100 protein-coding genes and 2 tRNA genes (1 of these 102 running past the window's edge) are annotated in these 115,343 nt (G+C 63.5%); 57 read left to right on the forward strand and 45 right to left on the reverse strand.

The features are described 5' to 3' along the window. Position 1: 1 nt before the first annotated feature. Together IFT76_RS00770 and IFT76_RS00775 are read left to right on the forward strand one after the other, a co-directional pair. Positions 2-175: a hypothetical protein gene (locus IFT76_RS00770; protein WP_192056113.1), complete on the forward strand. Its 174-nt coding sequence runs from the start codon at positions 2-4 to the stop codon at positions 173-175. A gap of 150 nt (positions 176-325) precedes the next feature. After that, positions 326-559: a DUF6555 family protein gene (locus IFT76_RS00775; RefSeq protein WP_192057119.1), complete on the forward strand. Its 234-nt coding sequence runs from the start codon at positions 326-328 to the stop codon at positions 557-559. Between the two features lie 76 nt (positions 560-635). Here the strand turns inward: IFT76_RS00775 and IFT76_RS00780 are convergent, their stop codons facing one another. Next, positions 636-830: a hypothetical protein gene (locus IFT76_RS00780; protein ID WP_163007566.1), complete on the reverse strand. Its 195-nt coding sequence runs from the start codon at positions 828-830 to the stop codon at positions 636-638. Positions 831-886: 56 nt separating this feature from the next. Beyond that, positions 887-963, reverse strand: a tRNA-Val gene (locus tag IFT76_RS00785). 174 nt (positions 964-1,137) lie between these two features. Here IFT76_RS00785 and IFT76_RS00790 point away from each other — a divergent pair. Continuing rightward, positions 1,138-2,421, forward strand: a complete 1,284-nt coding sequence (locus IFT76_RS00790; protein ID WP_192057120.1) for an NAD(P)/FAD-dependent oxidoreductase — start codon at positions 1,138-1,140, stop codon at positions 2,419-2,421. 177 nt (positions 2,422-2,598) lie between these two features. Here IFT76_RS00790 and IFT76_RS00795 read toward each other — a convergent pair whose 3' ends face one another. Next, positions 2,599-3,270, reverse strand: a complete 672-nt coding sequence (locus IFT76_RS00795) for a peptidase C39 family protein (protein ID WP_192057121.1) — start codon at positions 3,268-3,270, stop codon at positions 2,599-2,601. 213 nt (positions 3,271-3,483) lie between these two features. Between IFT76_RS00795 and IFT76_RS00800 the strand changes: the two genes are divergently transcribed. Next, complete coding sequence (locus IFT76_RS00800) at positions 3,484-3,663, forward strand: hypothetical protein (protein WP_122478187.1); 180 nt, start codon at positions 3,484-3,486, stop codon at positions 3,661-3,663. Between the two features lie 85 nt (positions 3,664-3,748). Here IFT76_RS00800 and IFT76_RS00805 read toward each other — a convergent pair whose 3' ends face one another. Next, positions 3,749-4,504: a TerC family protein gene (locus IFT76_RS00805; RefSeq protein WP_192056125.1), complete on the reverse strand. Its 756-nt coding sequence runs from the start codon at positions 4,502-4,504 to the stop codon at positions 3,749-3,751. 181 nt (positions 4,505-4,685) lie between these two features. On the opposite strand from IFT76_RS00805, the gene nhaR reads away from it, so the two are divergent. From nhaR to IFT76_RS00820, 3 genes are all read left to right on the forward strand, one after another. Next, entirely contained in the window at positions 4,686-5,588 is a 903-nt protein-coding gene (gene nhaR, locus IFT76_RS00810; protein WP_192057122.1) for a transcriptional activator NhaR, read from the forward strand. 91 nt (positions 5,589-5,679) lie between these two features. Then, complete coding sequence (gene codA, locus IFT76_RS00815; protein ID WP_192057123.1) at positions 5,680-6,921, forward strand: cytosine deaminase; 1,242 nt, start codon at positions 5,680-5,682, stop codon at positions 6,919-6,921. A gap of 196 nt (positions 6,922-7,117) precedes the next feature. Then, positions 7,118-9,772, forward strand: a complete 2,655-nt coding sequence (locus IFT76_RS00820) for a two-partner secretion domain-containing protein (protein ID WP_192057124.1) — start codon at positions 7,118-7,120, stop codon at positions 9,770-9,772. Between the two features lie 73 nt (positions 9,773-9,845). On the opposite strand, the gene IFT76_RS00825 is transcribed toward IFT76_RS00820, so the two are convergent. Continuing rightward, positions 9,846-10,550: a GntR family transcriptional regulator gene (locus IFT76_RS00825; protein WP_192057125.1), complete on the reverse strand. Its 705-nt coding sequence runs from the start codon at positions 10,548-10,550 to the stop codon at positions 9,846-9,848. Between the two features lie 153 nt (positions 10,551-10,703). Here IFT76_RS00825 and IFT76_RS00830 point away from each other — a divergent pair, with 153 nt between their 5' ends. The 3 genes from IFT76_RS00830 to hyi all read left to right on the forward strand — a co-directional run bounded on the left by IFT76_RS00830 (position 10,704) and on the right by hyi (position 14,205). Further along, on the forward strand, positions 10,704-11,915 hold the full coding sequence (locus IFT76_RS00830) for a pyridoxal-phosphate-dependent aminotransferase family protein (RefSeq protein WP_122478197.1): 1,212 nt from the start codon (positions 10,704-10,706) through the stop codon (positions 11,913-11,915). A 92-nt stretch (positions 11,916-12,007) separates the two neighbouring features. Further along, positions 12,008-13,294, forward strand: coding sequence for an MFS transporter (locus IFT76_RS00835; RefSeq protein WP_122478199.1), 1,287 nt, complete (start codon positions 12,008-12,010; stop codon positions 13,292-13,294). Positions 13,295-13,422: 128 nt separating this feature from the next. Continuing rightward, positions 13,423-14,205 (forward strand): hydroxypyruvate isomerase, encoded by a 783-nt coding sequence (gene hyi, locus IFT76_RS00840; RefSeq protein ID WP_192057126.1) that lies wholly within the window; start codon positions 13,423-13,425, stop codon positions 14,203-14,205. Between the two features lie 12 nt (positions 14,206-14,217). Here hyi and IFT76_RS00845 read toward each other — a convergent pair whose 3' ends face one another. Further along, positions 14,218-15,894: an NAD-dependent malic enzyme gene (locus IFT76_RS00845; protein ID WP_192057127.1), complete on the reverse strand. Its 1,677-nt coding sequence runs from the start codon at positions 15,892-15,894 to the stop codon at positions 14,218-14,220. 242 nt (positions 15,895-16,136) lie between these two features. On the opposite strand from IFT76_RS00845, the gene IFT76_RS00850 reads away from it, so the two are divergent. Continuing rightward, complete coding sequence (locus tag IFT76_RS00850) at positions 16,137-18,491, forward strand: FdhF/YdeP family oxidoreductase (RefSeq protein WP_192057128.1); 2,355 nt, start codon at positions 16,137-16,139, stop codon at positions 18,489-18,491. Between the two features lie 116 nt (positions 18,492-18,607). On the opposite strand, the gene IFT76_RS00855 is transcribed toward IFT76_RS00850, so the two are convergent. Beyond that, on the reverse strand, positions 18,608-19,504 hold the full coding sequence (locus tag IFT76_RS00855; protein ID WP_122478207.1) for a LysR substrate-binding domain-containing protein: 897 nt from the start codon (positions 19,502-19,504) through the stop codon (positions 18,608-18,610). A gap of 227 nt (positions 19,505-19,731) precedes the next feature. Here IFT76_RS00855 and IFT76_RS00860 point away from each other — a divergent pair, with 227 nt between their 5' ends. The 14 genes from IFT76_RS00860 (at position 19,732) to IFT76_RS00925 (ending at position 32,818) form a co-directional block, all read left to right on the forward strand. Continuing rightward, complete coding sequence (locus tag IFT76_RS00860; protein WP_122478209.1) at positions 19,732-20,784, forward strand: ABC transporter substrate-binding protein; 1,053 nt, start codon at positions 19,732-19,734, stop codon at positions 20,782-20,784. Between the two features lie 69 nt (positions 20,785-20,853). Beyond that, complete coding sequence (locus IFT76_RS00865) at positions 20,854-21,927, forward strand: ABC transporter ATP-binding protein (protein WP_122478211.1); 1,074 nt, start codon at positions 20,854-20,856, stop codon at positions 21,925-21,927. Further along, positions 21,914-22,786, forward strand: a complete 873-nt coding sequence (locus IFT76_RS00870; protein WP_122478212.1) for an ABC transporter permease — start codon at positions 21,914-21,916, stop codon at positions 22,784-22,786. The genes IFT76_RS00865 and IFT76_RS00870 overlap by 14 nt, the downstream gene beginning before the upstream one ends. A 6-nt stretch (positions 22,787-22,792) precedes the next feature. After that, positions 22,793-23,590 carry an ABC transporter permease gene (locus tag IFT76_RS00875; protein ID WP_122478214.1) on the forward strand — a complete coding sequence of 266 codons (798 nt, stop codon included), beginning with the start codon at positions 22,793-22,795 and terminating at the stop codon, positions 23,588-23,590. Further along, positions 23,587-24,726, forward strand: a complete 1,140-nt coding sequence (locus IFT76_RS00880) for an NAD(P)/FAD-dependent oxidoreductase (RefSeq protein WP_185793398.1) — start codon at positions 23,587-23,589, stop codon at positions 24,724-24,726. Before IFT76_RS00875 ends, IFT76_RS00880 begins: the two co-directional genes overlap by 4 nt. Continuing rightward, positions 24,716-25,084, forward strand: coding sequence for a (2Fe-2S)-binding protein (locus IFT76_RS00885; protein WP_122478217.1), 369 nt, complete (start codon positions 24,716-24,718; stop codon positions 25,082-25,084). Before IFT76_RS00880 ends, IFT76_RS00885 begins: the two co-directional genes overlap by 11 nt. Continuing rightward, positions 25,081-26,457, forward strand: a complete 1,377-nt coding sequence (locus tag IFT76_RS00890) for an FAD/NAD(P)-dependent oxidoreductase (protein ID WP_192057129.1) — start codon at positions 25,081-25,083, stop codon at positions 26,455-26,457. The genes IFT76_RS00885 and IFT76_RS00890 overlap by 4 nt, the downstream gene beginning before the upstream one ends. Continuing rightward, positions 26,450-27,619, forward strand: a complete 1,170-nt coding sequence (locus tag IFT76_RS00895) for an NAD(P)/FAD-dependent oxidoreductase (RefSeq protein ID WP_342365558.1) — start codon at positions 26,450-26,452, stop codon at positions 27,617-27,619. The genes IFT76_RS00890 and IFT76_RS00895 overlap by 8 nt, the downstream gene beginning before the upstream one ends. A gap of 11 nt (positions 27,620-27,630) precedes the next feature. Further along, complete coding sequence (locus IFT76_RS00900) at positions 27,631-27,984, forward strand: RidA family protein (RefSeq protein ID WP_049859546.1); 354 nt, start codon at positions 27,631-27,633, stop codon at positions 27,982-27,984. 283 nt (positions 27,985-28,267) lie between these two features. Next, on the forward strand, positions 28,268-29,230 hold the full coding sequence (locus IFT76_RS00905) for a LacI family DNA-binding transcriptional regulator (RefSeq protein ID WP_192057748.1): 963 nt from the start codon (positions 28,268-28,270) through the stop codon (positions 29,228-29,230). A 65-nt stretch (positions 29,231-29,295) separates the two neighbouring features. Continuing rightward, entirely contained in the window at positions 29,296-30,078 is a 783-nt protein-coding gene (locus tag IFT76_RS00910; RefSeq protein ID WP_192057131.1) for a sugar phosphate isomerase/epimerase family protein, read from the forward strand. Then, positions 30,071-31,012, forward strand: a complete 942-nt coding sequence (locus IFT76_RS00915) for a sugar kinase (RefSeq protein WP_192057132.1) — start codon at positions 30,071-30,073, stop codon at positions 31,010-31,012. Before IFT76_RS00910 ends, IFT76_RS00915 begins: the two co-directional genes overlap by 8 nt. Positions 31,013-31,111: 99 nt before the next feature. After that, a complete protein-coding gene (locus tag IFT76_RS00920) occupies positions 31,112-32,416 on the forward strand; it encodes an MFS transporter (RefSeq protein WP_192057133.1) in 1,305 nt (434 codons plus the stop codon). Positions 32,417-32,542: 126 nt separating this feature from the next. Next, on the forward strand, positions 32,543-32,818 hold the full coding sequence (locus tag IFT76_RS00925; RefSeq protein WP_122478290.1) for a DUF1652 domain-containing protein: 276 nt from the start codon (positions 32,543-32,545) through the stop codon (positions 32,816-32,818). A 16-nt stretch (positions 32,819-32,834) separates the two neighbouring features. Here IFT76_RS00925 and IFT76_RS00930 read toward each other — a convergent pair whose 3' ends face one another. From IFT76_RS00930 to IFT76_RS00940, 3 genes are all read right to left on the reverse strand, one after another. Beyond that, positions 32,835-33,887: a hypothetical protein gene (locus IFT76_RS00930; RefSeq protein WP_192057134.1), complete on the reverse strand. Its 1,053-nt coding sequence runs from the start codon at positions 33,885-33,887 to the stop codon at positions 32,835-32,837. After that, complete coding sequence (locus IFT76_RS00935) at positions 33,880-34,950, reverse strand: glycosyltransferase family 4 protein (RefSeq protein ID WP_240998779.1); 1,071 nt, start codon at positions 34,948-34,950, stop codon at positions 33,880-33,882. Before IFT76_RS00935 ends, IFT76_RS00930 begins: the two co-directional genes overlap by 8 nt. 441 nt (positions 34,951-35,391) lie before the next feature. Then, positions 35,392-36,444: an NAD(P)-dependent alcohol dehydrogenase gene (locus IFT76_RS00940; RefSeq protein ID WP_185793405.1), complete on the reverse strand. Its 1,053-nt coding sequence runs from the start codon at positions 36,442-36,444 to the stop codon at positions 35,392-35,394. A 170-nt stretch (positions 36,445-36,614) separates the two neighbouring features. Between IFT76_RS00940 and IFT76_RS00945 the strand changes: the two genes are divergently transcribed. Then, entirely contained in the window at positions 36,615-37,499 is an 885-nt protein-coding gene (locus IFT76_RS00945; RefSeq protein WP_122478229.1) for an AraC family transcriptional regulator, read from the forward strand. 102 nt (positions 37,500-37,601) lie between these two features. Here IFT76_RS00945 and IFT76_RS00950 read toward each other — a convergent pair whose 3' ends face one another. Beyond that, positions 37,602-38,618 (reverse strand): LacI family DNA-binding transcriptional regulator, encoded by a 1,017-nt coding sequence (locus IFT76_RS00950; protein WP_122477030.1) that lies wholly within the window; start codon positions 38,616-38,618, stop codon positions 37,602-37,604. 181 nt (positions 38,619-38,799) lie between these two features. On the opposite strand from IFT76_RS00950, the gene IFT76_RS00955 reads away from it, so the two are divergent. Further along, a complete protein-coding gene (locus tag IFT76_RS00955) occupies positions 38,800-39,330 on the forward strand; it encodes a gluconokinase (protein ID WP_122477029.1) in 531 nt (176 codons plus the stop codon). Positions 39,331-39,435: 105 nt separating this feature from the next. After that, positions 39,436-40,788 carry a GntP family permease gene (locus IFT76_RS00960; protein ID WP_122477027.1) on the forward strand — a complete coding sequence of 451 codons (1,353 nt, stop codon included), beginning with the start codon at positions 39,436-39,438 and terminating at the stop codon, positions 40,786-40,788. Positions 40,789-40,897: 109 nt separating this feature from the next. Here the strand turns inward: IFT76_RS00960 and araH are convergent, their stop codons facing one another. The 3 genes from araH to IFT76_RS00975 all read right to left on the reverse strand — a co-directional run bounded on the left by araH (position 40,898) and on the right by IFT76_RS00975 (position 44,462). Further along, entirely contained in the window at positions 40,898-41,863 is a 966-nt protein-coding gene (araH, locus tag IFT76_RS00965) for an L-arabinose ABC transporter permease AraH (protein ID WP_192057135.1), read from the reverse strand. A 21-nt stretch (positions 41,864-41,884) separates the two neighbouring features. Next, the gene (gene araG / locus IFT76_RS00970) at positions 41,885-43,384 is read right to left on the reverse strand and encodes an L-arabinose ABC transporter ATP-binding protein AraG (RefSeq protein ID WP_192057136.1); all 1,500 of its coding nucleotides are present in this window, start codon (positions 43,382-43,384) and stop codon (positions 41,885-41,887) included. Positions 43,385-43,460: 76 nt separating this feature from the next. Beyond that, positions 43,461-44,462, reverse strand: coding sequence for a substrate-binding domain-containing protein (locus tag IFT76_RS00975; RefSeq protein ID WP_122715288.1), 1,002 nt, complete (start codon positions 44,460-44,462; stop codon positions 43,461-43,463). 292 nt (positions 44,463-44,754) lie between these two features. Here IFT76_RS00975 and IFT76_RS00980 point away from each other — a divergent pair, with 292 nt between their 5' ends. Both IFT76_RS00980 and IFT76_RS00985 read left to right on the forward strand, forming a co-directional pair. Continuing rightward, on the forward strand, positions 44,755-45,906 hold the full coding sequence (locus IFT76_RS00980; RefSeq protein ID WP_240998721.1) for an aldose epimerase family protein: 1,152 nt from the start codon (positions 44,755-44,757) through the stop codon (positions 45,904-45,906). 691 nt (positions 45,907-46,597) lie between these two features. Then, positions 46,598-47,872, forward strand: a complete 1,275-nt coding sequence (locus IFT76_RS00985; protein ID WP_446730931.1) for an MFS transporter — start codon at positions 46,598-46,600, stop codon at positions 47,870-47,872. Here the strand turns inward: IFT76_RS00985 and IFT76_RS00990 are convergent, their stop codons facing one another. The 3 genes from IFT76_RS00990 to IFT76_RS20880 all read right to left on the reverse strand — a co-directional run bounded on the left by IFT76_RS00990 (position 47,873) and on the right by IFT76_RS20880 (position 48,622). Then, positions 47,873-48,142 (reverse strand): DUF1652 domain-containing protein, encoded by a 270-nt coding sequence (locus IFT76_RS00990; protein WP_122477018.1) that lies wholly within the window; start codon positions 48,140-48,142, stop codon positions 47,873-47,875. A 141-nt stretch (positions 48,143-48,283) separates the two neighbouring features. Continuing rightward, positions 48,284-48,451, reverse strand: coding sequence for a DUF6021 family protein (locus IFT76_RS00995; protein WP_446730930.1), 168 nt, complete (start codon positions 48,449-48,451; stop codon positions 48,284-48,286). 45 nt (positions 48,452-48,496) lie between these two features. Then, entirely contained in the window at positions 48,497-48,622 is a 126-nt protein-coding gene (locus IFT76_RS20880) for a hypothetical protein (protein ID WP_090358366.1), read from the reverse strand. 230 nt (positions 48,623-48,852) lie between these two features. On the opposite strand from IFT76_RS20880, the gene IFT76_RS01000 reads away from it, so the two are divergent. Together IFT76_RS01000 and IFT76_RS01005 are read left to right on the forward strand one after the other, a co-directional pair. Then, complete coding sequence (locus IFT76_RS01000) at positions 48,853-50,139, forward strand: DUF2254 domain-containing protein (RefSeq protein ID WP_192057138.1); 1,287 nt, start codon at positions 48,853-48,855, stop codon at positions 50,137-50,139. A gap of 118 nt (positions 50,140-50,257) precedes the next feature. Continuing rightward, positions 50,258-50,794 carry a hypothetical protein gene (locus tag IFT76_RS01005; RefSeq protein ID WP_244647850.1) on the forward strand — a complete coding sequence of 179 codons (537 nt, stop codon included), beginning with the start codon at positions 50,258-50,260 and terminating at the stop codon, positions 50,792-50,794. 105 nt (positions 50,795-50,899) lie between these two features. Here IFT76_RS01005 and IFT76_RS01010 read toward each other — a convergent pair whose 3' ends face one another. Together IFT76_RS01010 and IFT76_RS01015 are read right to left on the reverse strand one after the other, a co-directional pair. Continuing rightward, a complete protein-coding gene (locus IFT76_RS01010; protein WP_122477013.1) occupies positions 50,900-51,148 on the reverse strand; it encodes a CsbD family protein in 249 nt (82 codons plus the stop codon). Positions 51,149-51,306: 158 nt separating this feature from the next. Further along, positions 51,307-51,981, reverse strand: coding sequence for a glycosyltransferase (locus IFT76_RS01015; protein WP_192057139.1), 675 nt, complete (start codon positions 51,979-51,981; stop codon positions 51,307-51,309). 255 nt (positions 51,982-52,236) lie between these two features. Here IFT76_RS01015 and IFT76_RS01020 point away from each other — a divergent pair, with 255 nt between their 5' ends. Beyond that, complete coding sequence (locus IFT76_RS01020; protein ID WP_122477010.1) at positions 52,237-52,887, forward strand: DUF2238 domain-containing protein; 651 nt, start codon at positions 52,237-52,239, stop codon at positions 52,885-52,887. A gap of 288 nt (positions 52,888-53,175) precedes the next feature. On the opposite strand, the gene IFT76_RS01025 is transcribed toward IFT76_RS01020, so the two are convergent. Beyond that, a tRNA-Ser gene (locus IFT76_RS01025) sits at positions 53,176-53,266 on the reverse strand. 143 nt (positions 53,267-53,409) lie between these two features. Here IFT76_RS01025 and IFT76_RS01030 point away from each other — a divergent pair. Together IFT76_RS01030 and IFT76_RS01035 are read left to right on the forward strand one after the other, a co-directional pair. Then, positions 53,410-54,081 (forward strand): Bax inhibitor-1/YccA family protein, encoded by a 672-nt coding sequence (locus tag IFT76_RS01030; RefSeq protein WP_043189407.1) that lies wholly within the window; start codon positions 53,410-53,412, stop codon positions 54,079-54,081. A gap of 179 nt (positions 54,082-54,260) precedes the next feature. Further along, positions 54,261-55,625: a nucleobase:cation symporter-2 family protein gene (locus IFT76_RS01035; RefSeq protein WP_122477008.1), complete on the forward strand. Its 1,365-nt coding sequence runs from the start codon at positions 54,261-54,263 to the stop codon at positions 55,623-55,625. Between the two features lie 33 nt (positions 55,626-55,658). Here IFT76_RS01035 and IFT76_RS01040 read toward each other — a convergent pair whose 3' ends face one another. Together IFT76_RS01040 and IFT76_RS01045 are read right to left on the reverse strand one after the other, a co-directional pair. Beyond that, a complete protein-coding gene (locus tag IFT76_RS01040; RefSeq protein WP_192057140.1) occupies positions 55,659-56,609 on the reverse strand; it encodes a site-specific integrase in 951 nt (316 codons plus the stop codon). Between the two features lie 52 nt (positions 56,610-56,661). Continuing rightward, positions 56,662-57,069, reverse strand: coding sequence for an SRPBCC family protein (locus IFT76_RS01045; protein ID WP_122477005.1), 408 nt, complete (start codon positions 57,067-57,069; stop codon positions 56,662-56,664). A 222-nt stretch (positions 57,070-57,291) separates the two neighbouring features. On the opposite strand from IFT76_RS01045, the gene IFT76_RS01050 reads away from it, so the two are divergent. Continuing rightward, complete coding sequence (locus IFT76_RS01050) at positions 57,292-58,491, forward strand: hypothetical protein (RefSeq protein WP_192057141.1); 1,200 nt, start codon at positions 57,292-57,294, stop codon at positions 58,489-58,491. Between the two features lie 19 nt (positions 58,492-58,510). On the opposite strand, the gene IFT76_RS01055 is transcribed toward IFT76_RS01050, so the two are convergent. Then, positions 58,511-59,644, reverse strand: a complete 1,134-nt coding sequence (locus IFT76_RS01055) for a glycerate kinase (RefSeq protein WP_192057142.1) — start codon at positions 59,642-59,644, stop codon at positions 58,511-58,513. Between the two features lie 418 nt (positions 59,645-60,062). Here IFT76_RS01055 and IFT76_RS01060 point away from each other — a divergent pair, with 418 nt between their 5' ends. After that, a complete protein-coding gene (locus IFT76_RS01060) occupies positions 60,063-62,327 on the forward strand; it encodes a heavy metal translocating P-type ATPase (protein WP_192057143.1) in 2,265 nt (754 codons plus the stop codon). Here the strand turns inward: IFT76_RS01060 and IFT76_RS01065 are convergent. The 3 genes from IFT76_RS01065 to IFT76_RS01075 form a co-directional block, all read right to left on the reverse strand. Further along, complete coding sequence (locus tag IFT76_RS01065; protein WP_192057144.1) at positions 62,322-63,290, reverse strand: XdhC family protein; 969 nt, start codon at positions 63,288-63,290, stop codon at positions 62,322-62,324. The two genes, IFT76_RS01060 and IFT76_RS01065, sit on opposite strands and share 6 nt — an antisense overlap. A gap of 134 nt (positions 63,291-63,424) precedes the next feature. Continuing rightward, positions 63,425-63,826 carry a hydroxyisourate hydrolase gene (uraH, locus tag IFT76_RS01070; RefSeq protein WP_192057145.1) on the reverse strand — a complete coding sequence of 134 codons (402 nt, stop codon included), beginning with the start codon at positions 63,824-63,826 and terminating at the stop codon, positions 63,425-63,427. A gap of 14 nt (positions 63,827-63,840) precedes the next feature. Further along, complete coding sequence (locus IFT76_RS01075; protein WP_192057146.1) at positions 63,841-64,308, reverse strand: heme-binding protein; 468 nt, start codon at positions 64,306-64,308, stop codon at positions 63,841-63,843. A gap of 134 nt (positions 64,309-64,442) precedes the next feature. Here IFT76_RS01075 and IFT76_RS01080 point away from each other — a divergent pair, with 134 nt between their 5' ends. The 3 genes from IFT76_RS01080 to IFT76_RS01090 all read left to right on the forward strand — a co-directional run bounded on the left by IFT76_RS01080 (position 64,443) and on the right by IFT76_RS01090 (position 67,160). After that, positions 64,443-65,117 carry a heavy metal response regulator transcription factor gene (locus IFT76_RS01080; RefSeq protein WP_192057147.1) on the forward strand — a complete coding sequence of 225 codons (675 nt, stop codon included), beginning with the start codon at positions 64,443-64,445 and terminating at the stop codon, positions 65,115-65,117. Continuing rightward, positions 65,110-66,501 carry a heavy metal sensor histidine kinase gene (locus IFT76_RS01085; protein WP_192057148.1) on the forward strand — a complete coding sequence of 464 codons (1,392 nt, stop codon included), beginning with the start codon at positions 65,110-65,112 and terminating at the stop codon, positions 66,499-66,501. Before IFT76_RS01080 ends, IFT76_RS01085 begins: the two co-directional genes overlap by 8 nt. A gap of 128 nt (positions 66,502-66,629) precedes the next feature. Continuing rightward, on the forward strand, positions 66,630-67,160 hold the full coding sequence (locus tag IFT76_RS01090; RefSeq protein WP_122476990.1) for a Dps family protein: 531 nt from the start codon (positions 66,630-66,632) through the stop codon (positions 67,158-67,160). Between the two features lie 47 nt (positions 67,161-67,207). Here the strand turns inward: IFT76_RS01090 and IFT76_RS01095 are convergent, their stop codons facing one another. The 4 genes from IFT76_RS01095 to IFT76_RS01110 all read right to left on the reverse strand — a co-directional run bounded on the left by IFT76_RS01095 (position 67,208) and on the right by IFT76_RS01110 (position 71,568). Further along, on the reverse strand, positions 67,208-67,684 hold the full coding sequence (locus IFT76_RS01095) for a copper chaperone PCu(A)C (RefSeq protein ID WP_192057149.1): 477 nt from the start codon (positions 67,682-67,684) through the stop codon (positions 67,208-67,210). Further along, positions 67,684-68,289: an SCO family protein gene (locus tag IFT76_RS01100; RefSeq protein WP_192057150.1), complete on the reverse strand. Its 606-nt coding sequence runs from the start codon at positions 68,287-68,289 to the stop codon at positions 67,684-67,686. Before IFT76_RS01100 ends, IFT76_RS01095 begins: the two co-directional genes overlap by 1 nt. Before the next feature lie 341 nt (positions 68,290-68,630). Continuing rightward, complete coding sequence (gene glsB / locus IFT76_RS01105; RefSeq protein ID WP_122476984.1) at positions 68,631-69,539, reverse strand: glutaminase B; 909 nt, start codon at positions 69,537-69,539, stop codon at positions 68,631-68,633. A gap of 217 nt (positions 69,540-69,756) precedes the next feature. Next, positions 69,757-71,568, reverse strand: coding sequence for an ABC transporter ATP-binding protein (locus IFT76_RS01110; protein ID WP_192057151.1), 1,812 nt, complete (start codon positions 71,566-71,568; stop codon positions 69,757-69,759). A 118-nt stretch (positions 71,569-71,686) separates the two neighbouring features. On the opposite strand from IFT76_RS01110, the gene IFT76_RS01115 reads away from it, so the two are divergent. The 4 genes from IFT76_RS01115 (at position 71,687) to IFT76_RS01130 (ending at position 82,880) form a co-directional block, all read left to right on the forward strand. Further along, entirely contained in the window at positions 71,687-72,760 is a 1,074-nt protein-coding gene (locus IFT76_RS01115) for an FUSC family protein (RefSeq protein ID WP_192056286.1), read from the forward strand. Between the two features lie 126 nt (positions 72,761-72,886). Further along, a complete protein-coding gene (locus IFT76_RS01120) occupies positions 72,887-73,192 on the forward strand; it encodes a DUF6482 family protein (RefSeq protein ID WP_122477040.1) in 306 nt (101 codons plus the stop codon). A gap of 92 nt (positions 73,193-73,284) precedes the next feature. Next, positions 73,285-81,633, forward strand: coding sequence for a GH36-type glycosyl hydrolase domain-containing protein (locus tag IFT76_RS01125; RefSeq protein WP_192057152.1), 8,349 nt, complete (start codon positions 73,285-73,287; stop codon positions 81,631-81,633). 116 nt (positions 81,634-81,749) lie between these two features. After that, the gene (locus IFT76_RS01130) at positions 81,750-82,880 is read left to right on the forward strand and encodes a lactonase family protein (protein ID WP_192057153.1); all 1,131 of its coding nucleotides are present in this window, start codon (positions 81,750-81,752) and stop codon (positions 82,878-82,880) included. Positions 82,881-82,902: 22 nt separating this feature from the next. Here the strand turns inward: IFT76_RS01130 and pcsA are convergent, their stop codons facing one another. Then, positions 82,903-83,622 (reverse strand): phosphatidylcholine synthase, encoded by a 720-nt coding sequence (gene pcsA / locus IFT76_RS01135; protein WP_240998720.1) that lies wholly within the window; start codon positions 83,620-83,622, stop codon positions 82,903-82,905. A 406-nt stretch (positions 83,623-84,028) separates the two neighbouring features. On the opposite strand from pcsA, the gene ppnN reads away from it, so the two are divergent. From ppnN to IFT76_RS01175, 8 genes are all read left to right on the forward strand, one after another. Further along, a complete protein-coding gene (gene ppnN, locus IFT76_RS01140; RefSeq protein ID WP_192057154.1) occupies positions 84,029-85,402 on the forward strand; it encodes a nucleotide 5'-monophosphate nucleosidase PpnN in 1,374 nt (457 codons plus the stop codon). Positions 85,403-85,680: 278 nt separating this feature from the next. After that, positions 85,681-86,439: an enoyl-CoA hydratase/isomerase family protein gene (locus IFT76_RS01145; RefSeq protein WP_192057155.1), complete on the forward strand. Its 759-nt coding sequence runs from the start codon at positions 85,681-85,683 to the stop codon at positions 86,437-86,439. 254 nt (positions 86,440-86,693) lie between these two features. Beyond that, complete coding sequence (locus tag IFT76_RS01150; RefSeq protein WP_122476971.1) at positions 86,694-87,758, forward strand: ABC transporter substrate-binding protein; 1,065 nt, start codon at positions 86,694-86,696, stop codon at positions 87,756-87,758. Positions 87,759-87,770: 12 nt separating this feature from the next. Further along, positions 87,771-88,835, forward strand: a complete 1,065-nt coding sequence (locus IFT76_RS01155; protein WP_192057156.1) for an ABC transporter ATP-binding protein — start codon at positions 87,771-87,773, stop codon at positions 88,833-88,835. After that, a complete protein-coding gene (locus IFT76_RS01160) occupies positions 88,832-90,535 on the forward strand; it encodes an ABC transporter permease subunit (protein ID WP_192057157.1) in 1,704 nt (567 codons plus the stop codon). Before IFT76_RS01155 ends, IFT76_RS01160 begins: the two co-directional genes overlap by 4 nt. A gap of 3 nt (positions 90,536-90,538) precedes the next feature. Then, complete coding sequence (locus tag IFT76_RS01165; RefSeq protein ID WP_192057158.1) at positions 90,539-92,080, forward strand: AMP-binding protein; 1,542 nt, start codon at positions 90,539-90,541, stop codon at positions 92,078-92,080. A gap of 104 nt (positions 92,081-92,184) precedes the next feature. Further along, positions 92,185-92,982, forward strand: coding sequence for an IclR family transcriptional regulator (locus IFT76_RS01170; protein WP_197976827.1), 798 nt, complete (start codon positions 92,185-92,187; stop codon positions 92,980-92,982). Between the two features lie 181 nt (positions 92,983-93,163). Next, the gene (locus IFT76_RS01175; RefSeq protein ID WP_192057159.1) at positions 93,164-94,486 is read left to right on the forward strand and encodes a substrate-binding domain-containing protein; all 1,323 of its coding nucleotides are present in this window, start codon (positions 93,164-93,166) and stop codon (positions 94,484-94,486) included. 606 nt (positions 94,487-95,092) lie between these two features. Here the strand turns inward: IFT76_RS01175 and treS are convergent. After that, positions 95,093-97,156: a maltose alpha-D-glucosyltransferase gene (gene treS, locus IFT76_RS01180; protein ID WP_192057160.1), complete on the reverse strand. Its 2,064-nt coding sequence runs from the start codon at positions 97,154-97,156 to the stop codon at positions 95,093-95,095. A 189-nt stretch (positions 97,157-97,345) separates the two neighbouring features. Here treS and IFT76_RS01185 point away from each other — a divergent pair, with 189 nt between their 5' ends. Further along, a complete protein-coding gene (locus IFT76_RS01185) occupies positions 97,346-97,504 on the forward strand; it encodes a hypothetical protein (protein WP_163007479.1) in 159 nt (52 codons plus the stop codon). A 129-nt stretch (positions 97,505-97,633) separates the two neighbouring features. Here the strand turns inward: IFT76_RS01185 and IFT76_RS01190 are convergent, their stop codons facing one another. The 5 genes from IFT76_RS01190 to IFT76_RS01210 form a co-directional block, all read right to left on the reverse strand. Further along, entirely contained in the window at positions 97,634-98,653 is a 1,020-nt protein-coding gene (locus tag IFT76_RS01190) for a branched-chain amino acid aminotransferase (RefSeq protein WP_122476961.1), read from the reverse strand. A gap of 92 nt (positions 98,654-98,745) precedes the next feature. Beyond that, entirely contained in the window at positions 98,746-101,826 is a 3,081-nt protein-coding gene (locus IFT76_RS01195) for an error-prone DNA polymerase (RefSeq protein ID WP_192057161.1), read from the reverse strand. Further along, the gene (locus IFT76_RS01200) at positions 101,823-103,238 is read right to left on the reverse strand and encodes a Y-family DNA polymerase (protein WP_192056267.1); all 1,416 of its coding nucleotides are present in this window, start codon (positions 103,236-103,238) and stop codon (positions 101,823-101,825) included. The genes IFT76_RS01195 and IFT76_RS01200 overlap by 4 nt, the downstream gene beginning before the upstream one ends. Before the next feature lie 7 nt (positions 103,239-103,245). Continuing rightward, entirely contained in the window at positions 103,246-103,863 is a 618-nt protein-coding gene (gene imuA, locus IFT76_RS01205) for a translesion DNA synthesis-associated protein ImuA (protein WP_122476956.1), read from the reverse strand. 149 nt (positions 103,864-104,012) lie between these two features. Then, positions 104,013-105,356: a putative bifunctional diguanylate cyclase/phosphodiesterase gene (locus IFT76_RS01210; protein WP_192057162.1), complete on the reverse strand. Its 1,344-nt coding sequence runs from the start codon at positions 105,354-105,356 to the stop codon at positions 104,013-104,015. A 200-nt stretch (positions 105,357-105,556) separates the two neighbouring features. Here IFT76_RS01210 and IFT76_RS01215 point away from each other — a divergent pair, with 200 nt between their 5' ends. Then, complete coding sequence (locus IFT76_RS01215; protein WP_192057163.1) at positions 105,557-106,219, forward strand: HAD family hydrolase; 663 nt, start codon at positions 105,557-105,559, stop codon at positions 106,217-106,219. A gap of 32 nt (positions 106,220-106,251) precedes the next feature. Here IFT76_RS01215 and eutC read toward each other — a convergent pair whose 3' ends face one another. From eutC to eat, 3 genes are read right to left on the reverse strand one after another with little or no spacing between them, the layout of a single operon-like run. Next, positions 106,252-107,058, reverse strand: coding sequence for an ethanolamine ammonia-lyase subunit EutC (gene eutC, locus IFT76_RS01220; RefSeq protein WP_192057164.1), 807 nt, complete (start codon positions 107,056-107,058; stop codon positions 106,252-106,254). Positions 107,059-107,104: 46 nt separating this feature from the next. Beyond that, a complete protein-coding gene (locus tag IFT76_RS01225) occupies positions 107,105-108,496 on the reverse strand; it encodes an ethanolamine ammonia-lyase subunit EutB (protein ID WP_192057165.1) in 1,392 nt (463 codons plus the stop codon). A gap of 10 nt (positions 108,497-108,506) precedes the next feature. Continuing rightward, a complete protein-coding gene (gene eat, locus IFT76_RS01230; protein ID WP_192057166.1) occupies positions 108,507-109,865 on the reverse strand; it encodes an ethanolamine permease in 1,359 nt (452 codons plus the stop codon). Positions 109,866-110,231: 366 nt separating this feature from the next. On the opposite strand from eat, the gene IFT76_RS01235 reads away from it, so the two are divergent. Further along, complete coding sequence (locus IFT76_RS01235; RefSeq protein WP_192057167.1) at positions 110,232-110,702, forward strand: LEA type 2 family protein; 471 nt, start codon at positions 110,232-110,234, stop codon at positions 110,700-110,702. A 39-nt stretch (positions 110,703-110,741) separates the two neighbouring features. Here IFT76_RS01235 and IFT76_RS01240 read toward each other — a convergent pair whose 3' ends face one another. After that, positions 110,742-110,996 carry a hypothetical protein gene (locus IFT76_RS01240; protein ID WP_122476946.1) on the reverse strand — a complete coding sequence of 85 codons (255 nt, stop codon included), beginning with the start codon at positions 110,994-110,996 and terminating at the stop codon, positions 110,742-110,744. Positions 110,997-111,153: 157 nt separating this feature from the next. On the opposite strand from IFT76_RS01240, the gene IFT76_RS01245 reads away from it, so the two are divergent. After that, positions 111,154-111,474 carry a DUF883 family protein gene (locus tag IFT76_RS01245; protein WP_122476944.1) on the forward strand — a complete coding sequence of 107 codons (321 nt, stop codon included), beginning with the start codon at positions 111,154-111,156 and terminating at the stop codon, positions 111,472-111,474. Between the two features lie 82 nt (positions 111,475-111,556). Here the strand turns inward: IFT76_RS01245 and IFT76_RS01250 are convergent, their stop codons facing one another. The 3 genes from IFT76_RS01250 to IFT76_RS01260 form a co-directional block, all read right to left on the reverse strand. Continuing rightward, a complete protein-coding gene (locus IFT76_RS01250; RefSeq protein WP_192057168.1) occupies positions 111,557-112,582 on the reverse strand; it encodes an Ldh family oxidoreductase in 1,026 nt (341 codons plus the stop codon). A gap of 75 nt (positions 112,583-112,657) precedes the next feature. Further along, on the reverse strand, positions 112,658-112,924 hold the full coding sequence (locus IFT76_RS01255) for a PepSY domain-containing protein (RefSeq protein ID WP_192057169.1): 267 nt from the start codon (positions 112,922-112,924) through the stop codon (positions 112,658-112,660). 81 nt (positions 112,925-113,005) lie between these two features. Continuing rightward, positions 113,006-113,197: a hypothetical protein gene (locus tag IFT76_RS01260; protein WP_185793444.1), complete on the reverse strand. Its 192-nt coding sequence runs from the start codon at positions 113,195-113,197 to the stop codon at positions 113,006-113,008. Positions 113,198-113,464: 267 nt separating this feature from the next. Here IFT76_RS01260 and IFT76_RS01265 point away from each other — a divergent pair, with 267 nt between their 5' ends. Beyond that, a complete protein-coding gene (locus tag IFT76_RS01265) occupies positions 113,465-113,839 on the forward strand; it encodes a Mor transcription activator family protein (protein ID WP_122476937.1) in 375 nt (124 codons plus the stop codon). A 39-nt stretch (positions 113,840-113,878) separates the two neighbouring features. Here the strand turns inward: IFT76_RS01265 and IFT76_RS01270 are convergent, their stop codons facing one another. Beyond that, positions 113,879-115,343 carry the 3' portion of a translocation/assembly module TamB domain-containing protein gene (locus tag IFT76_RS01270; protein ID WP_244647851.1) on the reverse strand. It continues 2,237 nt past the right edge of the window, so the window shows 1,465 of its 3,702 coding nt (coding positions 2,238-3,702); its start codon lies beyond the right edge, outside the window; the stop codon is at positions 113,879-113,881.

A 115,343-nucleotide genomic window follows, 5' to 3' on the forward strand; every position in this document is an offset into this window, starting at 1 on the left:
CATGACTATCGATCTCGATCCCATCCCGCTTATCGGCCAGGCCGGGGAATCACCTCTCGACGATGAGGTGCACAGCGATGGCGCCGCGCTGAACGACGCCGATGCAGACGAGCCCGAAGCAGACCCGGACGATCTGGACATCGACGGTGCTGACGCGTCCACCGAACCCAGCTGAGCATTGGGCATAGGTCCTGTGATTCGCCAGGGTGACATCAAGCTTGCCTTGGCGACCCTTCACGCAAGCGATCAATAGTAGTTTTTTGCCATCACCACGGAACTGGCCAATGGCCTGCATGTCTGATGCCCGGTAACACGGGAGTAAACTATGACAAGCCGGTTCACGGACTACGAGATTCGCTACGTCCTCAACGGTGAGGCCAGGCGCTTTCAGCAGCGCGATACCCAAATGAGCGATGCCGATGCGTTGTACTACGCCGCGCTGCACTCGGGCATCGGGCTGGTCTATGGCGGCACCAACGCGGCAGAACATGCGGCGCAACTCAGAAGGCATGTCGAACGCCGCGGGCTGCGTGACGTACAGTGGCGACCATTGAACTGAATCTGCGCGATCGGGCGGGCGGCATTGATAGACTGCAGCAACCCGTAGCGAGGTGGCCGCGATGTTCGATCACGATCTATTGGCTTTGCATTTGATGCGCCTTCATCAGCATCAGCAGGCATACGCTGGTGCCTTGGCCGACGTGCGACGCTGCCTGCAGCGGCCCGGCGCAGGTGCGGAGGTTCACCAGGTGCTGGCTGACCTTGAACGGCGCAGTGCGGAACTGGCCACCCTTATCGAAAGGCTCGAACACATCACCCAATGAACGCAAAAAGGGCCCACCTTTCGGTGAGCCCTCCCAGACCGCCCAGCAGAGCGGATTTTGTTTGGTAGGCGCGATTGGACTCGAACCAACGACCCCCACCATGTCAAGGTGGTGCTCTAACCAACTGAGCTACGTGCCTGCTGTGAGGCGGCATTCTACGGATTCGGGGTTGCCTGTCAACTCCTTTCTGCGCGCTAACCCTATGAAATGCGGAATTATTTTTGGCGCGGGTGAATTCGGCATGCTGGTGAGGCAAGGGCAACTGCGATAGCATCCCGGCACAGGCGAAATCCCATCGAGCCGAGGTTGCCGGATGTCCAGCATGCAATACCCCCCGTCCTTCTACGCCGCATCTGCCAATGCAGCGCCGTCTCGCCCTGCCCTCCAGGATGATATCGAAACGGACGTGTGCATCATTGGCGCAGGCTACACCGGGCTGTCCAGTGCGCTGTTCCTGCTCGAACGCGGTTTCAGCGTTTGCGTACTGGAGGCGGCCAAGGTCGGCTTCGGTGCTTCGGGGCGCAACGGTGGGCAGATCGTCAACAGCTACAGCCGGGATCTGGATGTGATCGAACGCAGCGTCGGTGCCGAACAGGCGCGGTTGCTCGGCGACATGGCTTTCGAGGGCGCGCGGATCATTCGCGACCGGGTTACTCGCTACGGCATCAATTGCGACTTGAAGAACGGTGGCGTATTCGCTGCGCTGACGGTCAAACAGATGAAGCACCTGGAGGGTCAACAGCGCCTGTGGGAACGTTATGGGCACACCCAGCTGGAGCTGATGGACCAGACGCGCATCCGCCAGGTCGTCGATTGCGAGCAATACGTGGGCGGTCTGCTGGATGTCAGCGGCGGGCATATCCACCCTTTGAACCTGGCGCTGGGCGAAGCGGCAGCGGTCGAATCGCTCGGCGGGCGCATCCATGAACAGTCCCCGGCCCTGCGTATCGAGCGTGGCGCCAATCCTGTCGTGCACACAGCTCAGGGCCGGGTGCGGGCAAAATTCGTGATCGTTGCCGGCAATGCGTACCTGGGCGAGCTGGTACCGGAACTGGCGGCCAAGTCCATGCCCTGCGGCACTCAGGTCATCGCCACGGAACCCTTGGGCGAGGCACTGGCGCGCAGCCTGCTGCCGCAGGACTACTGTGTGGAAGACTGCAACTATCTGCTCGACTACTACCGCCTGACGGCCGACAAGCGCCTGATTTTCGGCGGTGGCGTGGTGTATGGAGCGCGGGATCCCGCCAATATCGAGGCGATCATCCGACCGAAGATGCTCAAGGCGTTCCCGCAGTTGGCGCAGGTAAAGATCGACTACGCCTGGACGGGCAACTTCCTGCTGACCTTGTCGAGGCTGCCGCAGATGGGCCGCCTGGGCGAAAACATCTATTATTCCCAGGGTTGCAGCGGGCATGGGGTGACCTACACCCATCTGGCGGGCAAGGTGCTCGCCGAGGCGCTCAGCGGCCAGGCCGAACGTTTCGACGCTTTCGCCGATCTGCCCCATTACCCTTTCCCTGGTGGCCGCACCTTCGGCGCGCCGCTGACCCAACTGGGCGCCTGGTATTACAGCCTGCGCGATCGCCTGGGGTTTTGATCGGAGCGCGAGCAGCCTGAAACCCTGCGGCGTCCCTGGACGCGGCTCGCGCCGCTGCTACAGGCACCGCGATCCGCTGTAGCAGCGGCGCAAGCCGCGTCGGCGGTATAGGCGCTTTACCTGATACACCTCGACAACCCCTTTCGCGGCCGATGACCGCTCCTACGGCGGAAGCGTTCAGGAGCCGAGCGCTTTGCGGGCGCGGGCTGCGGCGGGTTCCTGGCCGGCGGCGGCGGTTTCGCCAGCGGCGTCCAGCCAGCGCTGGCGGTCGACCTTGGCCGGCAACTGGTTGGGTTGCTGAACCAGAATGGCCCAGGCACCGGCACTCTTCCACGCCGAATCGAAGCTGTCAAAATCCATCGTCAGACGTCGGTTCATCCCCGAGCGCAGCAAAACGTGCCGTTTGAATCGGTCATAGCCCACCAACAAGGCATACCGCGGTTGCGACCAGAACGCCGAGCCCTCGCTGTAGCGCAGCAACACCGGGTTACCCGCCGCCACTTGAGTCAGCAACGCGTTGAGCTGCGGATCGAGCGCATACACCAGCAAGCCATACTCGCGGGCTACCTGCGTGATGTTCTGCTGCAGGCGATCGGTTTCACCGGGCAGTTTCAGCGCCGGATCCAGCAACCCAGGTGTAATGGTAATGCCTTGTTGCGAGAGCATGCTGGCCAGCACCATCGAGCCACTCTGATTGGCGTTGCCCCGATAGAACGGTACGCCGTTGAGCTCCACTCGGTCCGCCAGGCCAGGCAGTGCCGGGCCGTTGTTGCTTGCGCAACCGGCCAGGCCTGCTACCAGGCTGCACGCCAGCAGTAGACCGGCCACGACGTTAGATCTGGGCTGCATCGTATTCCCTTGCTCCGTGGCGACACACACTGTGACGCCGGAACAGCCATCATAGATTTCCCGCAGCCAGCGGTATAGCGGCTGAACAATGGACGGCCGCACAGGCCCGGCCGATGCACGCAAATGACCTTTCGTCAATAGGTTGAAACGCCCGCAAACCCTCAAGGTCATCTATTACGTGACCTAGAAGACGCGAAAGCAATGGAGGTAGTGATGAGCCTTGCAATGATAATCTTCAGCCTGATTGCCGGCTGGATGGCCGTAGCGGCCGCCATGCTCTGGGGGGTGCTGCGAATCGCTCGCCGCCACCAGCACGCGCAGCCGCAGCCTCGAGCAGCCAAGCGCTCTGCGCCGGCCGCACCCCGTCGCACCGGGACTCCTCAGCACGTCTGACCCGTCCATCCGGAACGTCAAGCCAGCCTAAAATCAAAGGCGAAAAAAAGGGGGCATCCATGCCCCCTCGCTTTGTCTGCCGCCTTTACGCTTCGCGATTGGCCGCCAGCTTGCGCTGCTTGGACCTTCGCGACCACATGTTCAAGCCCTCGATCGTCGCCGAGAACGCCATCGCTGCGTAGATATAGCCTTTAGGCACGTGTGCACCGAAGCCTTCCGCGATCAGCGTCATGCCAATCATTATCAAGAAGCCCAGGGCCAGCATGACCACCGTAGGGTTGTCGTTGATGAACTTGGCCAGAGGCTCTGCGGCCACCAGCATCACGATGACGGCGCTGACCACGGCGATGATCATGATCGGCAAGTGCTCGGTCATGCCCACGGCGGTGATGATGCTGTCGATGGAGAACACCAGGTCCAGCACCAGGATCTGACCGATCGCCGAGGCGAAGCTCATGCTTACCTTGTCGCCGATCTTCGCCTCTTCCTGATCGACCGGATCCACGGTGTGGTGGATCTCCTTGGTCGCTTTCCACAGCAGGAACAAGCCACCGGCGATCAGGATGACGTCCTTCCACGAGAACCAGTGATCCAGCACGGAGAAAACCGGCTCGGTCAGTTGCACGATGTACGCCACGGTACTCAGCAGGCCCAGGCGCAGGATCAGCGCCATGCTGATACCGATACGGCGTGCCTTGGCCTGAATTTCCCTGGGCAGCTTGTTGGTCAGAATCGAGATGAATATCAGGTTATCGATGCCCAGCACGACTTCCATGATCACCAGGGTCACCAATGCCACCCAGGCGGTGGGGCTTGAAGCCAGTTCCAGTAGGTATTCCATGTATCGTTCCTGCCCTTATCACGGTTCGCTGAATGTCTGGAGAGGCTCGGCTGGTGCCGCGCACGCTAGCAAGCCCCAACTACTGGCTCTTTGCTAGCGAGGCATTCTAGAGACACGGACACCTCTGGAAAATTCGTATTTTTACCAGTTACACTTCGGTTTTTACGAAGTGTAGGTCGCCGTGCTCAATTATCGTCAGCTTCACTATTTCTGGGTCGTTGCGCGCACCGGGAGCATCGTGCGTGCCAGTGAGCAACTCAACCTCACCGCACAAACCATTAGCGGTCAGATCAGCCTGCTTGAAGAAACGTTCTGTGTGAAATTGTTTCGGCGTGTTGGCAGGCACCTTGAGCTCACCGAGGCGGGTCGCCAGGCCCTGCCCTACGCCGAACGCATGTTCCAGATTGGCGGAGAACTGGAGGCGGTGCTGCGGACCCAACCCGATGAGGAACAGATTCCTTTTCGGGTGGGCGTGGCCGACGTGGTGCCCAAGTCGATCGTGTATCGGCTGATTGCACCGACCATGGAACTGAGCGAACCCCTGCGCATCACCTGCCGGGAAGACAAGCTGGAGCGGCTGCTGGCTGACCTGGCGATCCAGCGTCTGGACATGGTCATCTCCGACAGTCCGATGCCATCACACCTGGACATCAAGGGCTACAGCCAGAAGCTGGGCGAATGCGGCATCAGCTTCTTCGCTACCGAGCAGCTGGCCGCACGCCATGGCGGCGATTTCCCGCAGTGCCTGCACGGTGCACCGCTGCTGATTCCCGGCCAGGAGAGCGTGCTGCGCAGCCGGCTGATGCGCTGGTTCGGCGATCAAGGGCTGCTGCCGCGGGTGGTCGGCGAGTTCGACGACAGTGCACTGATGCAGGCCTTCGGGCAGTCGGGCAGCGGCATCTTCATCGCGCCCAGTGTGATTGCCGAGGAAATCATGACCCAGTACCAAGTGCGGCTGATCGGGCAGACCGAAGCCGTCACCGAGTCTTTCTACGTGATTTCGGTAGAGCGCAAGGTCAAGCACCCTGGCATCGTGGCCATCACCGAAGGTGCACGCCGCGAGCTGTTCACCGCGCCGGCCTGACCCGCGGCCGCACATCGCCCGAGGTTTTTCCGGGGGCTTGCGGACAACTATGGCAACATTGGTCATCGGCTTTTACACAAAGGGTGCCCCCATGAAGATCATCAACGCCAGGTTGCGCAAGACCGAAGGCCTCCACACCGTCACCTGCAGCGGTGCCCGTATAGCGGCGGTCCAGGCACAAACCAACAGGGTCCAGGCTCATGGGGATGACATCGACGCACAGGGGCAATTGTTGATAGCGCCGCTGGTCGAGCCGCACATTCACCTGGACGCCACCCTCACGGCCGGTGATCCGCAATGGAACATGAGCGGCACCCTGTTCGAAGGCATCGAACGCTGGGGCCAACGCAAGGCGAGCATCACCCACGAAGACACCAAACAGCGCGCCCTGACCACCATCGGCATGCTCGCCGAACACGGCATCCAGCACGTACGCACGCACATCGATGTGACCGACCCGACCCTGGGCGCGCTCAAGGCCATGCTCGAAGTGCGCGAAGAAGCGCGCCACCTGATCGATCTGCAGATCGTGGCGTTTCCCCAGGAAGGTATCGAGTCCTACCCTGATGGCCGCCAGCTGATGGAGCGCGCAGTTGCCATGGGCGCCGACGTGGTGGGCGGAATTCCGCACTTCGAGAACACTCGAGAGCAGGGCGTCAGCTCGATCAGCTTCCTCATGGACCTGGCCGAGCGCACCGGTTGCCTGGTGGACGTGCATTGCGACGAGACCGATGATCCGCATTCACGGTTTCTCGAAGTACTCGCCGAACAAGCTCGCGTGCGTGGCATGGGCAGCCGGGTCACGGCCAGCCACACCACGGCGATGGGCTCGTACGACAACGCCTATTGCTCGAAACTGTTCCGCCTGCTCAAACAGTCGGGGATCAGCTTCGTGTCCTGCCCGACCGAAAGCATTCACCTGCAGGGGCGTTTCGATACCTTTCCCAAGCGCCGCGGCGTGACCCGCGTAGCCGAGCTGGATCGGGCGGGCATGAATGTCTGCTTCGGCCAGGACTCCATCAAGGACCCGTGGTACCCGCTGGGCAACGGCAATATCCTGCGGGTCCTGGATGCGGGCCTGCACATCTGTCACATGATGGGCTTCGAAGACCTGCAGCGCTCGCTCGACCTGGTCACCGACAACAGCGCCCGCGCGCTGAACCTGGGCGAACGCTATGGCATCGCCGTGGGCCGCCCGGCCAACATGGTGATCCTGGGCGCCGAGAGCGACTATGAAGCGGTGCGCCAACAGGCCAAGGCGCGGGTGTCGATTCGCGGCGGCCGGGTATTGATGAATCGGGTACCGGAGCGGGTGGAGTTCAATCTCGGCTGACGGGCTGGACCCTGCTCGGTGCCGGTCCCGAGCCAACTGGCACCGTCGGCCGCTGACGTTGTATCTGACAGACACGTCCTACAGCACAAGGATCCTTCCTGCACTCATTACCGGACCCCCTCCTCTCTAGAGTGGCCGACGGCGGATTCTTCCCGCCGCTTGCCCATGTTTCCCAGCCCCCGAGAGGAGCATCCACGTGCAACCAGCAGCCTGCAGCACCCCTTCCTTGACCCGACACACGCTCGGCATGGCCATCTCCATGGCCCTGCTGACGGCCCTCGAACCTGCCATGGCCACCGGATTGGTGGCAATCGATGGCCCGATGGGCACCGCCTTGGTCGACAGCCAAACGCCCGCACCGGTGATTGCCATCGTTGCACCCAATGCCCAGGGTCTTTCCCACAACCGTTGGCAGGACTACAACGTTGGCGCCGCCGGTGTGGTATTGAACAACAGCCTGGCCGCAGGACAAGCCAGTGTTGGCGGGCTCGATATCACGGTTGCAGCCAACCCGCAGTTGGTCGATGTCGCCGCTCGCACCATTCTCAACGAAGTGGTGGGCACGCGTGGCTCCCGTATCGACGGCGAGCAAGTCATCTTCGGCCAGGCCGCCGACTACGTGTTGAGCAACCCCAATGGCATCGAGCTCAATGGCGCCCACTTGGCCTTGGGTCAACACGACACGGCGACTTACGTGGTGGGCACAGCGGTGCTGGCAGACGGCGCGATCGCGCGCTATGACACGCGTGATTCGCAGCAGCGCCTGGTGGTCGGCCAAGCTGGGGTGAACGTTGGCGCCGGCTCCGTACAATTGATCGCACCCAGCGTGATGGTCAGCGGCGACATGACGGCGGGTGGCGATTTGAGCTTGCTGATGGGTCGCCAGCAGGTCGATGCGCGAACGCTGGCCAGCACCGACACTGCACCGACGCAGACGGCGGTCGACGCCAACCTGCTGGGCGCCATGCACGCCCGGCGCATCAAGGTCATCAGCACCCAGGCCGGTGCCGGCGTGAACATGGGCATCACTGGCATGCACGCCGCCCAAGGTATCCAGATCGCGTCGGCCGGGGCGCTGGCGATCAGTTCCACTGCCCGCCAGAACGGCGAGCCCGCCCAGGCCACGCTCGACGCGGGTGACGAGGACGTGAGCCTGTCAGCCGCAAGTGACTTGACGCTGACGTCGCTGGCGGTCACGGGTCGACACATCGACGCACGTTCAGGTGCGCGCCTGAAGCTGGACGCCCTCGCTCACCAGACCGAAACACAGCGACCGGCGCTTGCCGAGGATCACTGGTTCACCCTGGCGCAGGGGGAATCCGACGCTCACATCACCGAACGCACGCTGCGGCATGTGGGCAATAGCCTGATCGCTCAGGGGCGGGTGCGCCTGGACGGGGTCAACGGCATCGAAATCGCGGCCAGCCGTATCGATGGACCGGAGCACGTCGGGATCTACACGGTGCGCGGAGGCGTCGAGGTCGGGGCGAAGGTGGACACACACGCGCGCAGCGTTCGGCTCGCTTCGTCCGATAGCCCTGAAGACAACGCCTCTACCTACGTCGAGCGAGCCAACGCCAGCCATATCAGCGGCGGCTCGGTCACACTCCCCAGCGCCAGGCTGGTGGGTGCAACAATCGATGCGAGCCATTCGCTGCACATCGGCGGGTCGGGGGCCACGGAGATCGCTGGACTGGATCTGCGCAGCACCTCGAGCCAAGGTGCCGACGTGCGGCGCGTGACCTTGACCGAGACCCGCGCCCATGAGGCCGCGCGCACCCATGCGTATCAGTTGCCGACGCAGCTGAATGCCCTCGACGGCGAGCTGTCGATCCGGGGCACGGACATCTCCATCAGCGGCAGCAGGCTGTCGGCAGCAAGTGTGGGTCTGCACAGCCAGGGCAACATCGCCATCGAGGGTTCCAGCGCGCGCATGCATCTCGAAGGTGCGCGTCCGAGCGCCGCACAGGCAGCGCGCGGCTTCGATCGCACGTCTACAGCTATCAGCCCCAGCGTGCTGGCAGCCAGCGGCACACTGGCACTGCGCGCGCGTCGGTCGACCTTCAGAGACGGTGACATTTCCATCGCGGGCTCCCACCTGTTGGCAGGCACTGCCCTGACCCTCGACGCCCAGGACAACGTCTGGATAAGCGGCATCGGCGAAACGGAAGGCTTCACCCTCAGTGGGTCGCATTGGAGCCCAATGGCCGGTGCATCGCAAGGCACCTGGAACCGTACGGGCTTCAAGGAATCACGGGCGCGCAGCACGCTGGCCGGTGGCACCGTGCAAGTCACTGCAGGCGCGATGCTCGACGTGGCTGGCTCGGAGCTGGACAGCAAGGGCGACATCAAGCTGCAGGCCAGCGATATCCAGCTTACCGCCAGCCTGGAGCCTGCGGGACCGCGCAACCGGGCGATATGGTTGGACAACGATCTGCCTGAGTATCATTTCGTGTCAACCGACGGTAATGCTCGTACGCCCGTGACGGACCGTGTGCATAACGGCTTCGCCATGAAAGCGGGCGGCGATATAGACATCTCGGCGGTGCGATTGGCCACCCATGCCGCTTCGGTCAACGCAGCGGGTCGCTTGACGATTGCCGGCAGCCTGGCATCGTTCAAAGACACGCCGGTGTTGGACAGCGATGCGATACGCAGCCATTACCATGGCTACATTCCGCCGCGACGGTCGAGCTGGCAAGCCCCGACGGGTTTGCCACTGGCAGCCCTGGACGTGCAAGCGCCCAGTAAAAACGGCACGACCCGCGAGTCGGCGTTCGTGGCCGGCACGGTCGGTGCCGATACCGCCCAGCGCATCAGCGATCTGAACATCCCGCTGAGCTTGCGCTGACCCACGCAGGCGAATCCAGAACCCGACCCTGTATCCGTGTGAGCGTCAGTGACTGCGAAGCGAGCGTCGCAGATCAGGGCCGGGTGGTTTGTACCAGCAGCATGATGGCGTCGCGCTTTTCCAGCAAATGCTGGCGCAGGATCGCGCTCAGGCGCTTGCCGTCGCGAGCCTGGAGGGCTTCGATCATCTGTTCATGGTCGTGCAGGGCGCGATCCCACTTGGGTGCCTGCTGGTTGGACAGGAACCGCAACGCCTGCAGGCGGCGGTTCACCGTGAGGTACATCTGGCGCAGCGCCGAGTTGCGTGACGCCAGGTTGATCAGGTCGTGGATGGCGCGGTTGCGCTGGTAGTAACCCACTAGGTCATGCTGGCTCTTGCTCACCACCATGGCATTGTGCAAAGCCTTGATCTGCTCCAGCTCCGCTTCGGTGATGCGCTCGCACGCCAGTTCTCCGGCAAAGGCTTCCAGGCCACTCATCAGCTCGAATGCCTCGCGAATTTCCAATTCGCTCATGCGCGCGACGCTGGCTCCGCGGTTCGGGTTGATTTCGATCAGGCCTTCCCCGGCCAGCACCTTCAGCGCCTCGCGCAGAGGCGTGCGTGAAATACCCAACGTCTCACACAACTCGCGCTCGTTCAGCTTGGTACCGGGCGGCAGCACCCCCTCGGTGATGAACCCACGCAAGTGCTCTACCACGGTGTCGTGCAGACGCTGCCGTTCGAGACGTGGCAATTGCAGCGCGGGCGTGGCCGGGGCGGCCATTGACGAAGACTGCATGCAAACTCCTTGTAGCGATGGGTTAACGCGAGCTTTTCTTATTCTAAAAAGCGCAAATCTAGGCGGATATTAGCGCAATTGAGTGGTTTGACACAGCGCCCCCAACTGCTAATGTAATTTTGCATTCAAAATACAACAACAAAGGGTTGACCCATGCTCAAGCTCGACTTCCATCCTGCCGGCCGCCATTTTCTGCAGATCCCGGGCCCCAGCCCGGTACCCGATCGTATCCTGCGCGCCATGAGCTACCCGACCATCGATCACCGCGGCCCCGAGTTCGGTGAACTGGGCCTCAAGGTGCTCGAAGGCATTCAGCAGATCTTCAAGACCCGCCACCCGGTGATCATCTACCCCGCTTCAGGCACCGGTGCGTGGGAAGCGGCACTGTGCAACACGTTGAGCGCAGGCGACGAGGTGCTGATGTTCGAAACAGGCCATTTCGCCAGCCTCTGGCAGAAGATGGCCATCAGCCTGGGGCTCAAGCCGGAATTCATCGGCCTGCCAGGCATCGAAGGCTGGCGCGGCGGCGTGCGTGCAGACATGATCCAGGCGCGCCTGGAACAGGACAGCGAGCACCGGATCAAGGCGGTGTGCGTGGTGCACAACGAAACCAGCACCGGAGTGACTTCCGACATTCCTGCCGTACGACGGGCCATCGATGCCGCCGGGCACCCTGCCCTGTTGCTGGTGGACACCATCTCCGGGCTCGCCTCGGCTGATTATCGCCATGACGAATGGGGCGTGGACGTGACCATCTCCGGCTCGCAGAAAGGCCTCATGCTGCCTCCCGGCATAAGCTTCAACGCGCTCTCGCCCAAGGCCATCGAAGCCAGCCAGCGCGGTGGCCTGCCGCGCAGCTTCTGGGCCTGGGATGACATCATCGAGATGAACAAGACCGGCTACTGGCCCTACACGCCCAATACCAACCTGCTCTATGGCCTTTCCGAGGCACTGGACATGATTCTCGGCGAAGGCCTGGACAACGTCTTCGCCCGCCACCAACGCCTGGCCCAGGCCTGCCGTACCGCCGTGCAGGCCTGGGGCCTGCCCATCCAGTGCGCCGATCCCAGTGTCTACAGCCCGGTACTCACGGGTGTGATGACGCCCGAAGGCGTCGACGCCGACCAGGTGCGCAAGACCATCTACGAGCGCTTCGACATGTCGCTGGGCACCGGCCTGGGCAAGCTCAAGGGGCGCATGTTCCGCATCGGCCACTTGGGCGACTGCAACGACCTGACCTTGATGGCCACCCTGAGTGGTTGCGAAATGGGCTTGCAGATGGCCGGGGTCAAACTGGACGCCAGCGGCGTGCTGGCCGCCATGGATTACCTGGGCGGGCAGCACGTGCCCCTGCGCCGCGAGTGAATCACCGGCGCTGCCCCTGGCTGCGCCCGATGCGACTGACTATCCCGAATCAACGCCTGCGGGCGTAAACAATAAGAAACTGGAGATAGAACATGAAGCGGTTATATCTGCGCCCCACTACCATGGTGCTGGTCATGCTGTGCGCCATGTATTTCATCACGTACCTGGACCGGGTCAACGTCAGTACCGCTGCGGTCGGTTTCGGCAAGGAATTCAACCTCACCAAGACCGAGATCGGCATCGTCTTCTCGGCCTTCGCCTACCCCTACCTGGTGTTCCAGATCATCGGCGGCTGGGTCAGCGACCGTTTCGGCGCCAAGCGCACCCTGGTGGTGTGCGGGCTGATCTGGGCCAGCGCCACGGTGCTCACCGGCATGGCTGGCGGCTTCGTTTCCCTGATCGTGGCGCGGGTGTTGCTGGGGTTGGGCGAAGGCGCCACCTTCCCCGCTGCCACTGCGGCCATGTCGCGCTGGGTCGGCAAGGAGAACCGCGGCTTCGCCCAAGGCATCACCCACGCCTTCGCCCGCCTGGGCAACGCGCTGGCGCCGGCTGCGATGGTCGCGGTAATGGCGGCCTACGGCTGGCGCGAGTCGTTCTATGTCTGTGCCGGCATCAGTTTCGTCTGGGTCGCGCTGTGGGCGCTGGTGTTCACCGAACAACCCAAGGATCACCCGCGCATCACCCAGCAGGAGCTGGACGCCCTGCCTGCGCCCAAGCCCAAGAACACCATCAAGCTGCCTTGGGGACGACTGTTCCGGCGCATGGCCCCGGTCACCATCGTCTACTTCTGCTATGGCTGGACCCTGTGGCTGCTGTTGAGCTGGGTCCCCATGTACTTCATGAACATGGGCCTGGACCTGAAAAGCACCGCTATATTCGCCTCGACCGTGTTCTTCGGCGGCGTGGTCGGCGACACCCTGGGCGGCATCGTCAGCGACCGCATCTACAAACGCACCGGCAACCTCAACCGGGCGCGCAGCCTGATGGTTGCGATCTGCCTGTCGTTGACCCTGGTAGCCTTGCTGCCACTGATGTTCACCCACGACATGTACGTCTCGCTGGCTTGCCTGGCCATCGCGTTCTTCTTCTCAGAGATGACCATCGGGCCGATGTGGGCGATTCCCATGGACATCGCCCCGGACCATTGCGGTACCGCCAGTGGCATGATGAACACCGGATCGGCCATGGCCGCGATCATCAGCCCGGTGGCCGCCGGACTGCTGATCGACAAGTTCGGCAACTGGCAGCTGCCGTTCATGGTCAGCATCGTGCTGCTGGCCATTGGCGTGGTGCTGTCGTTCCGCATGCGCCCACAGAACCGCTTCGTCTACGAGCTTCCCGCAGCCGCCACGCCGGTGGCTGTCGCGGTGCCCAAGTGACTGTTGGCGCATTGACATCAGGCGCGAAACAATCCTGAGCAAGGAGTACGATAACCTGGACCGGTGAGGCGGCGGGCCGGCCTGTATCACGCGCCCGTCGCCACGCCTCCTGCCTGGAGAAGCCTGCCATGCCTCGTTTGTGTGCCAACCTTTCGATGCTGTTCACCGAACATCAATTCCTGCAACGCTTCGCCCACGCCGCCAAGGCCGGGTTCAGGGGTGTGGAATTCCTTTTTCCCTACGACTTCGACAGCGCCGAGATCAAGGCGCGACTGCAGCAGCACGGCCTGACCCAAGTGTTGTTCAACCTGCCACCCGGCGATTGGGATAGCGGTGAGCGCGGGATCGCCTGCCTGCCGGACCGCCGCGAGGAGTTCCGCGCCGGCGTGGCCACGGCCATCGAGTATGCCAAGGTGCTGGGCAATACCCGGATCAACTGCCTGGCCGGTATCGCCCCGCCCGGCGACGACCCGCAACTGGCGCAACGGACCCTCGTCGACAATCTGCGCTACGCCAGCGACGCGCTGGCGAGTCATGGCATTCGCCTGGTGATGGAGATGATCAACACCCGCGACATGCCCGGCTTCTACCTGAACGGCACACAGCAAGCATTGGCGATTCGCGAACAGGTGGGCCACGACAATCTGTTCCTGCAGTACGACATCTATCATATGCAGGTGATGGAGGGTGATCTGGCGCGCACGTTGCAGTCGCACCTGCAGGCTATCGGCCACGTGCAGCTGGCGGACAACCCCGGCCGCCACGAACCGGGCACCGGGGAAATCAATTTCCGTTTCCTGTTCCAGCACCTGGACCGGATCGGCTACCAGGGCTGGGTGGGGTGCGAGTACAAACCGCTGAATGGAACCGAGGCCGGGCTTGGCTGGATGAAGAGCCACAACCTGGCCTGAGCCCCCGGCGCGCTACAGAGGCTGGCGTTCGTAGGCGCGGTATTCCGGCTTCCAGAAATGCACGTCGATTGCCTCGCGCAACGCGGCCTCATCCATCGGTGCAGCCACGCCGTCCTTCTGCGCTGCCAGGCCTACCGCCAGGGCAATGCGTTTGCTGACCGCCTGCACGTCGCGCAACGGTGGCAGCATCTGCCCCGCTGCCGCGCTGTCGGCCAGCGCCTGTGCCGAGGCCATGAGCATACCGTCGGTAACGCGCGTGGCCCGGCTGGCAATGGCACCCAGTCCCACACCGGGGAAGATGTAGGAGTTGTTGCACTGCGCGATGGGGAAAGTACGGCCCAACACTTCGATCGGCAGGAATGGACTGCCGGTGGCCACCAGCGCGTTGCCTTCGGTCCACTGCAGGATGTCCTTGGGGTGGGCTTCGATCTGCGAGGTGGGGTTGGACAGCGGCATGACGATCGGCGCCGGGCAATGCTGGTACAGGGTTTTCACCACTTCCTCGGTGAACAGACCGGCTTTGCCGGAAACGCCGATCAGCACACTTGGCCTGGCGTTGGCCACGACTTCCAGAAGGGTCGGCCACTGCCCGGAGAACGACCAGGAGGCCAGCGTCTGGCTGTCGTGGGCCAGGCGTTGCTGGAAGTCGTACAGGTCGGGCTGGCGGTCGGTCAGCAGGCCCTTGCTGTTGAGCAGATAGACACGGCTGCGCGCCTGCTTGTCGCTCAGCCCTTCCAGCTGCATGGCAGTGATGATCTGCTCGGCGATGCCGCACCCGGCGGAACCGGCGCCGACGAATGCCACGGTCTGCTCGGAAAGCTTCTGGCCCTTGACCTTGCACGCGGCCAGCAAGGTGCCCACAGTGACGGCGGCGGTGCCCTGGATATCGTCGTTGAAGCAGCACAGCTGGTCACGGAACCGCTCGAGCAGTGGCATGGCATTGCTCAGGGCGAAATCCTCGAACTGCAGGATAGCCTCCGGCCAGCGCCGCTGCACGCCCTCGACGAACGCCTGCACGAAAGCTTCGTAGCGTTCACCGCGCACACGCTCTTCGCGACGCCCGAAATACAGCGGGTCGGCAAGTCGCTCGGGGTTGTTGGTACCCACATCGAGCACCACCGGCAGGGTGTAGGCCGGGCTGATGCCACCGCAGGCGGTGTACAGCGACAACTTGCCGATGGGGATGCCCATGCCGCCCACGCCCTGGTCGCCCAGGCCGAGGATTCGCTCGCAGTCACTGACGACGATGACCTTGACGTTGTCCTTGGTCACGTTGTTGAGGATTTCGTCCATGCGCTCGACATCGTCGATGCTGATGAACAAGCCGCGATGGCTGCGGTAGATGCGCGAGAATTCCTGGCACGCCTTGCCGACCGTGGGGGTATAGATGATCGGCAGCATCTCGTCGATGTGGTCGTCGACCAGGCGGTAGAACAGTGTTTCGTTGGAGTCCTGGATCGAGCGCAGCAGCACGTGGCGCTCGAGGTCGGTCGAGCATGCCTGGAACTGGTGATAGGCCCGCGCGCATTGCTGGTCGATGGTCTCGATCTGCTGGGGCAGCAAGCCTTGCAAATGCAAGGTGTCGCGCTCTTGCGCGGTGAAAGCGGTGCCCTTGTTCAGCAACGGCGTGGCAAGCAGTGCCGGGCCGGTGAACGGGACCTTGATCGGGCGTTTGGCGGAGCTGGTCATGCTGTCTCTCCCTTGCTTTTTGTATTTTGCATTCAAAATAGACGCCTTTGCCAAAGGGTGCCATCGGTTTTAGCGCAATCGCCGCTGCGGCGCCAGCGCTGACCGAGGGGCCGTGCCGGATGAAGTGCGCGAGAACAGCCTGCAGGCAGCGCCGCGTAAAGCTCTTCGAACCTTTGCCGATCACGGGCCGTCGTAAATGCATGCCTCATGCACCGAGGCATCCGCATCCGAGGATCCAGACCATGCAGATCATTCACCCCAGAGCGCGCTATCAACCCTACACCTCTTCTTCCGGAGGCTGGGGATCGGCGTTTTCGGTGATGAATATCCTTTGGCGCCAGCAGGCCTTGGGCAAGGGCCCTGCTGCGCTGTTGCGGCAAAACAAACCCGACGGGTTCGCCTGCGTCAGCTGTGCCTGGGCAAAGCCAGGCAATCCTCACGCCCTGGAATTCTGCGAGAACGGCGCCAAAGCGACCGCCTGGGAGCTGACCGCGCTGCGCACAGGTCCCGAGCTGTTTGCCAAGCATAGCCTCAGCGAGCTGCGCACCTGGAGCGACTACGAGCTCGAACGCAACGGGCGCCTGACTCATCCGATGCGCTACGACGCGCCCAGTGATCGTTATGTGACCACCACGTGGGAGGAAGCCTACCAGGGCATCGGCGAGCAACTGCGCGGGCTGGAACCCGACAGTGTGGTGTTCTACGCCTCGGGACGTGCCTCGCTGGAAACTTCGTTCATGTACCAATTGCTGGCTCGCGCCTATGGCACCAACAATCTGCCGGACAGCTCGAACATGTGCCACGAAAGCACTTCGGTGGGCCTGCAGGAAAGCATCGGGGTGCCGGTCGGGACGGTGAACCTGAAGGATTTCGAGCTTACCGACTGCATCTTTTTCTTCGGTCAGAACGTGGGCAGCAACAGCCCGCGCATGCTTCATCCACTGCAGGAGGCGCGCAAGCGCCAGGTGCCGATCATCAGCTTCAACCCACTGCGCGAGCGCGGTCTGGAACGTTTCGTCAATCCGCAATCGCCGGTGGAAATGCTGGGGCCGGACTCCACGGTGATCAGCACGCAATACCACCAGGTAGCTATCGGCGGTGACACGGCGGCGGTAATGGGCATCGCCAAGGCCCTGCTGGCGATGGACCGCGCGGCGCATGCCGACGGCCGGCCGGCGGTGATCGACCATGATTTCATCGCCGAGCACACCGAGGGGGTCGATGACTTCCTGGCGCAGGTGGACCAGCACGAATGGGCCGCGCTGGAACAGCGCAGCGGCCTGGATCGTGCGGCGCTGGAGGCCGCTGCCACCGTGTATGCCCGCAGCAACCGGGTGATGATCATCTATGGCATGGGGCTGACCCAGCATCGCCATGGCGTGCAGAACGTGCAGATGCTGGTCAACCTGCTGCTGTTGCGCGGCAACATCGGCAAGCCGGGCGCCGGCATCTGCCCCGTGCGCGGGCACTCCAACGTGCAGGGGCAACGCACGGTGGGCATCACCGAGGATCCGGCCAAGGTGCCGGTGGACAAGATCGAAGCATTGTTCGGCATTCAGGTGCCGAAGAAGATGGGCATGGCCACGGTGGATGCCTGCGAGGGCATCGTGGCCGGCAAGGTGAAGGGCTTCATCGGCCTGGGCGGCAATTTCCTGCGCGCAGTGCCGGACACCGATCGGATGGAGCCGGCATGGTCGGGCCTGGCCCTCAATGTGCAGATCGCCACCAAGCTTAATCGCACCCACCTGTTCCCCGGCCAGCATGGCTGGCTGCTGCCGTGCCTGGGGCGCATCGAGCGCGATGTGCAGGACGGCCGCCGCCAGGTCTACACCACCGAGGACAGCACCGGCTGCATCCGCGCCTGGGAAGGCCGCGCCGAGCCTGCCAGCGAGCACTTGCGCGCGGAGTTGGCGATCATCGCCGGCCTGGCCCAGGCGACGCTGAGCGGCAACGAGCAGATTCCCTGGGAGCTGTGGCGCCAGGATTATGCCCGCGTGCGGGAGGCCATCGCCCAGACCTATCCGGAGATCTTCCATGACATGGAGACGCGAATGTGGGAGCCCGGTGGTTTCCACCGGCCGCTGGGCGCTTGCGAGCGCCACTGGACCACACCCACGGGCAAGGCGCAGTTCGTCACCGCCAAGACGCTTGACGAGGACGACGACGTCTCGCAGAACGCCGGACAGCGCGATGTGCTGCAACTGATGACGCTGCGCAGCAACGATCAGTTCAACACCACGGTGTATGGCTACGAGGACCGTTTTCGCGGGGTCAAGGGCACGCGCAGCGTGATCTTCCTGAACCACAACGACATCGTCCGGCTGGGTTTCAATCCGGGCGACTGGGTCACGATTCGTACCGCCATCGAGCCGCAGGTGCGCCGCGAGGTGGGGCCGATGCAGATCATCGCCTACGATATCCCGATCAATTGCGCGGGCGCCTACTACCCCGAATGCAATGCATTGGTGCCCTTGTGGCATTACGCGAGCAAGAGCAAGGTGCCCGCCGCCAAGTCGATCCCGGTCACCCTGCACAAGGCCCAGGCCCGCGCCGAAGACATGGCCCACGCCGTTCCACTGGCCGACCAGGTGATCTAGCACCCTGTAGGAGCGGTCATCGGCCGCGAAAGGGACACCGCGGAGTGCCTGATGCACCGCGGCGCGATTCGCGGGCAGAGCCCGCTCCCACAGATAACCGCGGACCTGCAGGTGGGCTACGGGGATTTGGTCAGGTGCTGGTAATGGGCTTTGAGGGTGTCGATGAAATCCTCGGCCAACAGGGTGCGGTTCTGCGCATGGGGCCAGATCACGTAAGTCGGCAAGGGAATATCCGGGCGGAAGGGTCGAACCACGATCTGGCGGTGCAGGTAATCCCTGGCCACCAGCGGATGAGCCAGGGTTATGCCCATGCCGTGCGCAACCATTTCGCAATTGATCGCGCTGTATTGCGCTTCCAGGGCCATGATTCGCTCCACACCGGCCTGTTCGAACAGCCCGTCGACCAGCGCCCGCGTGCCGTCTCCGTGGCACAGCGACACGAAAGGCTGCCCCTGCAGGTCCGCGAAGGTAATGCTCTGGTGCTCAGCCAGGGGATGCGCCGCCGGCAACACGCAGACTGCGGCCATCTCGGCCAGCAACTCGACCTGATGGTTCGCCACATCGCCCGGATGCACCACGATGCCAATGTCGCAGAACTGCGATTTCACCCACTGTTCAACGGTGGGCGACGAGTTGACGTGCAGGGATACGGTCAGCTCCGGACGGGTCGACGTGAACGTCTTGAGCACCTCGGGAATCACGCTCATGCCCGTCGACGGCACGGCCGCGACACGCAGGCGCCCGGTGCCCAGGTTGCGAATGTTCTTCGCCGAATGCTTGAGGCTGTCGAGCCCGACGAATGCGCGCTCCACCTCCTGAAAGAACGCGCGACCCTCCTGTGTCGGGATCAGCCGTACCCCGGCGCGCTTGAACAAGGTCAGCCCGGTGCTCAGCTCGAGTTGAGCGATCAGTCGACTGACGTTGGGTTGCGAGGTGTACAGGACATCGGCCGCTGCGGTCATCGAGCCCATGCGCATCACACTGCGGAACGCTTCGATCTGCCTCAGGTTCACTGACGCCTCCATATCAAATATGCATGACTAGGCCCGATATCCGTATTTGACCATATACCGTCACGCTCGCAATACTCAAGTCCAGCAGCACATACACATAGCGCACACCAAGATGCGTTACCCGGCGCCGCCCATGGCCGGGAGCATGCACAGCGCATGCGTGGCCCCGGTTCGCCGGAGCGACCGACGCATTGTTCGATCTGCCCCCTGCACTTCGGAGATAGTCTGTGAATAGCCAACAACCGTCCTTTCGCCTCACTTCCCTGCGCGTCGCCCTCGCTTTCGCCGCTCTGAGCGGCGCCTGCGCCCACGCCGCCCCGACCCTCTACGTTGCCGGTGTCGGCGGCTCTACCGAGCAGATGTACAAGAGCAAGATCATTCCCGCCTTCGAGAAGCTGCACGACGTCAAAGTAGTCTACGTAGCCGGCAACTCCACTGAAACCCTGGCCAAGCTGCAGGCGCAGAAGGGCCGCCAGCAGATCAACGTCGCCATGATGGACGACGGGCCCATGTACCAGGCACTTCAGCAGGGCCTGTGCGGCGACCTTAGCGATGCGCCGGTGTACAAGGACCTTTACCCGCTGGCTCGCCTCAGCCCACAGGCCACTGGTATCGGCATGGTCGCTACCGGAATCGGCTACAACGAAGAAGCCTTCAAGAAGCGTGGCTGGGACGCCCCCGACTCCTGGGAAGACCTGGCCGACCCACGCTACAAGCAACTGCTCGGCATGCCCCCGGTGACCAACACCTACGGCCTGCACACACTGGTGGAGATGGCTCGCCTGCGCGGCGGCAGCGAGAAGAACATCGACCCCGGCTTCAAGGCGCTCAAGGACGAGATCGGTCCGAACGTGCTGGCCTGGGTGTCGGCGCCCGGTGAAATGGACGGCATGATGCAGAACGGCGATGTGGTCATGGCGGTCTACGGCAGCGGTCGCGCCGTGGCCTTGCAGGGCACCGGTTTCCCGCTCAAGTTCATCTACCCGAAGGAAGGTGGTGTGGCCTTGCAACTGGCCGCCTGCGGGGTGACACCCAATGCCCAGCCGGAACTGTCACAGACGTTCATCCAGTACGTGCTGTCGCCCGAAGTGCAAACCATCCAGGCCCACGAGAACGGTTTTGCGCCGGTCAACAAGACCGTCGAGCTGAGCCCCGAGATCGCCGCGCGCATGCCCTATGGCCCGGACAAAGTCAGTGCCCTGATCAAAGTCGACTGGGAGACCATCAACCAGCAGCGCAGTGAGTGGACCACACGCTGGAACCGTACCGTCGAGCGCTGATCCGCGCGCCCGTCCGAACTTTCCCGACCTTTTCCTGGAGCCGCAGGCGCATGCCTGCGTGGCAAAGCCATGGCATTTTTGACACTGGAAGGCCTCGTCAAGAACTACGGTACGTTCAAAGCCATCGACGGCCTGAGCCTGGAGGTACAGCACGGCGAGTTCGTCGCCCTGCTCGGCCCTTCCGGGTGCGGCAAGACCACCACCTTGCAGTCGATCGCCGGGTTCGTGCAACCCACCGAAGGCCGGATCGTGCTCGACGGTCGCGACATCACTCACGTACGCCCGGAAGATCGCGGCCTTGGCATCGTTTTTCAGAGCTACGCGCTGTTCCCGCACATGACGGTGGCGCAGAACATCAGCTTCGGCCTGGAGATGCGCGGCGTGGCCAAGGCCGAACGTGCCAAGCGCGTGGTCGAGGCGCTGGACCTGGTCCGTCTTGGCGGGCTTGGCGAGCGTTATCCCAAGGCGCTTTCCGGCGGGCAGCGCCAGCGGGTGGCGATTGCCCGCGCCCTGGCCATCCGCCCCAACCTGTTGCTGCTCGACGAACCCATGTCGAACCTGGATGCCAAGCTGCGCGAGGAAATGCACATCGAGCTGCGCGCCATCCAGCGCGAACTGGGTATCACGACCATTCTGGTCACCCACGATCAGGTCGAAGCGATGACCATGAGCGACCGCATCGCAGTCATGCAGCGCGGGCGCATCGTGCAGATCGATACACCATTCGAAGCCTACGAACGACCCCATTCGCCCTTCGCCTCGGCGTTTCTGGGCAAGACCAACGCCTTCGCCGGTGCCGTGCAGCTGCGCAACGAGCGCTGCTGCCACGTGCAGGTGCGCGATACCTTGCTGCATGTGCCCCACGAGGACCGCTCCCTGGGTCAGGACGTCAACGTGTACATCCGCCCCGAGAAAATCCGCCTGACCGAACCTGGCCTGGGCCGCATCAACGGTCGGATCGCCCTGCGGGTGTTCCTCGGCAACCTGTGGTTGCTTGCCGTGGACAGCCACTTTGGCCTGGTCCACCTGACCCAGCCGAATCTGGGGCATGTACCGCCCGCCGAGGGCAACGAAGTCGGCCTGGACTGGTCGGACGACGACCTGCGCCTGCTCGACCGGGAGGCTGCCCATGGCCAGGTATGACGCCGAACACGTAGGCGCGGCGCCTTGGCTGCTCAGCGGCCCGGCACTGCTGGTATTCATCGCCCTGCTGCTGGCACCGTTGCTGCTGACCGCGCTGTTGTCGCTCAACCTGTTCAGCGACACCGAAGGCGTGCTGCCGGTGTACAGCCTGGGCAACTACATCGAAGTGTTCAAGGACGACTATTTCCACGAGATTTTCCTGCGAACCGGCTCGATGGCACTGGCAGTGACGGTGCTGTGCGTACTGCTCGGCGTCCCGGAAACCATCATCATTGCGCGCATGGCGCCACGTTGGCGCTCGACCTTCCTGCTGGTGGTGCTTGGCCCGCTGTTGATTTCAGTGGTGGTGCGGACCCTCGGCTGGGCGATTCTGTTGGGCAACAACGGCTTGATCAACGATGCCCTGCAGGGCCTGGGCATCACCGACGAACCGGTAAAGATCCTGTTCACCCAAGTGGGCGTGATCATTGCCCTGACCCATGTGCTGGTGCCCTTCATGGTGATCGCGGTGTGGGCCACCCTGCAGCGACTGGACCTGCAGGTGGAGTGGGCCGGCCTGTCCCTGGGCGCGTCGCGACTGACGGTGTTCCGGCGCATCATCGTGCCGCAGATCATGCCGGGCATTCTTTCCGGCTCGATCATCGTCTTCGCCCTCGCCGCCTCGGCCTTCGCCACCCCGGCAATCATCGGCGGACGCCGGCTTAAGGTGGTCGCCACTGCGGCCTACGACGAATTCCTCGGCACCCTCAACTGGCCCCTGGGCGCGGCGATCGCCATGCTCCTGCTGGTGGCCAATCTGATCATCATCCTGGGTTGCAGCAAGCTGGCCGAGCGCCGCTTCAAGCAAGTCTTCGAGTAGGCCGCCATGCACAAGAACGGTTTTTTCTCGCTGCTGTTCCATACCCTGTTCATCGGCTTCATCGTCGCGCCGCTGCTGGTGGTGATGGCGATGGCGTTCACCGACAAGGGGTATCTGTCACTGCCCACCAATGGCTTGTCGCTGCGCTGGTTCAGGGCCCTGCTGGACAATCAGGAAATGCTCGACGCGTTCATGCTGTCGATCAAGCTGGGCCTGGCGTCGGCCACCATCGCCACGCTGCTGGCCATCCCGGCGGCCTTGGCCATCAGCCGCTACGACTTCCCCGGCCGCGGCACATTGACCGGCTTTCTGCTCTCGCCGCTGATGATTCCTTCCGTGGTGCTGGGGATCGCCTTCCTGCGTTTCTTCTCCATCGCGCAGATTGGCGGCTCGTTCTGGGCGCTGTGCCTGACTCACGTGATCGTTGTGCTGCCCTATGCATTGCGCCTGACCCTGGCCTCCACCATCGGCCTGGAGAAAGACATCGAGCAGGCCGCGCTGTCGCTGGGCGCCAAACGCTGGACGGCGTTCCACCGGGTCATCCTGCCGCGCATCCGCACTGGCGTGGTCGGCGGCTGGATGCTGGCTTTCATCCAGAGTTTCGATGAGCTGACCATGACCGTGTTCGTGGCCACGCCCGGCACCACGACATTGCCGGTGGCCATGTACAACCAGATTTCCCAGACCATCGACCCGTTGATCACGGCGGTCTCTACGGTGCTGATCGTTGGCACGTTGATCTTGATGCTGGTGCTGGATCGCCTGGTAGGCCTGGACCGCGTGCTCATAGGAGAAGGCAAATGAAGCGCTCGACGGCAGCGATCAAGGCCGACGTGATCGTCGTCGGTGGCGGGCTGGTGGGTACGGCGGTGGCCTACGGCCTGGCGCGCAACGGCGCCGACACCGTGGTGCTCGACCAGGGCGACGATGCGTTCCGCGCCTCGCGTGGCAATTTCGGCCTGGTCTGGGTTCAGGGCAAAGGCTACAACCTGCCCGACTATGCGCGTTGGACACGTTCTTCGGCGCAACGCTGGGCCGACCTGCGCGATACGCTGCTGGCCGACAGTGGCGTGGATGTCAGCCTTAAGCAGCCGGGTGGCTTTCACATGTGCTTCAGCGACGAGGAACTGCTGGAGCGCGAGGCGCGCCTGCGCCAATTGCAGGCGGCGGTCGGTGACTACCCCTTCGAGATGCTCGATGCCGGCGAACTCAAGGCGCGCCTGCCGCTGATCGGCAAGGCCGTGATCGGCGCCAGTTATACCCCCCAGGACGGCCATGTGAACCCGCTGAAGCTACTGCGCGCCCTGCATGCGTCCGCGCAACGCCATGGCGCGCGTTTCGCAGGCGGCCAGCACATCCAGCGCATCGAGGGCAGTGCCGGCGACTTCCGCATCTGGGCCGGGGAGCAGGCCTACTGTGCGCCGCGCGTGGTACTCGCAGCCGGCCTGGGCAACCCCGGGCTGGCCGCGCAGGTCGGGCTGCATGCACCGGTCGCACCCAACCGCGGGCAGGTACTGGTCAGCGAGCGGGTCCAGCCGTTTCTCGACTATCCCACCATCAATGTCCGCCAGACCGACGAAGGCACGGTGCAACTGGGCGATTCGATGGAAGAAGTCGGCTTCGACGACAGTACCTCCACCGGTGTGCTCTCGGCGATCGCCCAGCGTGGCGTAGCGACCTTTCCGCTGCTGCGCGATGTGCGCCTGATCCGTGCCTGGGGTGCCTTGCGGGTAATGAGCCCGGACGGTTTCCCGATCTACCAGCAGTCGTCGACCCACCCCGGGGCCTTCGTCATCACCTGCCACAGCGGTGTAACCCTGGCCGCCGCCCACGCCCTGCGCATCGCGCCCTGGGTGATGGGGGCGGCGCAGCCCGACGAATTGGCCGTGTTCAACGGCGAACGTTTTCTCAGCGACAAGGTGCTTGCCCATGCCCATTGAAGCCCCCAGCCGCGCCCCGCTGTTCCAGTCGGTGGCCGGCGAAACCCGCAGCAGCCGCAGTGTGACCTTCAGCTTCAACGGCGAGGCGTTGAGCGTACCGCCAGGCATCAGCGTGGCGGCGGCGTTGTTGATGTCCGGAATCGAGCGCTTCCGGGCCACGCCGGTGAGCGAGTCGCCGCGCGCGCCCTACTGCATGATGGGCGTGTGTTTCGAATGCCTGGTCAGCATCGATGGCGTGCCCAATCGGCAGAGTTGCCTGATCGATGTGGTCGACGGCATGCAGGTGCGCTCCCAGGAAGGCGCTCGCGATTTGCAGTTCGAGGTTCCCTCGGTCAGCGTCCTGGAGGTGCAGCCATGAACCTCGAATCCGTCGACGTCGTCGTCGTGGGCGCCGGCCCGGCAGGCATGGCCGGTGCCACCGAGCTGGCCGGGCTAGGCCTCGCCGTGGTCTTGCTGGACGAGCAAGGCAGCCCTGGCGGGCAGATCTATCGCGGTATCACCCTGGCGCCGCTGAGCCGGCGCGACCTGCTGGGACCGGACTATGCCCACGGCAACGTGCTGGCCAGAGCCCTGGAGGACACTCCGGTGCGGCACATCAAGGAAGCTGCAGTGTGGCAGGTGGGTCGTGATCATCAGGTCAGCTATTTGCAGGGTGGGCGTATGCACACGTTGCAGGCCCGCGCGGTCCTGCTGGCAACCGGCGCCATGGAGCGGCCCTTCCCCATCCGTGGCTGGACCCTTCCGGGAGTGATGACTGCGGGCGCGGCGCAGATCCTGCTCAAGAGCGCTGGCGCAGTACCCACCGAGCCGGTGGTGCTGGCCGGTTGCGGACCTTTGCTGTACCTGCTGGGCTGGCAGTATTTGCGTGCCGGAGTGCCGATCAAGGCCTTGGTCGATACCACGCACCGCGACGACTACTGGCGCGCGCGGCGTCATCTGGTCTCGGCCCTGCGTGCCTGGCCTTACCTGCGCAAGGGCCTGGAGCTGATGCGCAGTCTGCGCCAGGCGCGCATCGCCCATTTCACCGGCGCCTCGCAGTTGGCGATCGAGGGTACCGATTCGGCCCAGGCGCTGAGCTTCACCGCCAACGGCAAGGCGCAGCGCATCGCCAGTCGCTGCGTGCTGCTGCACCAGGGGGTGGTACCCAATATTCAATTCAGCCAGTCGCTGCGTGCGACCCACGCCTGGGATCCGCAGCAGCTGTGCTTCAGCCCGCTCAGGGACAGCTGGGGCGAACTGGACGTGTCAGGGGTGTTTGTCGCCGGTGACGGAGGCGGTATCGGCGGTGCACAGGCGGCGGCACTGCAGGGCCGGCTGGCCGGCCTGGGCATCGCCGCCCGGCTGGGCGCGCTGGGCGCTCCGCAGCGCGATCGGCGTGGCGTCGAGCTACGCCGGGCGTTGAGCGACAATTTGCGCATCAGACCGTTTCTCGACGCGCTGTACCGGCCCCGCGACGAGCATCGGATCCCGGCTGACGACGTCATTGTCTGCCGCTGCGAGGAAGTCACCGCCGGCCAGTTGCGCCAGTTCGTCGCCATGGGCTGCGCCGGTCCGAACCAGGCGAAGTCGTTCGGCCGCTGCGGCATGGGGCCCTGCCAGGGACGCCTGTGCGGCCTGACCGTCACCGAAGTGATCGCCGATGCGCGCCAGGTGCCCGCAGGCGACGTCGGTTACTACCGGATTCGTCCGCCGATCAAGCCCATCACACTCGGGGAGCTGGCCGGTGACTGAGCGCCAGCGCTCGGGCGCTGATGTATTGGTGATCGGCGGCGGCATCCACGGCCTCAGCACCGCCCTGCACCTGGCTCGCGCCGGCGTCCGGGTGACCGTGCTGGAGGCCGAGTATTGCGGTCGCCATGCTTCCGGGGTGAACGCCGGTGGCGTGCGCACCCTGGGCCGCCATGTGGCGGAAATCCCCTTGGCCCTCGCTTCGCGAACGCTTTGGCATGGCTTGCAGGACGTGCTCGGCGAGGACGGTGGCTTCGTCGCCAGCGGCCAGCTTAAACTGGCCGAGAACGACGCTGAACTGCAGGAATGCCAGCGCCGTGTGGAGCAGTTGCATGCCTTGGGCTTCACCCATGAAGTTTTGATCGATCGGCAGCAGGTGCTCGAATTGGTACCTACGGTGGCACCCCATGTGGTGGGTGGTATCTGGGTCGGCGGCGACGGCTATGCCGTGCCGTACCACACCGTTACCGCGTTTCGCCTGGCTGCGCAGCGGCTGGGAGTACGGGTCTTGGAGCAGACGCCGGCACTGCGCATCGAGCGCAGCGCCACCCATTGGCGGGTCGAGACACGGTCGGGCGTGCATCAAGCGGAGCACCTGGTGGTCACCGCAGGGGCCTGGGCGGCGCAACTGGCGGCACAGGTCGGCGAGCCGGTGCCGGTGCATCCGCAGGGCTTGATGCTGATGGTCACTCACCGGGTCGCCCCATTCTGTGCGCCGGTGCTGGGCGCTACGGGCCGGGCGCTGTCATTCAAACAGTTCGCCAACGGCACCGTGGTGATCGGCGGCAAGCTGGTGGGCTCGGTGGAGTTCGCCGCGCGCCATGGCGAGGTTCAAATGGACCGGCTGAGCACCAGCGCGCGTACGGTAACCGACCTGTTTCCCCATTTGCGCAACCTGGGTGTGAATCGGGTCTGGGCCGGTGTCGAGGCGTTTACCGCCGATGACATTCCAGTGATCGGCGCCAGCTGCAAGACGGACAAGCTGAGCTATTCCTTCGGTTTCTGCGGCAGTGGTTTCCAGATGGGTCCCGGGACCGGTCAGCGCCTGGCCCAGCAGATTCTCGGCGAGCCCTCGCCGATCAGTCTCGACCCCTTTTCCATAGGGCGTTTCGCGCAATCGGCGACGACGCTCGAACAACCTGCAACATCCCTTATCCACTCGTGAGGAAATACACCATGCTGGACATCAAGCGCATCGAAACCAACCAACGCATGAGCCGTGTCGTGCAGTGCAACGGCTTCACCTTCCTCGGCGGGCAGACCGCCACCGACCGTAGCCTGGACATCAAGGGCCAGACTGCCCAGGTGCTGGCCAAGATCGACAGCTTCCTGGAGCAGGCTGGCCTGGACAAGACCCGTATCGTCACCGCCCAAGTGTGGCTGTCGGACATCCAGGCCAATTTCGCCGGAATGAACGAAGTGTGGGACGCCTGGGCACCCGAAGGCCACGCCCCGGCGCGTGCTACCGTGGAATCCCGCCTGGCCGCGCCCGATCTGCTGGTGGAAATCACCGTCGTCGCCGCTGGCTGACCCGCGTCGCCTGATTCGCGGGCAGAGCCCGCTCCCACAGGAGTAGGCCGATCCCCTGTGGGAGCGAGCTCTGCCCGCGAAGGCCGCGCTGCGGTTCCAGCCGTGAAATGCACCACCCTCGTGCCCCGATCGCCTACGCAAAAATCCATCTTCCCCCGTTGACGGCCACTTCGATTTGGTGTTTCCTGAAACCGGTTTCAACCACTGATCGCCTGCCCATAACATCCATAAAAGGACTCAGGCCGTGACCCGTCTTTCCGTTCCTGTACGCCCTCGTGTGACCATGCTCGACGTAGCCGAGCGCGCAGGTGTATCCAAGGCCAGTGTCTCGCGCTTCATCGGTGAGGATCGCGGTCTGCTGTCCGACGTCATCGCCACACGCATCGCCCGCGCCATCGACGACCTCGGCTATCGCCCCAATCAAATGGCCCGCGGCCTCAAGCGCGGCCGTACGCGCCTGATCGGCATGCTCATGGCCGATATCCGCAACCCCTATTCGGTGGCCGTCATGCATGGCGTGGAAACCGCCTGCCGCCGCCATGGCTACAGTCTGGTGGTATGCAACACCGACCGCGACCCGGAACAGGAACGCCAGCAGTTGCAGGCCATGCGTGCCTACAACGTCGAAGGCGTGATCGTGAACACCCTCGGCCACCACCTGGATGAGCTGCGCGAACTGCAACGGGAACTGCCCATGGTGCTGGTCGACCGCAAGGTGGCCGACCTGCCCAGCGACCTTGTCGGGCTGGACAACCGGATGGCCGTCGACATGGCCCTGGACCACCTCCACGAGCGCGGCTATCGCCAGCTGGCGCTGGTCAGTGAGGCGGTCGATGGCACCAGCTCCCGTACCGAACGCATCGAGGCCTTCGCGCAACGCACCGGCGGACCGGTGTTCTACACCGGTGCCGGCCTCGGCGAGCAACTGCGCACGTTCCTTGCCGGCGCCGACGTCGGGCCCAAGGCCTTGTTCTGCGCCAATGGCGTGGCGGCACTGGCCTGCACGCTGGCCCTGCGGGAGTTGGGCAACCAGGCATGCGAAAACGTGGGGCTGGTCGCGCTCGACGACCTCGACTGGTACCCCCTGGTAGGCAACGGTATCACCGCCCTTGCCCAACCCACCCATGCCATCGGCGTGCGAGCCTTGGAATGCCTGTTGCGGCGGCTGCAGGGGGCGCAAGGTCCAGCCCAGACGTTCCACTTCACCCCCGATCTGATCATTCGAGGTTCCACCCCGCTCCGCTGAAAAAGCGCTGCGGCGTGCGCAGTATCCATGCTTAAAATTGAAACCGGTTTCAGAGGACAATAACAATGCATCCCTATCCCGTCTCCATCAGCCTATCCAGCTTCGGCGCGGACCATGTTCGTACACAGGGCCAGGCCAGCCTGGCAGAGCTGGTCGCCCAGACCGGCGCCAGCCATATTGAACTGCGCGAGGAGCTGTTCGATGACTTCGATGCGCCCTCCCTGCGCAGTGCCATCGCCGCGCAAGGCCTCACCTGCGTCTATTCCTCGCCGCTCGAGCTGTGGCAGCCCGGCCAGGCTGCGCCCAATCCGCAGCTGCAACTGGCGCTCGCTCGCGCGGCTGCGTGCAGCGCGATCTGGCTCAAGGTCTCGCTGGGTTTTCACTCCACTGCCAGCGACTTGCACCTGCTGCATGATCAGTTGCGCGATCAACCCGTGCGCCTGCTGATCGAGAACGACCAGACTGCCCACGGTGGGCGGATCGAGCCGCTGGTCGACTTCTTCACTGCGACAGCCGGGCAAGGCGTGCCGGTGGGCATGACCTTCGACATCGGCAACTGGCAATGGCAGCAACAGTCGGTTTCGAGCGCTGCGCAGCAGTTGGGCCGTTTCGTCGAATACATTCACTGCAAGGCCGTACAACGCACCACGGCCGGCAAGCTGGTCGCCACGCCGCCCGAGCTGACCGACCTGCATCAGTGGGCGCGCCTGCTCGGGCACATGGCACCAGGCCTGGTGCGGGCCATCGAGTACCCGTTGCAGGGCAGCGACCTGCTGGCTGTCGCCAAGGCACAGGTGGCGACCCTCGCCCGCCTTGGCCAGGCCGCGCAGGAGGTGGCCCATGGCTGAGTTCGATGTGCTGAGTTTCGGCGAAACCATGGCCATGTTCGTCGCCGAGCAGACCGGCGAACTGGCCGAAGTCGAGCGCTTCCGCAAACGCATTGCCGGTGCCGACAACAACGTCGCCATCGGCCTGTCGCGGCTGGGCTTCAACGTCGCCTGGCTGAGCCGAGTGGGCAACGACTCGCTCGGTCGCTTCATCGTCGCCGCGTTGCAACGCGAAGGGCTGGATTGCAGCCATGTCGGCGTGGATTCACAGCACCCCACCGGGTTCCAGTTCAAATCGCTGCAGGACGATGGCCGCGACCCCACGGTCGAATACTTTCGCCGCGGATCGGCGGCCAGCCATATGGGCATTGGCGATGTGCCTGAACGCCTGCTCGATGCCCGTCACCTGCATGCCACCGGCATCGCCCCGGCGCTGTCGCCGAGCATGAACGCGTTGACCCGCGGTTTGATGACCGCCATGCGTTCGGCAGGCCGGAGCGTCTCGTTCGACCCCAACCTGCGCCCGTCGCTGTGGCCCAGCCAGGCGCACATGATCGAGCAGATCAACAGCTTCGCCGCGCTGGCCGACTGGGTATTGCCGGGCCTGGCCGAAGGGCAGCTGCTGACCGGACACGAACGCTGCGAAGACATTGCCCGTTTCTATCTCGACCAGGGTGTGCAAGCGGTGGTGATCAAGCTGGGCGCGGACGGCGCGTTCTATTGCAGCGCCGAGCAACAAGGCTATGTAGCCAGCCGCCCCGTGGCCAAGGTGGTGGATACGGTCGGCGCGGGTGACGGCTTCGCCGTGGGCGTCATCAGTGCCCTGCTCGAAGGCCGCGACCTGGCCCAGGCCGCCGGCCGCGGCAACTGGATCGGCAGCCTGGCTGTACAGAGCCCGGGCGACATGGAAGGCCTGCCGACGCGCGCCGCGCTGATCGAGGACGAAAGCCACTGACGCACGCAAAAAAGACACCCGCAAAACGTTGCGCCCTGGACCCATGAATCAAAACGCCCTACCTGGTGCGACAATTACAAAATGCTCAGGAGTCAGACCATGCACAGCCACACCGTGAAACTCGCCAGCCGTCGCTGGTGGTACATCATGCCGATCGTCTTCATCACCTACAGCCTGGCCTACCTGGACCGGGCCAACTACGGTTTTGCCGCAGCCTCGGGCATGGCCGCCGACCTGAACATAACGCCGGGGCTGTCCTCGCTGCTCGGCGCCCTGTTCTTCCTGGGTTACTTCTTCTTCCAGGTCCCCGGCGCGATCTATGCGCAGAAGCACAGTGTCAAGCAGTTGATCTTCGTCAGCCTGATCCTCTGGGGCAGCCTGGCGACCTTGACCGGTGTCGTCTCCAGCGCCTACTGGCTGATCGTGATCCGCTTCATGCTCGGCGTCGTCGAAGCCGTGGTCATGCCCGCGATGCTGGTGTACCTGTGCCATTGGTTCACCCGCGCGGAACGCTCGCGGGCCAACACTTTCCTGATACTGGGCAACCCGGTGACGATGCTGTGGATGTCGGTGGTGTCCGGCTACCTGATCCAGCATTACAGCTGGCGCTGGATGTTCATCATCGAAGGGTTGCCCGCCGTCATCTGGGCATTCATCTGGTGGCGCCTGGCCGATGATCGACCCGCCCAGGCGAAGTGGCTCAGCCAGCAGGAAAAAGACGACCTGCAACAGGCCCTGGCCGCCGAGCAGGTGGGCATGAAGCCGGTGAAGAACTACGCCGAAGCCTTCTGTTCGGGCAAGGTCATCACCCTGTCGTTGCAGTTCTTCCTGTGGAGCGTGGGCGTGTACGGCTTCGTGCTGTGGCTGCCGTCGATTCTCAAGCAGGGCGCGCAGATGGACATGATCGAGGCTGGCTGGCTGTCTTCCCTGCCCTACCTGGCGGCCGTGATCGGCATGCTGGTGGTGAGCTGGTTTTCCGACCGTATGCAACGGCGCAAGCGCTTCGTCTGGCCACCGCTGCTGCTGGCGGCACTGGCGTTCTACGGCTCGTACGCGCTGGGCAGCGAGCATTTCTGGTGGTCCTATGCACTGCTGGTGATCGCCGGAGCGTGCATGTACGCGCCCTATGGTCCGTTCTTTGCCATCGTGCCGGAGATCCTTCCCGCCAACGTGGCCGGTGGTGCCATGGCGCTGATCAACAGCATGGGCGCCCTGGGCTCGTTTGCCGGGTCCTACCTGGTTGGCTATCTGAACGCCAGCACCGGCAACCCGGGCGCTTCCTACCTGTTGATGAGCGGGGCGCTGCTGCTCTCGGCGCTGCTGACCATCATGCTCAAGCCCGGAGGCTGCGATGCGGTGGTCGGCAAAGCGGACGCCACGGGGCTTGCGTCCTGCAAAAACTGACGCAGATCATGAAACTTCATGAAATCGCCCGGTATTCGTGGCAAAGCGCACAGCTGTCATCCAGGTGGTGCTACTTTTAATACTCCACAGGCTATCCATTCCGATGGCCTGCCCTGCCACGTGCGGCTGCAACAGGTGGGCGCGATGAACAAGATGACATTTCCGAACGCTTGCCAGGTCATGCGCTGGCACTTTCACCCCATGGGCTTCGAGGGCAATATGGATGCGCCCAGCAGCATGGTGGCCAGGCTGTTCGACCGCAGCAGCGGCGAAACCCTGTTGGCCATCGCCGGGCTGCCTTGTGCAACGGTCATGAATGCCGCGGACGTCGAGCGCATCATCGAGGCAGTGGAAGCCGAGCTCGAGGCGTTCATTCCGCCGCTGGCGCTCAAGGCAGGCTGAGCGCGCCAGCCCACCATCAGCTCGATCCGAAATGACTGTGCAGCGTATCCACAACGATCCGAGCGGCGTCGGCTGCGGCATTGTCGTTGAGCAATGCCTGCCAGCCGCGGCGACCGGGCAAATGCCGAGCCCTCTGCAGTAGAGCCGGCCACTGATCTGCAGCCGGCACACCGAGCACACCCAGTGCCACGCCCAACCTTTCGAGCTGCAACGCCTGCAGGCGTTGCTCATCGAACGGGCGCTGCTCGGCAATGGCGATCAAACGCCCGCCCATAAGCGCGACCTCGGCGACCACATTGTCCCCGGCACTGCCTACCACGATCTCGGCACGCAGCAGTTCCGGCAAGGGGTCGACCAGGTGCCCCAGCAGCGTCAGGTTTCCCGGCAGCGGCAGGTCACTGGCGGGCAGCGGTCCGGCTACACGAAATCGATCTTCGGGGCAGCGTCTGGCAATGGCGATCAGTGAATCGACGGTGAAGGCCGTGCCACCCTGCCCGGTGATCAACAGCACCGCGCCATGCTCAGGCGCCACGTGGGCGCTGCTTTGCTGGCTGTAGCGGGACACCCAACCGCAGTGGTCGGTCTTGGCCAGCACCCAGTCGGGCATCTGGCTGCACTCCATCGAGGCCGGGTATGGCGCCAGCAAGCGCGAGGCCGATGCATAGGCCTGCAGATGGGCCGGGTCGGTACGTTCGCCGTGCTGGCGCATGTACACGCACGGTACGCCAAACAGGCGCGCCAGCATCGCCACTTCCACGGATACATCGACCACCAGCAGACACGGCCAGGCGCTACGCATCCAGTCGGCCAGAAGCCCCATGCGTTCGCGCAGCCCGTCCACGGCCAAGGGCGCGTAATGCAGCGCGGGAAAGCTCTCCACATGCATGCCGGGCGCAGTGTCGCCGGGCAACTGCAGGGCCTTGATCGTCGAGGGGTAGTCGGCGTCGGGCAACCGCGAGCCGATCAACGTGACGTCGCAGTCCATGTGCCGGGCGATGGCCAGGGCGCGCATGCCATGGCCGGAGCCGTGGTGATGCACGTAGTAGCCGACCTGCGCGCGCTCAGGCACCGGCGTCGGCCACTTGCCGCAACAGCGCGTCGTAGCGGTCGAGCATGACCTCGTGGCTCCATTGGCTCTCGGCGTGCAGGCGGCAGGCCAGGCGTGACTTGCGCCGGGCCAGGCGCAAAGCGTGTGCCAGGCCTTCGACGTCGCCGCCTGCGGCCAGCGCACCGGTTGCGTCGGTCAGCAGATCGCCCACCGCGCCGCGGGCGAAGGCCGCTACCGGTGTGCCGCAGGCCAGGGCTTCTGCCACGACCAGGCCGAAGGGCTCTTCCCAGCACGGGGTGACCAAGGCGGCGGACGCGCTGGCCAGCTCGATGGCCAGTTCGTCACGGCCCAAGTGGCCAAGGTACTGGCACTGGTCATTCAAGCGCGGCTGGATCTGCTCCTTGAAGTAACGCGGGTCGACCGCCTGACCGGCCAGGCGCAGCGGTACGCCGGCGAGTTTCGCGGCGTCCATGGCCAGGTGCGCGCCCTTGTCCGGCACCAGCCGCCCGAACCAGATGGCATGCTCCAGCGGTGCCGCGCGCGGTGACCACAGCTGCAGGTCGATGCCGTTGGGGATGACATGGCACTCGGGAACGACCTCTTTCCACTGCCGTGCGTTGGCTTCGGAGATGGTTGCGAAGTGCCCGGCGCGGCGCTCGCCGCTGTAGGCGTTGATCAATTCGAAGAAGGGTGGGGTGTGCAGCACCGTCAGCATCGGCGTGCGAATCATCGAGGCCATGGTCGCAGGCACATAGTGCAGGCTGTTGTTGAAGATGACGTCGAAGCGGCGGTCGTCGATGTTCTGCATCGCTTTGAGGTAGGCGTGATGCTCCTCGATGTACTCGGAGCTCAGGCAGGCCCGTCGACCGTCCTTGTAGGTGGTGTCATCCCACACCGGGACAATGTTGAGCGCCGGATCGCTGGACGAGCTGGCGAACAGCGTGACGTCATGGCCGCGTTGCATCAGCCCGGATGTCACATCGTGGGTGAACGCTTCCAAGCCGCCGGCGAACGGTTGGCGAATGGGGTGTTTGATGTGCGTCAGCACACCGATGCGCAACGGGCGGGCGGAAGATGAAGACATCGGGGATGTTCCTGGCACGGATTGCAGCTTTGAGGCTGGCGCGCAGGAATGGTTGCATAAAGTAGCAGCGCGATACCGCGGCGCTCGGTTCGCGGCCAAGGACCGCTCCTACAGGTGACCGCGTACCCGTAGGAGCGCTCGGCGGCCGCGAAAAGCACACGGCGGATTGACCGACACACCGCAGCGCCCGGTTCGCGGCCTCGGGCCGCTCCTACAGGTGACCTCGCATCCGTAGGAGCGGTCAGCGGCCGCGAAAAGCACACCGCGGATTGACCGACACACCGCAGCGCCCGGTTCGCGGCCTCAGGCCGCTCCTACAGGTGACCTCGTATCCGTAGGAGCGGTCAGCGGCCGCGAAAAGCACACCGCGGATTGACTGACACACCGCAGCGCCTGGTTCGCGGCCAAGGACCGCTCCTACACAGGTTATGCCCTGCCGTATCAGGCCTTGAGGGTGGCCATGTCGATCACGAAGCGGTACTTCACGTCACCGGCGTGCATGCGCTCGAACGCCTCGTTGATGTTCTTGATGTCCAGCATCTCGATATCGCAGGTGATGTCGTGCTCGGCGCAGAAATCCAGGACTTCCTGGGTTTCCTTGATACCACCGATCAACGAACCGGCCAGAACGCGGCGCTTGAGCACCAGGTTGGCCGCATGCAGAGCGGGATCTACCGGCTGGATCAGCCCGACCAGAATGTGCACACCGTCGAAACGCAGGGTTTCCAGGTAGGGGTTCAGGTCGTGCGGCACCGGAATGGTGTCGAGCAGAAAGTCGAAGGTCTCGGCGGCGGCCTTCATCTGCTCGGCATCGGTCGATACGATCACATGGTCCGCACCTTGGCGACGGCCTTCGGCAGCCTTGCTCGCCGAACGGGTGAACAGGGTCACTTCGGCGCCCAGCGCCTTGGCGAACTTGATGCCCATGTGGCCCAGGCCACCCATGCCCAGAATGCCGACCTTGTCACCCGGCTTGACGCCGTAATGCTTCAGCGGCGAATAGGTGGTGATCCCGGCGCACAGGATCGGCGCGGCGTTGGCCGGGTCGAGGCCGTCGGGAATGCGCACCACGAAATTCTCGCTGACCACGATGCTGTCGGAATAACCGCCCATGGTGTTGCTGCCATCGACGCGATCAGGCGTAGCGTAGGTCATGGTCGGGCCTTCCAGGCAGTACTGCTCCAGGTCCGCGTGGCAGGCATCGCAATGCTGGCACGAGTCGACCATGCAGCCCACGCCGACGCGGTCGCCCACGGCGTACTTCTGCACCTGGGAACCGACGGCAACCACGCGGCCGACGATTTCGTGGCCCGGTACCAGTGGGTAAACCGCAATGCCCCAGTCGTTGCGGGCCTGGTGCAAGTCAGAGTGGCAGACGCCGCAATACTGGATTTCGATGCTGACATCGTCAGGGCGCAAGGCGCGACGTTCGAAGCTCAAGGGCGCCAGGGGCGTGGTGGGCGAAAGCGCGGCGTAGCCGAGTGCCTTGGACATGGTAAACCTCTCGAAACGAAAAATGATCAGGCTTAGATTGTGGCTTTCCCGCGCGCCTGCGGCCATGTCCGATCCTGCGCAATGAATGCCCATTCCTCCGAGCACCCCGCAAACGGGGCCCGAACGTGCGATCATCCACGACTGATTTCATGCCTGATCCGTGGTATCCCATGAGCCTGACCAAACATCTCGACGCCAACGCCCGCCTGGTACAGCTGATTCGCCCGCTGGCCATTGCCGATGACTGGATCCCGACGGCCATCGACGGCCTGCGCGTGGTTTCGTGCCGCAGCCACGTCGCGCGGACCGCGCAGATCTACGAACCGAGCCTGATGGTGATCGCCCAGGGCAGCAAACTGGCGTACCTGGGCGAGCGCACCCTGGAATACGGTGCAGGCCACTACCTGATACAGGCACTGCCGGTGCCGTTCGAGTGCGAGACCTTCGCCAGCGAGCAGTTGCCCCTGCTCGGCGTCTCTATCCCGATCGATCGAACGCTGTTGGGTGAACTGGTGCTGGCCATGGAGCCCGGCCCGAGCCAGGCACAGACCACCGAGTCGATGACTGCCGTAGCGCTGGACGACGCCATGCGCGGCGCGGTGGAACGGCTGCTGCAGTGCCTGCACGATCCCCAGGAGCGCCTGGCCATGGCGCAGGCACGGTTGCGCGAGGTGCTTTACACCGCACTGCGCGGTCCCAATGGGCATGTGCTGCGCGCGCTGGTCGAACAGCAAGGGCAATTCGCACGTATCGCCGGCGCGCTGTCCTGGCTGCACGCGCATTACGAGCAGCCGCTGCAAGTCGACGACCTGGCGCGACGGGCGAACATGAGTGCTTCGACGTTTCACGAGCATTTCAAGCGCAATACGCTGGCCTCGCCCGTGCAGTACATCAAGCGCCTGCGCCTGCTCAAGGCCCGCGCGCTGCTGGTCGCGGATGCAATGAACGTCAACCAGGTCGCGTTGCGCGTGGGTTACCAGAGCACCTCGCAGTTCAGCCGGGAATACAAACGCCTGTTCAACCACAGCCCTGGCCAGGAACGAGTAACGCGCTGAACCCCGACGCGGCTCGCGCCGCTGCTACAGAAGCACCGCGATCCCCTGTAGCAGCGGCGCAAGCCGCGTCCGGCATCACCGCAGGGCACCAGGGACACCCGGTCAGGTTTCGCGTACGACCAGCTCGAAGCCGAGGTCGATTGCCTGGGCGCTGTCACTCTTGCCAGCCATGCTGTCCAGTAACATCTGCGCGGCCTTGCGGCCGATCTCGGCGCGCGGGGTACGGATCGAGGTCAGGCGCGGTACCAGATGCGCCGAACCCGGCAGATCGTTGAAGCCCACCATGCCGACTCGTCCCGGAATGGCGATGCCCAAGCGCTGGGCCTCGTAGATGGCGCCCTGGGCCAGGTCGTCATTGCAGAAGAACACCCCGTCGACATCTGGGTGACGCTGCATCAGGTCAGCGAACAACTCGCCGCCCAAGCCGATCGACGAAGGCTGCGGGCACAGCACCTCGAGTTGGGGATCATGCACCCCCGCCCTCTCCAGCGCCGCCCTGAATCCTTCGGCGCGCTGCATCACACGCGGATCGAGCTGTGCGGCCACATAGCCCAGGCGTCGGCGCCCGGCGTCCAGCAGATGCTGCGCCGCCACGCTTCCGGCCTGCTCCTGGGAAAAGCCGACACAGGCACGCCCGCCGCTGGCGCCCAACTCCATCATGTGCACGCACGGCACACCGCTGCTGTGCAGCATGGCATGCGCACGCTCGGTGCGGCTCATGCCCGTCAGCAGGATGCCGCCGGGCTTGTAGGCCAGGTAATTGCGAATGAGGTTTTCTTCTTCGTCGACATCGTAGTGGTAGTTACCGATCAGCACTTCCAGCCCGCGCGGACGCATCACTTCATGGATGGCTTCCAGCGTGTCGATGAACAGATGGTTGGACAACGAGGGAATGAGCACCACCACCGACTGGCTCTGCGCCGAGGCCAGCGCGCGTGCCGCCGGGTTGACCACATAGCCCAGGGTCTGCGCGGCCTCCAGCACCTTGGTGGCCAATTGTGGAGCGACCGTCGACACCCCGCGCAATGCGCGTGAAGCCGTAATGGGGGAAACACCTGAAAGTTTGGCAACTTCGGCCAGGGTGGGCAGGCCAGTTGCGCGTGAACCGATTCGCGCCATGATTCTTGTTGTTATCTACTTGCAATGAAAAAGAGTTGAGGTAAGGTAGCGCTGTCTCGAATCCAGAGCAATAATGATTTGTGCCTTGCTATTACCGCAGGCTGCACCAGACTGCTTTGACAAGATCAATAAGATGAGGGCGCCGTATCCACGAACGGCCGGCCCCAGCAGGAGTGACTTGATGAATGCCCCTCTGAACGCTTTGGTGGTGATGGGAGTATCCGGCTGCGGCAAGAGCAGCGTCGGTGCCGCCATCGTTGGCCGCAGCGGCGGCCGCCTGATCGAAGGCGACAGCTTTCATCCCGAGGCCAACATCGCCAAGATGAGCGCCGGCCACCCCCTCGACGACAACGACCGCGCCGGTTGGCTGGTGCGTCTGGGCGAGGAAATGCGTGCCTGCATCGAGTCCGGGCAACGCCCCGTATTGACCTGCTCGGCGCTCAAGCTCAAGTATCGCAAGACCCTGCGCGACGCCGTGCCTGGCCTGGGCTTCGTGTTTCTCGCATTGACCCGCGAAGAAGCCGCCAACCGCGTCGCCCATCGGCCCGGTCACTTCATGCCGGCCAGCCTCATCGACAGCCAGTTCGCTGCACTGGAACCGCCGACCGGCGAACCCCTGACCCTGGACCTGGACGCCACCACTCCCATCGTGGACCTGGCGCAGCAGGTGGAACACTGGCTGGTCGAGCACGGCGCTTCCACGCTGGCTTGATCGGCACTCGAAGACAGCGCTGTCTGAGCATCCCGCGCAGCAGTGCCTGATGTCCCCAACCACAACCGTTGCGCCCACAACAACGACAACACGAGGCAAACCTTTATGTTTGGCTTAGCTCACGACACCTACTTGCTGCTCGATGCACTGGTCACCATCATTGGTCTGATCGTGCTTATCACCCAGTTCAAGGTCCACCCTTTCGTCGCACTCACCATCGCGGCGATCTTCCTCGGCCTGACGTCCGGTTTGCCGGTGGTCAAGGTCATGAAGTCCTTCCAGGACGGCTTCGGCGGGGTGCTTGGATTCGTCGGCATCATCCTTGCGCTGGGCACCATGCTCGGCAAACTGATGGCCGATTCGGGCGGCGCCGACCAGATCGCGCAAACCCTGATCCGCAAGTTCGGGGTCAAGCGCATCCACTGGGCAATGATGTTCTCCGCGTTCCTGGTGGGCATCCCGCTGTTCTTCGAGATCGGCTTCGTGCTGCTGATCCCGCTGGTGTTCATCGTCGCCCGCCGTTCCGGCGTGTCGCTGGTGAAGATCGGCATCCCGCTGCTTGCCGGTCTTTCGGTGGTCCACGGCCTGGTGCCGCCACATCCGGGTCCGCTGCTGGCCATCGGCATCTTCAACGCAGATATCGGCAAGACCATTCTCTACGGCCTGATCGTCGGCCTGCCCACTGCGATGATCGCCGGCCCGATCTTCGGCTCGTTCATCTCCAAGTACATTCCGGGCAACCCTTCCAAGGAGCTGATGGACCAGATTGCCAAGGAGTCGGACAACCAGAACCTGCCCAGCTTCGCGGTTACCCTGATCACCATCCTGCTGCCCGTGTTCCTGATGATGCTCAAGACCTTCGCCGACGTGGCCTTGCCGGCAGAGAACCTGTTCCGCCAGTGGATGGACTTCATCGGCCACCCGATCACCGCGCTGCTCGCGGCCCTGTTGCTGGCCTTCTACACCTTTGGTGTGGCGCGCGGTTTCGATCGTTCGAAGATCATGAAGCTGCTGGACCAGAGCCTGGCCCCGACTGCGGCCATCGTGCTGATCGTCGGCGCTGGCGGTGGTTTCAAGCAGATGCTGGTGGATACCGGTGTGGGCAACATCATCGGCCAGATGGCCGTGCAGGCCGAGGTCAATCCGATTCTGCTGGCGTGGCTGGTGGCTGCGGTGATTCGCGTTGCCACAGGCTCGGCAACGGTCGCGACCATCACCGGTGCCGGTATCGTCGCCCCGGTCATCGGCATGATGCCCGGCGTCAACCGTGAGCTGCTGGTGCTGGCCACCGGCGCCGGCTCGGTGATCCTGTCCCACGTCAACGACGCGGGTTTCTGGCTGGTCAAGCAGTACTTCAACATGACCGTGACCGAAACCCTGAAGACCTGGACCGTGATGGAAACCATCCTGTCCGTTGTCGGCCTGATCTTCATCCTGCTGTTGTCGATGGTGGTCTGAACCCGATCACATATGCAATTGGGTAGCGCCTATTCGCGGCCGATGACCGCTCCTACAGATATGCATTCCCCTGTAGGAGCGGTCATCGGCCGCGAAAGCCCCCCGCAGATCAGCGCCGCTTCAAGCGATCGATGATCACCGCGATCAGCAGAATCGTCCCGCGAATCACGTACTGATAGAACGTGTCGATATTCTTCAGGTTCATCGCGTTCTCGATGATCGCCAGAATCAGCACGCCGGCAATCACGTGGCGAATCATGCCGATGCCCCCGGCCAGCGACACCCCACCCAGCACACACGCCGAGATCACCGTCAATTCGAAGCCTTGGCCGATCATCGGCTGGCCCGAGGTCATCCGCGACGCCAGTACCACACCGGCCAGCGCACCGATCACACCGTGCACGGCAAAGATGATGATCTTGGTGCGATCCACGTGCACACCCGCCAGCAGCGCCGCTTCCTGGTTGCCACCGATGGCCATGGTGTTGCGTCCATAGGTGGTGTAGTTGAGCAACCAACCGAAGAAGATGAAGCAGACGATGGTGATCAGGATCGGCACCGGCACGCCCATCAACTGACCATTGCCGAAGATGAAGAAGTCCTCCTGCATGACCCCGACGGCCTTGCCGTTGGAAAAGATATAGGCCAGGCCGCGCACGATCTGCATCGTCGCCAGGGTCGCGATCAAGGCATTGATGCGCAACTTGGCGATGACGATGCCGTTGATCAGGCCAACCACCAGCCCCATCAGCAAGGCCGCGCCCACGCCCAGCAGCACGCTTTCGGTGTCGCGCATCACCACCGCCGAGATGACCCCGGCGCACGCAATCACCGAACCCACGGACAGGTCGAAATGCCCGGACGCCAGGCAGTAAAGCATGGTGCAGGCCGCAATGCCGGTGGTCGAAATGGCCAGGCCCAGCCCGCGCATGTTCAATGGCGAGAGGAAGTTGTCGATGAACATCGTGCACAGCACGAAGATCGCCAGCGCGGCGAGCAGCATCACCCACTCGTCCAGAAAGCGACGCAGGTTGAGACCCTGGCGGGGGGCCGGCAGCGTGTTTTGCGTAGACATAAGCACCTCTGTTGTTATTGTTCAGCCGCGAGTGCGCGGCAGTGCCAATTGCAGCAACCTGGATTCCTGCGCATGCTCGCGCAGCACTTCGCCGGTCAACGCACCTTCACTCATGACCAGGATTCGATCGCTGATGCCGATCACTTCCATCAGGTCGCTGGACACCACGATCACCGCGATACCATCGGCGGCCAGGCCGTGAATGATCTGGTAGATCTCGGCCTTGGCACCGATGTCGATGCCGCGTGTGGGTTCGTCGAGCAACAAGACCTTCATCGGCATCGACAGCCAGCGACCGAGGATGGCCTTCTGCTGGTTGCCGCCGGAGAGGTACATGATCGGCTGCTCGGCGGACGGGGTCTTGATGTTCAGCGCCTTGATCTGGCGCGCGGCGTTCTCCTTTTCCCACGGGCCCTGCACCAGGCAGCCCAGGGTGAGATGGCGGTCGCGGGCGCCGATGTTGATGTTTTCGGCCACACTGGCCAGGGGCACGATGCCTTCCTTCTTGCGATCTTCGGGGCACAATAGAATGCCAGCGGCGATGGCGTCGCGCGGGTTGGCCAGGGTCAGCGAACGCCCATCGAGGGTGAGGCTGCCTGCCTTGCTGGCGGCCAATCCGGACAGCAGGCGCAACAGCTCGGTGCGGCCTGCGCCCACCAGGCCGAAGAAGCCCAGCACTTCACCCTTGGCGACGCTGAAACTGACCGGCTCGTGCAGACCCGGCCCCAGCAAGCCCTCGACGCGCAGTGCCTGGCCCTGATGAGGGCGAGGACGGTAGTTGTAGATGTCCTGGATATCGCGGCCGACCATGCAGGTCACCAACTGGTCGTGGGTCAACTCGGCCATGTCGTCGAAAGTGCGCACGTAGCGGCCATCCTTGAACACCGTGACGGCGTCGCAGATGCGGAATATCTCCTCCATGCGGTGGGAGACATAGAGGACCACCCTGCCCTCGTCGCGCAGCTTGGCAATGATCGTCATCAGCCGGTCGATTTCCCGTGCCGACAAGCTGCTGGTCGGCTCGTCGAAGGCGATCACATGGGCATTGCGCGACATCGCCTTGGCAATCTCGACCAACTGCCGCTGGCCCAGGGACAGACTGCCCAAGCGCTGGCGTGGATCGATCTCGTCGGCCAGACCGGCGAGCAGCTCGCCGGCACGGCGCAGCATGGCGCTGCGATCGATCAGGCCGAAACGCGCTGGCATGTGGCCCAGCAGCAGGTTTTCCGCCACGCTCATTTCCGGCACCAGGTGCAGCTCCTGGTGAATCACGGCCACGCCGCTGCCGATGCTTTCGGCAGCGGACTTGAACACCAGGCTCTGGCTGCCAATCTGCAGGCTGCCCGTGCTGGGCTGGTAGGCACCGCCCAGGATCTTCAACAAGGTGGACTTGCCGGCACCGTTTTCGCCCATCAGGGCATGCACGCTGCCCGGGCGAACTTCGAAGCTGATGTCCGACAGTGCGCGCACGCCCGGGAAATTCTTGCCGATACCGTTGAAACGCAATGACTCTACACGCATGGATACAACTCCAGAGCAGGCATCACGGCACGCCGTGAAGAATCGGCCTCTGCCAGGGCAGAGGCCATGGGTCGGATCAGTTCCACAAACCGATCTTTTCCAGTTCCTGCTTGAAGTTCTCGCGGGTGATCAGGGTCACATCATCCATGGCGGTGTATTTGGGCGGTTCTTTGCCGGTGGTGACCCACTCGAACATCATGCTTGCCGTGTTGTAGCCCTCGGTATGGGGGCTGGGCAGCATGGAGCCGAAGAAGCCACTGTTGGCTTTCTTCAGCTCACCGATGGCATCGGTACCGTTGATGCCGATGCCGATCACGTTGGCTGCGGCGAACCCGGCACTCTCGGTGGCGCGCACGCCACCCAGCACGGTGTTGTCGTTCATGCCACCGATGATCAGATTCTTGGCGCCTGACGGAAGCTTGACCAGCGTGGAGTTGGTGGCGTCCATGCTGCCGGGTACATCGAGGGTCTTCTGCGCGGCGAACAGAATGTGCTCGGTCGGCAGGCCCGCAGCCTTCAGCGCCTTGACCGAGCCGTCGGTGCGCTTCTTGCCGGTATCCAGCTCGTTGTAGGTATTGATGATGGCGTAGGTGTCTTTCCAGTCCCAGCCACGCTTCTTGGCTTCGCCGGCCATGGCCATGCCCTGTTTCTCGCCGACTTCGAAGGCGGCCATGCCCAGGTACGGCACGTCCTCCATGAAGTTGCCCTTGGCATCGACGAAGCGATCGTCCACGGCCATTACTTTCATGTCGTTGAGTTTGGCCTTGGCGACGATGGCCGGGCCTAGCGCAACGTCAGGAGGGCAGATGACGAAACCCTTGACCCCATTGGCGGCCAGGCTGTCGATGGCCGAAAGGGTTTTCTCGCCGTCGGGCACGGCGATCTTGATGACCTTGAAGCCCTTGTCCCTGCCGGCCTTCTCGGCAAAGGCCCACTCGGTCTGGAACCAGGGCTCTTCAGCCTGCTTGACCAGGAAACCGATCTTGACCTCTTCGGCCCACGAAGCCGACGAGCCTGCGAACATCGCGGCGGTCAGGGCGGCACAACACAGGGAACGGATCCCATGACGACTCAACATAGCTAACTCCTTATTTTTATTGAATAGCTACAGCGTCCAGCGATATCAGCGAATAGTCATACCATATAACAGGATGGGCATTTGTAACGTAACGTCACGCTTGCGCCATCCACAGCGGCGTGTCGTAGATCCTGTCAGAAATGACACCACGAGTGATCTGGCAAATAGTATTACCATTTATTTTTACGGACGTCGAATTTCAGCTATACCTGCCAGTGCAGCCACCGCCGGAGTCCGGTTGTCCAACCCCGGGATCCAGCCATTTCCTATAAAAAACTACGGAACGCCTTACATGCCTATTTATCAAAAACTGCTCAGCGCCATTGGATTGACCCTCATGACTGCTTCCATCTCTGCCCATGCGGCAGGCTTGACTTCGACCCGCGAAAGCTTCGGCGCGCTGCCCGATGGCACGCCGCTGGAAAAGATCACCCTGAGCAACAGCCACGGTATGAAAGCCAGCATCATCACCTACGGCGCGACCTTGCAGGCGCTGCAAGTGCCGGACAAGAAAGGCGAGGTTGCGGATGTGGTACTGGGCTTCGATGACATTCAGGGCTACCAGGCCAATCCCACCGTGTATTTCGGCGCCACTATCGGCCGCTTCGGCAACCGCCTGGCCGGGGGCAAGTTCAACCTGGACGGGCAGACCTATTCGGTACCGCTCAATGACAAGAGCAATGCCCTGCACGGCGGCACCCGAGGGTTCGACAAACACGTCTGGGCCGTAGAGGCCACGCAGGATGCCGACCAGGTCGCGGCCACCTTCACCTATCGCTCACCCGATGGCGAGATGGGCTTTCCCGGGACCCTGGCGACCCAGGTCACCTACAGCCTGAACGAACGCAACGAACTGCGCGTGCAGTACAAGGCCACCACCGACAAACCCACCGTGCTCAACCTGACCAACCACAGCTATTTCAATCTGGCCGGTGCCGGCAGTGGCGATGTGTTGAAGCAGGTGGCCACCTTGCATGCGAGCCGCTACACGCCGGTGACGGCGAAGTTGATCCCGACCGGCGAGTTGGCACCGGTGAAAGGCACGCCGATGGATTTCCTCGCCCCTACCGCCATTGGCAAGCACATCGGCGCCAAGCATGAGCAGCTGGCGTTCGCCGAGCCGAAACAAGGCGGCTTCGATTTCAACTGGGTACTCGACAGCGCAGGCGACTTGAAACGCGAGGCCGCCAAGGTGACCGACCCGGTCTCGGGGCGCACCTTGACGCTGTACACCACCGAGCCAGGCGTGCAGTTCTACACCAGCAACTTCCTCGACGGCACCGTTCGCGGCAAGGGTGGCAAGGTGTATCCGCACTGGGGCGCCTTCACCCTGGAAACCCAGCACTTCCCCGATGCCCCCAACCAGCCCACGTTCGCCAGCACCCGCCTCGATCCCGGCCAGACCTACACCCACACCACGGTGTTTGCCTTCTCGGCGCAGTGATTCGGCCTGACCGACCGCAGCGCCCGTTTCGCGGCCACGGACCGCTCCTACGTGAGGTGGACAGCGCCTGTAGGAGCGGTCATCGGCCGCGAAAGGCTGACTGCGATGTGCCTGACCGACCGCAGCGCCCGTTTCGCGGCCACGGACCGCTCCTACGTGAGGTGGACAGCGCCTGTAGGAGCGGTCATCGGCCGCGAAAGGCTGACTGCGATGTGCCTGACCGACCGCAGCGCCTGTTTCGCGGCCACGGACCGCTCCTACGTGAGGTGGACAGCGCCTGTAGGAGCGGTCATCGGCTGCGAAAGGCTGACTGCGATGTGCCTGATCGACCGCAGCGCCCGTTTCGCGGCCACGGACCGCTCCTACGGATATCGGGCATGGATCGTGGGCAAAAAAAAGCCACCGCACTGACGTGAGGTGGCTGAAAATCCAACCAAAGAGAGTTGAAGCAGAGCACTGGGCCAGTCGCTATGCGGGGAAGAATCAGCGCCTGGCCTCGTATTCAATCTTCGAAATCAAAGATACCAGCCGAACCGAGGCGCCACTATTGCGTTCGTCAATAGTCATTATCGACACACGAAACGTGCCGCAACCACTCAACGGTGCGCAAGCGGATGCGCACCGGACACTTGATCACGTACACTCGGTCTTTGTTAACATCTTGATACGTATGCGCTGATCGCGTGACCCATTGACTGGCACAAGAACGTCGACCTTGAAACGCAACTCCACCGCCATATTCTCCCAGCCCGGCTTCCGTGCCTTCCTCATGGTGCGTCTCGCGGCCATGTTCGCCATGCAGATCCAGGCCATCGTTGTCGCCTGGCACATGTACGACATGACCCGCCATCCATTGACTCTGGCCTACGTCGGCCTGGCCCAGTTCATCCCCATGGTGCTGTTGCTGCTGCCAGCCGGGGATCTGCTGGATCGCTTCGACCGGCGGCGCATCCTGCAGATCAGCTGGAGCGTGTCGGTGCTCTCCTCCGCCGCGCTGCTGTGGCTGGCCCTGAGTGAAACCGTCGACACCTGGCCCTACTACGTCGCGTTGTTCGTGTTCGGCTGTACCCGCGCGTTCACCGGGCCCGCCGTGCAAAGCCTGCTGCCGCAGATCGTTGCGCGCGAGCATCTGGCCCAGGCCATCGCCACCAACAGCATGATCATGAAAGTAGCGGTAATTGCCGGCCCGCTGCTGGGCGGGCTGCTGTATGCCGCCATCGGTGGCTGGACGTTCGGCATCTGCCTGCTGGGCTTCGCCCTGGGTGTGCTACTGCTGCAATGGGTGCCCAGCGTGCGCATCGTGCGGCCGGTGGATGATCAGACCACAGCAGTGAGTCGCTTCACCGCTGGCATCCGCTTCATCACCTCGCGGCCGATCATCCTCGGTGCGATATCGCTGGACCTGTTCGCGGTGCTGCTCGGTGGCGTGGTGGCTCTGTTGCCGATCTATGCTGCGGAAATTCTCCATGTCGGCCCCGCCGGGCTGGGCCTGCTGCGCAGTGCCATCGCGCTGGGCGAGCTGGGCATGGGTTTCTACCTGAGCATCCGCCCGCTCAACGCGCGGATGGGCCAGCGCATGTTCCTCGCGGTAGCGGTGTTCGGCGTGGCCAACCTGGTGTTTGCCTTGTCCACGTGGTTCTGGGTGTCGTGCGCGGCGCTGTTCGTCGCTGGGGCAGCAGACATGATCAGCGTGTACATCCGCTCTTCGCTGATCCAGTTCGCCACGCCCGACGATATGCGTGGACGGGTCAGCGCGGTGAACATGCTGTTCATCGGCTCTTCGAACGAACTGGGCGAATTCCGTGCGGGGGTCAGCGCGACGGCGCTGGGCACGGTGCCAGCAGCGTTGTTCGGCGCTGTCAGTACGCTGGTGATCGTCGCCTTGTGGACACGGCTGTTCAGACCGCTGTGGACCATCGAGAACAACGAGCAGGCATTGCCCGAGCGCCAGAAGACACCAGCCTGATCACGACCGACTAGCGCCGCGCGGGGCATGGCGGCAGAACCACTCCTGGTTGCCCTTGAGCTCGGCACGCAGCTGCGCCACCAGTTCGGCAATCGCCCGACTGCTGGACAACGGCTGGGTATCGACACCTACCATCAACAGGTCGACCTGACCACTGGCCGGGTCGGACACTTCGACCGTCATGGTGCCCCCCGGATTCAACGTGCAATGGCATTTGAGGGGCGCGAAGCTGGCTTCGACGATGCGGCGCATTTCAGTGGTGGGAATCATCTAGAGCTTCTCCTGGCGATGTCATGGCTGGAGACGTGTCGCAGCGTGGGTGCACGGCCGCTCGGCAGCGGCGGCGCGCTCACGCTTTCAGCGTGGTGCGGCAGGCAGGCACCGAGGGCTGCCTGCACAAGGCTACCAGACTCAGTCCTTGGTGCCATAGGGCGGATATTTATCTGCGTCACCGGTTTTTTCCGACGTGTCGCCTTCGGGCTTCTTGGCGGGCCCGATCGGATCGACCTGCGGGTCGGCAAGGTCGGGAGAGTCCGGGTCGAACCCCAGGTCGTTGTCGGGCTTGGTCTCGTTGCTCATAAATCCTCCGGTCATGAATATGGGCGCAATAGCGCTGCTCCAGCCTCAGGCCACGCCTGGCGGGATGCCATCCTTGTTGAAATCCTTCAGCCGTTCCTTTTCTTCCGGGGTGGAATGGGCGGGCGTCTGGTCCTCGGTGTCCTCGGCGGGCGGTTGCTTGTCATCGGCCATGATCGGTTCCTTTCAATGAGGGGCTCTACACTGTGAGCCTGCAGACCGATCCGGGGTTCCGTGCAATCGACCAGGCCGCTGTCGTCATGGCCGATACATCGCGTCGTTCATTTCGCGGCCGATGACCGCTGCTACGGTGGCATGAAACTTTCGTCAGCTCCAGGCACTCAATGTGCAGCCGCGCTCGCATGGCTGCTGGCGGTCCGACTGACAATCCCGAGGAATACACGATGATCGCTCGCTGGCGCTGGGCCCTGGGTCAGATGACCAAACGCTTGTGGTTCCGCGCAAGCCTGTTCTCCCTGACGGGCATCGCCACGGCGCTGATTGCCATCGTCTTCAAGGACTTCGTGCCCGCCGACCTGCCAACGCGGATCGGTGCCGATTCGGTCGACAAGATCCTCGCGATCATCGCGTCGAGCATGCTTGCGGTCACGACCTTCTCGCTGAGCACCATGGTCAGTGCCTATGGCGCCGCCAGCAGCGGCGTAACACCGCGTGCCACCTCACTGGTGATGGAAGACGCCACGACCCAGAACGCGCTGGCAACGTTCATCGGCTCGTTCCTGTTCAGCCTGGTCGGGATCATTGCCCTGAGCACCGGGGCCTACGGCGCTCAAGGGCGGGTGGTGCTGTTCGCGGTGACCATCGTCATGATCATCCTGATCGTCTATACGCTGCTGCGTTGGATCGACCACCTGTCCAAGCTGGGCCGGGTCGGCGAAACCATCGACCGGGTCGAAGCCGCAGCGCTGCAATCCCTGCAAAACCGCGCGCGCTGGCCGTACATGGGCGCGGCGCCCTACCCGCTCGATCTGATGACTCCGCCAACGGCAGCAACCGTGCGCAGCGAGGACACCGGCTACGTGCAGCACATCGATGTCGCCGCCCTTGGCGCGCTGGCCGAGAAGCACGGGCTGCAGATCTACCTGAGCGTACTGCCAGGCGCGTTCCTTCACCTCGGCGCAGACCTGGCCTGGTATACCGCGGACAGCGACGGCCAGGCGCAGGCCCAGGCAGACCTCGCCGCGGAGATCCGCGCGGCTGTCACGATCGGCCTGCGCCGTACCTTCGAACAGGACCCACGTTTCGGCATTTCGGTTCTCGCGGAGATCGCTTCGCGCGCCCTGTCGCCGGCCACCAACGACTCGGGCACGGTGATCGACGTGATTGGCCGTGGAGTCAGGTGCTTCACCGCCTGGCATGTACACAGCACTACCGATTCGACATCCCGCGAGATCGATCCACACTGCCGCCGAGTGCACGTTCGCGGCTTGCAGGTGGCCGATCTGTTCGACGACTTCTTCACCTTCGTGGCGCGCGACGGCGCCGGGCTGCTGGAAGTCGACATTCGCATGATCAAGGCGCTGATCAGCCTGAACGAGATCAGCCCGCAAACCTTCGCCGCCCAGTGCCGGCTGCACGCGACTCGACTACTGAAACGCGCCGACAGCGCGCTTACCCTGGATGAAGACAAGCAGCGGCTGCGTGAATTGGCCAAACCTCTGCTGGGCTGAATGCCGAGCACCGGCGCCCGAAGCGTCCACTGGGGCGATGGCGCTGAACTTGTGCAGCTGTCGGCGGGCCTGAGTTGACACCTGCACTTGCAGGCAATGACTGCTCAAACGGAAAACGATGATGAACATAGCCTGCCTGGCCTGGGGATCGCTGGTATGGAAGCCGGGGGCTTTACCGGTCTGCAGCCCCTGGCACACCGACGGCCCTGCATTACCCGTCGAGCTTTGCAGGGTCGGCGACGGCGGCGAGCTGGCCACGGCGATCTGCCTGAATGCACCTGCTGTGCCATCTCTCTGGGCGTTGCTGGACACCACCTCGCTCGACGACGCCTGCCAGGCACTGCGCGAACGTGAACAGATACCCCATTCGCGCGATGATGGCATCGGCAGTTTCATCTGCAGCGACCGGTCCACCGGGGTCCTTGCCCAATGGGCTCGTGAGCGAGAACTGGATGCAGTCATCTGGACCGCTTTGCCGCCGCGATTCGCGGGTATAGAGGCACGGATACCCACCATCGACGATGTTCTCGACTATCTGCAAAACGTGACGGGTGAAGTGCGAATACATGCGCGGGAATACATTGAACAACTGCCGCAGCAACTAGAAACGCCTTACAGAGACGTCATTCGTCGTTCGCTGGGTTGGGGGGGGTGAAGCGTTAGAGGAAGTGCGGGGGGGGGGTTGCTGCACTTCCCTACCGTTCAATTGGCTGAAGGCCAGGAATCGAACGGTTGGGAAGACACTTTAAGCGCAGCAGAATCAGCGACGCAGGAAACGGCTTACCAGTACGAAAATGGCAGCGCCAATGGCCAACGAGGCACCTGGCTTTTCCTTGACGAAGGCAGACACATTGTTCAGCGCGTCGCCGTAGGTCTTGGTCAGTTGGCCAGCCGCTTCACGACCTGCGCCTTCTGCCTGCAGGGAATGGTCACCGACCAGTTTGCCCACTACACCTTGAGCCTTGCCAGCGATCTTTTCTGCTACGCCTTCGATTTGTTCGCTTTTCATGTTGAGCCTCACTTTGATCATCGTTTTAGTGACAGTACTTGAAGTATGTAAGCCGGAAGCTTCGTACTTGCTGCCTGAACTTAGGGCGTTGCCGGTTGGAAATAGTTCCGATCTTATTTTCAGTGTTCATGTTGGCGAATTCGGACGCTCGGGCACGCTCAACCCATGGCTTCCAGCGGAGCACCGATCGACAGCGAGCGCAGATAGTCGCCGAAGCCTTCACGGCAGCGACAATCCAGCCGGGCGCTGGTCGTCACGCAGTTGATCGAAGTCCAGGTAATGGACGCCCCGACCTCTTTCAGGTCGGCCACCAGGTGCACGTCCTCGTGGGCCTTGAGCGGCTTGAACCCGCCAACCCGGCGGTAGGCCTGGGCACTGACCCCCATGTTGGCGCCGTGAACATGCTTGTGACCTTCCACCGGGGTATACAGGGCGTCGTAACGGCTGCGAACTTCCTCGGCATGCAGCGACCAGTCATCCACGCGCACCGTGCCGCAAACCGCGTCGGTGCGAAAGCGCAGCTGATCGACCAGCCAGGTGGGCGGCACGAGGGTATCGGCATCGGTGAACGCCAACCAGCGGGCGCCTTGATCCAACAACAGTTGAGCACCCGCGGCGCGCGTACGACCGACGTTGCAGTGCGCCACGGCCACGCTCTGTACGGGGTAGCGGTTGACCACTTGCTGGGTACCGTCGGAACATTCGTCCAGCACGATAACCACCTTGACCTCTTCGCCCGACAGTCCAGGATGCTCACCGGCAATCAGCAACGACTCGATGCATTGAGCGACCACTGCTTCTTCATTATGAGCTGGGACAATGATTCCGATCATGGACGATACCTGTCGAGGAGATGCCGGCATCCGGCGGCTGTAAGTCTCTTGACCTATCTATCGCGCGTTGGTTGCAGATAGATACGACGGGTGGTAGTTCGGCAAATGTTCATTCCAATTTGCAATTTGCTTTCCCCCGTCCAGAGGCCGGACGACCCGGACCGGGCTATCAATCAGCCAGCGCTGCACGCCTGAACGAATTAATGCAGGGCATGGTGATCAACTGCAGCAGAGGACTTGGCGAGGAGCGTGACAATGGCAACTCGAAGGACAAGCATAGGCTACTGGCACTGGGTGTTGCTGCTGGCGGTGATCGCCTCGGGCTGGCAGCCGCTGGACCGCCAGACCTGGCTGATCGAAAACATTCTGGTGCTGGTGGGCGCCGTGGCCGTGTGGTTCACCCGTGACCATTTCCAGTGGAGCCGACGCGCGTGGGTGATGGTGATCATCTTTCTATGCCTGCATCAGGTGGGCACGCACTTCACCTACCCCCAGGTTCCCTACAACGAAGCGTTGTACCTGATCAGCGGGGTGGACGTGAATGCAGCGCTGGGCTGGGAGCGCAATCAATATGATCGCTTCGTGCACCTGGCCTACGGCCTGCTGCTCAGCCTGCCGTTGCGGGAAATCGTCAGTGAGAAATGCCAGCTCAAGGGTGCGTGGGCATCATTGATCGCCTGGTCGCTGGTGCTGTCGACCTCGATGCTCTATGAACTGATGGAGTGGGCAGGCGCCGCGTACGTGGGCGGTGGCGACTCGGCCTTCGTCGGTGCCCAGGGCGATTTCTGGGATGCCCAGAAAGACATGGCCGTAGCGGCGGCTGCCTCGCTGGTGGTGCTGACCTGCCGCGGCCATGCGCTGCGCGCCGGGGTTTCGGCGCTGCGCGGGCGATTGACACCGCACTGAAACGCCCAGCGGCTCAATGCATCGATACCTCAATGCATCAATACATAGCCAAGCATCTGTTTCGCCATGCGCCACGGCTGCCAAACCGAAAGGTGATCGAAGATCCTCCCGGAATTTCCCATCACCCCCATGACCGTCACGTAGACGACGCCTTTCCTGATCAACCTCGATATCTTTTTCTTGCTGTAACGCAACAATCAGGACACCTGCACAAGTGGGTTTCGCGACATGGCACTTCTGAAACGGCGAAAACGAAAAAGCCCCGCCAATGCGGGGCTTTTCGATGTTTGGCGGGAAACCAGGGATTCGAACCCTGGGAACGCTATTAACGTTCGCCGGTTTTCAAGACCGGTGCATTCAACCACTCTGCCAATTTCCCGAATGTCTTGCTGGTTGCTTTGCGGGCGCCATAATACCGGAATGAAACACGCTGTCAAACTCTGGATAGAGCGGCTAGGCAAGGGTCTGATATGATCTTTGCATCTGAACGTTTCAGACGTGTTCAATCAAAGGAGTCTCGCCATGCGCGAACAGGATTATGCAGTTAATCAAGGCTCGCAGGTGCAGCAGCTAGAAGTTAGCCGCGTCCTGCGCAACACCTACGGCTTGCTGGCACTCACCCTGGCTTTCAGTGGCGTGATGGCCTACGTTGCGCAGCAGATGCGCGTCGGCTACCCGAACATTTTCGTCGTGCTGATCGGCTTCTACGGGCTGTTCTTCCTGACCAACAAGCTGCGTGATTCGGCCTGGGGCCTGGTGTCCACCTTCGCCCTGACCGGCTTCATGGGCTTCCTGCTCGGCCCGATCCTCAACCGTTACCTGGGCATGCAGGGCGGCGCCGAAGTGGTCAGCTCGGCCTTCGCCATGACGGCGCTGGTGTTCGGCGGCCTGTCGGCCTATGTGCTCATCACTCGCAAGGACATGAGCTTCCTGGGCGGCTTCATCACCGCAGGCTTCTTCGTGCTGCTGGGCGCGGTGCTGGCGAGCTTCTTCTTCCAGATCGCCGGTCTGCAGTTGGCGATCAGCGCCGGTTTCGTGCTGTTCTCGTCGGTGTGCATCCTGTTCCAGACCAGCGCGATCATCCATGGTGGCGAACGCAACTACATCATGGCGACCATCAGCCTGTACGTGTCGATCTACAACCTGTTCGTGAGCCTGCTGCAGCTGTTCGGCATCATGGGTCGCGACGACTGATTCACCGTTGCCCTGTCGAAGCCCGCCTCGTGCGGGCTTTTTCTTGCCCCTGGTTCGAACATCCTCAGCAAAAACCGGTTTGCCCCATGGGCGCCGCGCCGTAGAATCGCGCTCCTTTCGATTGAGCCATCGCGCTCTTTTTGCCGGAGCCTTCGCGCTCTTTCTCAGGAGCCCTTGCCATGAGCACCCCACAGCCACCCAGCGACGAATTGATCCTGGGCCTGGAAGACCGCCCTCGCCCACTGCTGGGCATGCTTGCCGCGCTGCAGCACCTGCTTGCGATCATCGTACCGATCGTCACGCCCGGCCTGCTGATCTGCCAGGCACTGGGCGTCAGCGCCCGTGACACCAACATGATCGTTTCCATGTCGCTGGTCATTTCCGGCATTGCTACCTTCGTTCAGTGCCGGCGCATCGGCCCGTTCGGCGCGGGTCTGCTGATCGTGCAGGGCACCAGTTTCAACTTTGTCGGACCGCTGATTGCCGGGGGAGCGCTGATGGTGCAACAGGGCACACCGGTAGAAGCTGTGATGGCGGCGATCTTCGGCGTGGTCATCGCAGGGTCGTTCGTGGAAATCGGCATTTCGCGGATCCTGCCCTTCGTCAAACGGCTGATCACGCCGCTGGTCACCGGTATCGTCGTACTGATGATCGGCCTGACCCTGATCAAGGTCGGTCTGATCAGCATGGGCGGCGGCTTCGGCGCCATGGCCAATGGCACGTTCGCCAACGGCGAAAACCTCATGCTCTCCGGCCTGGTACTGGCGATCATCGTGGTGCTCAATCGCATTCCGGTGACCTGGATGCGCAGCGCCGCCATCGTCATCGCTCTGGCCATGGGCTACGCGCTGGCCGGTTACCTGGGCCGACTGGATTTCACCGGCATGCACCAGGCCGCGGTATTTCAGGTGCCCGTACCGCTGCACTTCGGCCTCGGTTTCTCCTGGGCGTTGTTCATTCCAATGCTGGTGATCTACCTGGTGACGTCCCTGGAAGCGATCGGTGACGTGACGGCGACCAGCAAGGTGTCACGCCAGCCCGTAGAGGGCCCGCTGTGGATGCAGCGCATCAAGGGCGGCGTGCTGGTCAACGGGACCAACTCGCTGCTGGCCGGTGTCTTCAATACCTTCCCCAGCTCCATCTTCGCGCAGAACAACGGGGTCATTCAGCTCACCGGCATTGCCAGCCGCCACATCGGCGTGTGGATCGCCGGGATGCTGGTTCTGCTCGGTCTGTTCCCGACGGTTGCCGGGGTGATCCAGGCGGTGCCCGAACCGGTACTGGGTGGAGCTGCCATGGTGATGTTCGGCGCGGTGGCCGCCTCGGGCATCAATATCCTTGCCAGCGTCGACCTCGATCGTCGGGCGCTGCTGATCATCGCGGTATCGCTCGCCCTCGGCCTGGGTGTGGCTCAGGTGCCGGAGTTCCTCGCGCACATGCCGGGCGCATTGCGCAATGTGCTGGAGTCGGGTGTAGCCACTGGCGGTATCTGCGCGCTGCTGCTGAACTGGTTTTTGCCAGCCGGGCCAGTGGCTCGTCACTGAGCTGGCCCGAGCCTGCGACAAGGGCCTGCAGGCTCAAAGATCGAAGCGGTCCACGGCGCGGCGACGCTCGTTGTCGTCGCGCATGTCGTAGGCCGCAGTGGTCTGGATATTGGTGTGGTGCGCCAGCTTCTGGGCAATCGACAGGTCGTGCTCTTCGATCACTCGGGTGATGAACGAACGTCGGAAATCATGGGGCATGATCTTCACGCCGACCTGGGTGCCGCGTTGTCGGGCGATGTAGTAGATGGCGTGCTTGGTGATACGCTCGCGGGTGATGTGCGCGCCGCGGCGGATGCGATTGAAAAGAAAGTCGTCATCGGCCTGGCCTGCGGGAAGCTGGCTGCGGCGAAACGCCAGCCAGGTTTGCAGATGGGCAAAAGCCCAGCCTGGCGCGTACTTGATCAACTCCTTGTTGCCCTTGCCGGTCACGCGCAGGCTGCGCTCGCTGAAGTCGACCTGGGCCAGGTCGAGGTTGACCGACTCCGACTTGCGCATGCCAGAGCCATACAGGATGGCGATGACGGCGGCGTCGCGCAGGCCCTGCGGCCGCGGATCGTTGGCGCAGACCTCCATCAGGTCGCGGATCAGGCTGCGCTTGAGGTTGCGGCCGTTGCCCAGGCGGGTGCCCTGCATGGGCTTGACCGAGCGAATCTTCAGCAGGTGATCCTGGTCGATCAGGCTCAGCCGCCACGCCTCGTTCATGACCCCGCGCACGGCGTTGACGTAAAGCGAGGTGGTGTTGGGGGCGTAGCCATCTTCGCGCAGGGCGGCCACCAGCGAGGTAACGTGCCCGGGTTCGAGACGGTGCCAGGGCACCTCGCGAATGTCGACGTCCTCGAAGCCCAGCCGGTCCGCGGCATCCTGCAATACGTATTGCATGGTCGTGCGGCTGGACGGCATCAGCCGCGCGAGATATTGCAACAGAGGGTTCTGCAGATCAGACAAACCGGGGGATCCTTGAGTGCCAGGGTAGACGCCCGCCATTCTAGCATCCGCGTCGGTGCCTGACCCGTCCGCCGTTACCCGGCCGGTTCGATCAGAAGTTGCCGCGCAGCGCCTGCAGGCCACCTTGATAGACACCGTCGAAAATTTCCACCGCCTCGGCATCACTCATGCCGACCGGGTTGAAGCGACCGCCCCACTCCACTCGGCTGTTGCCGGCGTCCACCTCGATGACCTTGAGCGTCGCCAGGTAATCGCTCACCGGAAAGGGACCTTCGATGATGGAATAGCTGTAGGTGCGCGCGGCGTTGTCGTAAGTCTCCAGACGCTCGACGATGACGGTACCGTCCACCGTGGTCAGGTGGCGCAGCCGGCCGTTTTCCTGGGCTTCGCTGTGCTGGATCATGGGCAGCCAGTCGGCCAGGGAGTTGAACCCGGCCACCAGATTCCAGACCTGATCGGCCGATGCCGGAATGTCGATGCTCGCTTGCGTGCTTGCCATGTCATGGCTCCTGTCGGTGGGCTGAGGCTGCAACGGTAGCGGTCGTTCGAGTGCGCGGCAAGCCGTTAGTGCATTCGTTCATGCGGCCGACCCAGCTAGGGCGATCATGCCCTGGCAGTGGGCGCGGGCGCGGCACCAGCAATGGATACATGCTGCGCAAACGTTGTCCCATGGAGGCCAGCCCGGCGTGGATCCGTTCATTGAAGGGGCGTTTGCAGCGTCATGAGAATCATCGAAAAGACCGGCGCGCCAGTACGCGCCCTGACCCCTGCCGAACAGCAGTTGGTCACCGAATTCGTCGAAGGCCGCAGTGAGGGCCCGAAGCTCCTGCAGGCCAACCAGTGGCTGATGAAGGTCCGCACCCAGGGCCAGTGGCTGGCGTGCGATTGCCGGCCCGGTACGCTGCCGGTGATGAACGTGACGCTCAACAGCAGTACCGGCACGCTGTTTTTGAAGAACAACCCCGGCACGGCCGAGCATGCCGAGGGTTGCCCCTTCATCCATGACGAGCGTGACAATACGCCTGGGCGCGAGGATGAAGGGCCACTGCCGGCCGCCTGGTTGCCCCCCGATGTGCCGCTGAAGCTGATTGGCGATTTCCGCGCCCCGGCCATGCCCGGCACGCCTGGCACCGCCGTGGTGGCAAGTCAGCGACGGGAGCAGCACCGGTTGCTCTCGCTGCTGCTGACGTTCATCGAAGCCTCTGGGCTCAATGTGTACGCCACGCACCTGAAGAAGGATCTGACCCGCCAGTTCGCCGACCTGCGCGAAGTGGCCACACGCTATCCGCTGATCGACCGGGTGCCGGCGAGCAATTATCTGGAAACCCGGATCGACATGAAGCACATGATGATGCTCAAGGCACGCCTGAAGGATTCCACCGCCTTCACTGGGCAGCGCCGCTATGGGCTGCTGCTCGACTGCGTGTCCGACGTTGTCGGGCGCAAGGTGCTGACCGAGCGCAGCACCGCCGGCTTCGACTTCCAGGGACATCATCTGTTGTGGGGTGGCGCGCGCAGCAGTGGGCCGCTGCTGGCCCTGGCCCTGTATTCACCGGCAACCGCCGGCAGCCAATTCTATGAAATGGTGCATGTGGCGACGGTGCCGGTGCTGACCCGCGGGCATCTGTTCCCGGTGTTCCGCGACGAGGAACGCGAGGCGTTGAAGATGCTGGTGTCGCTGATCGACTGGATGGCCAGCAAAGGCGTCAAGGTCGTGATGCGCCGACCGGTGATCGGCGCCATGGTGATGGACGAACTGGTGCTCAGCTCGGACCTGGACCGGGTCCTCTCGGTTTCGCTGATGAAAGAGCCGCTGGGTCCGGAGCCCAGTTCCGAAACCTTCAAGCGCCTGGCCGACTTCAAGAGCCTGGAGACCTTCCGCAAGTACGTGGCGGGCTTCTTCATGCGCGAGCGCGACTGACCCACGGCGCACTTGCGTCCTAACCGCGCAGCTGCCAAAGCAGGGCGATATCGCGGGCGCGATCGCTGAGCAGCGCACTGGCCTCGGCGCACGCCTGCTCCAGGGTCATCGGGCCGGACGCAAGGGAAAAAGCGGCATCGATGCCATGGGCGTACAGGTCCTGGTAGCTTTCGCCCAGCGTGCCGGCCAGCACCACCACCGGGACACCCGCAGCGCGCGCAACGCGGGCCACGCCGAAGGGCGTCTTGCCGCGCAGGGTCTGGGCATCGAAGCGCCCTTCGCCGGTGATCACCAGGTCGGCGCCGATGACGGCATCGGCCAGGCCCACCAGTTGCGCTACCACTTCGACCCCTGGGCGGAACGAGGCACCGAGAAAGGCCTTGGCCGCGAAGCCCATGCCGCCTGCTGCGCCGCAACCAGGCGCGTCACGGCAGTCCTGGCCCAGCACCGCTACGCAGTGATCGGCGAAGTGGTCCAAAGCCTTGTCCAGGGCCAGCACCTGTTCGTGTGTAGCGCCCTTCTGCGGGCCGAAAATGTGCGAGGCGCCGTGGGGACCGCACAGCGGGTTGTCGACGTCTGCGGCGACTTCGAACTGTACATCGGCCAGACGTGGGTCGAGGCCACTGGCGTCGACCTTGGCTACTTGTGCCAGCGCCAGGCCGCCACGGGGCAATTCACTGCCCTGAGAATCGGTCAGGCGCAGACCGAGCGCGCAGAGCATGCCAGTGCCGGCATCATTGGTGGCACTGCCGCCGATGGCGAGGATGATGCGTCGTGCACCGGCCTCCACGGCTGCTGCGATCAGTTGGCCAGTGCCATAGGTGCTGCTGTTGCAGGCGTCGCGTTGCTGGCGCTGGAGCAGTTGCAGCCCGCTGGCTTCGGCCATTTCGATGACGGCGGTGCGCTCGTCGGGCAGCCAGCCCCAATGGGCCTGGGTGGGCTCGCCCAGGGGGCCGTCGACGACGAGGCTGCGCAGCTCGCCCTGGCAAGCCGCCATGATGGCTTGCATGGTGCCTTCGCCGCCATCGGCCATCGGCCGCTCGACGAGCTGCGCCTCGGGCAGGGCCTGGCGCAGGCCCCGGGCGATGGCTGAAGCAACGTCGGCGGCGCTCAGGCTGTCTTTGAATGAGTCAGGGGCGATGACGATCTTCATGGCAGTTCTCCAGTTCTTGTACGCCCATGCTGCCATTTTCACCGCCTCCGCGCGACTGCCGTCACGCATAGGAGCGGTCATCGGCCGCGAAGGGCTTGGCGCGGAGTGCCTGATGCACCGCGGTGCCCTTTTCGCGGCCACGGACCGCTCCTACATGGGTCGTAGGAGCGGTCATCGGCCGCGAAAGGCTTGGCGCGGTGCGCCTGATGGAACGCGGTGTGGCCTTCGCGGGCAGAGCCCGCTCCCACATGGGAGCGTAGGAGCGGTCATCGGCCGCGAAGGGCCTGGCGCGGTGTGCCTGGTGGAACGCGGTGTGGCCTTCGCGGGCAGAGCCCGCTCCCACATGGGAGTGCGGGCTTGACCTTCCCATGGTGGCAAGGGTCACAGTCCAGGCATGGGACGGAAGGAGGAAAACGTCATGGCAGCAAACGAAGGTGTCGTCGAGCTGGGTATCCACGGCATGACCTGCGCGTCGTGCGTGGGTCGGGTCGAGCGCACCTTGCTCAAGGTGCCAGGTGTGACGGCAGCGGCGGTCAACCTGGCCACCGAGCGCGCTCGCGTGGAAGGCCGCGGCGTGGACGCCCAGGCCCTGATCGCCGCCGTCGACAAGGCCGGCTACAGCGCCAGGCCGCTTGAGCACACTCCAGACGCCATGGCCCAGGCCAATCAGGAAAGCCAACAGGACGCCGCGCGCCTGCGGCGCGACCTGGGCTGGTCGGTGATGCTCTCGCTGCCCGTGGTGATAGTGGAAATGGGTGCGCACCTGATACCGGGTTTCCACGCCTGGATCCAACTGCACCTTAGCCAGCAGGATAACTGGCTGCTGCAGTTCGCCCTGACCACGTTGGTGCTGATCACCTGTGCCAGGCGCTTCTACCTCAAAGGCACCGTGGCGCTGCTGCGCGGCGCGCCAGACATGAATTCGCTGGTGGCGGTGGGCACCCTCGCCGCCTACGGTTTTTCCCTGGTGTCCACGTTCGCCCCGCAGCTGCTACCCAGCGCTACGGCCACCGTGTATTACGAAGCGGTGTGCGTGATCATCTGCCTGATCCTGCTGGGCCGCACGCTCGAAGCACGCGCCAGGGGCCGCACGTCCCAAGCCATCAAGCGCCTGCTCAGGCTCCAGCCACAGACTGCCTATGTGCAACGCCAGGCGGGCTTCATCGAAATCCCGCTGGAGCAGCTGATACAGGGCGACGTGGTGCAGGTTCGCCCCGGCGAGCGGATTGCCGTGGACGGCACGGTGCTCGCCGGCGACAGCTTCGTCGACGAGTCGATGCTCACCGGCGAGCCCATGCCGGTGCGCAAGCAGCCCGGCGACCAAGTGGTCGGCGGTACCCTCAACCAGAACGGCACGTTGCAGCTTCGAGCCACAGCCTTGGGCAGCGCCAGCATGCTGGCGCGGATCGTCGCCATGGTCGAGCGGGCCCAAGGCAGCAAGTTGCCGATCCAGGCGCTGGTGGACCGGGTGACCGTGTGGTTCGTGCCGGTGGTCATGGCACTGGCACTGGCCACTTTCATCGGCTGGTACTGGCTTGGCCCGACCCCAGCCCTGGGCATGGCCCTGGTGCATGCGGTGGCCGTGCTGATCATCGCCTGTCCGTGTGCGATGGGCTTGGCCACGCCCACCTCGATCATGGTCGGCACCGGCCGTGGCGCCGAGTTGGGTATTCTGTTGCGCAAGGGCGAAGCATTGCAGCAACTGAGCCGCGCGCGAGTCGTGGCACTGGACAAGACCGGCACGCTCACCGAAGGCCAACCGCGTCTGACCGACCTGCAACTGCTGCCCAACTTCACCCGCGAGCAGCTATTGCCTTTGCTCGCAGCCGTGGAAGCACTCTCCGAGCACCCGTTGGCACGGGCCATTGTGACAGCGGCGCAGGACGCTCGGCTCGACTGGCCCGAGGCCCGGGATTTTCAGGCGCACACCGGCCATGGCGTGCGCGCACGGGTCGGCGCGCAGGACGTAGCCATCGGTGCAGAACGCTACATGACGCAACTCGGCGTGGACACGAGCCCGTTCGCCAGCGCTGCACAGACGCTGGCCGAACAGGGCAAGAGCCCGTTGTATGCGGCGGTGGACGGCCAACTGGCCGCGATGATCGCCGTGGCAGATCCGCTCAAGTCGACTACCCCGGCGGCTATCCAGACCTTGCACCGGCTCGGCCTGAAAGTGGCGATGATATCCGGGGACGACCGCCGAACCGCCCAGGCCATCGCCACCCAGTTGGGTATCGATCAGGTGGTGGCGCAGGTTCTGCCAGAAGGCAAGGTGGCCGCCGTCCAGGCGTTGCAGCGCGAGTATGGCCTCACGGTCTACGTGGGTGACGGCATCAACGATGCACCGGCGCTGGCCCAGGCCGACGTCGGCATTGCAGTGGGCAGTGGTACGGACATCGCCATCGAAGCCGCGGATGTGGTGCTGATTTCGGACAACCTCGGCGCGGTGGCCACGGCCATTGCCCTGTCTACGGCAACCCTGAACAACATCCGTCAAAACCTGTTCTGGGCCTTCGCCTACAACGCGGCCCTGATTCCACTGGCGGCGGGGCTGCTGTACCCGGTCAACGGGCTGACCCTGTCACCGCAGGTCGCGGCGGGAGCCATGGCACTTTCATCGCTGTTCGTACTGGCCAACGCCCTGCGGCTCAAGGGCTTTCAGGCACCTGCCAGGCGATCATAGACGCTGCCGGTCGATTCCGTTGGCCACGCGCAGGATATCCGCCATGACGGCCAAGGCTATCTCGGCGGGCGTCTTGCTGCCCAGGTTCAGGCCGATCGGTGCGTGGATACGCTGCTGGGTGGTCGCGTCCAGCCCACCGATGCGCTCGAGACGCTCGAAGCGCTTTTCGCTGGTCCGCATCGAGCCCATTGCACCGATATAGAAAGCCGGTGTGCGCACCGCCTCGAGCAGGGTCAGGTCATCGAGTCGAGGGTCGTGGGTCAACGCCACCACGGCGGTCGCCGAATGACAGCCGCCCTCGGCGATGAACACCGCAGGCAAGACTTCGTGCACGTGCACGCCGGGCAGGTCGAAACGAGCCAGCACTTCGGGACGCGGCTCGCAGAGGATCACTTCATAGCCAAGGGTCAGGGCGAACCCCGCGCAGAATTCGGCGACCGGCGACAGGCCGGCGAGGATCAGGCGCTGTACAGCGCCGATGCGAATGCAGATTTCTTCGTCGCTGACCTGCACCCGTGCATCGCCCATGTGCCCTGCACGAATGCTGCGCCGATCGCTGCCAGGCACCACCTGCCGCGCCAACAGTTCGCCGCCGGCGAAAGCCTGTTCGATGTGCGCCAGATGCTCCAGCGTGGCTGCATCAGGCGCGAGGTATTCGACCAGCACGTCGAGAACGCCGCCGCAAGGCAGCGCCATGGTCGGCGCCAGGCCGCCGTCGCCGTAGCGCACGACCTGATTGATTGGTGTGAAATAACCGGCAGCGACACGCTCCAGAAAGTCGTCTTCCACACAACCACCGGACAGCGATCCGCAATGTTCGCCATTATCCAGTGCGACCAGCATCGCCCCCGGCCCGCGTGGGGCCGAACCGTAGGTCGACAATACCGTGCACAGCCATACGCCCCGGCCCTGGCCGAGCCAGGTCCGGGCCTGCTGTATGACCTGCAGATCAAGCTGCTTCATCTATTGATACCCGCCATCATCCTGCGCAATGTGCCAGCGCCCTGCCCTGCGACGCCCGCTCTGGTGCAACAGACCGCACGTACGGGGCAATAGTTTTCCGCGGACCGTGAAAGGATGACGGCAGGGGCTTGCGACTAGGACCCGCGATAGGTGCTGAAGCCGTAGGGGCTGAGCAGCAGGGGAATGTGATAGTGCTGCTCGGTGTTCTTCACCTCGAAAATCACCGGGATTTCCGGGAAGAAGGTTTCGTGCCCGACCTTGCGGTAGTAGTCGCCGGTCTTGAACACCACCCGGTATTCACCCGGCGCAAAGGTGCGCTGTTCCGGGTAGAGGCCGGCGATCCGGCCTTGCTCGTTGGTCACACCCTGCCCCAACGGTTGCCACTGGTTACCCGAATGCTGCTCCAGGGTCACTTCGATACCGGCCGAAGGCACACCCGTTTCCAGGTTCAGTACGTGCACGCTCAGGGGGTTGGCGGCCATCGCGAGGCTGGACAGGGAGGCCAGGCTGGCGGCCAGGACAATTTTCTTAAACATGGTGTATTGCTCCTTCAAGAATGAATGGCCAGACCGACGGATTCGGTGGCCTTGATTGCGCAGGTTTCGTCCTGCTCGGCGCCGCCGGCACCGGCGATGCCGATCGCACCGACCAACTGCTTGCCTTCGTAGACCGGCACGCCGCCGCCCAGCAGCAGCAATTGCCCCAGCGAGGTCAGATTGGCGGCTTCGGGGTTGTTGCGGGCACGCTCGGCGAACAGCCGCGTCGGCGTCTTGGTCGACAGCGCGGTGTAGGCTTTCAACCGCGCGGCCTCGGTGTTGTGCGGGCCAACGCCGTCGCCGCGTTGCTGGACGATGACGTTGCCGCCACGGTCCAGCACCGCCACGGCGGCCATGCAGCCGCTGCCATTGGCCAGCCGCTGCGCGGTCGCCAGGTCCAGGTCAGGGTGCTGGGCCAGGGCGGCGTGGGCCTGGGTGGTGAGCAGACAAGCCAGGGTGAATGTCATGCAAAGGGCTTTCATCGAGCGTCTCCGTGATCAGTGGCTGGTACCTTAGCAATCCGGTCACGACAGAACCCCGTCACAGCGATTACAACTTTGTAATAGGCAATCGGCCGCCGGGGGCCTAGCCTATGCGCGGGTACAGGAGCTGAACGATGCGTGTGTTGCTGGTTGAAGACGAAGCGAAAACGGCGAATTTTCTCGCCAAGGGCCTGGGTGAGTCCGGCTTTGCCGTGGACGTGGCGCTCAATGGGCTGGATGGGCGCTACCTGATCGAGCAGCAGCCCTATGACCTGGTGATCCTGGACGTCATGCTGCCCGGCCTGAACGGCTGGCAGTTGCTCAAGCTGATTCGTCAGCAAGGCGCGACACCGGTGTTGTTCCTGACCGCCAAGGACGCCATCGAAGACCGTGTGCGTGGGCTGGAGCTGGGCGCCGACGACTACCTGGTGAAGCCGTTCGCCTTCGCCGAACTGCTGGCACGCGTGCGAACGCTGCTGCGCCGGGGCGCGGTGCGCGAGGTCGAGCATTATCAGGTGGCAGACCTGGAGGTGGACGTACTGCGCCGCCGGGTCAGCCGCGGTGGACAGCGCATCAACCTGACCAACAAGGAATTCGCCCTGCTGCAGATGCTGATCGGCCGGCCCGGCGAGGCGCTGTCGCGCACGCTGATCGCCTCTCAGGTGTGGAACCTGAATTTCGACAGCGACACCAACATGGTGGAAGTGGCGGTCCGACGCTTGCGGGCCAAGGTCGACGACCCGTTCATGCCCAAGCTGATTCACACCGTGCGCGGCGTGGGCTACCGGCTGGAGCACCTGGATGAGTGAACGCCGCCACTCCCTGGCCTGGCGCCTGGCGCTGGCCGTGGCGGTGGTCTGCTCACTGGTGATGAGCGTGGTCGCGGTGTTTCTCTACCGTTCGCTGGCGGCCGAGATCGCCTACCGCGACGACATCGCGCTGCTCGGACGGCTCGAGCAGGTGCGTACCCTGCTGCACGACAGCGACAGCCTGGGCGCACTGCAGCAGCGTCCGCAGCTGTATCAGAACATGCTCGGCAATCAGGAAAGCGTGCTGCGCGTACGTCGCGCCGATGGCAGCGTGGTGTTCGAGATCAACCCCCACGGCGAGGCGCTAGGCGATCCACCGCGCATCGGTCTGGCTCGGCAGCCGAGCCGGTCCGACATTCGCCTGGACCACGGCGCCTCGTTGCTGGCCGGCGACGCTGTGGGCCCAGCCGGCGAAGCCTTGACGGTGATGGTCGGAAAACGCCTGCACGAGCGCGAGGCGATCCTGGCCAGCTACCGACTGCGTCTGTACCTGGCAGTGGCTGCCGGGGCGCTGCTGGCCTGGGTCATCGGCCTGTTGCTGGTGCGTCGTGCCCTGACGCCGTTGCGCGAAATGGCCGACGCGCTGGCGTTGATCGATCTGCGCAATCTGCACCGGCGACTGGCCGATACCGCCGCGCCGGTGGAGCTGCAGGCACCGATCCAGGCGCTCAACGGCATGCTGGTGCGGCTCGAACAGGGCTTCGAACGGCTGTCGCAGTTCTCCGCAGACCTCGCCCATGAAATCCGCACGCCGCTGCATAACCTGTTGGGCAGCACCGGCCAGGCACTCAACCAGCCTCGTAGCGTGGACGAATACCGGGAACTGCTCGGCTCTAACATCGAAGAGTACGAGCGGCTGAACCGCATGGTGGAAAACCTGCTGTTTCTGGCACGTGCCGACCACGGGCAGCGGCCGGTGCACTTGCAGGCCATTGACCTCACCCACCTGGGCGAAGAGCTCTGTGATTATTTCCAGCTGCTCGCCGACGAGCGTGGTGCCGCTCTGCAGCACGCGCTGCACGGCACCCTGCAGACCGACCTGCAATTGCTGCAGCGGGCTCTGGGCAACCTGCTCGCCAACGCGGTCCGCCATGCCCGCCCCGGCACCACGGTGCTGCTCAGCCGCCACGACGAGGCTGGGTTCGTTGGTCTGACGGTGCGTAACGAAGGCGACACCATTGCACCCGAGCATCTGGCGCGATTGTTCGATCGTTTCTTCCGCGTCGACCCGTCGCGCACGGAACCGGGAGACTCGGGTGGCCTGGGCCTGGCAATCGTGCAGTCGATCATGGTTCTGGTGGGCGGCAGCGTCAGTGTCCACAGCGCTGAAGGCGTGACCAGCTTCACTTTGAGTTTTCCCGATAAAGGCGCTTTGGAGTCGTGAAACGCAGGGTCATAGCGACACTTCATCGGCTGGATAGAAAATATCTCTGAGCAATACCGGTTTGCCTGCGGTCGATTTCCATAGTGGTTACAGACCCAATCCCGCAAACCCGTACCAGGAGATTTCAAATGGCCGTTGCCAATGTGAAACAGGAACTCAAGACCGTATCGTCCGTGAAGGCCAAGGCCGAGAAAGGCGAAGGCGCCAGCTTGCAGAACCAGGCCCAGGTCGGTCAGGAACTGGCAGTATTGCTGTCTGACGTGTTCGCGCTGTACATCAAGACCAAAAATTACCACTGGCACATGAAAGGTTCGCACTTCCGCGACTATCATTTGCTGCTGGAAGAGCAAGCGACCCAGATCTACGCCATCACCGACGTGATTGCCGAGCGCGCCCGCAAGATCGGCGAGCCGACCGTACGTTCGCTGGAGCAGATGGTGCAACTCAAGCGCCTGGCCAGCAGCGAAGTGGCTGACCTGTCGCCAGAAGACATGCTGACCGAGCTGCATGACGACAACCAGTCGCTGGCTGCCTACATGCGTACCACCCACGGCGTCACCGACGAAGCCAACGACCTGTCCACTACCAGCCTGTTGGAAGAGTGGATCGACCAGGCCGAAGAACGCGCCTGGTTCCTGGGTCAGACCGTCGGCAAGTAATGCCTGTGGTGGGTGTTTGACGCTGGCATCAGCCCCGCGTCACTACATCAGTGAGCATGAGCGTGGTCGGGGGCATTCAGTGCCCTGGCCACGGCTTCGACTTCCAGAGTTTCCTCCTCCCCTTGTGCGTTCTTGATCTTCAAGGTCAATGGCACCGCGTCGCCCTCCTTCACCTGCGTTATCAAACCCATCAGCATCACGTGATAGCTATTGGCATCGAATACCACGGGCTCGCCCGCAGGCAGGCTGACTTCGTCGACCGGGAGCATGCTCATGACGTCGCCGTTCATGGTCGACTGGTGGATTTGCGTGTCTTTGGCGACGGGTGACTGGACGCTGATCAGGGTGCTGTCGGAGTCCGCTGTGAGGGTCATGAACGCACCTGTAGCGGGTTGCCCTGGCACAGTGGCGCGCGCCCAGGCATCTTCGACCGTGGTCTGGGCCATGGCGTAGCCGGTCAGGCTCAGGGCTGCGACGAGCGTGGCGAGTTGGCGGACGGTGTTCTTCTTGGCAACGGGTTTCATCAGCAGACTTCCATTACGGTGAGCAGATCCTCGGCGCACTCTTGTGCGGTGAGGGAATGGGACAACCCCAGGCGCAGCACGCCGCGGGAGTCGAAGACGTAACTGGTCGAGGTGTGGGAGATGGTGTAGGTGTCGCCGATCGAGACCTTTTCGTAGAACACCTTGAACTCCTTGGCGACATCGGCGGTTTGTTCCAGGGTGCCGCGCAGGGCCACGAAGGTGGGGTCGAAAAGCTTGACGTAGGCGTCGAGCACTTCGGGGGTGTCGCGCTCGGGGTCCAGGGTGATGAAGATCACCTGCAGGCGGTCGCCGTCACGGCCCATCAGCTTCTTGGCCTGGACCGCCCGCGCAAGCGTGGTCGGGCAGACGGCCGGGCACTGGGTGAAGCCGAAGAAGACCATGGGCATCATGCCGCGGAAGCTGGACAGGGTCTTCTCGTTGCCTTGCGGATCCTTGAGCCGGAACGTGCGGCCGAGGATCTCGTTGCTCAGGTCTTTGCCGTGCTTGAACGACAGCTTGTTGCTGTCGCCACATCCGGCCAGCGCGCCGAGACCGAGGATGCCCATGCCGGCGAGTACTCGACGGCGGGTCGGAAAATCGTTCATGCCATTGTGCCCTCTGGAGAGGGCCGCAGTTTAAAGGCCAACGCTACGCTTGGGCACCGCAACCTGTCACATTTTGTTTAATCGCGGCCGATGATCGCTCCTATGGATGTACCGAGATTCCACGTAGGAGCGGTCCGTGGCCGCGAAAAGGGCAGCGCGGTCATTCAGGCATACCGCGTCGCGCCCTTCGCGGCCGGTGACCGCTCCTACGGAGGTGCCGGGATTCCACGTAGGAGCGGTCCGTGGCCGCGAAAAGGGCAGCGCGGTCATTCAGGCATACCGCGTCACGCCCTTCGCGGCCGATGACCGTTCCTACGGAGGTAACGTGACTCGCCGCACTTCTAAAAGACCGACCAGCCGATCCGTTCGCTGAGCAGTTCGAGGGCCGCCATGCCGGCCAGGGAATTTCCGGCAGGATTGAGCTCCGGCGACCAGACGCAGACGGTGAACTGCCCCGGTACCACTGCGACGATGCCGCCACCCACGCCGCTCTTGCCAGGCAAGCCGACGCGGTAGGCGAAGTTGCCGGCCTCGTCATACAAACCGCTGGTGGCCATGATCGAGTTGACCTGCTGGGTTTGGCGCCGACTCAACACCTGCTCGCCACTGTGCTTGCAGTAGCCATCATTGGCCAGGAAGCAGAACGCGCGAGCCAGGTCGACGCAGTCCATGCGCAGTGCGCAGTGGCTGAAATAGCTGCGCAGCACGGCCTCGACATCGTTGTGAAAATTGTCGAACGACTTCATCAGGTAGGCCATGGCAGCGTTGCGCGCGCGGTGCTGGTACTCCGACTCCGCCACCCGACCGTCGACGATCACCTGGGGGTTGCCCGACAGTCGTCGGGCCAGGTCACGCATGGACAGCGCCGGTGCGGCAAAGCGCGACTGGTTGATATCGCAGATCACCAGCGCACCGGCATTGATGAACGGGTTACGCGGCCGACCGCGCTCGAACTCCAGCTGCACCAGGGAATTGAAGGGTTGTCCGGAGGGTTCGTGACCCAGGCGCTGCCAGATGTCTTCGCCCGAATGGCCAATCGCCTGGACCAGACTGAACACCTTGGAGATGCTCTGAATGGAAAACGGAGTGTGCGCATCGCCTGCGCTGAACACCTCGCCGTCGTTGCCATACACGGCGATGCCCAGCTGCGCGGCAGGCACATCGGCCAGTGCCGGGATGTAATCGGCAACCTTGCCTTGTCCGATCAGGGGGCGGACGGCATCCAGTATCTCAACCAAAAGCGCTTGCATCGGGCTACTCGCATCAAGGGATCAAGCCATAGACGGCCGCTCTCGCCTACGAATCACAGCCCTCCTGTGGGAGCGGGCTCTGCCCGCGAAGAATGGCACGCGGTGAACCGGTAAAACCGCAGCGCACCCTTCGCGGCCACAGACCGCTCCTACAAGGGATTGCGCTTCCCCTGTAGGAGCGGTCATCGGCCGCGAAGGGCGTTATGCGGTAGGCCGGTCAGCGATAACCCCGCGCCTGCAGGTCGAACAGTTGCGCGTAGCGTCCGCGCTGGGCCATCAATTGTTCATGATCGCCGCGCTCCAGCACCCTGCCCTGTTCCAGCACCACGATATGATCGGCGTTGCGCACGCTTGAAAAGCGATGGGAAATCAGCAGCGTCATGCGGCCCTGGGCGTACTCGCGAAAATGCTCGAACACTGCCGCTTCCGCGCTGGCATCCAGCGCTGCGGTGGGCTCATCGAGTATCAGGATGTCGGCATCGCGGCGCATATAGGCGCGGGACAGGGCCAACTTCTGCCATTGCCCGCCGGACAGCTCCTGGCCGCCCGCGAACCAGCGTCCCAACTGCGTGGCATAGCCGTGCTCCAGACCTTCGATGAACGGCTCGGCCGTGCCCTGCACCGCTGCCTCGCGCCAGCGCTGCGTGTCGTCGAACGCGCGCGTATCACCGACCCCCAGGTTTTCCCCGACACTGAACTGATAGCGGATGAAATCCTGGAAAATCACGCCGATACGCTGACGCAGCGCGTCTTCCTGCCATTCCTGCAGGTCGCTGCCGTCGAGCAGGATGCGCCCCTGGTCCGGACGGTACAGACGCGTCAGCAGCTTGATCAAAGTGGTCTTGCCCGACCCGTTTTCGCCCACCAGCGCCAGGCTCTTGCCAGGTACCAGGTGCAGGTCGATGCCTTGCAACGTCGCGCGGCTCGCGCCGGGATAGCTGAAACCCAGCCCTTCGCAGCGCAGGCCATCGCCGGGCTTTACGCCCTGGGTGATATCGCCTTGCGCAGGCTGCACCGGGTAGGCCAGGTAGTCATACAGGTCAGCCAGGTAGAGGCCGTCCTCATACAAGCCGCCGATCGCCGTGAGGCTGCTGCTCACCGCACTCTGGCCCTGCTTGAACAACACCAGGTACATGGTCATCTGGCCCAGGGTGATATGGCCGTTCACCGTATCGATGACGATCCAAGCGTAGGCCAGGTAGAACGCCGCCGTACCCAGCAGCCCCAGCACGAAGCCCCAGCCGTCACGGCGCAAGGTCAGCCGGCGGTCCTCGCTGTACAGTTTGGTGAAGGTGTCGCGGTAGCGCTGCAGCAACAACGGCGCAAAACCGAACAGTTTCACCTCCTTGATATAGCCTTCGTGGGAAAGCAACGTTTCGATGTAGTTATGCCGACGCGTCTCCGGTGCGCGACGACTGAACAGGCGGAAGGCATCCCCCGAAAAATGCGCTTCGGCAAAGAACACCGGCAACGCGCCGACCACCAGAATCGCCAATGCCCAGGGCGAAAAATGCACCAGCAAGACGCCGAAGCTGACCAGCGAGATCAGATTCTGCACCAGCCCCAGCGACTTGCTCACCAACGCCAGCGGTCGCGTGGACGCTTCGCGGCGCACCCGTACCAGTTTGTCGTAGAACTCCGAATCCTCGAATTGCATCAGCGACAGGGTCTGGGCTTTCTCCAGAATCAGGGTATTGACCTTCTGCCCCAGTTGCACCCGCAGCAGCGCCTGCTGCACGGACAGGCCGCGCTGCGCCGCGGCCAGCAATGCCAGCACGCCGGCTTCCATCAGCACGTAGCGCAGCACTGGCCACAGGGGCGCCGCACCGGTTTGCTGGTGCATCTGCATGGCCGCCACCACCGCATCGACGATGCGCTGGCCCAGCCAGGCGGCCAGTGCCGGCAGGATGCCCGCAGCCAGCGTGGCCAGCACCAACCCCAGCAACAGGCCGGGCGAGGTCGCCCACACCAACTGCAGGGCGCGCCGGGCCTGGCCCAGAAAAGTCTTGAGGCGGGAGAAGGCAGGCATCGACGAAAGCATTCCTTGAACGAGATAAATGGCCGCGGCCATGACACAATTTAGGTTCCAGCCCAAAGTCGACAACTGCGTGGCGGACTTATTCCAGGCACCCATGGTCATTTAACGGATGAATGCATTCAAATCTATCGCCCTACCCGTCTGGTTGCGTCGCGTCCTGCGGCCATTGCTCGATCCCTACCGCCGTTACCGGCATGCCCGCCTGATCCACGCGGCGCGCATCGTCGCCGCCTTGCTGGTGTCCATCCTGCTGACCAGCGGTTTCAGCCTGCCCCACGGCGAATGGGCCTCGGTCACCCTGCTGATCGTCATTGGCGGCCTGCAGCATCACGGCAACATCGGCAAGAAATCGGTCGAACGTGCCTACGGCACGCTCATCGGTGCCGCGCTCGGGCTGGCGGTGGTGGCCCAGCAGAACTACTTCGAAATGCCCATCGTGACCTACCTGCTGATGTCGGTGGCGTGCGGCTTCTTCGCCTACCACGCCATCGGCAAGGGCGGCTATACCGCGCTGCTCTCGGCCATCACCTTGTTCATCGTCGCCGGCCATGGCGATAACCCGATCACCGATGGCCTGTGGCGCACCGTGGACATTCTCATCGGTATCGCCCTGGCGCTGGCGTTCTCATTCGCCCTACCGCTGTATGCGGTGTATTCGTGGCGCTACAACCTGGCCACCGGACTGCGCGGCTGCGCGACCATCCACAGCCGCATTGTCAGCGGCCAGCCGGTGTCGGCCGACGAGCACTTGAAGCTGATGTCCAAGCTCAACGCGAACATGGTCCAGTTGCGCTCGCTGCTGCCGTCGGTGTCCAAGGAAGTGAAGATTTCCATGACCGAGCTGGACGCGATCCAGGGCCACTTCCGCATGTGCCTGAGCACCCTGGAAATCCTCGCCAACCTGCGCCCCAGCGGCACCGACCGCAATGCCATGGCGCAATTGCAGCAGTGCCTGAGCGGTGAACACCGGCATATTCGTCGACAACTGGTAGGCATGGCCCGCGCGCTGCGCGACGGTGCCACCGAGCGGCTCGAGCGCAACTATGCCAGCGTCGATGCCGACGCGCCCAATGTGGTGCCCGGTGAGCTGATCGGCTATCGCCTGTTGACCCTGCAGTTGGTCAACAACCTCGATGGACTGCAGCAGCTGCTGGCCAAGACCGCCGGGCGCTGGAAGATCTGACCTGGGTTGCCGCCATGGGCGGCACACAGCCACTGGATTGAACTCCGCCGGTGTGGGCCGCCTCAAACCTTGCATGAGGCAAGAGCGATGGCCATTCCGGTCCATCACGCCGTTTCGAGGTCGTGCATGAACATCGATAAATTGAGTAGTCACGTCAACAATGGCGAGGTCAGCGAAGTGAACCTGGTGTCCATGGAAGGTGGATCGTACGTGCTGCACGCCATCCTGGAAGGTGTGTCGCAGCCGGTGGCCGATGCCAAGGGTGCGACTCTGCACGTGGCCTCGGTGGAGGAAGCGCGCAAGGTGCTGTCCGGTGTCGCTGATATCAAGCTGTTTCTGGTGCAGGGCAATGCCCACGATGAAATGATCGGCAACCCCGAAGAAGGCCACCAGGTCATGCGCGAAGAAATCCCCCTGCGTTCCAGCCTGTAACCCGCTTTTCTCCGCAACGACGGCGAACTGTCCAATGGCACATCCTTGGATGTGCCATGCTGCATGGCCCCTTCGGGTAACGGACAACCGCCATGAACGCGTTTCTGAATACCCCCTTCCGGGCTGCCCTGCGCAGCGATCCCTGGCTTGCCACCGCCCCCGTACGTGAAGAACTGTTCGGTATCGAACGCCTCGAACAGCATGCCCAGAGCCTGGCTGCTGCGCAGACCGTGAGCGCCCGGCCGCCACGGGTGTTGTCGTTGCAACGTCGCCTCAAGGACAACGCTCAGGTGCTGCTGGTGGCCTACCGGGCCAGCGCGGCGGCGGTGGCCGATGGAATCGCCGTGGTGCCCGCCGCCCAGTGGCTGCTGGACAACTACCCTCTGGTCGAAGAGCACGTCCGCGGTGTCCGCGAGGACCTGCCCGCAGGCTATTACCGGCAATTGCCCAAGCTGGCGAGCGGGCCCTTCGCCGGCTACCCAAGGGTGTTCGGCCTGGCGTGGGCGTTCGTCGCGCATACCGACAGCTTCTTCGATCCAGCGACGCTGCAGCGCTTCATCGACGCCTATCAAAAAGTCCAGCCGCTGACCATCGGCGAGCTGTGGGCGGTGGCGATCACCCTGCGGATCGTGCTGATCGAAAATCTGCGACGGCTGACCGATCAGATCACCGCCGCTGACCTCGCCCGCCTGGATGCCGAAGCTCTGGCCGATCGCCTGTTCGCTGCCGGCTGTGCGCAAAGTGCGCTGGACGACGACATCCGCAGCCGCAGCGCCGAGCCCTTGTCGGAACTGTTCGCCGCGCAACTGGCCAAGCGCCTGCGCGACAAGGACCCGATCACCACCCCGGCCCTGGCCTGGCTTGCACAACGCCTGCACGAACAGAACAGCAGCGTCGGCCAGGCCGTCAGTCACGCCCAGCAGCGCCAGGGTGCCTCCAACCTCAGTGTGCGCAATGTGATCACCAGCCTGCGGCAGATTTCGTCACTGGACTGGGCGCAATGGTTCGAAGACGTCAGCCTGGTGGACGCCAGGCTGCGTGCGGGCAGCCGTTTCGCCGCCATGGATTTCACCACACGCAATCTCTACCGCAGTGCCATCGAACAGTTGGCACGCGGCTCCACCTTTTCCGAACTGCAGATTGCCGAGCAGGCCCTGCAGTTGACCAGCGCCAGGCCCGAGCAGGAACGCGAAGCCGATCCTGGCCACGTACTGATCGCCGAAGGCCGACCGCTGTTGGAAGCGGCGATAGATTTCCATCCATCAGTCGGCTTGCGCTGGCTGCGCTGGCAACGGCAGTTGGGCGTTGGCGGCTATGTCGGCCTGCTGCTGGCACTGACCGCCGGGCTGCTGGCCATCCTGGTGGCACTGCTGCCCGCCGCGCCGGCCCTGTGGCTGACGGCCTTGGTGGTGCTGGGCGCGCTGCCCGCCTCACAGCTGGCCAGCGCCCTGCTCAACCGAGCGGTGACCCGATCCTTCGGCGCCATCGCCCTGCCGGGGCTGGACATGCTCGAAGGCGTGCCCAGCCCATGGCGCAGCCTGGTCGCTGTGCCCACGCTGCTGGGCAGCGAGGCAGATCTGCTGGAAGACATCGAGCAACTGGAAGTGCACTACCTGTCGGGCAACTGTGGCGAGCTGTATTTTGCCTTGCTGGTCGATGGCGGTGACGCCGCTGAACAGCACAGGGACGACGATCAGACCCTGCTCGAGGCCGGCCATGCGGCCGTGGCCACACTCAACCGGCGGCACGGTCCGGGCGAGGCCGGCGCGCGATTCATGCTGCTGCACCGCGAGCGCCGCTACAACCCGGCACAGGGATGCTGGATGGGCTGGGAGCGCAAGCGCGGCAAACTGCACGAGCTCAACCGACTGCTGCGCGGCGATGCGCACACCAGTTTCGGTGAGCAGACCGTGCCGGCAGACGTGCGGCTGGTGATCACCCTGGACGCCGACACACGTCTGCCCCGCGACGCCGCGCAGAGGCTGGTGGGCAAGTTGGCGCACCCGCTCAACCGACCGCGGCTGAGTCGCGACGGACGCAACGTAGTCACCGGCTACGGCATCCTCCAGCCACGGGTCACGCCGAGCCTGCCGCTCGACGCCGAAGGCTCCCTGTACCAGCGGGTGTTCTCCAGCCCAGGCGGGGTGGACCCCTATGCCGCAGCGGTATCGGACGTCTATCAGGACCTGTTCGGCGAGGGGTCCTACACGGGCAAGGGCATCTACGATGTGGATGCCTTCGAGGCCGCCCTGGACGGCCGTGTACCTGACGACAGCATGCTCAGCCATGACTTGTTCGAAGGGATTCACGCGCGGGCCGGGCTGGTCAGCGAGATCGAAGTGGTCGAAGCCTTTCCGGCGCGGGTCGACGTTGCGATGCGCCGGCAGCACCGTTGGACAAGGGGCGACTGGCAGTTGCTGCCGTGGCTGTTGAAGGCGCAACTGCCGGCACTTGGCCGCTGGAAAATCATCGACAACCTGCGTCGTTCGCTGGTGGCGCCGGCCACTTTGGGCGCCCTGCTGGTCGCCTGGTGCCTGCCTGGGCCGGCGGCCTGGATCGCAACTTTCGCCGTGCTTGCCTGCAGCGCCCTGCCTGCCGTGCTGGCACTGCTCCTGGCCGCGCCGCGCAAGCGCCCGGCGGTACTCTGGCGCAGCCATGGCCAGCGCCTGACCCATGACCTGCGCCTGGCCAGTTGGCAGTTCGTGCTCGACCTGGCGTGGTTGCCCGACCAGGCCTGGTCGATGCTCGATGCCATCTTCCGTAGTGTGTACCGGGTCTTTCACAGCAAGCGCCTGCTGCTGGAATGGACCACTGCCGCTCAGGCCGGCGCAGCGCCGCGCCCGGGCCTTGGCGCACACGCTCGACGCATGGCGCCGGGACTGCTGCTGGCCTTGACCGGTTGCGCCGTCGCACTGGCCAAGGCGCCTGGCAATGCCGCGCTGATCGTGCCGTTTGCCCTGCTGTGGCTGACGGCCCCATTCATCGCACAATGGGTCAGCCGCAGCAGTTCGATCACTCCCTGCGCGCCCGTGAACGCCACACAGGCACAGGACCTGCGGCTGATTGCCCGACGCACCTGGCGCTACTTCGAAACCTTCGTGACGGCCGGTGACAACCACCTGCCGCCCGACAATTTCCAGGAGCAGCCCCACCCGGTGGTTGCCCACCGCACCTCACCGACCAACATGGGCCTGTACCTGCTGGCGGCCGCCAGTGCGCGGGACTTCGGCTGGGCCGGCACCCGCCAGACCTTGCTGCGCCTGGAGGCGAGCCTGGCGGTGATGCAGACGCTGGAACGCTTTCGCGGGCATTTCTACAACTGGTACGACACCCAGGATCTGCGCCCGCTGCCGCCGGTGTACGTGTCGGCGGTCGACAGCGGCAATCTGGCCGGGCATTTGATCGCGTTGGCCAATGCCTGTGAACAGTGGGCCGAGCAAGGTCCGCTGGACCCCTCCTCCGGGCTGCACGACACCCTCCTGCTGGTCATTGAAGAACAAGGGCGCAGCCAGCCGCTGACCCAGATACAGGCGCACCTGCAGACCCCGTTCGACCTCGGTCGACAGGCAGTCGCCAGGCTGTTGGGGGAAATCCCGGACGGCCCTGGGAATGGCGTCTGGCTGCCAGCCTTGAAACAGGCGTTCGCGGCTCACCTGGATGACCGCCAACTGCACGGCGACACCTCGGCGCGCCTGCGAGCGTTGGCCGATAACGCGCGGCGCATGGCCATGGACATGGAGTTCGGCTTTCTGCTCAACCGCAAGCGGCAGTTGCTGTCGATCGGCTACCGCGTCGCCGAGCAGCAACTGGACAGCAACTGCTATGACATGCTGGCTTCCGAGGCACGCCTGGCCAGCCTGTTCGCCATCGCCAAGGGCGATGTCGCCACGCGGCACTGGTTCCGCCTGGGCCGCAGTGCCACACCGTTGGGCAATGGCTCGGCCCTGATCTCCTGGTCCGGGTCGATGTTCGAGTACCTGATGCCGTCCCTGGTGATGCGCGCCCCCGCCGGCAGCCTGCTGACCCAGACACAACGCCTGGTGGTGGAGCGTCAACAGGCCTACGGCAAGTCGCTGGGCATCCCGTGGGGGATTTCCGAATCGGCCTACAATGCGCGCGATCTGGAATTCACCTATCAATACTCCAACTTCGGCGTGCCCGGCCTCGGGCTCAAGCGCGGGCTGGCCGACGACCAGGTCATCGCACCCTATGCCACGGCATTGGCCGCGATGGTCGACGCTCCCGGCGCCTGGGCCAATTTCGCCACCCTGCGCGCGTTGGGCGCGCTCGGCCAGTACGGTTTCTACGAAGCGGTCGACTACACCCCAACACGCTTGCCCGAGGACACTTCGCAGGCAATCGTGTGCAACTACATGGCTCACCACCAGGGCATGACAGTGGTGGCCATCGCTAACGTGCTGCTCGACGGTGCCATGCGCGAGCGCTTTCACCGCGAACCGATGATCCAGGCCAGCGAGCTGTTGTTGCAAGAGCGCATGCCCGCCAATGTCGCAGCCCTGCAAGCCGCTGCCGAACACGGCCATAACGTCGCCGCAGAGACGCTGGAAGGTCGTACCCAGCGCGCCCTCGATGGCCTGCCGGTGGCAGCGCCGATCACTCATCTGCTCTCCAACGGGCGCTATTGCGTGATGTTGACCGGTCTCGGGACTGGCTACAGTCGCTGGCGCGATCTGGCCGTGACGCGCTGGCGCGAAGATCCGGTACTGGACCCGTGGGGCTCGTTCGTGTTCGTGCGTGATCTGGATCGGGACACCCTGTGGTCCGCTGCCGACACCCGTGCGCACGGTTGCCTGGGCGAGGTCACGTTCGCCGAGGACCATGCCCAGTTCATCAGCCACCGCGACGGTTTGACCAGTACATTGACCGTGCTGGTGTCCGGCGAGGACGACAGCGAAGTGCGCTCACTCACCTTGACCAATCGCAGCGAGCGGACCCGCTCCGTGGAGCTGACCACCTACAGCGAACTGGTACTGGGCGCCGCTTCGGCCGACAGCGCTCACCCGGCCTTTGCCAAGTTGTTCGTGGTTACCGAGTACCTGCCCGAATATGCCGCGTTGGTGGCTACCCGGCGGCCGCGCAGCAGCGAGGAGCCGCAGGTCTGGGCCGCTCACTTCGCAGTGCTCGACACGCCGCTGGACGGCCCGGTGCAGTACGAAAGTGACCGCGCCGCCTTTCTCGGCCGCGAGCACACCTTGCTCCAGGCCACCGCCCTGAAGGCCGGCGCAACACTGTCCAACAGCGTCGGCACGGTGCTCGACCCGCTGTTCGCCCTGCGTCACTGCCTCAGCATCGCTCCGGGCCAGAGCGTGGACATCGCCTTCTGGACCGTGGTGGCCGACAGCCGCGAAGCGCTGCTGGGCCTGATCGACAAGCACCATGAGCACAGTGCCTACGAGCGCGCCAAGACCCTGGCCTGGACCCAGGCACAGGTGCAACTGCGCCATCTGGATATCGACGCCGAGGCGGCAGCCGACTTCCAGCGCTTGAGCGCGTCCCTGTTGTACGCCGACGCACGATGGCGCGCACCGGCGCTGAGTATCCTGCGCGGTGCAGGCAGCCAGGCCGGCCTGTGGCCAATGGGCATCTCGGGTGACCTGCCCGTCGTACTGCTGCAGATCGACGACATCGAAGATCTGCCGCAAGTGCGTGAACTGCTGCTGGCCCACGAATACTGGCGAATGAAGCGCCTGAGCGTGGATCTGGTGATCCTCAACGAGCGTGACGCCAGCTATCAGCAGGACCTGCAGATTGCCGTGGAAACCGCAGTGCGCAGCAGTCAATCGCGACCCGGACCCAGCGCGGTATTGAGCCGCGGTACGGTGTACACGCTGCGGGCCGATCTGTTGCCGGGCGATGCGCGCAGCCTGTTGCTGGCCACCGCGCGCCTGGTGCTGCGCGCCCACAGCGGATGCATCAATGCGCAGATCGGCCTGCGTCCGAGCCAGGGCGTACCTGATCGCAAAGCGCAGTGGCCGCAACGGGCGACGAGCGCTGCCGCTACTGCCGGCGCCCCCGAGGCGGCCGAGGAAGTACTGGAGTGTTTCAACGGCCTGGGCGGTTTCGCCGATGAAGGCCGCGAGTACGTCACCCTACTCGACCAGGGCGCATGTACCCCGGCACCCTGGCTGAACGTCATCGCCAATCAGAACTTCGGCTTCCAGGTCTCGACCCAGGGCGCCGGGTACACGTGGGCGCTGAACAGCCGGGAGAACCAGCTCACTCCTTGGGGCAACGACCCGGTGGGCGACGCCAGCGGCGAGGCCCTGTACGTACGCGACAACGCCAATGGCGTCATCACCGGGCCCTGTGCATGGCCCGTGCGTGACGAAGGGCGCTACAGCGCGCGGCACGGGTTCGGCTACAGCCGCTTCGAGCACAGCGCCAACCAGTTGCACATGGGTCTGCTGCAATACGTGCCACTGGAGGACGCCGTCAAGATCAGCCGTCTGAGCGTGCGCAACCTCAGCGACAAACCGCGCCGACTCAGCGTGTTCAGCTACCTGGAATGGGTGCTGGGTACCTCGCGCGCGGCCACCGCTGCGGGGCTCATCAGCGAAGTGGATGCTCGTACCGGGGCCCTGCTGGCACGCAACCCGTGCGCCATCGCCTTTGCCGGACGCGTGGCATTTTCCGACCTGGCCGGTGGTATCGGCCACTGGACGGCCGACCGCACCGAGTTTCTTGGCCGTCACGGCAGCTACGCCGCCCCGGCTGCGCTCGCCTCCTCGGCGCCGTTGGCCGGCGCCAGCGCCGCCGGGCTCGATCCCTGTGCCGCCCAGCAGCATGAAGTGCTGTTGGCAGCCGGGCAGCAGATCGAACTGGTATGGCTGGTTGGCCAGGCGCCGTCGCTGGAACAAGCCCAGCGTCTGGTGCTCAAGTACCGCCACGAACATCTGGACGGTGTGCTGCAACGCGTGCGCGACAGCTGGGCCGACAAGCTCGAAGCCGTGCAGGTGCGCACCCCGGACCGGGCACTGGACATCATGCTCAACGGCTGGTTGCTGTACCAGACCATCGTCTGCCGCCTGTGGGCACGCTCGGCGTTCTACCAGGCCAGTGGCGCCTACGGCTTGCGCGATCAGTTGCAGGATGGCTTGGCCTTGAGCCTGGCAGCACCGCACCTGACCCGCGAACATCTGCTGCGCGCCGCAGGTCGGCAGTTCGTCGAAGGAGACCTGCAGCACTGGTGGCTGCCTCATTCCGGTCAGGGGGTGCGCACCCGCATCAGCGACGACCGGGCCTGGTTGGCTTATTGCACTGCCGAGTACGTTCGCAGCAGTGGCGACGAAGGGGTGCTCGACGCCCCTGTCGCTTTCCTTGAAGGTGAGCCCCTGGCCAGCGGCGAAACCGATCGCTTCTTCCTGCCGCAAACCGCTGCGTCATCCGCTTCCCTGTACGAGCACTGCGCCCTGGCGCTGGACTGCGGCCTGGAGCAGATGGGCGACATGGGTCTGCCGCTGATCGGCAGCGGCGACTGGAACGATGGCATGAACCGGGTGGGTGAACAGGGTCGCGGCCAGAGTGTCTGGCTGGGCTGGATGCTGCTGGCCAGCCTGGAGCGCTTCATCCCCTTGGCCGCCCGGCGCGACTGCCCGCGGGCACAGCGCTGGCAGCAAGCCTACCTGCAGTTGCAGACCGCGCTGGAAACCCACGCGTGGGATGGCCAGTGGTATCGCCGCGCAACGTTCGACGATGGCACGTGGCTGGGCGCCGACGGCAATCCGGAATGTCGCATCGACTCGATCGCACAGAGCTGGGCCGTGCTGTCCGGCGCCGCGCAGCCCGAACGAGCCCAGCAGGCCATGAGCGCAGTGAATGAACATCTGGTGCGACCGGCAGACGGCATCGCGCTGCTGTTCACTCCGCCGTTCGAGCACTCGCCGCACGATCCCGGCTACTTGATGGCGTACCCACCCGGTCTGCGCGAAAACGGCGGGCAATACAGCCATGCGGCCATGTGGGCAATCCTGGCCTTCGCCAGGCAGCACCGCGGTGATGAGGCACTGGCGTTGATCGACCTGCTCAATCCCATCAACCATGCGTTGGACGCCGCCAGCGTGCAACGCTACAAGGTCGAGCCGTACGTGATCGCCGCGGATGTCTATTCGGTTGCGCCCCATGTCGGGCGTGGCGGTTGGACCTGGTACACCGGCTCGGCCAGCTGGATGTACCGCGCCGGCATCGAGGGCATTCTCGGTGTGCGCCGCGAGGGACAATGGCTGCTGCTCGACCCTGGTGTCGCGGCCCGGTGGGCAGGGTTCAGCGTGCAGGTTCGCGTACCCGGCGGGCACGTGCACATCAGTGTGGAGCGCAGCGACGACGGTGGTCGTGGCTGCCTGCTGGACGGTAAGCCACTGGTGCTGGATGAAGGTGTCGCGCGCATCCCATTGGCACCGCATCTGGTCCACTACACCCTGTAGGCAGCGCCTGGCTGGGCACGCTGGCCATCGGCCCAGCGTACCCAGCCGGGGCGCTTTACTTCGTCACCACGCACTCATAGGATGACTGACTACAACAACAAAGCCGAGGTTCTTCCATGCGTAAACATCTGCTTCTTGCCGCCGCCATCGGCTGCGCCGGCGGCCTGGCCCAGGCCAGTACCTTCGCCTATATCTCGAGCCCCGAGGACGGCATGATTTCCCAGTACCGCCTGGACGAAAACACCGGATCGCTGACGCTGGTGCACCAGACTCACGCGGGCGACCAGGTCAATCCCATGGCCCTGAGCCCCGACGGTTCGACCTTGTACGCCGCCCTTCGGGTCAAGCCGTTCCGCGTCATGGCCTATCGCATCGACCCGGCCAGCGGCCAACTGGACGCCGCCGCCGAAGCCCCGCTGGCAGCCAGCCTGGCCTACCTGAGCACCGACCGTACCGGCCGCTACCTGATGGGTGCTTCCTATGGCGGCAATGTGCTGACCGTACAACCCATAGATGCCGAGCACCGTCCCGGCGAAGACATCAAGGTCTACCCGACCGGCCCCTACGCCCACTCCGTGCGCAGCGACCCCAGCAACCGTTTCGTCTACGCAGGCAATCTGGGCGTGGACCAGGTGTTGCAATTCACGCTGGACGACAGCAGCGGCGCCCTGGAACCCATCGGTAACGGCCATGCCTCGGTCACCGCCGGCAGCGGCCCGCGGCATATCGCGTTCGCGCCAGGCGGCAAGTTTCTATACGTGGTGGGCGAGCTGAGCGGTACGGTCGACAGCTTTTCCATCGACGCGCAGACCGGGGCCCTGACCAAGGTCGCCCATGTCGAAGGCGTGCCCAAGTCGCTGAGCCTGGCGCACGGCGAGATTCGCAATGCCGGCAACAACGATCTCAAGGATGATCCGACACCACGTATCTGGGCTGCGGACATTCGCGTATCGCCTGACGGTCAGCTGATCTACATCACTGAACGCACCACCAGTTCGGTCTCGGCGTTCAAGGCCGATCCCGCCAGCGGCACGCTGAGCTTCCAGGGCAACTACCCGCTGCAGGAGAAGCAGCCGCGCAACATCGCTTTCTCGCCCAGCGGACGCTGGTTGCTGGTGACCGGGGAAAAGGCCGACAAGGTGGGCAGCTATGCCGTGGGCGCAGCGGGTGCGCTGACCCGTACGGCAGAAGCGCCTTCTGGCAAAGGCGCATTGTGGATCGAGATGTTGAACCTGCCGGGCGCTTGACCGGCTGCTGCTTGATCGGCTGCTAGGTGCGCGTGCGGCCGATCCATTCGACCGCCGTGCGCCAGAAGCACACACCCAGGAAGTACGCCGACATCAAGCTCCACAGACCCATGGCCACCGGGTTGCTGGCGGGGTGGTTGAGGATCAGCACGAAGGTGCACAGCAACCAGATCGACGTCACTGCGATGTTGACCGCCATGAAACGGCGAACCCGGAACGGGTGCAGGAACTTCATCTTGGTGACGGTCAGCAGCGCCAGCCCGACAACGGTGAGCAGCGCGATCCACGGCGACGGCGAGATGATGTACATGCACAGCGCCACTACGTTCCAGGCCGCGGGAAAGCCGACGAAGTAGTTGTCCTTGCTCTTCATGTTGACGTTGCAGAAGCAGAACAACGACGACACCAGAATGATGCTGACGGTGATCAGCAAGGTGAATTCGGGCAGTGGAATGTAGCGATAGATGAACAGTGCCGGAATGAACACGTACGTCAGGTAATCGATGACCAGATCGAGTGTCGAGCCATCGAAGTGCGGCAGCAACGACTGGGTATTGAGCTTGCGTGCCAGTGCACCGTCGACGCCGTCGACCACCAGCGCCAGGCCCAGCCACAGCAGGCAGATTTTCGGCTGGCCGTCGAACAGCGCCAGTGTGGCAAGAAAGGCCAGCACCACGCCGGTGGCGGTGAAGCCGTGGGCGCCCCATGCTTTGAGCGTGGCCGAGGGTCTGATCAGTATCACGGGGTGTTCTCCAGGAAGTAGACGGGCCATGACAACCGCTGGCAGGTATCCACAGCATTGACCCGAAAGCGGCACAAGTAAATGAATGGGCCGCAGCTATCGACCGGGCGTGTGTGTGTAAGGTTCACGACTCGGTCAACGTAAGTGTCACAGGTAACCCGGTGCGCTGCCAAGCGATTCACTGCATTGAAGTTTTTGTGGCGACGGACGTTGACCGCCGCGCGGCACCGCGGAGTAAGATGAAGCCGGTGTCCAACTGCCCCAAGATTGGGGCGGAACCGGTTTTTCACCCGCAGGACCAGCAGACTCAGCGCCCGGGCCAGACAGCCTGGCGCCGGTGAAGTCGCTCATTATCCGGATGGCGCGGCCCATGTGGCCGCGCTACGTTGCGTTAAGGGAATATAGAATGGCCCCAAGAAATGTGATCAATGCGTCGGTGAGCCCCAAGGGCAGCCTGGAAACCCTCTCCCAGCGTGAAGTGCAGCAACTCAGTGCCGCCGGTTCAGGCAGTACCTATACCCTGTTTCGCCAGTGCGCCCTGGCCATTCTCAATACCGGCGCCCATGTCGACAACGCCAAGACCATCCTCGACGCCTATCGGGATTTCGAAGTGCGTATCCATCAGCAGGACCGTGGCGTGCGCCTGGAGCTGCTGAACGCCCCGGCGGACGCCTTCGTCGACGGCGAGATGATCGCAAGTACCCGCGAGATGCTCTTCAGCGCACTGCGCGACATCGTCTACACCGAAAGCGAGCTGGACAGCCAGCGCATCGACCTGAGCGATTCCCAGGGCATCACCGACTACGTCTTTCATCTATTGCGCAACGCCCGCACCCTGCGTGCCGGCCTCGAGCCGAAGATGGTGGTGTGCTGGGGTGGGCATTCGATCAACTCGGACGAATACAAGTACACCAAGAAAGTCGGCCACGAACTGGGCCTGCGAAGGCTGGACATCTGTACCGGTTGCGGCCCTGGCGTGATGAAGGGGCCGATGAAAGGCGCCACCATTGCCCATGCCAAGCAGCGCATGAGCGGCGGGCGTTACCTGGGCCTGACCGAGCCGGGCATCATCGCCGCGGAGGCGCCGAACCCGATCGTCAACGAGCTGGTCATTCTTCCGGATATCGAGAAACGTCTGGAAGCGTTCGTGCGGGTCGGTCACGGGATCATCATCTTCCCCGGCGGCGCAGGAACGGCCGAAGAGTTTCTGTACCTGCTGGGCATTCTGATGCATCCGGACAACCAGGGCTTGCCGTTTCCGGTGATCCTGACCGGCCCCAAGAGTGCGCAGGCGTACCTGCAGCAGCTGGATCAGTTTGTCGTGGCGACCCTGGGCGAAGCGGCTCGACAGCATTACCAGATCATCATCGACAACCCGGCCGACGTGGCGCGGGAGATGACCGAGTCGCTGAAGCAGGTGAAGCTGTTCCGCCGCGAGCGCAACGACGCCTTCCACTTCAACTGGCTGTTGAAGATCGAGGAAAGCTTCCAGCGGCCGTTCGACCCGACCCACGCCAACATGGCCGATCTTGAACTCAGCCACGCCCTGCCCCCGCATCAACTGGCGGCGAACCTGCGCCGGGCGTTTTCCGGGATCGTGGCGGGCAACGTGAAGGACAAGGGCATTCGTCTGATCGAAGAGCATGGCCCGTACCAGATTCGCGGTGATGCCGCGATCATGGAACCGCTGGACAAACTGCTGCAGGCGTTCGTCGAGCAGAACCGCATGAAACTGCCAGGTGGCGCAGCCTATGTGCCGTGCTACCGCGTCGTGACCTGACCCGCCCCCGTACGGTGGGAGCGGTCATCGGCCGTGAAACTCCCACCGCGTACTAACTGACACTCCCCGCCGCGCCCTTCGCGGCCACGGACCGCTCCTACGATTTGAACCCTGTAGGAGCGGTCATCGGCCGCGAAACCACCCCCGCGCAATACCTGACACCCCGCCGCGAATCTTTCAGCCGTTTACTCAAGCCCAAGATTTCCAAACAAACCTGTTGCGCATCCTGCGAGATAATTCTATCGTTATTCCACATCAACTATCGCATTGAGATAAACATGTCAGACATCGTGCTAGAAATCAAAGGGCCTGTCGCTGTCATCACCCTCAATCGTCCGGCAGTGCTGAATGCCTGGACCACGCCGATGCGTAACGAAATCATCGAAGCCTTGAACGGCTACAACGCCGACCCGGAAATCAAGGCCGTGATCATGACCGGCGCTGGCGACCGCGCTTTTTCGGCAGGCCAGGATCTTTCCGAAGCCCACGATTTCGACGGTGACCGCGCCGTTGAATGGGTCGGCGAGTGGGAGCGCTACTACGCCACCCTGCGCGGCCTGTCCAAACCACTGATCATCGCCCTCAATGGCACAGCTGCTGGTTCCGCGTTTCAGGTCGCGCTGCTGGGTGACATCCGCGTCGGCCACCCGGGCGTGCGCATGGGCCAGCCAGAGATCAACTCGGGCATCCCCAGCACTACCGGTCCGTGGATCATGAACAGCATGCTGGGCATGTCGCGCACCATCGAGCTGACGCTGACCGGCCGTTTGATGGACGCCGATGAATGCAAGCAGATCGGCTTGATCCACCATTTGGTGCCAGCCGATCAAGTGATGAGCAAGGCCCTGGAAATCGCCGAAGAACTGGCCGCCAAGCCCCCGATCGCCATGCGCCTGGACAAGCAGCGCTTCCGCGAAATGAGCGAGCCTGGCTTCAAGGACTGCATTGCTGCCGGCCGTCGCCTGCAGAAGGAGGCATACGACTCCGGCGAGCCACAGCGAATGATGGAAGCCTTCTTCAAGGCCCGCGCCAAATAAAGCCCTGCCTTGTGAAAGTGAGTTGATTGTGGGAGCGCGGCCCTGCCCGCGAAGGCAGCAACGCGGAGTCACTGATATACCGCGGAGCTCTTTTCGCGGGCAGAGACCCGCTCCCACAGAGCCCGCTCCCGCGGGAAATGATTTCATCGCACCACGCACGGCGGCGGCCATGTACCTACCCCGGCTCTTGCAATGCTTTGACTGCCGACGTCCTGACTACCCAACGATCCATTCGTTTTCTGTAGGAGACTGTCATGCACACACCTTCCAACCCCGGACGCCGTCGGTTGCTCAAGGCCGGCGCCACGGTCGCACTGGTCTGCGGCCTGCCCAGCGTGGTCCGCGCCGCCGATAAACAGATCATCGTCTCCGACCCCGGCGGTCCCTACACCGTGGCCTACCGCAAGGCTTTCTACGACCCCTTCGAAAAAGCCACCGGCATCAAAGTCATCAGCGTGGCGCGTGAGTCCCAGCCGGTGGCGCAGTTCTCGGCCATGGTAAAAACCCGCAACTACGTGTGGGACGTCACCACCCTGACCATTTCCGCCGACATCCCCTACCTCGAAGCCCAGGGCTTTCTCGAACCGATCGGGTTGTCGGCGAGCGAATACCCTGACCTGCTTCCCGAAGCCATCACCGCCAACTTCCTCGGTGTCGACGTGTACTCCACTGTGCTGGCCTACCGCACCGACACCTTCAAGGACGGCAACGGCCCGCAGAGCTGGGCAGATTTCTGGAACGTCGAGAAATTTCCCGGCCGCCGCTGCCTGCGCCGCAGCCCGCTGGACACACTGGAACAGGCCCTGCTGGCGGACGGCGTCAGCCTCGACGAGCTGTACCCGATGGACGTCGACCGCGCCTTCAAGAGCCTGGACAAGATCAAACCGCACATCGACCTGTGGTGGACCTCGGGCGCGCAAGCCATGCAAGCCATCCAGAGCGGCGAGGTCGACATGATCTCGGCCTGGAACGGCCGCGCCCAGGCCGCCATCGACAACGGCGCACCGGTGCAGATCGTCTGGAACCAGGGGCTCTATTCGATCGAAGGCTGGGCCATCCCCAAGGGCACCCCGCACGCCGACATGGCCAAACAGTTCGTGCGTTTCTGCGCCGACGCCAAGCGCCAGGCCGACTTCACCGACACCCTGGCCTACGGCCCGACCAACCGCAAATCCTTCGAGTTCATCCCGGCTGAGCGCGCGGCGCTGCTGCCGACCGCCCCGCAGAACCTGAAAAACATGCGTCTGCCGAGCCCTGCCTGGTGGGCAGAGAACCGCACTGCCGTGACCGAGCGGTTCAACGCCTGGATCTTGTCGTAAGGGAGTCGATGCATGAGCGTGAAACTTGAAACCCGTGGCCTGGGCAAGACCTATGGTCAGTTCGTCGCCCTGCAACCCACCGATATCCAGGTGCGCGAAGGCGAGTTCCTGACCCTGCTCGGGCCTTCGGGCTCGGGCAAGACCACCTTGCTGCAGATGATTTCCGGGCTGGTCCCACCGGACAGCGGGCAGTTGCTGATCGATGGCCAGGACGCGACCCACATCGCCCCCGGAAAGCGCGGCATCGGCCTGGTGTTCCAGAGCTATGCGTTGTTCCCGCACATGAGCGTGCGTGACAACGTGGCGTACGGGCTGCGCATGCGCAAATACCCCAAGGGCGAAGTCAACCAGGCGGTCGACGACGCCTTGGGCATGGTGCGCATGGAGGATTTCGCCCATCGCTACCCGAACGAACTGTCCGGTGGCCAGCAACAACGGATCGCCCTGGCCCGCTGCTTCGCCTACCGCCCTTCAATCATCCTGCTCGACGAGCCGCTGGGCGCCCTGGACAAGAACCTGCGCGAGCACATGCAGCTGGAAATCCGCCGCATGCACAAGGAACTGGGGGCTACGTTCATCTATGTCACCCACGACCAGGAAGAGGCGCTGACCCTGTCCGATCGCATCTGCCTGATGAACCGCGCGCGCATCGAACAACTGGCCACGCCAGAAGAACTCTACGATCGCCCGGCAACACGCTTCGCCGCCGAGTTCATCGGCCACTCCAATCTGCTCCAAGGCCAGCGCGACGGCAGCGGCCACCTGCAGGTCGAAGGCCAACGGCTGGATCTGGCTGGCTGCGCCGGGCACCAGGCGCCGAGTGCCGGGACGGAAGCGTTCCTGCTCATCCGGCCCGAAGCCGCGCGCCTGACCGAACCCACTGCCGGCTTGCTGCAGGGCATCGTCGATGAATGCGTATTCCTGGGCAGCGACACCCGTGCTCTGGTCCGGCTGCCTTCGGGCAACCGCTTCAGTGTGCGCTGTTCCCGCGAGCTCAGTCCGCGCGTCGGCGATCGGGTTGGCATCACCTGGAATCCCGCACTGGCCACCCTGCTGCCCGCGCAGGCCACCTCATGAGCTGGCGCAAAGGCCTGATTCCGGCCATCCCCGCCCTGCTTTTCCTGGCACTGTTCTTTCTGCTGCCGGTGGCGGAAATGCTCATGGGCAGTTTCCAGAACGCCAGCGGCGAGCTGAGCCTGGGCAATTTCGAACGGATCGCATCGACCCCGGTGTATGCCCGCGTTCTGGGCATTACCTTCTGGATCTCGGCGCTGACGGCCGTGCTGTCGGTGCTGCTCGCGTACCCAGTGGCCTACTTGCTCACTCGGCTCTCGCCCATGGGTCGCGAACGTTGGCTGCTGTGGATCATGCTGCCGTTCTGGACCAGCTACCTGGTCAAGACCTATGCCTGGATGCTGCTGCTGTCACGCAAAGGCCTGCTGACCACGCTTGCCGCCGACGTGCTGGACAACCCGTCCGGCCTGGTGCCCGCACTTTCGGGGGTGCTGATCGGCATGGTCCACTCGATGCTGCCGCTGGCGGTGATTACCCTGCTGCCGATCATGCGCAGCATCGACCAGCGCCTCGCGCCGGCCGCACAGACGCTGGGCGCCAGCGGTTCGATGAGTTTCTTCAGCATCTTCCTGCCGCTCTCGGCCCCCGGCATCGCCGCGGCGGGTCTGCTGGTGTTCATTACCAGCCTGGGTTTCTTCATCGTCCCTGCGCTGCTGGGTTCCCCACGGGAAATGATGGTGGCGCAGCTGGTGATTTCCTCGGTGCTCGACCTGTTCGACATGAACTTTGCCGGCGCTCTTTCGGTGGTGCTGTTGGCCTGCTCGCTGGTGGTGTTCGTGATCTACGACCGCATCGCCGGGCTGTCGTCGCTCGGCGGCGAGGCGCCCAAGGAACGTCAGTCCGGAATGGGCCTGCAGATTCTGATCTGGCTGGGGCACTGTTTTTCGGGCCGGGGCAAGGCGCCGCGGCGCAGTGGCGATGGCGCCTTGCTGACCGGTTACAGCGTGCTGCTGGTCATGCTGCTGATCCTGCCCGTGCTGGTGGTCGTTCCGCTGGCATTCACCAGCAGCGCGTTCATTGCCTTCCCGCCCAAGCTGTTCAGCTTGAAGTGGTTCGAGGAATTCTTCACTTCCGCGGTGTGGCAGGCCGCCCTGTTCCGCTCGCTGGGCGTCGGTGTGGCCACCGCGCTGCTGGCGCTGGTGTTGGGCTTCGGTGCGACCCTGGCCTTGACCCGGGTAAGCGCCGGGTGGCGCAAAGGCCTGTTCGCGTTGTTCATCGCCCCGCTGATCGTGCCGCGCATCGTGATTGCCCTGGGCCTGTTGTACCTGTTTTCCAGGCTTGGCCTGGCGGGCAAGGACATCGGCCTGGTGCTGGGCCACACGGTACTGGCCCTGCCCTACGTGGTGGTCACCCTGTCGGCGGCGTTCAAGCAGTATGACTGGCGCCTCGACGATGCCGCGCGGATTCTCGGCGCCGGTGCGTTCACGCGACTGCGCACCGTGACCCTGCCGCTCATGTCGGCGAGCCTGGTCTCCGCGTTTCTGCTGGCCTTCATCACCTCGTTCGACGACCTGACCATCGCCATTTTCGTCAGCGGTGGCATCAATACCACGCTGCCCAAGCAGATGTGGGACAGCATCCAGCTGGCGCTCACCCCCACCCTGGCTGCGGTTTCCACCACGTTGCTGGTGTTCATCGTGTTGTTTGCCGTCATCGCCCAATGGGTATCGCGGCGCTCCACTTCCAAACGTCAAGGGCTCTGAACGATGCATCCATACACTCGCTTCTTCCCGCATCGCATCAGCCACGATCAGCTCACCACCGCGCCGCTGATCCATGCCGGCCTGCTGATCGACGACCATGCCGTGCGCGTCACCTTCGAGGGCCGATCGCTCGCTACCCTGGAGTTGCGCCAACGGGTCGCCGCCTTGCAGCAGGTCCTGGCCGAACGCGGCCTGCGCGCCGGACAACGGGTAGCCGTCATGCTGGGCAACAGCGACGACCAGATCGTGTTGATCTACGCGCTGATTCTCAGCGGCCTGGTGTGGATTCCGATCAACACCAAGTTGCGCGGCCCTGGCCTGGACTACCCCTTCGAGCACGCACGCCCGGACCTGGTGGTCGGCGACGCCGAGTTTGCCGAACGCCTGGCGGACAGCGCTGCCGCCCAGCTCGACTGTGTCGGCATCGACGTGCTGCACGAGCAGGCCCTGGCCTACCCGGCGGCGGACCTGCGGCTCGAACACAGCGCGGCGGATGCCACGCTGTGCGTGATCTACACCTCCGGCACCACCGGCGCGCCCAAGGGCGTGGTGTTCACCCACCGCATGCTGCGCATTGCCAGCGAGGCAGTGCTGCAAGTGGCGGATGTGAAGGCCGGCGACCGCCTGTTGTTGTGGGAGCCGCTGTGCCATATCGGCGGGGCGCAAATGCTCTTGATGCCATTTCTGGCCGAAGTCAGCCTGAACGTGGTGCAACGCTTTTCCGCCAGCAAGTTCTGGGCGCAGTGTGGGCAAGTGCAGGCGACCCAGTTGCATTACCTGGGCGGGATCATCGATATCCTCATGCAGCAGCCGGCCGAGCAGTGGCCTGCCCGACATAGCCTGCGTACCCTTTGGGGTGCGGGTGTGAGCCTGACCAATTGGGCAGCGATCGAGCAACGTTTCGGTTGTCCGCTGCGCGAGTGCTATGGCATGACCGAGTGCTCCAGCTTCGCCACCTTGAACCGTACCGGCAAGCCGGGCTCGATCGGCCGCGCTTTGCCCTGGCTGAGCGTAGAACTGCTGGATAGCGACGGTACGCCGGTCGAAGTGGGGCAACTGGGGGAAATCGTGCTATCCAGTGAAGTCGAGGGCGTTTTCCTGCCCGGCTATCTGGACAACCCAGAAGCCACCGCCAGCGCCCTGCGCGATGGCCGGCTGTTCACCGGTGACATGGCACGCATGGATGCCGAGGGCGACTTGTTCTTCGTCGGACGTCGCACCGACAGCATGCGTGTGCGTGGCGAGAACGTTTCGGCCTGGGAGGTGGAGCGGGTGTTCAGCGCCCACCCTGCGGTGAAAGCCTGCGCGGCGCTGGGCGTCGAATCGGCGGTGGGCGAGCAGGAGATTCTGCTGTTCGTACAACTGGAGGCCGGCACTGCTGCGCAGTGGCAGGCCATGCTCGAGTGGGCCGCGCTGCGCTGCGCCTCCTACCAGTTACCACGCTACTACCAACAAGTGGAGCAGTTCGAGCTGACGCCCAGTGAGCGTATCAAGAAGCACCTGTTGCCCAAGGATGTCACCCAAGCCTGGGACAGTCGCGGTTGAACGATGGGCCGCGAGCGGCCTGTGCGGTAACGGTTTAGTGAATAGCGATAGAAAGTGCCGGGTAACTGCCGGATAATCGGTTTTTTCACCAATGTGTTGCGTTCATGGCCAGTACCCCGAAGAAACCCCCTGCCGACCCAACGGCCTCCTCGCTGTACGTGCAGTCCGTCGACAAGGCCATGAAAGTGCTCATGGCCTTCGACGGCAGCCAGCGTCAGTTATCGCTGTCCGACATCGCCGGGCTGACCGGCATGGACCTCAGCGCCGCGCAGCGCTTCACTCATACGCTGGCAACCCTGGGCTACCTGAACAAGGACAGCAGCAAGAAGTACGAGCTGTCGCCGCGGCTGCTGGACTTCACCTACCACTACCTGACGTCCAGCGAACTGGTAACCCGTGCCGCACCCTACCTGCAACAGTTGAGCGCGGACACCGAAGAGGCAACCAATCTGACGGTGCTCGACGGTACCGACATCGTCTATGTGCAGCGGATCGTCAGCCGACACGTGTTCAATGCCAGCGTCATCATCGGCACTCGCCTGCCGGCCTGGTGCACCGCGCCGGGCCAGGCGCTGCTGGCGACCTACAGCGACGACGAAGTGAACGCTATCTTCGACCGCAGCCAGTTCGTCCAGCACACGCCGGCGACCATCACCGACCGAGAGCAGATCTGGGCCAGCATCGAGCAGATTCGCCAGCGCCGCTATGCGCATACCGAAGACCAGTTCTTTTACGGCGACGTGTCCACGGCCGCGGCCATCGTCGATGGCAATGGCCGGGGCATCGGCGCGGTGAACCTTGCGGTATCCCGCTCGCGCTGGGTACCGGAACGCGACAGCAAACGCTATGCCGACCTGGTGATCAGCGCGGCGTCGTCAATTTCGGTCAAGCGCAAGGTTTGAGTTCCGATCGAAGAAGGCGTCGTGCCCTTCGCGGCCGATGACCACCTACAGGGGCATCGCCAATCGCTGTAGGATCGGTCGTCGGCCGCGAAAGGTTCGATGCGGTCTACCCACCACCCCCGTCATCCCCCTGCAACATCACTGTCTTAATCTGCGAGGCTTCCCGACCCGGTGAGCCGCCATGCGCCGTCTGCTTCTCATTCTGTGCATCCTGAGCCTGGGCATGAGCCTGAGTACGGGCGCGCTCGCCGATTCGGCCACCTTGCGCATCCACGGCTCCAACACCATGGGTACGGAGCTGGTTCCGGCACTCATACGCGGCCTGCTCGAAAGCCGAGGCCTGGCCCCTGTCCAGACACTCGATCCTTCCACGGGCGAGCTGCTTGTCACCGCCCATGAGCCGAACGGTACTGCGTTGCGTTTCGAAGTCGGCGCCCACGGCTCCAGCACAGGCTTCGACAGCCTGTTGGCCGGGCAAGCGGATCTGGCCGCCTCCTCCAGGCCCATCAGTGACCAAGAGCGCAGCCGACTGGCACCCCTGGGCGACCTGAGCAGCTTCGGCGCCGAACACGTGATCGGCATCGACGGCGTGGCCGTGATCGTCCATCCCGACAACCCCCTGCGGCAGCTGACCACTCGCCAGCTTGCCCAGGTATTCAGCGGCGAAATCAACGACTGGAACGTACTAGGTGGCCGTGGCCCGATCCATGTGCTGGCCCGCGATGACCGCTCGGGCACATGGGAGACGTTTCGCGACCAGGTACTGACCCCACATGCCGGGCGCCTGACGGCCCATGCGGTCAGGCTGGAGTCCAGCGAGCAGCTGTCGGATCGGGTCAGCGCCGATCGATACGCCATTGGCTTCATCGGCCTGGCCTCGATACGTGGTGCCCGCGCGCTGGCTATCGCAGATGGCGACAGCCAGTTCATGGCGCCTACGGTCAGCCTGATTGCAACCCAGGACTACCCCCTGAGCCGCCGGCTGTACCTGTACAGCCCACCAATGCGCCCCTCGCCATGGGCCGACGCATTGATTGCTTTCGCGCAGAGCGAACCGGGACAGGCAATCGTTGCCCAGCAAGGCTTCGTGGCGCAAACGGTGCAAGCCATGAGTGTCCCCGCCTCGCCCGACATGCCTATGCGATACCGGCAGTTGGCCCGTGAGGGCCGGCGTCTGTCGGTGAGTTTCCGTTTTGCCGAAGGCAGCGCCACGCTGGATAACAAGGCAATGGCCGATGTGGTGAGGGTGCAGGATTACCTGCGCAGCCATCACCTGCTGCAGAACAAGACCACACTGGTGGGGTTCGGCGATGCCAAGGACGATTCCGCCCGCGCGGTACTGCTGTCCCGGCTACGCGCCATGGCGGTTCGCCGTGAACTGGCCAGGGCGGACGTGCTCTTCCGCGATATCCAGGGCTTTGGAGCGCAGCTGCCGGTTGCGACCAACGCGGTCGATGAAGGGCGGATCAAGAACCGTCGAGTAGAAGTCTGGGTTAACCCATAGCTCAGGGCACCGTGATTGATGCCGGCGGCAGACACAAAGTGTTACCGGTGATGCCGACGCGGGAACGAATACGGGTAACAAGGGAACAGATCTGCGTCACTCTGCCGCACGCAGCATTCTCAGTAAATTCAAGTCATTGATTTAAAACGATTTGTGAAAGTTGGCACGCGCCCTGCTATGTCATACGTACAACAATAACAACAACGCGATAAACCAATAAGAACAAGATGAAACGACTCTGACATAACAAGAACAAACGCGACAGAGGCGTAGCTAACAGATTTTTTTGGAGAGGAAATGCTTTTCAGGGGCTAGCCCCGCAGCCAGGTAGAGAACAACAAAACTACGTTCAGTAGCTACCCACTGGTTGGATCGACGATAAAAGCAGATCAGCGCTCAAAAAAATACGTTTGCTCTTGACCCCGCTTGGGGGTCGCACAACAAGCGGCAAGGGCCACGGCTGACAAATACAACAACAGGTCGCCCCTCAATAATAAAAAAGAGCATGCAACAAACCCTTGAGGGGAGCCCAGGCTCCCCTCAGTGCTTTCTGCGATCTGGCTTTGCAGGCCCTGGCGCGTATCAAACACCAAGGCCTGCAACCGGTCAGATGGGCGAGGCACTCACCACACGCAGAGCCAGACCCTCGTACGGATCCAGGGTAATTGTGAATTCACCGGCTTCGGTCAAATCACCCTCAACCCGCTCGTTGATGATGTCCACCACAGGTCCCGCAGCGATACCCGGCAGATGCAACGTCTCCACGATCGGTTCATTGCTGAAGTTCAAGGCGGTGATCTGGGTACCCTTGCCGGCGGGCAACTCGTGCACCATCAGCAACAGACCCGGGTGCTGAACATCCGGAATCAGGATTTGCTTGCTGGCGGCGATGTCATACGCACGCCGTACCGCCAGAATCTTCTTCAACTGCGAAGCGAAGCTGTCCGGGCGTTGCAACTGATCTACCAGGTTGCCGTAAAGCGTCTTCGGACGCGGCATGTTGCCCGCAGAAAATTCAGCCTCGGGATCGAGCCCTACCAGGTCGTAGGCGCCGCGATGGATCCAGCGCGTGTCACCGTCTTCCATCAAGTGCGCGACCTGCTCGGCCGGCAAGGTCAGCGCGCCGACCAGATCCCAGCCCGACAGCGCGAAAACGCCAGGTTGCATGGCGTTGTACATCACCAGGAGCAGATGAATGTGCTGGATCTGCTTGATGTCCTGATCGGTGATCGCCTCCAGATCGCGGATGCCCAGTGCCGCCGTGATGATACTGGCGGTGGTGCAGGACACCCCATTGGTGACGAATTTCAGGTTGTAGGGTGCATGCTCGCCGGCCAGGCGCTCGTACATTTCCTCGCGGATGTGCTCGCGCAGAATGTTGCCGGGGAAAGTCTGCCCCTGGTACAGATAGGTGTCGTGGGCGTGCAGCGTCCAGAAGTGCACCAGTTCGAGGGTCAGCTCGTCGTGGTTCTGCAAGGCGTGGATCAACGAGGCCGGGTCGATACCGAATGCGTGAACCTGACGCAGCATGAGGCGCAGGAACTCGGTATTGCCCAGCAGCAACGCGTGTTGATAGGCCGGCCGAGTGATGAAGTCATAGGACAGGTCCGCGCCGCCATGGGACATCGAGGCAATGTCGTCGATGGTGAGGTTCAGTTCCTGGAAGCTGAAACCACCGGCCTTGCGAATGGCGCCACCCAACAGCTGGTTGCCGTTCACCGACAACGGGTGGCTTTCCGACCAGGCCGGGCCTTCGGCACGACGCTCGACGCCGAGGAAACCGTTGGCGTCCAGACGCAGGATGCGCGCACCCATGACATCGATGGAATGCAGGGCATCACCGATGATCATCTGCTGGGCGGCGAAGGTCGGGTCCAGCCAGTTCAGCGATGGCTGGCCTTCCTTGAAGTAGTGCAGGTAGACCCAGCGTCGCGCCTTGCCGTCCACGCCAATCACCACTGGGGTCGCACTCCAGTCGGTTTCCTTGACGCCGGGCTCGAAGAAGATCACACGTTGCAATTGACCAACGATGTAGTGCTTGTCCTTGAGAATGTCGCAGACTTCCGGGGTCAGGTTGATCGCGTCGCGCCCGGCCGGCACTTCAGGCAACAGCCCCCAGTCTTCTTCCTTGATCTCGACCATGTGGTAGAGGCCTGGATAATCCGCGTGGGCCATTTCGGCCAGGCGGAAATCCGCGCCCTTGCCGGTGTGCGAAGGGATCGCGTCGTCGATGACCACAGCATTGTGCGCTGCAGCCATGCGGCTGAGCTGGATCATGTCAGCTTCGGTACCCAGTTCGGGGTCGATGTCGAAGCTCATGCGGTCGAAGTTGCCGTCGACGCTGGGGGTGCGATCACGTCCACGCAGACCGCCGGACAGTTTCAGCGGGCCGTTGTGAATACCTTGGATGCCGATCTCGGACAACGCATGCCACAAGGTTTCATCGCCAAGGGCCTGCAGTACCGAGCCCTCTTCGCGTGTAACGATGGAAGCCGGGTAGGCCGTGAACCAGACCGAAGCAATGGCTGATGCGTCCCGAGGCCTGGCCTGGGCGTAGGGTCGTTGCCACAGCCGCGCTTGTCCGGCATACAGCTTGGCGCGCTGTTTGGCGGTATGCAGCATGGACTGGTCGACCAGCCATTGGATGTAATCCTTGTCCGGCGTCGTCATCGTTACTTGCCCTCGAAAAGTGTCCTACAGTATGAGTACGACGGAGGGTTATCGTTGCATTCGTCGAGGATTTCCCTGAAGGCGCCACGCTGACCTGATCCGATGAACGGTATAAAGCATTGTGCCATCAGGCCGATACAGCAATTGGCAGGGGATCATCCCTGCGCGGGCGATCAACAGGAGAGACCCATGATTACCTTTCTGCTGGGCTGGTGCGCACTGTCCGTACTCGGGACCTTCGTTTTCGTGGGGCTGATACGGGCAGACAAGCGACGAGAAGTACAGGCCATGGAAAATGCGCGCACGCAGTTCCAACGCATTTCTTTTCAGACGCAGTTGGCGAGCTGAAATCGCAAGGCTTGACCTGAGGCATGCAGAGTCGACGCGCGAGGCTCGACACTGATGAAGATGCCGCTCGAACGAGCGGCTACGGGATGCAGGGCAAGCAGGCCGCCAAGTGCCGGCCTGCCCTGAAGATCAGACCTTGACGATCCAACCCTGTGGAGCTTCAACGTCTCCGGACTGGATACCGGTCAACTCCTTGTAGAGGCGTTGCGTGAATGGGCCCACTTCTTCCTGGCTGAAGAACACGTGCAGCTTGTCCTGGTATTCGATTCCCCCGATCGGGGTAATCACTGCCGCGGTGCCGCAGGCGCCGGCCTCCTTGAACTGATCGAGCTGATCGATCAGCACATCACCTTCGATCACTTTCAAGCCCAGGCGCGATTGCGCCAGTTCGATCAACGACAGACGAGTGATGCCAGGCAGCACCGATGGCGATTTCGGGGTCACGAATTCGTCGTTGCGGGTGATCGCGAAAAAGTTCGCCGAACCCACTTCTTCGATCTTGGTGTGGGTCTGGGGGTCCAGGTAGATGCAATCGGCAAAGTTGGCCTTCTTCGCATTGGAACCCGGCATCAGGCTGGCAGCGTAGTTGCCACCCACCTTGGCGGCACCGGTACCGTTGGGCGCGGCGCGGTCGTAGCCGGAAATGACGAAATTGTGCGGCTTCATGCCACCTTTGAAGTAGGGGCCAACCGGGATGCAGAAAATCGAGAAAATGAACTCGGGCGCTGTACGCACGCCGATGTTGTCACCTACGCCGATCACGAACGGACGCAGGTAGAGGGCGCCGCCTGAACCATAGGGCGGAATGAAGCGCTCGTTGGCGGCGACCACCTGGCGGCAGGCGTCGATGAACACGTCGGTGGGCACTTGTGGCATCAACAGGCGACCACAGCTGCGCTGCATGCGCAGGGCGTTCTGGTCGGGGCGAAACAGATTGATCGAACCATCCTTGCAACGGTAGGCCTTGAGGCCCTCGAAGCACTGCTGCCCATAATGAAGCGCGGTCGAGCCTTCACTGATGTGCAGCACATTGTCTTCGGTCAGGTTGCCCTGGTCCCATTCACCGTCGCGCCAATGCGACAGGTAGCGCAGATCGGTCTTGATGTAGTCGAAACCCAATTTGTCCCAGTTGATGCTTTCGTGACCCATGACACCCTCTACCCTTTGGCGATCGCCTGAACAGCACAGGCTTTTACGAATGGACACAACAATACTGCATTTGCCTGGCCCGCGCAGCCTGGCTAGTGGAAATCGCGGCTGCGTACATCCAGCCCATGGAGCATGGCGCTGACATCGGCCATATGCCCGGCAATGACGTGGCGCACGCCGTCCTTGTGCTCGAACCGGCCCTTGACCTGCATCATCTGCGAACCCACCAGCACCCGCCGCTGGCGCTCGGCCAGATCCCGCCAGACCACCACGTTGATCATGCCGAATTCGTCTTCCAGGGTGACGAAGGTCACCCCGCTGGCGGTCGACGGCCGTTGCCGGCCCGTCACCAGCCCGGCCACGGTCACCGGACGGCCGTGGGCCAGGCTTTGCAGGTCATGAGAACTGCGGCAGCGCAATGCTTGCAGACGCTCGCGCAGCATGGCCAACGGATGCGGACCGAGGGTGGTGCCCAGGCTGGCATAGTCGGCGTAGAGGTCTTCGCCGACACTGGGGACCGGCAAGGCCACGGGCTCTTCGCGCAGGCCAGGCACTTCGGCGAACAGCGGCAACTGTTGCTCGACGCTGGCGACATCCCAGCGGGCCTGATGGCGGTGCCCCACCAGGCCGAGCAGGGCATTGGCATCGGCCAGCTGTTCCAGGCTGCGGTTGTCCAGCGCACAGCGCCGGGCTAGGTCGGTCACGTCGCGGAACGGGCCGCCAAGGCGAGCCTGCTGCACGGCGCGACCGGCCTCTTCGCGCAGGCCCTTGACCATCCGCAACCCCAAGCGTATGGCCGGTTGCCCACCTTCGCCGGGCTGCAGGCTGCAGTCCCAGTCGCTGTGGCACACGTCCACGGCGAAGATCTGCAGATGATGGCGACGTGCATCCTGGAGGATCTGGTCGGGACTGTAGAAGCCCATGGGCCAACTGTTGATCAGGGCGCAGGCAAAGGCTGCCGGCTCATGGCATTTGAGCCAGCAACTGGCGTAGGTCAACAAGGCGAAACTGGCCGCATGGGACTCGGGGAAACCGTAGCTGCCGAAGCCCTTGATCTGCTCGAAGATGCGTTCGGCGAACTCACGGGTATAGCCGTTCTTGAGCATGCCTTCGGTGAGGCGGAGCTGATGCGGTTCCAACCCGCCGTGGCGCTTCCAGGCGGCCATCGAACGGCGCAACTGGTCGGCCTCCCCTGGCGTATAGCCAGCGGCGACGATCGCCAGCTCCATCACTTGTTCCTGAAACAGCGGCACACCCAGCGTGCGTTCGAAGACTTTCTTCAGGGCTTCGGAGGGATAGCTCACGGCTTCCTCGCCGTTGCGCCGGCGCAGATACGGATGAACCATGTCACCGACGATCGGCCCCGGCCGGACGATGGCGACTTCGATCACCAGATCGTAGAACGTCCTAGGCTTGAGGCGCGGAAGCATTGCCATCTGCGCCCGGGATTCGATCTGGAACACGCCGATGGTATCGGCGCGGCTGATCATGGCGTAAGTCTGCGGGCACTCCTTGGGCAAGGTCGAAAGGGTCAGTTCGCGGCCACGGTAGCCGCGTACCAGATCGAAACAGCGGCGGATCGCGCTGAGCATGCCCAGAGCCAGAATGTCGACTTTCAACAGGCCCACGGCGTCCAGGTCATCCTTGTCCCACTGGATCACCGTGCGCTCGGCCATGGCGGCGTTCTCGACCGGAACCAGGGTGTGCAACGGGTGTTCGGAAATGACGAAGCCCCCCGGATGCTGGGACAGGTGACGGGGGAAACCGATCAGCTGCTCGGTCAGCGCCATCACCCGCTTGAGCACCGGGCTCTGGGTTTCGAATCCGGCCTCCACCAACCGCTCGAGTGGTGGCAGGTGGTCGCTCCAGCGCCCGAAGCAATCGGCCAGGGCGGTGATCTGATCTGCTGGCAGGCCCAATGCCCGTGCCACATCACGCACCGCGCCCGCCCCTCGATAGCTGCTGGCGACAGCGGTCAGGGCGGCACGCTCGCGACCGTAGCGACGGAACACGTATTGCAGAACTTCCTCGCGCCGCTCGTGTTCGAAATCCACATCGATGTCCGGTGGCTCGTTGCGTTCCTTGGAAATGAAGCGCTCGAACAGCATGTGCGTTTCACGCGGGTCGAGCTCGGTGATGCCCAGGGCGAAACACACCACCGAGTTGGCGGCCGAGCCGCGTCCCTGGCAGAGAATGTGCCGCTCGCGGGCAAAACGGACGATGTCGTGGACGGTCAGGAAATAGCTTTCATAGCCCAGCTCGATGATCAGTTGCAGTTCCTTGTCGAGCAATGCCTGCACCTCGGGGTCCACTCCCGACGGCCAGCGCCAGCGCGCGCCCTGGGCACTCAGGTGGCGCAGCCAGGCACCGGCGTCGTAGCCACGCGGCACCAGCTCGCACGGATATTGATAGCGCAGCTGGCCCAGGTCGAAGCTGCAACGCCGGGCTATATTCAAGGTTTCCTGCAGCAGCGCGACGGGGTAGATGTCGGCCAGTTGAGACAGCCCGCGCAGATGGCGTTCGCCGTTGGCGAACAGCACATGCCCCGCTTCGGCCACCGGCACGTGATGGCGTATGGCAGTGATGGTGTCCTGCAGGGCACGCCTGCCGCGGGCATGCATGTGCACGTCGCCGCAGGCCACGGCCGGCAGGCCCAGGGTCTTGGCCAGGCCCAGCAGATTCTGCAGGCGCCGCTGGTCATTGGCGCCGCGGTGCAACTGCACGGCCACCCACAGGCGCTCGGCAAAACGCCCCTTGAGCCAATGGCCGTGGGCCAGATCGTGGGGTTCATCGGCTATCCACAATGCCAGCAAGCCGTCGCGTTCGACCTCGTCGAGGTCATCACGCAGCAACCGGTACTGGCCCTTGCTCGCGCGCCTTCGAGCCAGGGTGATCAAGCGGCACAGGGCCTGGTAGCCCTGGAGATTCTGCGCCAGCAGCACCAGCTTGGGGCCTTGTTCGATGCGCATTTCACTGCCGACGATCAACGTCATCGAATGGGCCTGGGCAGCCTGCCAGGCGCGCACGATACCGGCCATGGTGCATTCATCGGTGATCGCCAACGCTCGATAGCCCAGCGCCGCAGCCTTGGCGAACAGTTCCTGGGCGCTGGACGCGCCGCGCTGGAAGCTGAAGTTGGAAAGGCAATGCAGCTCGGCGTAGCCCTGGCTCATGCGAACCAACCCTGCAACAGCAACTGAGGGTCATCGCCCACTGCGCGGTAGGCCCAGCCCCTTCGCCCTGTTGAGGTTTCGACCAGATAGTAGTCGCGGCGCACATCGCCACCGTCCCACCACCCCGATTCGATGCGTTCAGGCCCTGCCAGCACACGCAGGCCATGGGCGGGCAAAGGCTCGGCCTGTTCGAGCAACCAGCCTGGACGGGCTGCGCCCAGGTCTGGAGAGGCCGGCACCCAAGCACCATCGTTGCGCCAGGCCCGCTCGGGGCGATGGTCCGCGTGGGCGCGCAGATCCTGCAAAGCATCGTCGCCGAGGCGTGCTCGCAGGCGTTCGCGCAACTGCTCCCAGGGCTGGGTCTGTTGCGGTCGCTGGTCGAACAGCTCCTTGCAGGCAGGTACGAAGCGCGGCAGATCGAGCGCGCTCAACCGTACCACCTGCACAGGCCGGGGCACCTGCAGATGCTCGAAGCGCCCGCGGGCCAGTTCGAACAACAGCGCGGCGTCGCGCTCGGCAGCGAGCAAGCCGACTTCGACCAGGGTGTCCTCGCCCTCGGCATGCTTGAGATGCAGGGTGAAACGCTGCACCCCAACATCCCGCCCGGCCAGATACACCGCCAGGTCGTTGATCAGGCGCCGCAGGGGAAACAGCAGCGCCTGATGGGATTCCACATCGAAGTTGAGTTCGATGTGTTGATCGAATACATCTGCAGGAATGAAGAATTCCAGGGCCAGGGGCCGGTACCCGAGCAGGGTGTCCAGATGACTGAGCACCTGGGCCGAAAAGCGCCTGGCAAGTTGCGCCCTGGGCAGCGCCAACACCTGGCCCAGATGGCGCATACCCATGCGCTTGAGCGCGATGGCATCGGCGGCGGCAAGCCCGACCCGCTCCACCGGCAGGCGCTGGAGAACATCGGCCAGCGTCGATTGATCCTCGACGCTGAGACCGTCATAGGCGTTGGCCAGCATGCGTGCCGCAGCCGGGTTGGGGGCCAAGGTGATGCGATGGCGGAAGCCCAGGGCATCGAGTTCGCTGCGCAACCGCGCCTCGAACTGAGGCCATGGCCCGAACAGTCCAAGGGTCGACTGCACTTCGAGCAACAGGACCCGGGGGTAATGCACGCTGACCTGGGAGCTGAACCGATAGGCCCACGCAGCCAGGAAACGCTGCCAGTGTTCGATCTGTGCCGGGTCGTAGGGTGCGGTGGCGAAATCACGGCTGAGCATGTAGGCGGCGGTGAGTGACTGCCCCGGTTTCAGGCCCAGTTCACGTGCCGCCGGATTGACTGCTTGCAGCACGCGTCGCTGCAGCGGGCCGGTGACCAGGGCAAGCGGTTGCTGTGGGTCTTCGCGTTGGCGCAGCACGGCGTCGAGCGCCAGTTGCGGCAGCAGAATGCAGGCCCACAGCATGGCAATCTCAAACGTAACTGACGAAGGTGACGGGCATCGCGGGCGGTATCCCGCCGCGACATTTGAGTACCTGCACCTGCCCTGCAGGCGCATGCAGCGACAGCCGCAGCGCTGCCGGTGACGGGTTGAGCGCCGCCCGCTGTTCGCGCAAGGCAAAGCCCAGGGTCTCGCCGGTTTCTGCCGCCACCTGCAGGCGTCGCAAGGCCTTGTCATCAGGGTTCTGCGGCCAGCAGAGTACCGCTGCGCAGCTGCCGGAACGCAGGCATTGCTCGGCAGCCCACAAGGCATCCTTGCCTTGGGCCTTGAGCACGCAAAGATGCTGCAAACGGACACCCGCCGCCATCCAGGCATGGGGATAGGGAATGAACGGGGGCGCTATCAGTACGATTCGTTCGCCCGCCTGGCTCAAGCGCGCCAGGGTCGGCCAGAGCAACTGCAATTCGCCACTGCCGTTGGCGGCAAGCAGGATTTCACTGAGTGCCGCCGGAGGCCACCCACCGTTGGGAAGCACGGCATCGAGGGCAGCATGCCCGGTGGGCTGCAAGCCGCTGGGAGCGGTTTCCTGACGTCCGCGCCAGATGCGGCGTTGGTCGATCAGGCCTTCCAGGCTGACCACGGCGCCCATCACTGCCCTGCCCTCGAGGCCAGGTTGCTGGGGGAATGAAAATAGGTGAGTGGGAGTGATCTGTTCATGGCTGCATTTTTACTACTGTATGCATGAACAGTAAAGCGTCTATTTTCAGTTCTCGCCACCAAGGGTGCCAACGGTACCGATCAGGCCGGCGTTGCCACCAGTAATTTGCGCAATGGAAAGCGCGATGCGCCGCTCCAACCGAGAAATTCCTGTTCCGGCATGGGCCGGGCGAAAAAGTAGCCCTGGGCTTCATCACAGCCCAGGGCGCGGATCATCTGCATGCACTTGAAGGTCTCGACACCTTCGGCCACGGTGCGGTAGCCCAGCTTGCGCGCCAGTTCCAGCACCGTCTGCACGATCAGTTGATGCCGCGGGCTATGCTCCATGCCGGTGATCATCGACTTGTCGAGTTTCACCACGTTGGCGGGTATTTCGTGCAGGTAGGAGAAATTGCTGTAGCCGGTGCCGAAATCATCGATCGCTACATCCACGCCCAATTCGCGGATGGCGGCCAGCTGTGTCAGCACCAGTGGGTTGGAACGCAGCCACTCGCCTTCGGTAATCTCGACCTCGAGGCGCTCGGGGTGGATGCCGTAGGTGCGACAGGCCGCGCTGATGACCTGAGTGATGTCGTGGCCGTCGAAATCCAGCGCGGAAAGATTCAGCGACAGTTTGGTCAGCACCGTTGCAGGCCACTGGGCCAGCTTGGCCAAGGCTGCGTCGATGACCCAGCGCGTCACACTATGGATCAACGCACTCTTTTCCAGCACCGGAATGAACTCGGCGGGCGAAACCGGCCCAAGCCGTGGATGCTCCCAGCGCAGCAATGCTTCGGCACTGACCTGATCACCCTCGGGCAAGGCGAAGCGTGGCTGGAACACCAATCGCAGCTGCCCGTCGCGCAGCGCCTCGGTCACATCGGACGCCAGCCGGAAGGACCTGCGATAGGCGTTATCGCGCACGGGGTCGTACCACGCCCACGCCTGACCGCCGAGCAACGCCAGTTCGGCCGCGTACATGGCTTTGCGCAGTGCATCGCGGACCGCTTCGAAGCTGATCAGAAATGGCGTGACGCCAGCGCGCACGGTGGGTCGAACCGGCATGCCTTCTATCTGCGTGGGACAGCGCAAGGCGTGCACCAGCATGTCGAGATAGCCGCCGACATCGGCTTGCTCGGCGTCCAGCACGAAGGCGAAACGCTTGCGGCCGATGTGGTAGACCGGGCCCTGCCCCGCGCGCAGGCGCAGCAGCCGACGGGCTATGCAGCACAACAGGTTCTCGAATGGGACCATGCCCAGGGCCAGCGTCATGTCATGGGCCCAGGCGGTATCCACGGCATCGATCAGCACCAGGTGGCGGGACGCTCCCGGATGCTGCAGCAACAGATGGCCAAGGTCGGTGAGAAATTGTCGCCGGTCGGGTAACAGGGTCAGCCGGTCACAGGACACTAGAGCCTGGGCAGAAGCATGAACGGGATCGGACATGACACTTTCCTGCAGATGTCAGGCTCGAGCTTCCTGCGAGAGACCGGGCAATTTGAGAGAGGGCAATTCAACTGATGGCAAAATAACATCACCCCAAATACTTGCCAAGCGTCATCTGCCCGATAGCCGGTCCGCTAGCATCGGAACTGCCATCCGACACTGCTACACTGCGGCAAACCCTGGGATGGAATGGACGATTCATGCTCGAAGCCCTGCTGTTCGACCTCGATGGCACACTGACTGAAACCGACGCCTTGCACCTTCTCGCCGTGCAGCAATTGCTGGCCGAGGAAGGTCGCGAATTCACCCATGAAGAGTTCCAGTTACATGCCAGCGGCCGGGCCAATGCCGACATGTGCCAGTACCTGTTTCCAGAGCGCTCGGTGGCGGAGCACGAAGCGTTCGCCGATCGCAAGGAAGCGCGCTTTCGCGAACTTGCACCGCAACTTGCGCCGATTGCCGGGCTGTTGCGTTTGCTCGACTATGCCGAGCAGGCGCAACTGGGCATGGTGGTAGTGACCAACGCACCGCGTGCCAATGCCGAACACATGCTCGATGCCCTGGGCCTGGCCGAGCGCCTGCCGACAGTGGTGGTTGCCGAAGAGCTGGCACGCGCCAAACCCGATCCGCTGCCCTACCTTACCGGCCTGCAACGCTTGGGCGCAGGCGCCGAGGCAGGCATTGCCTTCGAAGATTCGGTACCTGGGGTAACTGCTGCGGTTGCGGCTGGGCTGTTCACCGTGGCGCTGTCGACCAGCCAATCGGCGCAGACCCTGCGGTCCGCCGGGGCTAACCTGGTGATCGAATCCTTCGAGGATGAAAACCTCTGGATTCATATCGAAAAGATGCGCAATCCCCTGTAACCGCGAAACCGCCGACGCGGCTCGCGCCGCTGCTACAGGGGGTTGTCGAGCAAGAAATTCCCCGGTCGCTGCGGGGCGTCGTTTTCGATTTCCGGTACCAACGCTTCATCCTTGAGGTGGACGCCCGACAGCTTGCGTTGCCAGGCCTCGCGCATCAGGTACTGCAACTTGTGCGCAGCGGTGGCATAGCTCAGGCCCTGCAGGCGCACATTGGAAATGCAGTTGCGCGCGGCATCGTTCAATCCCACTCGCGGGGCATAGGTGAAATACAGCCCGAGGCTGTCGGGCGAACTCAGGCCCGGCCGCTCACCGATCAGCAGTACCACCATGCGCGCGCCCAGTGCCTGGGCCACCTCATCGGCTACCGCCACCCGCCCTTGCTCGACCAGGCAGACCGGCGCAACGCTCCAACCCTCATCACCCGCAATCTGCTCGATGCGTTGCAGCATGGGCAGCGCATGCCGGTGCACAGCCAGCGCGGAAAGACCGTCGGCGATCACCACCGCCAGATCGAACCCTGCCGAACTCTCGCCGGCGTGAGTGAGCAGCTGCTGCAGCGAAGCCTCGTCCAGGCGCCGACCCAGGTCAGGACGCTGCAGATAGACATGCCGGTCAGTCGCCGCGCTGTGCAGGCTCAAACTACCGGGACAAGCCTCGGCGAGCGCTGCCTTGTCGAACGGCAGGTGCACGGCATCGCGGGCTTGCGCATGGGCGTACTGGAAGTCCAGCTGTGCGCTGCTGGGCAAGCTGGTGCCGGCCCGGCCCAGGGCTATGCGCGCCGGTGTCAGTGCACGCAGCGCGCTCCAGGGGTCGCCTCGGGTGGGAGTGTCGTCGTTCATGGCTCACCTTCGAGCAGATGGATGGAGTCAGCCAAACCGTAGCCCGTCAACCCAGACGGGCCAGGGCCCTGCCGAACAACGGCGGAACACCCGTACCCAGGCGTAGCTGGCCGTCCTGTTGTTGCAGTATGTCCATGCGCGCCAGCCATGCTTCGAACTCCGGGGCCGGCCGCAGGCCCAGGGTCTTGCGCGCATACAAGGCATCGTGAAAAGAGGTGGTCTGGTAATTGAGCATGACGTCGTCCGACCCCGGAATGCCCATGATGAAATTGATCCCGGCCACACCCAGCAGGGTCAGCAGCATGTCCATGTCATCCTGGTCAGCCTCGGCATGATTGGTGTAGCAGATGTCGCAACCCATGGGCACACCCATCAGCTTGCCGCAGAAATGGTCCTCGAGCCCTGCGCGGATGATCTGCTTGCCGTTGTACAGGTATTCAGGGCCGATGAAGCCGACCACGGTATTGACCAGGAATGGGTCGAACCGCCGTGCTACCGCATAGGCCCGCGCCTCGCAGGTCTGCTGGTCGACCCCATGGTGGGCGTTGGCGGACAACGCACTGCCCTGCCCGGTTTCGAAGTACATCAGGTTGTTGCCCTGGGTGCCGCGCTTCAGGCTCAGGCCTGCTTCATGGCCTTCCTGCAACACCGCCAGGCTGACACCGAAGCTGCTGTTGGCCGCTTCGGTGCCGGCGATGGACTGGAACACCAGATCCAGCGGCACGCCGCGCTCGATGGCGGCTATCGAAGAGGTCACATGGGTCAGCACGCAGGATTGGGTCGGTATGCCGTAATGCTGGATCACGCCGTCGAGCATCTTCAACAGCTCGCTGATGGCGCTGAGGCTATCGCTGGCCGGATTGATGCCGATCATGGCATCACCGTTGCCATACAGCAGGCCATCCAGAACACTGGCAGCGATACCGGCCGGATCGTCCGTGGGATGGTTCGGCTGCAGCCGGGTCGACATCCGCCCACGCAGCCCTACCGTGTTGCGAAAGCGCGTGACCACGCGAATCTTCTGCGCCACCAGGACCAGGTCCTGCACACGCATGATCTTCGACACGGCAGCGGCTATCTCCGGCGTGATGCCGGGCGCCAGGGCCCGCAGGCTGGCTTCGTTGGCCTCGTCGCCGAGCAGCCAGTCACGAAAGCCGCCCACGGTCAGATGGCTGACCGCAGCAAAGGCCTGGGCATCGTGGGTATCGACGATCAGGCGGGTGACTTCATCCTTTTCATAGGGGATCAGCGCCTCGTGCAGAAAACGCGTGAGCGGCACGTCAGCCAGGGCCATCTGCGCCGCCGCCCGCTCGGCGTCGCTGCCGGCAGCGATTTCGGCCAGGTAGTCCCCCGAGCGTGCCGGACTGGCCTTGGCCATCAACTGCCGGAGACTGTCGAAGCGCCAGGTCTGCCCGGCGATGCTGTGCACGAAACTCATGCTGCCCTCCTCACTCGCTGGCCATTGCGGGGTGGCTGTCGCCGCGGCTGCGCACGAATACGCAGAACAGCGAGCCGAGGCACATCAGACCGATGAAGATCCCGCAGATCATCGCATTGAACCACACCATCGCCACCAGACACACCAGCGCCAGCACCAGCGCAATGGCCGGCACCAGCGGATAGCCGGGCGCGCGGAAGGAACGCTCGAGCTGAGGTTCGCTGTGGCGCAGCTTGAACAGGCTGAGCATGCTCATGATGTACATGACGATGGCACCGAACACAGCCATGGTGATCATTGCCGCGGTCAGGCTCAGCCCCTGCAGGTTGACCAGCCCATCGCTGAAGATCGCCGCGATGCCCACCACCCCACCGGCGAGGATGGCGCGGTGCGGGGTGTGGAAGCGCGATAGCCTGGCCAGGCCCTTGGGCAGGAAACCCGCCCGTGCCAGCGCGAAGAACTGCCGTGAATAGCCCAGGATGATTCCGTGAAAGCTGGCGACCAGCCCGAACAGACCGATCCATACCAGCATGTGCATCCAGTTGGAGTTATCGCCCACCACGCCTTTCATGGCTTGCGGCAGCGGGTCGTTGATGTTCGCCAGGGCGCGCCAGTCGCCGACGCCACCGGCGAAGATCATCACGCTGATGGCCAGGGTGACCAGGGTCAGGATCCCGGCGATGTAGGCCCGGGGAATGGTGCGTTTGGGGTCCTTGGCTTCCTCGGCGGCCATGGCCGCACCCTCGATGGCCAGGAAGAACCAGATAGCGAAAGGAATCGCCGCGAACATCCCGCTCAATGCACCCAGGCTGAACGTGTCGGACCCGGCCCAACCGCCCAGGGCGAAGTTGCTGAAACTGAACGCCGGCGCCACCACGCCCATGAACACCAGCAATTCGAACACCGCCAGGATGGTCACCACCAGTTCGAAGGTGGCCGCAATGCTCACGCCGACAATGTTGAGGCTCATGAACACGGCATAGGCACCGACCGCGGCCCATTTGGGATCGAGCCCGGGAAACTGCACGTTGAGGTAGGCGCCGATGGCCATGGCGATGGCCGGCGGGGCGAAGACGAATTCGATCAGGGTCGCCAGCCCGGCAATCATGCCGCCTGCAGGGCCGAATGCGCGCAGGCTGTAGGCAAATGGACCACCCGCATTGGGAATGGCCGTGGTCAGTTCGGTGAAGCTGAAGATGAAGCAGGTGTACATCACAGCGACCATCAGCGTGGTGCAGAGGAAACCCAGGGTGCCGGCACTGCCCCAGCCATAGCTCCAGCCAAAGTATTCACCGGAGATCACCAGGCCAACGGCGATACCCCAAAGGTGCAGCGTGCCCAGCGTAGGTTTGAGTTTCGAAACGGTCATGGGGTGTGCCCTCGGAGACGGATGTGCGCATAGGAACGTTCCTGAAGGGTAACCATAGGCGCCAAGTGGCTACTTGACGCCTCGAAAGTGAAAGCAGCCCTACTCTCGATGGTCGAACCGCTGCGCCAGTCTGGGGCTTGCCGCGATTGACTGCCCCGATCCAACGCACCGATGCCCGCACTTCCCAGGCGGCGCAGGGCTGGGCCCACAGGAACGCCATTTCTTTGAAACATCTGCACACATCAAGCCAGTCCAAGCCTCTGCCAGGCACATCCTGGTTCGCTCATCCCGCAGAATGGCGAACCCAGAGCCACACTCATGGTCGCACTGAGGGAGCGACGTGCTCGGTCCGGGAGTTACCCACTCATGTTTCGCTTATTGCGCAGTTGCTTGACCCTGGCACTCGTGGCCGGCATAGCGGGATGTTCGCTGTTGCCCTCCAGGGATCCGGTTTCCATCAGTGTGGTGGGCATCGAGCCCTTGCCTGCGCAAGAGCTGGAGCTGCGCTTCGCCATCAAGCTGCGGCTGCAGAACCCCAACGAAACCGCCTTCGAGTACGACGGCATAGCGGTGAACCTGGACGTCAACGGCCAGCCGTTGGCCAGTGGCGTCAGCAGCCAGCACGGTCGTATCGAACGTTATTCGGAGGAAGTGCTGGCCGTGCCTGTGAGCGTGTCTGCGTTCACGGCGTTGCGCCAGGCCATGGGCCTCAATCCCGCCCAGAGGCTGAACGGCATGCCCTACCGATTGCATGGCAAGCTTGCCGGCGGACTGTTCGGAACGGTGCGCTTCAGCGACAGCGGTACCTTGAGCCTGCCGGCTGCAGCGGGCTATTGAAACCCGACGCTTGTGCAGGCGAATCCGGCAGCCCCTGGCTCAGCGTGCCGCAGCCATCAGCTTGTTCACTTCGGCACGCACCATGTTGGCGTACTCAGGGGGAGACATGCCGTCCAGCTCGGCGCGTACCCACTCGGCCCAACGACCCTTGCGTTTGGCCTTTTCCCCGATGAGTCGGGCAGCGTCGGCCTTGGCCTTGCCTAGGTTGGCTTGCCACAGCTCGTAGAGACGGGCCTTTTCATCCTCGATCATGGCGCGCTCGGCCAGCGAACGATTAGCGAGATTGAAGCTCATTGCGAGTACCTGCCAGCAGAAAAAACAGGCGACATCTTACACGTCTGGACATGAAAACCTGTAGGAGCAAACGCTGCGCCTGAGCCCTGCATGCAACTTTCCAGGGCGCCGGGACTCAATCTTGCACTGCCTTAAATAAACACCAGGAGTGAGTGAAATGGCCCGTAGATCAAGTGCTGAATCGGCCGAGGATCAAATCAAGGATCAAGTTTTCAGCGAGCTGCTGGCGTTGATCGAAGAATCGGAAAAAATGCTCAGGGACGGCGCCTCCCTGGTGGGTGATGACGCCAATAGCCTGCGCGCGCAAGTCAATTCCAAGCTGGAGCACGTTTCGTACTCCCTGGCCGGGCTGCGCGAGCGCGCCAAGCCAGTGGTCGAAGCCACGCAAACCTACATCGGTGGCCATCCTTGGCAGACCGTTGCTGCTTCGGCAACCTGCGGCCTGTTGCTGGGTCTGCTGCTGGGCCGTCGCGACTGATCAGTCCGCACTGCACCCACAGATTTCACCCGTGTTCTCGCATCGTTGTTCCGGGCCGTCGATCGCAGCGGCCCTTCCTGCATCATTCTCCAACCAAAGCCCGCAATCTTTCCAACTCTTCGACAGGCATCGAAATGCCTTGAGTCCTTGCCAGTGCGCGCTGGCGATAGCGCCTGTCGCCCGAGAGGCGCGATTGCCCGGCTTCATGCATGCGCTCGACCAGCTCGCGGCTGCGTTCGGCAAAGTTCTGGCCAGCACGCTTGTCGGGGTCGATGACGATGATCAACTGCCCGGTCCAGGGTGTCTGCGCACCGGGATGACGTGTCCAATCGAACTCGAAGGAAAAATTTCCACCGGTGAGGGCCGCTGAAAGCAGCTCCACCATCATCGACAACGCCGAGCCTTTGTGGCCACCAAACGGCAGCAGCGCCCCGCCATCGAGAATTGCCGCCGGGTCGGTCGTCGGCTGCCCGTGCTTGTCGACACCGGCGCCGACAGGCACAGGATGCCCGGCCCGTGCCGCGATCTGCACATCACCGTGGGCCAGTGCGCTGGTTGCCATGTCGAAGACCAACGGATCCTTGCCTGCGCACGGCGCTGCGAAGGCGATCGGATTGGTGCCGAACAGCGGCTTGGTGCCTCCATGGGGAACGACGCAGGTCATGCTGTTGACCACGCTCAGGGCCACCAGGCCTTCGGCAGCGAACGGTTCGACATCTGGCCATAGCGCAGCAAAGTGATGGGAATTGCGGATCGCCAGCACGGCGATACCTGCCTCGCGCGCCTTGCTCACCAACAGCCCGCGCGCCGCGGCCAGTGCTGGCTGGGCAAAGCCACCGGCGGCATCCACTGCCACATAACCACTGGCAACGTCTTCGACCTGCGGACGCGCCTTGCCGTCCACCCAGCCGCTGGCCAGGGTGGAAAGGTAACCGGGAATGCGGAATGTGCCGTGGCTGTGGGCCCCGTCTCGTTGGGCAGTTGCACAGTTGTGGGCGAGAATGTCGGCCACCTCGGCAGAGGTGCCATGACGCAAGAAGATCTGACGCAGCAAGTGCGTCAGATCATCGAAGGACAGCGATTGAACGGCGGGGTCGCTAGCAGGCATCGGGCATTTCCTGGCGTCAACGGAACGAGTCCCTAGTACGCCACACCCACCCGCCTCAGGACAAGCCCGCGGGCATCAGTCCTTCTGATCGCGCAGCACGTTGCCCGACTGGCCGTCGATACGGAACTCGTAGGCTACGCCGTCGGCTTTCTTGCCCTCACCTTCCCAGTAGCCGTTGTCGTCAGCTTCGATTTTCCACACTTCCGTGTAACCCTTGGACTTGGCGGTCTCGATGGCTTTCTCGATGGTGATCCAACCAACGCCGGGCTTGTCGGCCAGCGCCAGGCCAGCGGTCATCAGGGCGGAAGTTGCAACGACGGCAGTCAAAGTCTTCTTGAACATGGGGCACTCCATAACAGTGATTGGTTTGTGCTGCACTGTCTTGGAGCGTCATCTCGAAAAATTAGTTCAAAGGCCGCCTGCTTACGGTCGCTTGACCTTGCGACGCAGCACACCGTTGATCACCACCACCAGTACGGCGATACCCATGGCAATGTACTGAAAGAGTTTTTCAGTGATGACGCCCTGGGTCTGCAGATAGGACAGCCCGAGCATGATCAGCAAGACCACCAGGGCAATCAGCAAGGAATATTTGATACGTTGAGCTTGAGTCATGTAGAGGTCCTGACAGTCGTGTTGGCCCGGATTCTGTTGCCGGGATGTATCTGTTTGCATGCCATGTTACATCGCCAGGGACCACCGAGGCATAGTGTTCGAGCACATCGCCACGGCCAATGTCATGCCAATGACGGTATGGATTTCCCACGCAGTTGCCGGAACCTGCCCACAGCCAGAGACCTCTTGACTCCTAGAGCCTCAGGGGCGCCTGGACAAGAATGACCTCCGGCCGGATTGGCCAAGTGCTGCCACAAGGAAGTCACCATGAACACCCAACAGCTCCAGCAGATCGACGTCGAGCAACTTCCCCATTCGCTGCAGGTATTGATCGAATGCATCGGTGTCGAACAGGCCTACCGCCTGACCCAGCTCTACGGCGGACGCCCGCGCTACATCCCCAAACACCCGCAACGCACCGCCCTGGCGGAACATCTGGAAGCCGCAACGGTAGTGGCGTTGATCCAGCGCTTCGCCGGCATGGCCCTGGAGATTCCCAAGGCCGACCATTTCCTGCGCCAATGGCGCAACCAGCAGATTCACCACGAGACGCGCAACGGCACCTCACGCAGCGTCCTCGCCCACAAGTACGGCCTGAGCCAGCGGCAGATCGGCAATATCCGCCGCACCCTGGCGCTCTGAGTCCTACTCAAGCCCGACTAGCGGACTTGGGATCGAGCCTCAGAAATCACGTTTGTAGAACAGGTCCAGCGAACTGGCGACGCCGCTGGCCACTTCCAGATACAGACGCTTGCTCAACAGGTAGCGCAAGGCGATGGTATTGGCCGGCTCGAACACCCCCACGCCATAGCGCAGGCTGAGCTTCTCGGAAATGTTGCCGCTGGCGACCACACTGGTGGCATCGCCGCTGCCCTGGGTGTCGAGCTGGAAATCTTCGATGCCCAGGTCGGTGGCCAGTTTGCTGGTGACCCCCGAACTGCCCATCAAACCCAGACCGAGCGCCGCCTGGGCGAGCATGTTGTTGTCCTCGCCGCCGTTGCCCAATGGCCGGCCCAACACCAGGTAGGAGAGCGCCTGTTCCTGGCTCATGGTCGGTTCCGAGAACACTTCGCTGGTGGGTTGCTCGGCATTGCCGGTCAAGCGGATCCCGGCGATCACATCACCGGTGGTGCGGATCGCCTCGATATCCAGGTACGGCTGACTGATAGGCCCGGCAAACAGCAAGCGCGCGCGGCGTATGGTCAGACGTTGGCCATAGGCGTTGTAGCGCCCGTCATTGAGGGCCAGTTCACCCCGGGTGTCCAGGTTGTCGCCGATATGAACATGGCCTGCCAGGTTGGCGCTCAGGCCGAAGCCGTTGAACGTGAGTTTTTCCTGGCCCACTTCCACATCGATATCAATCGCCATGGGCAACGGCGTCTTGCCCTGCTCGGTCTGGTTGCCGACGATGACCACGTCATCGGATAGCTTCACGGTGGACGGCGGCAATTGCCGAACCACGATGGCACCCTTGGGAATGAACACCTTGCCGACCACGGCGAGACGCTCGCCATTCATCTGGATGCGCAGGTCGGGCGCCGCTTCCAGGGTTGCATAGGGTTCGACATTGATCGGCAGCCGCGAGCCCTTGAGCTGCACGTCTACATCCAGGGCATCGGCCCAGGCGACGGTGCCGCCCAGCGACCCTTGGCCGGTCTTGCCGCTTTTCCAGCTGCCCTGCAAACGCACGCTTTCACCGGCGATCTGCGCCTGCAACTGCAAGTCTTCAAGGGTGGTCGGCAGTTCCGGGCCGGCTATTTCGCCACCGCTGAGACGGACGTTGCCGTTGACCTGCGGTGCCATCAGAGAACCTGTGATCTGTCCGCTGCCATCGAGCTGCCCCTTGAGGGTTTCGACCATGGGCACGAAGGGCCGAGCGATGGAAAGGTCGAGCCCGGCCAGGCGGAAACTGCCGGTGACAGGCTTGCTCTCCGGGATCGGATCGATCTGCGCAATCACCTGCAATTGCCCCAGGCGATCCCCGCGAAAATTGAGCTCGGTATCGATTCGCTTCGGGTTCAGACGGCTGGTCAGACGCAGGGTTTGATAGGGGAAGTCGACCCACTGCTGGTCGTTGCGCACCCGCAAGGTGCCGTTGCCGGCATCGACCGTGATCTCACCGGCCGGACCGCTGGCGGGCACATCC

It is taken from the genome of Pseudomonas sp. CFBP 13727 (assembly GCF_014841915.1).
Classification (GTDB): domain Bacteria; phylum Pseudomonadota; class Gammaproteobacteria; order Pseudomonadales; family Pseudomonadaceae; genus Aquipseudomonas; species Aquipseudomonas baltica.

Bases quoted from the DNA above. Each gene is read 5' to 3' on its own strand.
- IFT76_RS00880 (WP_185793398.1), top strand. From the start codon at position 23,587: ATGAAGCGCTCGACGGCAGCGATCAAGGCCGACGTGATCGTCGTCGGT.
- IFT76_RS01020 (WP_122477010.1), top strand. From the start codon at position 52,237: ATGGCAACTCGAAGGACAAGCATAGGCTACTGGCACTGGGTGTTGCTG.
- IFT76_RS00825 (WP_192057125.1), bottom strand. From the start codon at position 10,550: ATGCAGTCTTCGTCAATGGCCGCCCCGGCCACGCCCGCGCTGCAATTG.
- IFT76_RS00830 (WP_122478197.1), top strand. From the start codon at position 10,704: ATGCTCAAGCTCGACTTCCATCCTGCCGGCCGCCATTTTCTGCAGATC.
- IFT76_RS01030 (WP_043189407.1), top strand. From the start codon at position 53,410: ATGCGCGAACAGGATTATGCAGTTAATCAAGGCTCGCAGGTGCAGCAG.
- IFT76_RS01185 (WP_163007479.1), top strand. From the start codon at position 97,346: ATGATTACCTTTCTGCTGGGCTGGTGCGCACTGTCCGTACTCGGGACC.
- IFT76_RS00870 (WP_122478212.1), top strand. From the start codon at position 21,914: ATGGCCAGGTATGACGCCGAACACGTAGGCGCGGCGCCTTGGCTGCTC.
- IFT76_RS01255 (WP_192057169.1), bottom strand. From the start codon at position 112,924: ATGTTCAAGAAGACTTTGACTGCCGTCGTTGCAACTTCCGCCCTGATG.
- IFT76_RS00935 (WP_240998779.1), bottom strand. From the start codon at position 34,950: ATGTCTTCATCTTCCGCCCGCCCGTTGCGCATCGGTGTGCTGACGCAC.
- IFT76_RS00980 (WP_240998721.1), top strand. From the start codon at position 44,755: ATGCCTATTTATCAAAAACTGCTCAGCGCCATTGGATTGACCCTCATG.
- eat (WP_192057166.1), bottom strand. From the start codon at position 109,865: ATGACCGTTTCGAAACTCAAACCTACGCTGGGCACGCTGCACCTTTGG.
- IFT76_RS01250 (WP_192057168.1), bottom strand. From the start codon at position 112,582: ATGCCTGCTAGCGACCCCGCCGTTCAATCGCTGTCCTTCGATGATCTG.
- IFT76_RS01240 (WP_122476946.1), bottom strand. From the start codon at position 110,996: ATGAGCTTCAATCTCGCTAATCGTTCGCTGGCCGAGCGCGCCATGATC.
- IFT76_RS00770 (WP_192056113.1), top strand. From the start codon at position 2: ATGACTATCGATCTCGATCCCATCCCGCTTATCGGCCAGGCCGGGGAA.
- IFT76_RS00995 (WP_446730930.1), bottom strand. From the start codon at position 48,451: ATGAGCAACGAGACCAAGCCCGACAACGACCTGGGGTTCGACCCGGAC.
- IFT76_RS01005 (WP_244647850.1), top strand. From the start codon at position 50,258: ATGATGAACATAGCCTGCCTGGCCTGGGGATCGCTGGTATGGAAGCCG.
- IFT76_RS01090 (WP_122476990.1), top strand. From the start codon at position 66,630: ATGGCCGTTGCCAATGTGAAACAGGAACTCAAGACCGTATCGTCCGTG.
- IFT76_RS00915 (WP_192057132.1), top strand. From the start codon at position 30,071: ATGGCTGAGTTCGATGTGCTGAGTTTCGGCGAAACCATGGCCATGTTC.
- treS (WP_192057160.1), bottom strand. From the start codon at position 97,156: ATGACGACGCCGGACAAGGATTACATCCAATGGCTGGTCGACCAGTCC.
- IFT76_RS00885 (WP_122478217.1), top strand. From the start codon at position 24,716: ATGCCCATTGAAGCCCCCAGCCGCGCCCCGCTGTTCCAGTCGGTGGCC.
- IFT76_RS01065 (WP_192057144.1), bottom strand. From the start codon at position 63,290: ATGAAGCAGCTTGATCTGCAGGTCATACAGCAGGCCCGGACCTGGCTC.
- IFT76_RS00950 (WP_122477030.1), bottom strand. From the start codon at position 38,618: ATGGCGCGAATCGGTTCACGCGCAACTGGCCTGCCCACCCTGGCCGAA.
- IFT76_RS00975 (WP_122715288.1), bottom strand. From the start codon at position 44,462: ATGTTGAGTCGTCATGGGATCCGTTCCCTGTGTTGTGCCGCCCTGACC.
- IFT76_RS01235 (WP_192057167.1), top strand. From the start codon at position 110,232: ATGTTTCGCTTATTGCGCAGTTGCTTGACCCTGGCACTCGTGGCCGGC.
- IFT76_RS01035 (WP_122477008.1), top strand. From the start codon at position 54,261: ATGAGCACCCCACAGCCACCCAGCGACGAATTGATCCTGGGCCTGGAA.
- IFT76_RS01170 (WP_197976827.1), top strand. From the start codon at position 92,185: ATGGCCAGTACCCCGAAGAAACCCCCTGCCGACCCAACGGCCTCCTCG.
- IFT76_RS01150 (WP_122476971.1), top strand. From the start codon at position 86,694: ATGCACACACCTTCCAACCCCGGACGCCGTCGGTTGCTCAAGGCCGGC.
- IFT76_RS01010 (WP_122477013.1), bottom strand. From the start codon at position 51,148: ATGAAAAGCGAACAAATCGAAGGCGTAGCAGAAAAGATCGCTGGCAAG.
- IFT76_RS01145 (WP_192057155.1), top strand. From the start codon at position 85,681: ATGTCAGACATCGTGCTAGAAATCAAAGGGCCTGTCGCTGTCATCACC.
- IFT76_RS01115 (WP_192056286.1), top strand. From the start codon at position 71,687: ATGAATGCATTCAAATCTATCGCCCTACCCGTCTGGTTGCGTCGCGTC.
- IFT76_RS01085 (WP_192057148.1), top strand. From the start codon at position 65,110: ATGAGTGAACGCCGCCACTCCCTGGCCTGGCGCCTGGCGCTGGCCGTG.
- IFT76_RS01120 (WP_122477040.1), top strand. From the start codon at position 72,887: ATGAACATCGATAAATTGAGTAGTCACGTCAACAATGGCGAGGTCAGC.
- IFT76_RS01210 (WP_192057162.1), bottom strand. From the start codon at position 105,356: ATGTCCGATCCCGTTCATGCTTCTGCCCAGGCTCTAGTGTCCTGTGAC.
- IFT76_RS01130 (WP_192057153.1), top strand. From the start codon at position 81,750: ATGCGTAAACATCTGCTTCTTGCCGCCGCCATCGGCTGCGCCGGCGGC.
- IFT76_RS01095 (WP_192057149.1), bottom strand. From the start codon at position 67,684: ATGAAACCCGTTGCCAAGAAGAACACCGTCCGCCAACTCGCCACGCTC.
- IFT76_RS01265 (WP_122476937.1), top strand. From the start codon at position 113,465: ATGAACACCCAACAGCTCCAGCAGATCGACGTCGAGCAACTTCCCCAT.
- IFT76_RS00890 (WP_192057129.1), top strand. From the start codon at position 25,081: ATGAACCTCGAATCCGTCGACGTCGTCGTCGTGGGCGCCGGCCCGGCA.
- IFT76_RS00920 (WP_192057133.1), top strand. From the start codon at position 31,112: ATGCACAGCCACACCGTGAAACTCGCCAGCCGTCGCTGGTGGTACATC.
- IFT76_RS01260 (WP_185793444.1), bottom strand. From the start codon at position 113,197: ATGACTCAAGCTCAACGTATCAAATATTCCTTGCTGATTGCCCTGGTG.
- imuA (WP_122476956.1), bottom strand. From the start codon at position 103,863: ATGGGCGCCGTGGTCAGCCTGGAAGGCCTGATCGACCAACGCCGCATC.
- IFT76_RS00865 (WP_122478211.1), top strand. From the start codon at position 20,854: ATGGCATTTTTGACACTGGAAGGCCTCGTCAAGAACTACGGTACGTTC.
- IFT76_RS00835 (WP_122478199.1), top strand. From the start codon at position 12,008: ATGAAGCGGTTATATCTGCGCCCCACTACCATGGTGCTGGTCATGCTG.
- IFT76_RS01155 (WP_192057156.1), top strand. From the start codon at position 87,771: ATGAGCGTGAAACTTGAAACCCGTGGCCTGGGCAAGACCTATGGTCAG.
- IFT76_RS00945 (WP_122478229.1), top strand. From the start codon at position 36,615: ATGAGCCTGACCAAACATCTCGACGCCAACGCCCGCCTGGTACAGCTG.
- IFT76_RS01060 (WP_192057143.1), top strand. From the start codon at position 60,063: ATGGCAGCAAACGAAGGTGTCGTCGAGCTGGGTATCCACGGCATGACC.
- IFT76_RS00900 (WP_049859546.1), top strand. From the start codon at position 27,631: ATGCTGGACATCAAGCGCATCGAAACCAACCAACGCATGAGCCGTGTC.
- uraH (WP_192057145.1), bottom strand. From the start codon at position 63,826: ATGTTTAAGAAAATTGTCCTGGCCGCCAGCCTGGCCTCCCTGTCCAGC.
- IFT76_RS01045 (WP_122477005.1), bottom strand. From the start codon at position 57,069: ATGGCAAGCACGCAAGCGAGCATCGACATTCCGGCATCGGCCGATCAG.
- codA (WP_192057123.1), top strand. From the start codon at position 5,680: ATGAAGATCATCAACGCCAGGTTGCGCAAGACCGAAGGCCTCCACACC.
- IFT76_RS00905 (WP_192057748.1), top strand. From the start codon at position 28,268: ATGCTCGACGTAGCCGAGCGCGCAGGTGTATCCAAGGCCAGTGTCTCG.
- IFT76_RS00775 (WP_192057119.1), top strand. From the start codon at position 326: ATGACAAGCCGGTTCACGGACTACGAGATTCGCTACGTCCTCAACGGT.
- IFT76_RS01100 (WP_192057150.1), bottom strand. From the start codon at position 68,289: ATGAACGATTTTCCGACCCGCCGTCGAGTACTCGCCGGCATGGGCATC.
- IFT76_RS00955 (WP_122477029.1), top strand. From the start codon at position 38,800: ATGAATGCCCCTCTGAACGCTTTGGTGGTGATGGGAGTATCCGGCTGC.
- eutC (WP_192057164.1), bottom strand. From the start codon at position 107,058: ATGAACGACGACACTCCCACCCGAGGCGACCCCTGGAGCGCGCTGCGT.
- IFT76_RS00990 (WP_122477018.1), bottom strand. From the start codon at position 48,142: ATGATTCCCACCACTGAAATGCGCCGCATCGTCGAAGCCAGCTTCGCG.
- ppnN (WP_192057154.1), top strand. From the start codon at position 84,029: ATGGCCCCAAGAAATGTGATCAATGCGTCGGTGAGCCCCAAGGGCAGC.
- IFT76_RS01050 (WP_192057141.1), top strand. From the start codon at position 57,292: ATGAGAATCATCGAAAAGACCGGCGCGCCAGTACGCGCCCTGACCCCT.
- IFT76_RS00850 (WP_192057128.1), top strand. From the start codon at position 16,137: ATGCAGATCATTCACCCCAGAGCGCGCTATCAACCCTACACCTCTTCT.
- IFT76_RS01015 (WP_192057139.1), bottom strand. From the start codon at position 51,981: ATGATCGGAATCATTGTCCCAGCTCATAATGAAGAAGCAGTGGTCGCT.
- glsB (WP_122476984.1), bottom strand. From the start codon at position 69,539: ATGCAAGCGCTTTTGGTTGAGATACTGGATGCCGTCCGCCCCCTGATC.
- IFT76_RS00845 (WP_192057127.1), bottom strand. From the start codon at position 15,894: ATGACCAGCTCCGCCAAACGCCCGATCAAGGTCCCGTTCACCGGCCCG.
- IFT76_RS01215 (WP_192057163.1), top strand. From the start codon at position 105,557: ATGCTCGAAGCCCTGCTGTTCGACCTCGATGGCACACTGACTGAAACC.
- IFT76_RS00790 (WP_192057120.1), top strand. From the start codon at position 1,138: ATGTCCAGCATGCAATACCCCCCGTCCTTCTACGCCGCATCTGCCAAT.
- IFT76_RS01195 (WP_192057161.1), bottom strand. From the start codon at position 101,826: ATGAGCCAGGGCTACGCCGAGCTGCATTGCCTTTCCAACTTCAGCTTC.
- hyi (WP_192057126.1), top strand. From the start codon at position 13,423: ATGCCTCGTTTGTGTGCCAACCTTTCGATGCTGTTCACCGAACATCAA.
- IFT76_RS01040 (WP_192057140.1), bottom strand. From the start codon at position 56,609: ATGGCGGGCGTCTACCCTGGCACTCAAGGATCCCCCGGTTTGTCTGAT.
- araG (WP_192057136.1), bottom strand. From the start codon at position 43,384: ATGCGTGTAGAGTCATTGCGTTTCAACGGTATCGGCAAGAATTTCCCG.
- IFT76_RS01110 (WP_192057151.1), bottom strand. From the start codon at position 71,568: ATGCCTGCCTTCTCCCGCCTCAAGACTTTTCTGGGCCAGGCCCGGCGC.
- IFT76_RS00940 (WP_185793405.1), bottom strand. From the start codon at position 36,444: ATGTCCAAGGCACTCGGCTACGCCGCGCTTTCGCCCACCACGCCCCTG.
- IFT76_RS01080 (WP_192057147.1), top strand. From the start codon at position 64,443: ATGCGTGTGTTGCTGGTTGAAGACGAAGCGAAAACGGCGAATTTTCTC.
- IFT76_RS01190 (WP_122476961.1), bottom strand. From the start codon at position 98,653: ATGGGTCACGAAAGCATCAACTGGGACAAATTGGGTTTCGACTACATC.
- IFT76_RS00800 (WP_122478187.1), top strand. From the start codon at position 3,484: ATGAGCCTTGCAATGATAATCTTCAGCCTGATTGCCGGCTGGATGGCC.
- IFT76_RS01200 (WP_192056267.1), bottom strand. From the start codon at position 103,238: ATGCTGTGGGCCTGCATTCTGCTGCCGCAACTGGCGCTCGACGCCGTG.
- IFT76_RS01075 (WP_192057146.1), bottom strand. From the start codon at position 64,308: ATGAAAGCCCTTTGCATGACATTCACCCTGGCTTGTCTGCTCACCACC.
- IFT76_RS01000 (WP_192057138.1), top strand. From the start codon at position 48,853: ATGATCGCTCGCTGGCGCTGGGCCCTGGGTCAGATGACCAAACGCTTG.
- IFT76_RS01225 (WP_192057165.1), bottom strand. From the start codon at position 108,496: ATGAGTTTCGTGCACAGCATCGCCGGGCAGACCTGGCGCTTCGACAGT.
- IFT76_RS00910 (WP_192057131.1), top strand. From the start codon at position 29,296: ATGCATCCCTATCCCGTCTCCATCAGCCTATCCAGCTTCGGCGCGGAC.
- araH (WP_192057135.1), bottom strand. From the start codon at position 41,863: ATGTCTACGCAAAACACGCTGCCGGCCCCCCGCCAGGGTCTCAACCTG.
- IFT76_RS00795 (WP_192057121.1), bottom strand. From the start codon at position 3,270: ATGCAGCCCAGATCTAACGTCGTGGCCGGTCTACTGCTGGCGTGCAGC.
- IFT76_RS00805 (WP_192056125.1), bottom strand. From the start codon at position 4,504: ATGGAATACCTACTGGAACTGGCTTCAAGCCCCACCGCCTGGGTGGCA.
- IFT76_RS00960 (WP_122477027.1), top strand. From the start codon at position 39,436: ATGTTTGGCTTAGCTCACGACACCTACTTGCTGCTCGATGCACTGGTC.
- IFT76_RS01055 (WP_192057142.1), bottom strand. From the start codon at position 59,644: ATGAAGATCGTCATCGCCCCTGACTCATTCAAAGACAGCCTGAGCGCC.
- IFT76_RS01165 (WP_192057158.1), top strand. From the start codon at position 90,539: ATGCATCCATACACTCGCTTCTTCCCGCATCGCATCAGCCACGATCAG.
- IFT76_RS01245 (WP_122476944.1), top strand. From the start codon at position 111,154: ATGGCCCGTAGATCAAGTGCTGAATCGGCCGAGGATCAAATCAAGGAT.
- IFT76_RS20880 (WP_090358366.1), bottom strand. From the start codon at position 48,622: ATGGCCGATGACAAGCAACCGCCCGCCGAGGACACCGAGGACCAGACG.
- IFT76_RS01125 (WP_192057152.1), top strand. From the start codon at position 73,285: ATGAACGCGTTTCTGAATACCCCCTTCCGGGCTGCCCTGCGCAGCGAT.
- IFT76_RS01175 (WP_192057159.1), top strand. From the start codon at position 93,164: ATGCGCCGTCTGCTTCTCATTCTGTGCATCCTGAGCCTGGGCATGAGC.
- IFT76_RS01160 (WP_192057157.1), top strand. From the start codon at position 88,832: ATGAGCTGGCGCAAAGGCCTGATTCCGGCCATCCCCGCCCTGCTTTTC.
- IFT76_RS00875 (WP_122478214.1), top strand. From the start codon at position 22,793: ATGCACAAGAACGGTTTTTTCTCGCTGCTGTTCCATACCCTGTTCATC.